This is a genomic window from Sporosarcina newyorkensis (assembly GCF_900167515.1).
In the GTDB taxonomy this organism is placed as follows: Bacteria; Bacillota; Bacilli; order Bacillales_A; family Planococcaceae; genus Sporosarcina; species Sporosarcina newyorkensis.
On the sequence record NZ_FUYJ01000001.1, the window covers coordinates 115343 to 230685 of the forward strand.

The following is a 115343-nucleotide window of genomic DNA, read 5'->3' on the forward strand; positions in this document are numbered from 1 at the left end:
ACAGAAACGACGATCGTCCGCCCGTTGATGGCGTTTTCCAATGCTTGCAAGTCTATGAAGCCGTCAGCGGTAAAAGGAATGGTCGTAATGTGGAACCCTTGATCTGCAAGATACGCTGCTGCGGAATGAAGAGAAGGATGCTCTGCGGCAGTCAAAATAATATGATTGCCTTTATGCATATTAGCCTGTGCGAGGGAAAGCAGAGCAAGTGAATTACTTTCGGTCCCTCCAGACGTGAAATACAAACCTTCCGAATGAACACCTAAAATAGCGGCCAGTTGTTTCCGGCATCGTTCCAGTACGTTTTGAGCCATGCCGCCCGCGTCATGGAGACTCGTCGTATTGCCGAACTGATGCTGTGCTGTAGATAAATAAACTGCGGCAGCTTCCTTGTGAAGGGGAGTCGTAGCTGCGTAATCGAAATACTTCAATGTACATACCTCCTAGTTTAATTGTTTTATTCATCTTGTCATAGTTCTGTAAATGTGTAAAGATAGATGTAAAGACACTGAAAATTAAAGGTTAGTAGGGAGAGTGCGTATGAATAGAATCAAACTGAGATCAATGCTTGAGCAATTTTTCATTGAGGATATAGGGGATGGCGATTTGTCTGTCGAGACGTTGTTTCCTGATACTGCTGTCGGAGAATTGCAGATCATTGCCAAAGAGTCAGGAGTCTTTTGCGGAACCGACATCATAAGAGAAGGATTTTTAGTCATGGATCCTTCCGTTGAAGTGATTTGCTTTATTGAGGATGGAGAGAAGATGGAAGAACAGCAGGTTTTGGCTGTTGCTATAGGCTCTGTGAAGAATTTACTGTCAGCAGAGCGTGTTATCTTGAACTGTATACAAAGGATGAGTGCAATATCCACCAAGACTTCCCAACTGACTGCATTTCTGAAGGGTACGAAAGCAAGGGTTTGTGATACGCGGAAAACAGCGCCTGGTTTGCGGATGCTGGATAAATATGCAGTCCGTACTGGTGGCGGATTTAATCACCGCAATGGACTCTACGACACGGTGATGTTGAAGGATAACCACCTTGCCTATGCCGGATCAATTACTGAAGCCGTTAAGCAGCTGCGAAGTCGGCTTGGGCATACTGTGAAAATAGAAGTCGAGATCGAAACGCTTGCGCAACTCAAAGAAGCAGTAAACGCAGCACCGGATATTATCATGTTCGATAATTGTTCGCCCGAGCAAATCAAAGAGTGGCTTCCCGTTGTGCCGAAACAAATCGTGACTGAGGCATCCGGCATGATTTCGGAGGAAACGATCGCTGCGTATGGATCGACAGGCATTCAGTACATATCGGTTGGTGCGCTGACACATTCAGTGAGAGCTGCAGACATCAGCGCAACTATACAAATTAAAAAAGCAGGGGGAATCAGACAATGTCCATACTTGATTTAACGAAAGAGCATGCAGATGTAATGTTGCCTGAAAAATATAAAACACTTTCTGTCAGTGAAATGGAAGACAGAATTCGGAAAATAAAAGAATCTCTCGGGGACAAGTTATTTATTCCAGGCCACCATTATCAAAAAAATGAAGTCATTCAGTTTGCAGATGCAACAGGAGATTCACTGCAATTGGCTCAGATCTGCGCTTCCAATGAACAAGCAGAGCATATTGTGTTTTGTGGAGTGCATTTCATGGCAGAAACCGCTGATATTCTGACCACACCTAACCAAACAGTATATTTGCCGGATATGCGTGCCGGATGTTCGATGGCAGATATGGCAGATATTTTTCAGACTGAAAGAGCGTGGGAACACTTACAGGAACGTTTTGGCGATACGATACTGCCTTTGACATACGTCAATTCGACTGCCGCGATTAAGGCATTCGTCGGCCGAAATGGCGGAGCTACCGTCACTTCATCGAATGCGAAGAAAATCGTGGAATGGGCATTCGCGCAGAAGAAACGGATCCTTTTCCTGCCGGATCAGCATTTAGGACGCAACACGGCATATGATATAGGGGTTTCGTTAGATCATATGGCAGTCTGGAATCCGATTGCGAACGTTTTGGAATACTCTGGACCCGATGACGACTGCGAAGTGATTCTTTGGAAAGGCCACTGTTCCGTACATGAAAACTTCACGGTCGAAAATATCCGCCATATCCGTGAAAATGAACCGGATCGACAAATTATCGTCCATCCTGAATGTCCTCATGAAGTCGTGATGCAATCGGATGATAATGGATCGACGAAATATATTATCGACCAAATCACCGCCGCAGCGCCCGGCACAAAATGGGCAATCGGAACGGAAATGAATTTAGTGAATCGATTGAAAGAAGAACATAAAGAGCAAGATATTATTTCTTTGAACCCGCTTATGTGCCCTTGCTTGACGATGAACCGCATCGACTTGCCGCACTTGCTTTGGTGTTTGGAAAGTATTGCAGTAGGAGCTGCGCGCAATATCATCGCCGTAGATAGTTCGACTTCTGCGGAAGCAAACATGGCACTCGATCGCATGCTTCATTCTCCTCGCAAACAAACATTGAACGCTTGACAATCACCGCCAATATTGTATGATGGGTGAAATGAATGTTGAACGTTGATGAAGGAATAGTAGACAAACAGCGTGTGCAAGAGAGCGGGGTTCATCGGCTGAAAAATCCCGTCACATGGCAGTTGTTGAACCTGCCTTTGGAGTCCTATGAAAACATAGGCGCGTACCTCGGCGTTATGGGGAGAGCGGGATTCATGAACTGGATCCAATGATGGTGGCACCGCGGAAGCAAAGTCCTTTCGTCCTGATAACTTCGGGACGACTGGGCTTTTTTGTATCTAAAGAGGAAAACGCCGTCTAGCCTCGATAGGCGTTGGAGGGCTTGCCGGCAAAGGTGCGGTCTTTGCACCTTTTCGGAAAGACCGAAACGACCCGAGAGGCTGGCGTTTGGAGCTGGATGGGTTCAAAAGTGAAAGATGCCGTCTAGTCTCGACAGGCGTTGGAAGGAAAGCAGTAAAGGCGCTTTTTGTCTTTACTGCTTTCCTGAAACGTCCCGATAGACTGGCATCTGGAACTGGATGTATCAAAAGCGGAAAGCGCCGATCAGCCTCGACAGGAACTAAATTCACAAAAGATTTAATTATGAATTACAGAAATGGCAGGCGAAATTAAAATGAAGAGACAGCGAATTGTTGTGAAAATAGGCAGTAGCTCTTTAACAAACGACAGCGGGGAAATCGATCAGCTAAAATTGAATGACCATGTCGATGCGTTGGCAATGTTGAAAAATGCCGGTCATGAGGTCATCGTCGTATCATCCGGGGCTGTTGCTGCAGGCTTTGCGCGGCTTGGATACCCATCGCGCCCTGTAACCATCAAAGGAAGACAGGCAGCAGCAGCTGTTGGTCAAAGTCTTTTGATTCAATCGTATATCGAACGATTCGGTGAGCATGGCGTCGTGCCGGCTCAAATCCTTTTAACCCGTCAAGATTTTTCGAACCGGGACCGTTACCGTAACGCGTTTGCGGCGATGTCGGAATTATTGGAGCGAGGCATCGTGCCGATCATCAATGAAAACGACACTGTCTCCATAGATGAATTGACATTTGGCGATAATGATATGTTATCTGCGTTAGTAAGCGGATTTTTGCATGCGGATCAATTGATCATTTTGACGGATGTCAATGGAATTTATACGAGTAATCCGAGAAAAGATCCTGACGCTGTTCGTTTGACGGAGCTCGATGAAATTACGGATGAGTTGCTTGGCGGTACAGACGATCTAGGTTCGAAAGTCGGTACAGGCGGCATGCGCTCGAAGTTACTGGCTGCAAAAACTGCACACACTTTGGCAGTCCCCGTCTTTATTGGAACAGGCAGCGGCTCTTTTAAACTTTTAGAGATTCTGCAAGGAAATGGAGACGGTACGTATATTTCAAGTCCGCTCGGCAGTGTCATCAATACGAAGCGCCAATGGATCGCGCTGCACTCTGAATCCACCGGCCGTTTGTATGTTGACAAAGGTGCAGAAGAGGCAATCTTACACAATGGCCGTAGTCTTTTACCGGCTGGTGTTTTTAAAGTAAAAGGAAGTTTTGAAGCAGGGGAAGTCGTGGAAGTGTATGGTGTGGATGGTTTGATCGGTAGAGGAGAAGTGACATATTCATCGGAGCAATTAGAAAAAGTCCTGACCGAGAGAGACGAAAATGAGGAAGTGTTAGCACCGATGATCGAAGTGATTCACAGAGATCGTTGGGTACAATTAACTTAAAGGGGAGATTGGGCAATGAGTGAGATCAGACGTAAAGGGAAAGCGGCTAAAGAAGCGAGTTATGTGTTGAACACGGCAACGACGGAAGAGAAGAACGAAGCACTTCGTTTGATTGCAGATCAATTGTTGGAGGAGCAAGAACATCTTCTTGAGGAAAATAAGAAAGATATCGAAGAAGGCCGTGCAAACGGTATCGAGGCAGCTGTGCTCGATCGGATCTTATTGACGCCGGACCGCATTGAAGCAATGGCTGAAGGCGTTCGTTTACTGATTGATTTGAAAGATCCAATCGGGGAGACCTTGGAAGAGATCGAAAAGGAAAATGGCTTGCACATCGTCAGAAAGCGTGTGCCGATCGGTGTCATTGCGATGATTTATGAAGCGCGTCCGAATGTTACAATTGACGCGGCATCTCTCGCTTTGAAGACGGGGAATGCAGTCGTATTACGTGGTAGTTCGTCAGCCAAATATTCAAATCTCGCGCTATGGCATGTCATTCAGCGAGGACTGGAAAAAGGTTCCTTGCCAGTCGATTCCGTGCAGTTGATTGAAGATACGAGCCGTAAAACTGCGAAGGAATTGTTTACGTTAAATGACTATTTGGATGTGTTGATCCCACGTGGCGGTGCGAAATTGATTCAAACAGTTATCCGTGAATCCACTGTTCCGGTTATTGAAACGGGAGCTGGAAACTGTCATTTATACATTGATGAATCAGCGGATTCGCAAATGGCGATCGACCTCGTTGTGAATGCAAAAACTCACCGACCTTCAGTTTGTAACGCAATTGAGACGGTGATCATTGATCAGAATTGGTTACAGCAACACGGTGAAAAGCTGATCGATAGTTTGCGTGAAAAAGATGTCCAGTTAGTGGGAGACGAGACAATCCATCAATTTGATCCTTCGATTGCTGAAGTGGAGCAAGATGACTGGTCGAGCGAATTTCTGGATTTGAAATTGCGGATGAAAAATGTACAGAACTTCCAACAAGCGCTTGATCATATTAAGCAATACAGTACAAAACACTCAGAAGGTATTGTTACGCAAAGTGATGAGCATGCGGAAAAGTTCTTGAATAGCGTGGATGCGGCGGCTGTCTATGTTAATGCATCGACTCGTTTCACAGATGGCTTCGAGTTCGGTTACGGTGCAGAAATTGGGATCAGTACGCAGAAGCTACATGCACGGGGGCCAATGGGATTAGAAGCGTTGACTTCATCCAAATTTGTCATCCGCGGCACTGGCCAAATCAGATAAATATTCAGGAGGGTATAGATATGACAGCGAAGAACAAGATAACAGTCAAAAGAAACGCACAACCGAAAGAAAAACCGGCAACCGATCAACTGGCTTTTGGCACAGTATTTACGGATCATATGTTTGTAATGGATTATACGGAAGGAACAGGCTGGCATGATGCACGCATTGTACCGTACGAGCCGTTCATGCTTGACCCGGCAGCGATTGTTTTGCATTACGGTCAAACTGTTTTTGAAGGATTAAAAGCCTATGTAACTGACGATAAAGAAGTCGTGCTATTCCGACCGGATGAAAACATGAAACGCCTGAACCGTTCCAATGAAAGATTATGCATGCCGAACTTTGATGAAGAATTGATGCTTGATGCATTAAAGGAATTGGTCTCTTTAGATAAAGAATGGATTCCTGATCGGGAAGGCACTTCACTGTATATCCGTCCATTCATTTTTGCGACACAGCCTTATTTAGGTGTTGCGCCTTCGAAGACGTATCGATTGATGATCATTTTATCTCCGGTAGGTGCCTATTACAAAGAAGGTATGAACCCTGTGAAAATTGCGGTAGAATCAGAGTTCGTCCGTGCTGCGGTAGGCGGGACAGGAAGTGCGAAGACCGCAGGGAACTATGCGGGTGCGATGAAAGCGCAAGAAGTAGCAGAAGCTGCGGGTTATTCGCAAGTGCTTTGGTTGGATGCAAAAGAGCATAAATACATTGAAGAAGTCGGCGCGATGAATGTGTTCTTCAAAATCAATGGAGAAGTTATTACGCCAAGTCTGAACGGCAGCATTTTAGAAGGGATCACACGTAAATCCGTCATCGAATTGCTGCAATCATGGGGATTTCCAGTAACGGAACGTAAAGTATCCATCCAAGAAATATTCGATGCCAATGCGGCTGGAACTCTGGAAGAAGCGTTCGGCACAGGAACTGCTGCAGTAATCTCGCCGATGGGTGAATTATCTTGGGGCGACGAAAAATGTGAAATCAATGGTAATCAAATCGGAGAATTGTCTCTGAAATTATATGAAACAATTACAGGAATTCAGACAGGTAGAGTGGAAGATCCGTTCAATTGGGTTGTCAAAGTAGATTGATCGATCTTCCTCTTATAGGAAGATCGAACGGATATCGAATCATTCGTGACAAGTGCGCTCCCGTGCAGTACACTGTAAATAGTTTTGATTGATTTGATTGAAAGGAAGTTTCTTGATGAACAAACGATATTTCGTTCTTTTCCTGGCAGTCGTGATATTTACGATGGCAGGATGCGGAAAAACATCTTCGGCACCATCTAGCCCTGAAGATGTGCTGAAGAAAGCAGATGCAGCGATGAAGGAGCTGAAATCTGTACATACGAGCATTGTCTTTGATGAGAGCAGCGTCACTTCTGATCCGGTTGAGCGCGACAGTAAAAAGCTGCATATCCAATCGAATGTCGAACTGGATCCTGTGAAAGTTTCAGAAGAAGTAGTTTTACAGATTCCGAAACAACAGCCAAAAAACCTTCATATTTTCCGACAGGATGATCAATTGGCAGTACAGGAAGAAAAGGGCGACTGGCAAGCGATGACAGAGGAAGAACGCAAAGAATTACTGGATGTATGGGTGCCATTCACTGCTCCTGCTATGGACCTCTCTCTACTGGAGCCTTTCATAGAGAGCGCAGAGTTGGAAAAAATCGATTATGGTTATGCTCTTCAGTTTTCATTAACGCCGGCCGAGTACCGACGATTCATGAAAGAAGTGGCGGTGAACAGTCCGATGCCTGAACAGTTCATACATACCCATACTGGTTTTCCAGTCGTTGAGAAAATGGATCTGGAATTGACTGTGAATGAAAAAACATTTTTCGTTACAGGTATGAAGCTGTCCGCAAATATTACAAGCTATTTCGGTCGCGACTATATTCGCTATAAACAAAAACTAGATGCCAACTACAGTTATTTCAACGACATCGATCCAATTCAAACGCCTGCGGGCTTTGCAGAATTGCTGAAATGAAATAAAAAAATCCACGAAGCCAATAGCTTTCGTGGATTTTCTCATATAGACGAATCCCGAACTAATACAGTTGGGAAGTCAAAGTGTTAAATATAGCAAAAGAAAATAGGTTTGTGGTTCGGGGATTTGCGCTACAGACGGGACACTTTCGAATAAGCCGCTTCCTTTACTTCGCTCAGTCCAGAGTCTTATCATTCTCGTTAAACCCTACAGAAAGCGTCCGCCTGGAACGTAGATCAACGGTGCCTTCTCCAATAGCAACTTTTTTCTGCAATTTAAATCCACGAAGCCCTTAAGCTATCGTGGATTTTTTTTGCCTTTAAACGAGAGCAGTCGTTTATAGATGGCGGCCATTCTCGTTTCATCACCTGCTTCAACTGGGGAATAAAACTCTGTGCCTGCTAAGCTGTCGGGCAAGTATTGCTGATCCGTCCAGCCGCCGAATGAGCCGACTGGCGTATCGTGCGGGTAGACATATCCTCCGTGGCCGAGCTGTGCTGCTCCGCCATAATGAGTATCGCGAAGGTGCATTGGGATTTCGCCGGTTGGTTGCTCGTGAAGAACTTTGGTCGCTTGATCGATTGCCCGATAAGCCGAGTTCGATTTCGAAGCCAAACACATCTCCACCGTAACGACCGACAAAGGAATGCGGGCTTCCGGCATACCTAAGCGCAAAGCGGCATCCGTAGCGGCGACGACATGCGCACCGACATCGGGAGCAGCTAAGCCGATATCTTCATAACTCATGACGAGCAATCGTCTCGTGACCGCCGTCAAATCCCCGATTTCGAGAAGTTGTGCCAAGTAGTAAAGCGCCGCATTGACATCGCTGCCTCGCACGCTTTTTTGCAGTGCGGATAACAAATTATAATGATGGGAGCCTTTTTTGTCGCCTAGCAAACTGATTCTTGTGAGCAATTGTTGCAGCAAATCATCTTCAACAATGATCTGTCCGTTTTCTTCATCGCTCGCAGCGAGCAACGACTCGAGGAACGTTAGCGCTTTACGCGCATCTCCATTGACCCCTTCAGCGATTTTCTGAAGCTGCTCAGTCGTTATGACGATGTCTTCCTGTCCAAGGCCTTTCTTTTTGTCTTCTAATGTGCGTTTCAATAAATTTAGCAAATCTTCCGGCTGCAGTCGTTTTAACTGCACGATTTCACCGCATCGAGAGCGTATCGCCGGATTGACGTCATGAAAAGGATTTTCTGTCGTCGCTCCGATCAAAATGATCGATCCGCTTTCTACGTGGGGCAGCAGCGTATCTTGCTGCAATTTATTGAAGCGGTGTATTTCATCTAAAAATAACAATACTTTTCCTGTCATTCTTGCTTCTTTGACGACATCTTCTACATCTTTTTTCCCTGCCACTGTCGCATTCAGCGCAATGAATGGCAATTTGGAAGTTCCTGCGATGGCATAGGCAAGGGAAGTCTTACCTATGCCAGGTTCACCATATAATAAAAGAGATGGGACATGCCCATTTTTGATCATTCGATAAAGGGGGGTCGTCTCCCCGATGACGTGGTCTTGTCCGATGACTTCATCTATCGTTTCAGGCCGCATGCGGAAGGCCAAAGGTTCGTTATGCATGTATATCAATCCTCCGTACATCTGTTCTTTCATTATATCGTAAAATCTGAATGAAGTCATTTCGAAGAACGAACGCTAGAATTATGCTATACTAACGACAGCAATTTTAGTAAAGGACGATGCCAAAATGAAAATTTCCACCAAAGGTCGATACGGCCTCACGGTTATTGTAGAATTAGGACGAAAATTTGGGGAAGGCCCTGTGCCGCTGCGGAAAATTGCAGAAGAGCAAAATCTATCCGAAGCGTATTTGGAGCAATTAATCCCCCCTTTACGCAACAGTGGACTCGTTAAAAGTGTTCGCGGAGCATACGGAGGTTACAAACTAGCTAAAGATCCCTCACAAATTACAGCGGGGGAGATCATTCGTCTGCTTGAAGGACCGATCCAGCTCGTGGAAGGACTTGAGGATGATGAAATTCCACAGCGCGAATTATGGAAACGAATTGGTGACGCAATCCGCGGAGTACTCGACCATACGACAATTAAAGATCTGATCGAGTATGAAGACACGCCAACACAAGATGAATACATGTTCTATATTTAAAGGAGTTTACCAGATGAAACAAGCCATTTATTTAGATTACGCTGCTACGACTCCTATGCATCCAACAGTCTTGGAACGTTTTACTTCCGCGTTGTCAGATACGTACGGCAATCCGTCGAGCACGCATCAATTCGGCAGGAACGCGAAAAAACTGCTAGAGGAAGCGCGTAAAACGTTAGCTCTCTCAGTCGGTGCTCTGCCGAATGAAATCATCTTCACTTCAGGAGGCACCGAAGCGGATAATTTAGCGATTTTCGGCTCTGTGCAAATAATGCAGCCACATGGACGTCATATCATCACGACAGAAATCGAACATCACGCGGTGTTAAATCCGTGTAAACGACTGGAGTCACAAGGCTATGAAGTGACGTATTTGCAACCTGACCGAAACGGCCTTATTTCTGTGGAACAAGTTCGGCATGCATTGACAGACGAAACCATTCTTGTCTCGATCATGTATGGAAACAATGAAGTAGGCACGATACAGCCAATTGCCGAAATTGGCAATCTTCTGGAGTCGCATCAAGCGATCTTCCATACAGATGCAGTTCAAGCGTATGGAACTTCCTTGCTCGATGTAAATGAACTGCAAGTGGATCTATTGTCGGTCTCTGCACATAAACTGAATGGTCCAAAAGGAATTGGTTTCCTCTATCAGAGAAGCGGAAAATTACTGGATGCTCAATTGCATGGCGGTGAACAAGAGAAAAAACGGCGTGCTGGTACGGAAAATGTTCCGGCGACAGCAGCGTTTGCACAAGCTGTGTCCATCGCGGAACAAACAAAGGATGAGACCGCCGAAACCTATCAGTCATACAAGCGGACGATGAGTGAAATTTTCAAACGAAATGAAATAGAATTTTTGCCGACAGTACATGAATCAATTCCGGTACTGCCGCATATTTACCATGTTTCGTTCCCGGGGACAGACGTGGAAACATTTTTGATGAGTTTGGATTTAGAAGGAATTGCGGTTTCTAGCGGTTCCGCTTGCACAGCGGGCTCGTTTGAACCGTCGCATGTCGTGACGGCTATGTTCGGAGACGACTCCGATAACGCTCGAAACTCGATACGCATCAGCTTTGGATACGGTCTGGAGCAATCCATGATTGAAGAAGCCGCAGAGAGAATCTCCGCTGTAGTGAAAAGACTAGTGAAATGAACCAGCAAAGGATGAAGTGGAAATGAGAACGACAAAAGCCCCAGCAGATACACGGGTAGTCATTGGAATGTCTGGCGGAGTGGACTCTTCGGTTGCGGCATTACTTTTGAAAGAACAAGGTTATGAAGTGATTGGAATCTTCATGAAAAACTGGGATGACACAGACGAATCTGGACATTGCACAGCGACAGAAGATTTTGAAGACGTAAGAAGTGTCTGCGATCAAATCGGCATTCCCTACTATTCCGTTAATTTTGAGAAGCAATATTGGGATAAAGTATTCACGTATTTCTTGGATGAATACAAAGCAGGACGCACCCCGAACCCAGACGTAATGTGCAATAAAGAAATAAAATTCAATGCATTTCTAGAGCATGCTAAAAGCTTGGGAGCAGATTTCTTGGCGACAGGTCATTATGCACAAGTCGTAGAACGTGAAGATGGCGTCGCGATGCTTCGTGGAGTTGACAACAATAAAGATCAAACGTATTTCTTGAATCAATTGACACAGGAGCAGCTGCAGCAAGTTATGTTCCCGCTGGGTCACTTGGAAAAATCAAGCGTTCGAGAAATCGCGGAAAAAGCAGGACTGGCGACAGCGAAGAAAAAAGATTCTACAGGCATTTGTTTCATTGGCGAACGGAACTTCAAAGAATTCCTGAGTGAATACTTGCCTGCGATTCCAGGGGAAATGCAAACTATGGACGGTAAAGTCATGGGGAAACATGATGGGTTGATGTATCATACGATCGGCCAGCGCCATGGACTTGGGATCGGCGGTTCAGGGGAGCCTTGGTTCGCGGTTGGTAAGGATCTGGAGCGCAATGTCTTACTAGTGGAGCAAGGGTTTCATCATGATGCCTTGTATTCGACCAGCTTAAAAGCGACAGATATGAATATTTGTACAACAAAGGAATTGCCGAAGACATTTTCTTGTACGGCAAAGTTCCGTTACCGTCAGCCGGACACACAAGTGACTGTGGAACTGTCAGGTGAAGGGGCCATCGTTACATTCGCGGAGCCAGTACGTGCGGTTACCCCGGGGCAAGCGGTCGTCCTGTATGACGGCGAGGAATGCTTGGGCGGCGGAACGATTGATGAAGTGTTTAAAGATGGCAAAAAGCTGACATACGTTGGGTAAGGAGGGTATATGATGTCGTTACAGAATGAAGCAATTCAAGAAATGCAAGAAGGCAATTACGAAAAAGCAGTCGAGTTGTTCATGCAATCCATTGAGGAAAATCCTGAGGATGCAACCGGCTATATTAATATTGGAAATATTTTCGCTTCGCTCGGAGACACAGAGCGTGCGGAACCATTTTTCCAAAAAGCATTGACTCTTGACGATAAGGCAGGCACAGCATTTTATGGCCTCGCCAATCTGTACTACAATCAAGAGCGTTTTGAAGAGGCGGCCAAACTTTATGAGAGAGCCATCCAGACGGGACTGGAAACGGCAGACGTCTATTTTATGTTGGGGAAAAGCATGGAACAGGCAGGCAATGACCGTCTGGCATTGCCTTACTTGCAGCGGGCTGTTGAATTGAACGAAGACGATCAGGAAGTTTTATTGTCTTACGGCATTTTACTGGCGAAACTGGAACTGTTTCCCGAGGCACAGCCGGTTTTTGAGACCATTTTAGAAAAGGAACCGGAACATGCAGACGCCCATTATAACCTAGGCGTGTTGTTTGCAGTCTCCACGGAGGATAAAAAGCGCGCATTGTCCCACTTGGAGCAAGCCTTTACGGTCGAGCCGGAGCACACACAGGCGCGATATATTTACGATATGATCCAGCTCGGCGACGAACAAAGCGAATAGCAGAGAGAAGGAGGTGAGGGCCTGATGAATGAATCTGAACAGTATATAATCGGCAGACCGATTGTAACGATCTTTCATAACGCAACGAACTTATTTTCCATAGTGAAAATGAAAGTCACATCGACCAATACAGATTATCGGGATAAAGAGATCGTCATCAAAGGCTCCTTTCCTCCATTGATTGCTGAAGAGGATTATAAGTTTACCGGTCGTATGGTGAACCATCCTGTCCATGGTCAGCAATTTGACGTCCAAACGTTTTCAAAAGAGCTTCCGGCAACCGAAGCCGGGCTCATTCATTATTTATCAGGTGATTTATTTCCTGGCATTGGGAAGAAGACGGCAGGAGAAATCGTAAAGATTTTAGGCAATAACGTCATACAGAAGATTTTGGAAGATCGGTCCGTCCTCGATCAGGTCCCGCGTTTGTCAGAGGAACGAAAAGATACGCTTGTAGCAGTTTTACAAGAAAACTTAGGTCTTGAACGAACTATGGTGCAACTTAATGAATGGGGCTTCGGACCTCAAATCGCCATGAGGATTTATCAGACTTATCAAGACGATGCAATCGACATCTTGACGGAAAATCCTTATCGGCTCATAAAGGAAATCGAGGGGATCGGTTTTCAGCGCGCAGATGATTTGGCGAAACAATTGGGATTAGTAGGCGATCATCCCGCGCGAATAAAAGCTGCTGTTTATTACAGTGTACATAGTGAAGTGCAGTCTTCAGGTCATGTTTATTTGGAATCTGAAGAGATCTTACCGCAAGCGAAGCAATTGCTCGAAGCAAGTCAGCCTCATGACATATCGTATGAATCCATCTCGGAAGCGGTTATCGAATTGGTTGAGGAAGGGACGTTGTCTGCCGAAAAGCAAAGGCTTTATTTACCTTCCCTTTATTATTCGGAAATCGGAATCGCTGCAAAAGTACAACGCATTCTGGAAAATGAAGTGGATGAACAGTTCCCTGCTTCTGAGATCAGAAAAGCGATTGGCGAAATTGAAGAACGTTTGGAAGTGGAGTATGCGGAAACGCAAGTGGAAGCAATTGAGCGGGCGCTGCATTCTTCTTTGCTCGTTTTGACGGGAGGACCGGGGACGGGGAAAACAACCGTTATCCGAGGTCTCGTTGAAGTATATGCAGAATTACATGGACTCTCATTGGATCTTGAAGAATACGCACGTAAGAAAGAACCGTTTCCAATTATATTGGCGGCACCTACCGGACGGGCAGCAAAACGTATGTCAGAAGCCACAGGATTGCCCGCTATGACGATTCACCGCCTTCTCGGCTTTACCGGTCAGGAATCGGAAGAAGAGACTGAGCGGGAAGTAGAGGGCAATTTAATCATCATCGATGAAACGTCGATGGTCGATACGTGGCTGATGCATCAATTATTGAAAGCGGTCCGAAATGATGCACAGCTTTTATTCGTCGGTGACCAAGATCAGCTGCCGTCTGTCGGACCAGGCCAAGTACTGCATGATTTTATGCAGTCAGGCAAGATTCCGGTTGTTGAATTGACCGATATTTTCCGTCAAAGTGAAGGCTCTACTATTATCGAAATGGCGCATATGATTAAGCAGAGGACATGGTCGATGGATGTGACGAAGAAGACGTCTGACCGATCATTCATACGGGCTTCCAGTGAGCAAATCCTCCCTGCGGTCAAACAAATCATTCAAAGTGCGACATCTAAAGGACATTCGATCAAAGATATCCAAGTGCTAGCACCGATGTATAAAGGTCCGGCTGGCATAGACGGTCTGAACAAAATGATCCAGGAAATCACCAATCCGCCCGCTGCGGGCAGAAAAGAAATGACTTTTGGTGAAACGACGTATCGGGTCGGGGATAAAGTGCTGCAGCTTGTCAATCAGCCGGAAAGCAATGTTTTTAATGGCGATATGGGAGAAGTTGTAGCCATCATGTTGGCCAAAGAGACGACTGATAAAAAAGCGATGTTGGTCGTTTCGTATGACGGCAATGAAGTGAACTATGAACGCGGCGATCTGAATCAAATCACGCTAGCCTATTGCTGTTCGATCCATAAGTCTCAGGGCAGTGAGTTTCCGATCGTTGTCATGCCGATTGTACGAAGTCAACGTAAAATGCTGAGACGCAATCTCCTGTATACAGGCATCACGAGAGCCAAAAACTTCTTGATACTATGTGGTGAGGCGGAAGAGTTCAAGGCAGGTATCGAGCGAACGGATGAAACCGAGCGTCAAACGACATTGAAAGAGCGGATTGCTGGTTTTATTGATATAGAAGAAGCGGAAGAAACAGTTCAGTTGACTGGCTCTGAAGAGGCGAAACAACCAATTGAGCAGGCTGTGGAAACCACACCCGCAAAGTTAACGATGGACAATTTCAGTATGATTGATCCGATGATTGGAATGTCAGATGTGTCGCCATTCGACTTTCTGGAAGCGGCCGATTGACAAAGCAGTAGAACTTTCCTATAATTCGTTTAGAAATATTGAAAAACGTCGAAGGAACGAGTACTCATGTATTCTGTGTTTAGAAAAGAGCTTCCAGGCTGAAAAAGCTCTCGCAGGACTTGAGGAACGCTATTCCGAAGTTGCAGCTAATCCCTGCCGTCTTTGCTGCGTTAAAGCAACTCGAGATACCGCAACTTGCGGTAATTAGGGTGGTACCGCGATTCTTTAACCTTCGCCCCTTTATACAGGGGTGGAGTTTTTTTAATTTTAGGAGGAGTAAACGATGAAAAAACTAACGGCATCTGAAATTCGCCAACTTTTTTTAGACTATTTTAAAGAGCATGGGCATAAAGTAGAACCATCGGCCGCTTTAGTGCCTGTCGATGACCCATCGCTTCTATGGATCAATAGTGGCGTTGCAACGTTGAAGAAGTATTTTGATGGACGAGTCATACCGGAGAATCCGAGGATTGCCAATGCACAAAAATCGATCCGTACGAATGATATCGAAAATGTTGGCTATACAGCGCGTCATCATACGTTCTTTGAAATGCTCGGAAACTTCTCGATCGGTGATTATTTTAAAGAAGAAGCAATTATTCGTGCGTGGGATTTTCTGACGAACGATAAATGGATCGGTTTTGATCCGGAATTGTTGTCGATCACCGTTCATCCGGAAGACGAAGAAGCATACTCCATTTGGAAAGACAAGATTGGAATCCCTACAGAGCGGATCATTCGTTTGGAAGGGAACTTCTGGGATATCGGAGAAGGCCCAAGCGGACCAAACTCAGAAATTTTCTATGACCGCGGTCCTGCTTATGGAGACGACTTCTCCGATCCTGAATTATATCCGGGAGGAGAAAATGATCGCTACTTGGAAATTTGGAACTTAGTATTCTCTGAGTTCAATCATAATCCGGATCATACGTACACTCCTCTTCCTAAGAAAAATATTGATACAGGGATGGGCCTCGAACGAATGGCTTCAGTCATCCAAGATGTCCCGACGAACTTCGATACAGATCTGTTTTTGCCCATCATCGAAGCAGTAGAAGACGTTTCAGGCAAGAAATATGGGGAAACAACGGTAGCAGATACTGCATTTAAAGTAATCGCGGACCATATTCGTACTGTTGCCTTCGCGATAGGGGACGGAGCGCTACCTTCCAATGAAGGCCGTGGCTATGTCTTGCGCCGACTACTAAGAAGAGCGGTCCGTTTCGCTAAGCAATTAGGAATTGATAAGCCGTTCATGTACATGCTCGTTCCGATTGTAGGAGATATTATGAAAGACTTTTATCCTGAAGTGCATGAGAAACAAGCGTTTATCATGAAGGTTGTAAAAAATGAAGAAGACCGTTTCCACGAAACATTGCATGACGGAATGGCGATTCTTTCAACAATCATCAAGAAAGCTAAAGCTTCTGAAGTGCCTGTGGTTTCAGGAAGCGACGCATTCAAGTTGTATGACACATACGGCTTCCCGTTCGAATTAACCGAAGAATTCGCACTGGAAGAGAATGTTGCAGTCGACCGTATCGGCTTTGATGAAGAGATGGCAGCACAAAGAAATCGCGCACGCGCTGCGAGAGCGGACGTAGATTCCATGCACATCCAATCCGGTGTGCTTGGTGAAATCCATGTTCCAAGTGAATTTATCGGCTATCAGCAGTTGCAAACGAATGCTTCGGTTATCGTACTTTTAAAAGATGGCCAGCGTATCTCACATGCTGCTGAAGGTGAAACTGTGCAAGTGATCTTAGATCAGACCCCTTTCTACGCAGAAAGTGGCGGACAGATTGCAGATAAAGGGAAATTGACCAATGAGGCATTCATTGCAGAAGTCCAGGATGTCCAAAAAGCACCGAATGGCCAAAACTTGCACACCGTTTTCATCAGTTCCGGAGAAATGAATGGGGGCGCTGCAGTTACTGCCGTGGTCGACGAGCATTTACGTCAGCTGACGGTCAAGAACCATACAGCTACTCACTTGCTGCACCGTGCATTGAAAGATGTCCTTGGAGAGCATGTCAATCAAGCAGGTTCTTATGTAGGCCCCGATCGACTGCGATTTGACTTCTCGCATTTCGGCCAAGTGACGAAAGAGGAGCTCGAACGTATTGAATATCAAGTGAATGAACAAATTTGGGCAGGAACTCCTGTCAATACATCACTTGCTCCAATTGCAGAAGCTAAAGAAATGGGTGCAATGGCCCTGTTTGGTGAAAAATATGGAGACATCGTCCGAGTGGTGCAAGTAGGCGACTACTCTATCGAACTATGCGGCGGCTGTCACGTAAACAACACATCTGACATCAATGTCTTCAAAATTGTTTCGGAGAGCGGAATCGGAGCAGGAACACGCCGAATCGAAGCATTGACAGGCGGACAAGCATTCCATTCTTTTAAAGAAGACCAAGCCGTCATCGATCAAGTAGCGACAGCGACGAAAGCAACACCGAAAACGGTCGTAACGAAAGTCGAATCTATCTTGGCGGACTATAAAGACTTGCAGCGTGAAAACGAATCATTAGCTGCAAAAATGGGCAACAGCCAATTGACGGACGTCATGGAAACAGCTCGACAAATCGAAGACATCACAGTTATCTCAGCCAATGTAGAGGTAAAAGACAACAATGGCCTTCGCCAGCTGATCGACGAACTGAAACAAAAAACATCCAAAGGCGTCATTGTATTAGGAACCGTCACAGACGGCAAAGTAATGCTCGCGGCTGGCATCACGAACGACTTAAAAGGCAGCGAGTATCACGCAGGGAAAATCGTCAACCACGTCGCATCCCTATGCGGCGGAAAAGGCGGCGGCCGTCCCGACATGGCAATGGCCGGAGCAAAAGACGCGTCTAAACTTGATGACGCGCTCCAATCCGTGTATGATTATGTAAAATCTGTTTAACCAATTTCAGCAATCGTTCTACTGATATACACTATTGAAATAGGCTTATTATTTCACATCTCTAGTTGATTGGAGCGTAGGGCGGCGACTCGTAGGGGGTCAGCGTGTGTCTTGAGACCCCGCAGGAGCGAAGCGACGAGGAGGCTCAAGCCACGCCCCCTGGAAAGCGTCCGCCCGAAGCGGAAATCAACGGTGTCTAGGAAGCGAAAGAACGATTGGTTGGTATACACATAATGGAATCGGAAAGCGGGGTGTCGAGTATGAATTCATCTGATGAAACGATGAAATTCAACTTTCCAGAGGAATCAATGGAGGAAGAAGTCAAAGCAGTCATGCTCCATGTCTACAAAGCATTGGAAGAAAAAGGTTATAACCCGATCAATCAAATCGTCGGCTATTTACTATCCGGAGATCCAGCCTATATTCCGCGCCACGAAGACGCTCGCAGTCTAATACGAAAGTTAGAACGAGATGAAATTCTCGAAGAATTAGTGAAGTTCTACATTCGAGAGAATAGAGGAAAAGCAGAATGAGAATAATGGGATTGGATGTCGGCACGAAAACAGTCGGCATCGCAATTAGTGATGGTCTCGGATGGACTGCTCAAGGCATCGAGACGATCAAAATCAACGAAGAAGAAGGTCTTTTCGGTCTTGAGCGGATCGAAGAACTAACTAAAGAATACGAAGTACATGAATTTGTCGTCGGCTATCCTAAAAATATGAACAATACAATCGGCCCGAGGGGACAAGCCTCTGAACAATACGCCGAAAGTTTACGCGAGAAATTTGGTTTTCCAGTTGTTCTTTGGGATGAGCGGCTGACGACGATGGCTGCCGAACGTGTCTTAATCGAAGCGGATGTAAGCCGTAAAAAGCGGAAATCGGTGATTGATAAAATGGCAGCTGTCATGATACTTCAAGGGTATTTGGATTCAAAAAAAATTTAGAGGTGATTAGAATGGAACACGGACAAGAAACAATGACAATAGTTGACGAGAACGGTGAAGAGCATGTTTGTGAAGTGATCTTAACATTTGATTCGAAAGAATATGAAAGATCGTATGTACTTTACCACATTTTAGACGGTGAAGAAGTGGACGATGACGAAGATGTCGAAATCCACGCATCTGCTTTCATTCCTACGGAGGAAGGCGAAGAAGGCGGAGAATTACTCGAAATCGAATCCGATGAAGAATGGGATATGATTGAAGAAGTATTGAATACTTTCCTTGAAGAAGAAGGCGACTGAGAGTTCTATTCATGTGACGGACGGAATGGTGCGGACCGTTCCGTCTTTTTTAACTTAATTCAGCAGTAGTGAAAAAGAGGTGAGGGTTATGGAAAAAGAGCCCCAAAGAAAAAAGGAAGTTATGTTTCAACGGATGCTTGAACAAAAGGAAGAAGTGAGGACAGTTCGAAAAATCGTGTTTTGGATCGTATCCGTCATTCTCGTGATTGGGATAATTGGCGGTTTCTCTATCTATACATACATAAAAGGTGCATTAAAGCCAGTTGATCCGGACTCTGAAAAAGTCGTAGAAGTGGTCGTACCGATTGGTTCGGGGTTGGATACTATTTCTGAGATTCTGGAAAAAAAGGGCGTTATCAAAAGTGCTCGAGTGTTTAAATACTATGCAAAAGTAAACAATGAAGCAGATTTCCAAGCTGGAACATATGGTCTTACTAAATCTATGACGCCTGATGAATTACTTCAGAGTTTGAAAACAGGTGTGGTGTATCGAACGCCTGCCTTCACGCTGACGATACCGGAAGGCTTGACGCTAGATCAGATCGCAGAAAGGACAAGCGCAAAGGCATCGTTCACAAAAGAGGAATTTATGGATTTTGTAACGAGTGAAGACGCCGTTTTGCGATATATGACGAAGTATCCCGATATTATTACCGAAGAAATACAAAAAGAAAACATTCGCTATGCTCTAGAAGGCTATTTATTCCCGGCCACGTATCCATTTTATGATGAGTCGCCGTCAGTGGAAGAAGTAGTGGATACGATGGTGGATGCAACGGTGCAAAATATCATTCCGTTCCAAGGCTTTTTAGAAGAGAAAGAAAAGTCCGCGCACTGGCTATTAACGTTTGCTTCCCTGCTTGAAAAAGAAGCAACGAGCAAAGCAGATCGTGAAACCATCGCCAGTGTGTTCATTAACCGAATGGATGAAGGTATGCCTCTGCAAACAGACCCTACTGTTTTGTATGCTTTAGGAGAGCATAAAGACCGTGTATTACTCGAGGATCTAAAAGTGGAAAATGCATACAACACCTATCAAAATAAAGGATTGCCACCGGGTCCTATCGCCAATGCGGGAGCCGCGTCCTTACAAGCAGCTGTCGAACCTTCCAAAACAAAGTATTTATTTTTCTTGGCAGATAAAGATGGTGTGAATCATTTCGCGAAGACTTATGAAGAGCATTTGAAAAACAAAGCTGAGTATATTGATAGTCAGCATAAATAAGAAATAAGAAGGTTCTATAAAGGAGAAATTATATGGCGGATTACAGTGCCTATATTAACGGTTTTGCCAAAGAGAAAGAGCCGCTCATTCTTGAAATGGAGCGCTATGCGGCAGAACACCGCGTACCGATCATGGATGATACAGGTTTGAATACGTTGATTGGACTGCTTCAAATACAGCAGCCAAAAAGAATTCTAGAAATCGGCAGCGCAATTGGCTACTCGGCAATCCGAATAGCTCTAGCGTTTCCTGAGGCGATAATTTATACAATTGAAAGAGACGCGGAACGTTATGCGAAAGCTGTCGAGCATATTGAGCGAAGCGGTTTACAAGAACGTATTCAAATCATCCAGGATGATGCTTTGGAATTTGACGAAAAGAACTTGCCAAAGCAACCATTTGATACCTTGTTCATTGATGCGGCAAAAGGACAATATCAAAAGTTCTTTGAAAAATATAGTCCATTGATCAGCGCAAAAGGTGTAATTTATTGTGATAATATGTTCATGCATGGTATGGTGCTGTTGAAAGATGCAGAAGTACCGAAACGAAATCGCACGATGATTCGCAATCTGCAAAAATTCACTGATTGGGCAATGAACCATGAACGTTATGAGACGTCTCTTCTGCCCATTGGAGATGGAATTTTGATTGCGGTCAAGAAAAACGAATTAGAAAGCAGCAAAGGGGAATCGCTGTGAAGAAAAAGCCTGTTGTGATCGGCATTGCCGGAGGTTCCGGCTCCGGTAAAACGAGTGTCACCAAAAAGATTCATGAAGTGTTTCAAGGTCATTCCGTTGTAGTCATCGAGCAAGATGACTATTACAAAGACCAATCACATTTAGCATTTGAAGAACGGCTGCAAACGAATTATGATCATCCGCTGGCATTCGACACTGATTTATTAATTGAACATATCAACCGGTTATTGGAAAGACAATCGATCCAAGTACCGACATATGATTATACATTGCACACTAGGTCTGCGGAGACGAATTGTGTGGAGTCACAGGACGTGATCATTTTAGAGGGGATTCTCGTGCTCGAGGATGAACGTCTGCGTGATTTAATGGACATTAAATTATTTGTCGATACGGATGCAGATATTCGGATCATCAGAAGATTATTACGCGATATCAATGACCGAGGTCGAAATGTGGATTCGGTCATCGAACAGTACTTATCCGTAGTTAGGCCAATGCATAATCAATTCATTGAACCAACAAAAAAGTATGCCAATATAATCATTCCAGAAGGCGGAGAGAATGCGGTTGCTATCGATTTGATGGTGACTAAAATAAAAACAATTCTTGCTTCTGCAGACGAAGTATAATATGATGATGACATAATTTTAAATTAATTCAACGTAGACCTTGTCGCTATAAGCTATTGGAAGGATGCACGGTCTATTGAAATTCAGTTAGCCTAAACTGAATTGGAGTAAGGTAAACGTAAACAATAATAGTTCCACTATGTCACATACCTGAAGTTGGTGTGGCATAGTATTTTTTATGAACAGAAATTTAAGGAGTGTTGTTTAAATGGTTTCAGAAAAAAAATTCCCTATGACGGTATCGGGTAAACAAAAGTTAGAAGAAGAGCTAGAATATCTTAAGACGGTAAAGCGTAAAGAAGTCGTTGAACGTATCAAAATAGCACGTAGTTATGGCGACCTATCGGAGAATTCCGAGTACGATTCAGCGAAAGAAGACCAAGCATTTGTTGAAGGAAAGATTTCTTCATTGGAATCTATGATTCGCAATGCAGTGATCATCACAGAAGATGAGTTGAACAACGATGAAGTGCAATTAGGCAAAACGGTGACGTTCAAAGAAATTCCAGATGGAGAAGAAGAGACGTACACGATTGTCGGTTCCGCGGAAGCGAATCCTTTGGAAGGACTCATTTCGAATGATTCTCCTATCGCTAAGGGATTGATTGGACGAAAGAAAGATGACAAAGTAAAGATTTTAACTCCCGGCGGCGAAATGTCAGTTGAAATACTCGAGATAAAATGACAAATGTACCGTCTTCTCACTGGCAGAAGACGGTATTGCTTTTTTTGAAACCAATTGGTCGGATAAAACGTCTGATTGGACAAGGGTATATGCTGTGTTTAAGGAGATGTGATAAATGGCAGATCGAGAACCTAATTTTTCCAGAATGTCACGTAAAAAAGGGAATAAGGCAAATAAGATATTAAACATTTTAATCGGCATCGTTGTATTGCTCATTTTAATTGTCGGCGTCACATTTATTATTGGCGATGACAAGGAAGAAGCAAGCAAAGATCAGAAACAGGAGCCGCAACAGACTGAAGAGGCACCGGATGACAATGTGCTCGTGGAAGAGCAGCCGGATGAAGACGACACAGAAGAAACAAATCCGGATGAAGATACCAATGTGGAGGACGAAGAGGAGGAAGGCGGCAAGATCGTTGACGAATCCGAATCCCTTACCGTCACTCCATCTAATGACAGTGCTGTTAAAGAGACGATAGTGAATTCAAATTGGAAACCAATCGGAACAAAACAAACAGGTGAGCACGTTTCTAAATATGACGGGGAATCTGATGATTGGCACGAGAAAAAAGCAGCGATTTCATACGCCACAGGCCTTCCTGAAGACCAACTGATCTACTGGCGCATCCAAAACGGTGGAAGCCCCCAAAAATCAGAAGGCATCGTCTCAAGTCTGGACAAATCAGAGAAATACAAAGTCTACATAGAATGGGTAGACGGCGAAGGCTGGACACCAGTAAAAATGGATGTTCTGAATACATTGGAGACGAAATAGACCTACACTATTTATTATGAGTGGCTATGGTTTGTTTTTATTTCAATACCAAAAAGCGTTACTAGTTGATTGGAGCGGAGGGCGACTCCAGGGGGATTAACGTGAGCCTTGAGACCCCGCAGGAGTGTAGCGACGAGAGGCTCAAGCCACGCCCCCCGGAAAGCGTCCTGCCCGCAGCGCAAATCAACGATGCCCTGAACATACACAATGTTTTAGGTTTTATTATTTTAATGGAAACAAACTTTCGAAGGAGAGAGAACAATGAAAATAGCTATCGTTGGAGCCATGGAAGAAGAAGTAGAAATACTGCGCCGTGAAATCGGCATTGGGAAAATTACTACTATCGCCAACTGCGAATTCATCGAAGGAAAAGTTGGCAAACATGAAGTCATCGTTACAAAAAGTGGTATTGGTAAAGTAAACGCTGCTATGGCTACGACCATTCTTTTGCAAAACTACAAGCCGGACATCGTACTAAATACAGGTTCAGCAGGCGGTACACATCCCGACCTCGAAGTAGGGACAATTGTAATTTCCGATTACGTCCTTCACCATGACGTAGACGTCACGGCATTTGGCTATGAACTCGGCCAAGTACCTCAACTTCCTGCTACGTTCCCTTCAGATAAGGAATTGATTAATCTGGCAAAGGAAACAGTTACAGAGTTGGATACATACAAGCACGCGGTAGGAACGATTGCGTCTGCTGACGTATTTATGTCTGATGCTGATCGAGTGTTGTCAGTAAAAGAGAAATTTCCGCGAGTCATCGCTGTCGAAATGGAAGCAGCAGCCGTTGCTCAAGTGTGTTATCAATTCAACACAAAATTCGTAGTCATTCGTGCGCTCTCCGATATCGCTGGGAAAGAGTCGTCTATCAGTTTTGATGAATTTTTACCACTTGCAGCAAAACATTCGTCACAGATTGTTTTACGCGTCATCTCGAAACTTTGATTCGGTTATGGTAAAATTAATTAGTAGACAAAGCATATGATAGTTTCGTCGAAAGGAGGGACAACCGATGGGATTCCTTATGGGTGGTGCATTTGTAGTAACAGCAATTTTGGCGGCAGTAATTTTACGTGAGGTCAAGGCGGACTGACAGCTGTCGAAGGCTATATCTTTGTTCAGTGCGTATTTGTACACATGCTGAACAGGATATAAAACCTTATTCCTCTCTCTATTTACAGGACGAGAGGTTCTGCTGAATAAAGATAAACAAAGCGTTTCCGATGTGCAGGGACCCCCGGAACCCCGGGACCCTGGCCAGTGGAAACGCTTTTTAAATTCAAAAGCTGCAAACACCGTGTAAGAGACGACAGGCATAAGGCTAAACAGCGAAGTGGCGACCTTTGGAACACCCAGCTGTTTTGACTTATGATCCTAATCTCTGGCGTTTGCAGCTAGCCGAATCAGAAACTCATTGATACTCATGCTTAAAAGATTGATATAATTTCACAATGGCTCTTTTCTCAATACGAGAAACATAACTACGGGAAATATTCAATTGTTTGGCAATCTCTTTTTGGGTCATTGGTTTGTCGTCGAGCAAGCCATAGCGTCGTTGGATAATCTCCAGCTCTCGGGCATCGAGCTTACCCAAATGCTTATACAAGCGCTCTTTTTGCTCGTTCTGTTCAACTGTGGTTTGTGGAGGAATATCATCTGTTTGGAGAAGATCCGCGATTTCTAAGGATTGGCCGTCTTTATCGAGGCCGATGGGTTCATAAAGGGAGACATCTTTCTGGACTTTCTTCTGTGTTCGCAAATACATAAGAATTTCATTTTCGATACAGCGAGCGGCATACGTTGCGAGTTTCGTCTTTCGGTCAGGTGTGAAACTGTTGATTGCTTTCATCAAGCCGATGACGCCGATGGAAATATAATCGTCCAACAACTCATGTTTCGGCTGAAACTTCTTCACGATATGAGCTACTAACCGCATATTGTGTTCAATCAACTCATCGCGCGCACTTTCATCGCCTTCAGCTAATCGTCTCAGGCACTCTGCTTCTTCCTTTTTTGAGAGTGGGCGAAGGAACGCTTGCCCTCTGATATAGCCGAGTAATGCGGGGATCTCTAACCACAATTGCACGACGGCCATGAAAAACCCGCTCATGTGACCACCTCCGATTCTTAATACTTCAACATATGCGAAGATGTAAGGGACTATCACCCGACAAGAAAACCGGGGAATTTAGACATAGGAGTGCGTGTGGAATACGCAACTATGTTATAATCAGACAAGAATTTGATGCAGGGCGGAGAGGATAACGTGTTAAAACATTTTTTACCGAGTGAATATGTCAAATCGGTGTTGCATATCAAGCCGGAAAAGCTTGTGAAACAAGGCATTAAGGGCATCATTACCGATCTGGATAATACACTTGTTGAATGGGACCGTGCAGATGCTACGCAGGATATTATGGCGTGGTTCAAGTCGATGCACGATGCAGGTTTACAAATTACGATTGTTTCCAATAATCATATAGAACGCGTGAGTCATTTTTGTGATCCATTAGGCATTCCGTTTATTTGTGAAGCACGGAAACCACTGAAACAAGCATTTCATCAAGCAATCGCGACATTAGGATTGCCAAAAGATGAAATTGTGATGATTGGTGACCAGCTGTTGACAGATGTCTTAGGTGCGAACCGGGTCGGTCTGCAGACGATATTGGTCGTTCCTGTAGCAAGCTCTGATGCGCCTATTACGAAATTCAACAGAGCGATTGAACGAAGGATTATGGCAAGGTTTAAAAGAAAAGGATTGATCACGTGGGAGGAGTAAATTTGGAATCGATCAAATGTATTGGATGCGGGATTGCGATCCAGACGACAGATAAAACAGCAGAAGGCTTTGCACCGCCTTCCTCTTTAGAGAAGGAAGATGTCATTTGTCAGCGCTGTTTCAAATTACGAAACTATAATGAATTGCAGCCGGTGTCCTTATCGGGAGATGACTTTTTAGCGATCTTGAACGGTATTGGTGAAAAAGACGGACTGATTGTCAAAGTGGTCGACATCTTCGATTTTAACGGCAGCTGGATCAATGGGCTGCATCGTTTCGTCGGCAAGAAAGACATTTTATTGATTGGCAATAAATCCGATATACTGCCGAAGTCGATCAATCCGAAACGTGTGACCAACTGGATGAAAGCCGAAGCGGCAAAATTAGGATTGAAACCGATCGATGTCCTGCTTGTATCTGCAGTGAAAGGTACAGGGATGTCGGAAGCGCTCGACGCCATCGAGACCTACCGTAAAGGCAAGGACGTCTACGTCGTGGGCTGTACGAATGTCGGGAAGTCCACATTCATCAACCGCATTATAAAAGATGCGACAGGCGTACAGGATGTCATAACAACGTCCTACTTCCCGGGTACAACACTTGATGTTGTGGAGATTCCGTTGGATGACGGCAAGTCCTTAATGGATACACCAGGCATTATTAACGATCATCAAATAGCACATGACCTGGACGCCAAAGACTTGAAACTCATCACACCTAAAAAAGAGTTGAAGCCGAAAGTTTATCAGTTAAATGCTGAGCAAACTTTATTCATTGGTGGTTTGGCTCGCTTTGATTTTATCGCAGGGGATCGTTCGTCATTCAATATCTACGTAGCGAACGGTCTGCCGCTGCATCGGACAAAATTGGAAAATGCGGATGAGCTCTATCTCAATCATTTGGGGGACATGCTGTCTCCGCCGAGTGCGGCTTCACTTGAGAAACTGCCGCCACTCGTTCGTCATGAATTTTCAATTAAAGAAGCGAAGACGGATGTCGTTATTTCAGGTCTTGGCTGGATTACGATTCAGCATGCGGATGTACAGGTAGCTGTGCATGCACCTAAAGGCGTGAATGTGATTATACGACCTTCATTGATTTGAGGTCCGCAAATAGCTTATGAGACGGAAGGGGATAGCAATGAAGAAATGGTATGCAGTTTTAGGCGACCCGATCGCACAATCGATGTCACCGACGATGCATGATCAGTGGTTTGGACAGAGCAATCTGAATGCAACCTATGTGCCGATCCATGTAGAGCCGCAAAATCTTGAGCAGGCGATTCAAAGCTTACGTACGCTCGGCTGCAGTGGATGGAATGTCACGGTGCCGCATAAGCAGGCGATCCTTCCGTTCCTAGATGAAGTGGACGATTCAGCAAAACTCATGGACGCAGTCAACACGGTCTATCAAACAAATGACGGGAAACTGATTGGTACCAACACGGACGGTGCAGGCTTTGTGAGATCGTTGGAAGAGTTTGCGGGAGACGACGGTGTAGATGCACCTGTGCTGATCATAGGAGCTGGAGGTGCGGCGAGAGGAATCGCATTTGCACTGCAATCTGCTGGCTACGGTCCTCTCTATTTTGCAAATCGGACAGCTTCCAAGGCGACAGAACTGGCTGCACAAATGCGGAATGCGTACGTTTTCTCGATAGAGGAAGCGGAACAACGGCTAGGCAAATTTGGTCTCGTCGTCCAGACGACTTCTGTCGGGATGAATTTTGCGCAGGAAGGTGTGCCGTTAAATCCTAAAAACATAGCAAGAGATGCAATAGTGGCGGATATTATTTATAATCCGCTGGAAACAGAATTTCTACAGGCGGCAGAACAAGCAGGCGCGCGTATTATGAATGGTGTCGGGATGTTTGTACACCAAGGTGCACTCGCTTTTGAAAAATGGACAGGCGTCTATCCCGATACGAAAAAAATGATTGAAACGATTACAATGAAAGTTGGCGGGTAAACATGTTAACAGGTAAACAAAAAAGATTTTTGCGCAGTGAAGCACATCATTTGCAACCATTATTCCAAATTGGGAAAAGTGGTTTGACAGAAGCGATACTGGCGCAAATTGATGAAGCGCTGGAAGCACGTGAACTCTTGAAAGTCAGCGTCCTTCAAAATTGTGAGGAGGACAAGAACGAAATAGCAGAACGAATTGGCGCGTTCAAAGGAATCGAAGTAGTGCAAGTCATTGGTAATATCATCGTCTTGTACAGAGAATCGAAAGAGAAGAAACGCATACTACTACCATAAGGAGAGTCGGATGAAACGAATCGGCATTTTAGGTGGAACATTCAACCCGCCTCATACAGGGCATTTGTTGATTGCAAACGAAGTACGGTATGCAGGTGATCTAGACGAAGTGTGGCTGATGCCGACTGCGGTTCCACCCCATAAAACTGCGGCTGGAGACGCTACAGCGGAGCAACGTTTGCACATGGTAAAATTGGCAGTGGATGAGATAGAAGGATTGCGTGCTTCGTCTTTTGAGATTGAGCGCGGCGGTGTATCTTACACATACGATACGATGTCGCAATTGATCCAAGATGAACCGCAACATGAATTTTATTTCATCATCGGTGGCGATATGATCGATCAGTTGCCGACGTGGTACAAAATTGACGAGCTGCTGCAAATCATCAAGTTTATCGGCGTGAAGCGTCCTGGCGCCGTGAGTGCATCTGATTTTCCGGTCCAAATGGTGGAGACGCCACAGCTTGATTTATCTTCCACTTTGATCCGCCAACGCTTTTTAGAGGGAGGAACAGTTCAATTGCTGCTCCCTCCTGCTGTCGAGGCATACATTCGAGAGGAGAGATTATATGGATCTTCAACAAGTTCGAAATGATCTGAAGCAGCGTTTACCGCAAGAACGCTATGAACATGTCCTGCGTGTAACTGCGACTGCTGTGGAGTTAGCCAAAGAGGTAGGCGTGTCGGTAGAAAAAGCAGAAATCGCCGGACTATTCCATGATTACGCTAAGTTCATGGATAAAGAGGAATTACATGATTTATTGAAACAAGATCAAGAGTATGATTTGTATTCACAATATCATGCCGAGTTATGGCATGCGCCAGTAGGAGCATTGCTTGCAAAAGAGCGATATGTAGTAGAAGATGAGGACGTTCTTCAAGCGATTCGTTTTCATACGACAGGTCGGGCAGGAATGTCACCTTTAGAGAAAGTCATCTATATTGCAGATTTAATCGAACCGGGCAGGAAGTTTCCTGGGATCGAAGACTTACGGAAACGCATCAACGGTCAATCATTAGAAGATCAAATGACGGAGTGTATTCAACATACACTTAAATTTTTAGTTCATCAGTACGCAGTCATTTTCCCTTATTCATTTGATTGCTATAATGAACATGTACGCAGAAGAAAGGAACAGTGAAATATGCCAACTTTATTGGAATTAGCTTATCAAGCAGTAGATAGTAAAAAAGCAGAGGATATTGTCGTGTTGAATATGGAGGGCATTTCATTAATAGCCGACCAATTCATCATTTGCCACGCAAACTCTGAGCGACAAGTACAAGCGATCGCGCGCGAAGTCGTAGATCAGGCAGCAAAAGAAGGTTTTACTGTCAAGCGGATGGAAGGATTTGATTCTGGACGCTGGATATTGGTCGACTTATTGGATGTAGTTGTACACGTATTCCACAAAGAAGAACGCGGCTTCTATAATCTTGAAAAACTTTGGGGAGACGCGCCGTTATTAAACGTGGCAAATGAACAATGAGTTCTTCCTATCAAGAGTTCGCTCATATTTATGACGAATTAATGAATGATATCCCATATGACGCCTACATCGATTTGCTCGATTTGGCGTCTACTGGCGTTGTGGGGAAAAAAGTTTTGGATATTGGCTGCGGTACGGGTTTGTTGTCCGCGATGCTATCAAAAAAGGGTGCGAGTGTCACTGGTGTCGATCTATCCGCAGATATGTTGGAAGTTGCTTCGAACCGTGCCAGGTCGCTTGGGCTCGATATTGAATTCATTCAGCAGCCAATGCAACAACTGGAAGTGGAAGGTACATACGATATTGCGGTCATTTCGATTGATTCGTTAAATTATGTCATCTCTCAAACTGATGTAAGAGAAACATTCCGCCGAATTTATAAAGCGCTTGGCAAGGATGGCGTCTTGCTGTTTGACGTTCATTCGATTTTCAAAATGGATGAAATCTTCTTGGAAGGGCCGTTTGTTTTTGATGATCAGCGCATCACATATATGTGGCAAACTGCTCCTGGTGACGAAGAGCATTCTATTTATTCGCAGCTTGCATTTTTTGTCAGACAGGAAAATGGATTGTTCAAACGATTTGACGAAGTACATATGCAGCGCACGTTCTCGGTTACCGAGTATGTTGGGATGCTCAATGATGCCGGCTTCCAGATCGAAAGGATTTTTGCAGATTGGGAAGATGAACCGCCGACGGATGAAAGTGAAAGAGTATTCTTTCAAGTGCGTAAATAACCCTTCCAAAGTTTGAGAAAATCGTTTATAGTTAAGGGGACTCCATACGGTGCTGAAAGAAAGGATGTTGAACTATCCGTTCATTCATTACCGAAAAATGGCGTAAATTGATCATTCCTATTGCAGCACTCGCTGTACTTTCCTTCGTTCTGTTCTTTCCCCGAGAACAAATGGATTCAGTATCCGTAGAACAAGGACAATCCCTTTTTGAAACGTTAGAAGTTGTTGAACCAATTGAAGAAGTCGTACCACCTGTTGAATTAGTGGCAGAAGCAGTGTCTGTTGCGATTTTGGTTGATGTTAAAGGTGCTGTGAAACATCCAGGTCTCTATTCTTTGCAAGAAGGAGATCGTTTGCTTGATGCTGTGCAAAAAGCAGGCGGTTATACGGAGGAAGCAGATACTCGTTTATTGAACCATGCACAGAAATTGTTGGACGAGTCAGTGGTCTATGTACCCGTTGCGGGAGAAGAACCGCCCGCCTATTCGCAGCCCGCGGCAACTGCGGTTTCCGCTACTGGCGGCACACAGACAGCACAGGTGAATATCAATACAGCCAATGAAACGGAATTTCAAACGCTGCCTGGCGTAGGTCCGTCAAAAGCGGCAGCAATCGTCCAATACAGAGAAGAGCATGGTGCTTTTAAGCAATTGGACGATTTGAAAAATGTCTCAGGAATTGGCGATAAAACATTTGAGAAATTAGAATCATCTATAACACTTAATTGATGGAGGCGACCGTATGGAGCGAATTACTTGGGACCAGTTCTTCATGGCGCAAAGTCATTTGCTGGCGATGCGCAGCACATGTACCAGGCTTTCAGTCGGGTCCATCTTGGTGCGCGATCAACGAATTATTGCAGGGGGTTACAACGGATCAATATCTGGCGGTGACCACTGTATTGAGCATGGATGCTATGTGGTAGATAATCATTGTGTACGGACGATCCACTCTGAGATGAATGCCTTGCTGCAATGTGCGAAATATGGCATACCAGTTGCGGGAGCATCGATCTATGTGACACATTTTCCTTGTTTGCAGTGCAGTAAGGCATTGATTCAAGCGGGGATTCAGCGTGTCAACTATGCAACGGATTATCGCAACAGCGAATATGCCCTGGAGCTATTTGAGCAAGCTGGAGTAGAAATTGAAAAAGTTCCGTTTGATGAACGTTCGATCGACTTCGCGAGTGAAGATAAGTTTGCTTTGTTCAGTGAAATGCTGACAAAAATGCAAGCGCTTGGCGCCGACGATGAAGAATTGGATGCCCTTTCGCAAAGGGTGAATCATTTATTTGGCAACTGATCCGATCGATACGATGGATGTATATAGCGATCCTTATAGCGATTTCTGCATTTGCAGCTGAGCTCTCAGGGTCGCTTTTATTACTGAATTTATTATTCCTCATTCCATTCCTCTTTTTGCGCAGAGATTTTCTGCATCTCTTTCTTTGCACTGCAACTGTATTTCTTTCATTTTATTATTTCTCCCATAAGACATCATCTCTTCCAGACCACTCTTCAACTGTTATTTTTCAATGGAAAGATCAAGCGAAAATAGATGGCGGCAAAGTAAAAGGTTTCGCACGTTTGGTAGATGGCACGGTTGTGTATCTGATGTATCCATTTGAGTCAGAACATGAGAAGGAACGTTTCCAGTCGATAAATTTGGCAGCTTACCAATTTACTGCCGTGGTGCAGCAAAAAGATTCGGAACCAGCGGCGCATCCGTATGCGTTTGATATGCAGCGCTATTTACGAATGAATGGGGCTGCAGGTATTCTAGAAGTGACAGAACTTCAATCAGGAGAACGTTTGTCCACTGTCCGCTCAAGATTATCCCATTATCGACATGATATAAAAAAGCATATTGAGATGAATTTTCCACAGTCACTCGTTACAGAAGCGGAAGCTTTGCTGATAGGCGATCGTTCAGGTATGACGGAAGCGTTGCAAAAAGAATATCGGACACTCGGGATCACACATTTATTTGCCATTTCAGGGCTGCATGTAGGATTGCTGACTTTTTTCATCCGGGAAATTTTGCTGCGTCTTGGTTTTCGCAAGGAATGGGTGACGTATTGTCTGTTGATCTTTCTTCCTATCTATGCGTGTATTGCGGGTGGTGCTCCTTCGGTATGGCGTGCAGTGACAGTGACGATGATTCTCTTGCTCGCTGCATCGGGAAGGCTGAAGCTGCGCCTCGATGATGCGCTTGCATTGAGTGCGATGGGTTTTGTTTGGTTGCATCCGTTTATCGTCTTTCAGCCAGGTTTCCAACTTTCTTATTTAGCCGCATTTTCGCTGCTCTATTCATCTAAGATTCTCACAAATGCAAAAAACAGCCTGCATGTCTCGTTTTTAGTGACGGTCATCACGCAAGTGGCATTGTATCCTGTGCTCTTATACCATTTTTTCGAACTGTCGATTTCTTCGTTTGTGGCCAATTTACTTTATGTACCGCTGTATTCTGTCGTCATTCTGCCTGCAAATCTCGTTCTGCTTGCTTGCAGCTACTTGTTACCTCCTTTGTCAAACACACTCTTCATTGTGTATGAACCATTTCGCCAATGGATTGGAAGTATGACGTCTTGGTTCGCTTCATTGCCTTGTCAGGTCTGGACTCCCGGGCAACCGGACGGAATCGGTGCAGCTTTGGCCGTGGTAGGTATTTTACTGTTTTTGGTCTGTCTTGAAAGGAAGAAATCGATTGTTTTTGGCGTGATTTGCTTGCTCATGCCAGCGGTTTATTTAGAATTCAAGCCGATATTGCATACAGATGTTATTGTTTCGTACGTAGATGTCGGGCAAGGGGACAGCACGATCATTGAAATGCCTTTTCGGAAAGCAGTTTATGTAATCGACACAGGGGGAGTGATTCATTTTGGCGAGAAGAATTGGAAGACGCCTGAACAGTCATTCGAAGTCGGCAGGAACATTGTCGTTGCGTATCTGAAGGCGAAAGGCATCACGACGATCGATAAGTTGATCATTACACATGCAGACCTCGATCATATGGAAGGAGCGGATGAAGTATTAGAGGAACTGCGGGTACGGAAAATTCATATTCCACCCGGGAGCGAGCGAGAGAAAACGATGGATGAAGTGCTGCGATTGGCGAAGCAGAAAAATGTCCCGGTTCAGTTGGTTGGTGAAGGGGCGCATTGGAAACTCGGGACTTATCATTTTCAATACCTTGCACCTGAAGAAAGAGAATATGATGGGAATGATAGCTCGTTAGTGATGATGATGGCAACAGAAGACTTGTCATTTATCTTTCCTGGAGATTTAGAGTCGGATGGAGAGCAGCGATTTTTGCGCAGATATCCAACAACGGATTTTGGGCGAGTAGTTTTAAAAGCCGGGCATCACGGCAGCAAAACATCGAGTACTGAGCCGTTCATTCGTTTCTTAGAACCGGAATTCGTCGTAATTTCTGCAGGTAGAAATAGCCGTTACGGACATCCGCATGCCGAAGTAGTTGAGCGGTTTGATGAACATGGAATTCCATATTGGTCAACAGCGGAGAGAGGTACAATCGAAATTCGAGTGAAAGGTCAGTCATACAGTGTTTCTTCCAGTCGATAGAATCCTTAAAATGCAAATAGACACAGCCGCCAAGAGACGGTTGTGTCTATTTTATCCAATATTGATTAGCGGGCGACGATATCGATGATCGTAGCAACAACAAAAATTGCAGAAAAACCGATAAACGATACTATAAAGCCGATGCCTGAATCAATCGCGTCATTCCGTTTTGATTGGACATCATGTTCAAATTCATTCATTGCTACACCTCCTAATTCCATACTAAGTATAGAGGAAAGTGAATGAAAAATCCATAAAAATTGCAGTTTAATGGCGGTTCATTGACGGATGACACAATTTGTTCAAAGACTGTATGGCTTTTATCCGTAGTATTTATCCTTTTCAGCAGTTTCTCGATGGTTCGGTGTCATCGGTTCATGTTTTGGCTGTAAGTGACCCAGTTCAGTCAGCTCGTTTGAAATTTCTTCTCTTTCATTCGTTTTAGCTGGTGCACGATGGTCTGTTTTCTTTCGTTTGTTTTCTGTCATCAATAAAACCTCCTTTTGAAGTTAGTATGGAGAACGTATTGATTTTAATGTATAGTGGACAAAGGTTTTTGCGTAAAGCTTTTTACGTTATACTAAAAGATAGTTGTCAATCGAGGTGAAGAACATGGTCACAAAAATATGGAATGAGATTGAAAAAGGTAAGATCCAGTCCGTTTATCTGCTAACCGGGACGGAACAGCATTTGATTGATGAAACAGTGAAAAGGTTAATCCGTGCGGTGCCGGGAATGACTTCTTCTGAAGTGAATCGTTTTGACCTGGAAGAGCTTCCGATTCAGGCGGTGCTCGAAGTAGCGGATGAACTGCCTTTTTTAGTCGAACATAAATTAATTGTTGCGAAGAACTGTTCATTTTTGAAAGCTACCGATAACTCGAAAGAGAAACAACCGCATCAACTGGAATTATTGGAAAAGTGGTTGGAGAATCCATCTCCTACTGCGACGGTCGTCTTTGTGGCGCCTTATGAAAAGCTCGATGCGCGCAAAAAAATCACTAAGAAGATTAAGAAGCATGCCGTTGTAGTGGAAGCGGAGACGCTGCAAGGTCAGGATCTGACCACTTGGATTATGCAGCAAGGAACAGACAAAGGAATTAAAATTGATAAAAAAGAAGCTGCTTTTCTACTTGAAATGGCGGGTACAGATTTGCTGACGTTATCGACGGAAGTGGAGAAATTGGCCGCATACTTGTCTTTTGATGGGATCGTGACGATTGAAATGATCGAACAATTGGTGGCGCGGACTCCTGAAATGGATGTATTTCGTCTGACTGACTCGTTTGTAAATGGCAGAAAATCGGAATCACTATCGGTTTATCACGACTTGCTTCGTAACGGAGAAGAGCCTATTATGCTGGCGTCATTGATTGCAAGCCAAGTCCGTCTAATGATTCATATAGTGAATTTGCGTAAAAAAGGCTATCAGCAACAGCAAATTGCTACTACGCTTCACGTTCATCCGTATCGGGTCAAACTGATGATGCAGAGAAATCTGCCTACTTTGCAGATCCTTTTAAAGGCATTGGATGATTTAGCGACAATCGATCTTCAATTGAAGACGACAAGCGGCAATCGGCAGAGAAGATTGGAATTGTTTTTACTGAACGGATTATAATAAAGAAAAAAAGACTGCCCACATAGGCAGTCTTTTAACAGTTCATTATTGAGCTTTTTTAGTTAAGCGTGATTTTTGACGAGCAGCAGTGTTTTTATGGATAAGACCTTTACGGGCAGCAGTATCCACTTTTTTCACAGCGTCTTTCAAAAGCGCTTGTGCGTTCTCTTCGTTATTAATTAGAGCAGCGTCCGCTTTACGGATTGCTGTACGCATAGCAGCTTTGACATGAGAGTTTTGCTCATTAGCAGCGCTACTTTGTTTCACGCGTTTAATTGCACCTTTAATGTTTGGCATTTCATTCACCTCCAGCTTTCAGGTAAGGCAAGAGTGTTTCCACAATCATCCGGACATCTCTTTACAACAAGCATAATTTTAACAAAGCTTCTGTTAGATTGCAAGAAAAAAAGGTAAAGCTTATTGGCTTTACAGCAATTACTTTTAGAATAAACGTCCGGATTTTGCACAAGCTTCAAGTAAAGAGGTGAAGACAATGGACAAGATCAATTACTATCGGACCGATTTGATCGATGAGAGTGATGAATTTGTCAAGCATCAATCGGATCGTGAAGAAAATAAACTAAAGAAAATGTCAGGCATTAAAGTAGAAGAACAAGTGATCGGAAGGATAAAATCCACCACCGTAAAAGTTACTGCTGAAGGGCAAGAAGAGATTGGGAAAGCAAAAGGAACATACGTTACGCTGACCATTCCAACACTCGCTGTCCATGAAACGGATGAATTACAAAAGCTCTGCAAACTGGTTGTAGAAAAAATGGACGCTTTGATCAAGGAAAAAGTGCAAGGAAAAGTCGGGAAGCTGTTATTTGTCGGACTAGGCAATCCGGATATCACCCCTGACGCAGTAGGACCAATCACGATGGATTCTGTGAAGGAAATCATTCCGGACTATTATGAAGCGGATGATAGTGGTGTAATGGTTTATGCACCGGGTGTTACGATTCAGACGGGACTCGAAACAGCTTCTTTTGTCAAAGCGATTGTGGACGAAGGGAAACCTGATGTCTTAATTGTCGTGGATGCGCTGGCTGCTAGGAGCAGTTCACGTCTATGCCGTACGATTCAGTTGACAGATACCGGCATCCATCCGGGCTCTGGAGTAGGAAATAGCAGGAAAGAGCTTTCGGAACAAAGTCTTGGGATCCCTGTCATTGCGATCGGTGTCCCGACTGTTGTGGATGGTCCGGTGCTCGTAGCGGACGCAATTGATACAATGTTCGGTTATATTGCTGCGAAAATCGAGGAGGAAGGCATGCCGTCGTCTAAGCTTGCGACTGGTCGTTTTCCACAGCGGTCGACGAAAGATGCAGACCGTACTTCATTGGCACCTATATTTGGAGATTGGTCTTCTTGGACGCATGATGAGCGTATTCAATTATTTGAAGAAGTGCTTACAAGTCAAGAACTGTCTACATTTATTTCGCCAAAAGAAATTGACTCGTGGGTAGCGCAATATGCCTCTGCCCTGTCGTCTTCTTTGATGGACTGGGTCCATAAAGTAAAAGCCTAGTCCAGTCATGGTCCTTTTTTCTTCTGCATAGAGTGGAAGATGGAGGGATCATAATGAAAAAAACTTTAAAAATCTGGATGAGCATCATTTTTCTATTGTTCATCTTCCCTGTAGTTCTGCAGTTCCTACCCAAACAGTCCAATATTCCATCCACCCTCTCTTTGAAGGAGCCCAGCATGATTGTCTACGCATCCAATGTGCTAGAGGAAGACATTCAGCCGAAAGCAGAAGGCAATGTCCTCATTTATTCTACCCATTCTCATGAAGCGTACGAACCTATTACTAAAGCGGTCGATGGAAAAGTGGCAGCCTCTCATCATTCAGAAAATATTGTAAAAGTAGGCGGCAAACTGAAAGATAACCTACTTGTCAATGGAGTGACGGCCGAACAGCTGGATATCGATATTGTGAAAATTATGCAACAAAAGAAAATTCCCTATCACCGCTCTTATGCGGCCATCCGTCCCTATGTTGAGGAAAAAGTGAAGAGTAAATCATACGACTTGGTTATTGATCTGCATCGAGATTCTTTAGGACCTTCAAGGACGACAATTACACATAACAACCAACGATATGCAAAGGTCGCGTTTGTTGTCGGAAGGGATCATCCTTTTTTCGAAAAAAACTTAACTAAGGCAAAACAATTAAAAAGTGAAATGGATAAGCGAGTACCCGGAATTACAAGGGAGATTATTGTTAAAGGCGGCCGTGGAGTAGATGGCAAATACAATCAGGATTTGGACACGAGCATGATCTTGGTCGAGCTTGGCGGTGTGGGAAATAACGAAGCAGAGCTAAATCAGACAGTTTCGATTATTGGAGAATCCGTATCTGCTTTACTGACTGTGCAATAATCTTTCAAATATTGAAGTCTGCACGGTTCACTGCTATAATTCAATTAGTCTAAATAGGTTCGTAAACGTAGGAGTGAACAGGGATGAATCAAGAACAAAGATTGGCACGTCAAAAGAATATACGAAATTTTTCTATTATCGCCCATATCGACCACGGGAAATCGACGCTGGCTGATCGGATTTTGGAGAAAACAGAAACAGTAAGCTCACGAAAAATGAAATCACAAACATTGGATTCCATGGACTTGGAACGTGAGCGCGGCATCACGATTAAATTGAATGCCGTCCAATTGACATACAACGCTAAAGATGGAGAAGAATATACCTTTCATCTAATTGACACACCAGGACACGTCGACTTTACCTATGAGGTATCGAGAAGTTTGGCTGCCTGTGAAGGTGCAATCCTAGTAGTGGACTCCGCTCAAGGAATCGAAGCTCAGACATTGGCAAACGTCTATCTGGCACTCGACAATGACTTGGAAATTTTACCCGTTATTAATAAAATCGATCTTCCGGCTGCTGATCCAGAGCGTGTCAAACAAGAGATTGAAGATGTTATCGGACTTGATGCGTCTGAAGCAGTTCTTGCATCAGCAAAAGCTGGTATCGGTATCGAAGAGATCCTTGAGCAAATCGTCGAAAAAGTACCTGCACCACAAGGAGATCCTGATGCTCCATTGAAAGCGCTAATCTTTGACTCTCACTATGATCAATATAAAGGCGTCATCGTCAATATCCGGATTGTTGAAGGAAGAGTAAAGCCTGGCGATAAAATTCGGATGATGGCGACAGGGAAAGAATTTGAAGTCATTGAGACGGGTGTCTTTACGCCCACCATTTCCCCACGAGAAGAATTAACAGTTGGAGACGTCGGGTTTTTATCGGCGTCCATTAAAAATGTAGGGGATACACGCGTAGGGGACACGGTCACAATTGTTGACAATCCTGCAAGTGAGCCGTTGCCAGGTTATCGTCGGATGAATCCGATGGTTTTCTGCGGTCTTTATCCAATTGACACATCAAAATACAATGATTTACGTGAGGCTCTTGAAAAACTGGAGCTTAATGACTCTGCCCTCGAATATGAAGCGGAGACTTCACAAGCACTTGGATTCGGTTACCGCTGCGGTTTCCTAGGTTTACTGCATATGGAAATCATCCAGGAACGGATCGAGCGCGAATTTAAAATCGACTTGATCACGACGGCACCAAGTGTTATCTATAAAGTCAATTTGACAGATGGTTCTTCCATTAATGTAGATAACCCATCCATGATGCCGAGCGCACAAAAAGTCGACTTTGTAGAAGAGCCATACGTCAAAGCTTCCATTATGGTACCGAATGATTATGTAGGAGCTGTAATGGAATTATGCCAGCACAAGCGCGGCGACTTCATTACGATGGATTATATGGACAGCACTCGCGTCAATGTGATTTATGAGCTTCCATTGGCTGAGATTGTTTATGACTTTTTTGATCAATTAAAATCGAGCACGAAAGGTTATGCATCTCTTGACTACGAGCTAATCGGCTATAAACGTTCGAAACTCGTGAAAATGGATATCCTGTTGAACGGCGAACAAGTCGATGCTTTGAGTTTTATCGTCCATAATGATTTCAGTTATGAACGCGGCAAAGCAATCGTAGAAAAGTTGAAGTCCTTAATTCCAAGACAGCAATTTGAAGTGCCGGTACAGGCAGCGATTGGTCAAAAGATCGTTGCACGTTCGACAATCAAATCAATGGGTAAGAACGTCTTAGCTAAGTGTTACGGTGGAGATATTTCACGTAAACGTAAACTTCTTGAGAAACAAAAAGAAGGTAAGAAGAAGATGAAGCAAGTGGGCTCTGTAGAAGTTCCGCAAGAAGCATTCATGGCGGTACTGAAGATGGATGAGGATTAACTAGCGTAGGTATGCGATTTGTATATTGTGTGGGTTGTTAATATAAATGATTTGCCACCGTGTTGCCATCATATAAAAAATACGGTGGCAGTGCAAAATAGTGAAAACTGTGTTTCATTTTAAAGCTTGCATGAATTGTTCAAAGATATCAAGCGTTTCAGTTTGCATCTTTTGCGTTAAGTGTGAATAGGTGCCGATGGTAATGGCTGATCTACTATGACCGAGTCTTGCTTGGACAACTTTCACCTTTGCACTATTTTCCATGAGTATTGTTACATGGGTATGACGCAGTGTATGGAAGTTGAAATCAATACTTGGAGTATCTTGCATCTCCCGGGTATTATATTTAATGACACTAGCGTGATAATGTTACCACATTTTTTCACTCAGACATCTTTGATTTTGTATAATGGGCACCGTACTTGAGCTGATTTTTCTGAATCCAAGTGCGGTGTTTTTTTAATGTCTGGACGATTGTAGTGCTCAATGAAATCTGACGTTCAGATGATATCGTCTTAGTTGTGTCGAATACCCACTGACTGTTTTCGTTGATCATAGCTTGCTCTACATGTAATGACCTCTCGCTAACTCGATATGTCCCCGCAAGCCCACACTTCACTCACCTGCAAACCTGTATGCAGTCCAATATGGAAAGGAAAGTATAGCGGATGATCTTCTTTCAACTGCTCGCTAATCTTCTTTAAGTCCTCTATCGGTAAAATCTTTAATTCCTTCTCAGAACGCTTTCTTTCGTCATAAGATGGATTAGCATAGGATTTTTCTTTGTTTAAGCCCCATGGATGCACAGCGCGTCGTAGTGCGTGGTTAACGACATTTCCATAGATACTCAATGACTTTTTGGCATAACTTTCTCTATATAAATCATTCGCAAATTGTTGCAAGATAGCGTGAGTCAAAGACCGCAACCGAAACCGGAACTTTCCAATTGCCGACTTAATTTGAAAACGAATAGCCTTTTCAAAGTTCAGCTGCGTATTATCCTTAAGACTCACTTCTGTGTATCCTTTGAACCGGTAATCCATAAAGTCTGCAACGGTCATTGTAGTTGGCTCGAAATACATACCCGTGTTTTCATATTCTGTTATTGCTTGTCTCGACGCTTACTCTGCTTCTTTCTTGTCAGGCACTACCACGTGTTCAATCCTATGCCGTTTGCCATCCGCCATGCCCAAGTCAAAATAATAGAAACAGTTTTTACCTCTCTTACATAGTCATCCATGTATGATTTCCGCTTCCTTAAAATTATTCAAATAAACAAATGATTAAAATTTCATCCCCGCTTTCAATATTTGTAGGAACAGCAATACAAAGTGTTGGACGGGCGTGTCGGTTCACTGGAAGACACCATGCGGATTGATGGTTCACCAGGACAAAAGATTAACCGTAAAGGGAAACAAAAGGTCATGGAATGTTTACGCTGAAATCTCATGACAAACAGACCGCAAAGCGCGGTCTACACTCACCATTTGGTGTAATTACAGTCTCAGCAAGTAGGGCTATTAATAAACATAGTAAATTTTGGACAACAGGAGAAGAGCATGAGCAAAAATTCGATTTATGAAATCAACAACATGCGGGAGCAGTTGCCGTTAGAGGTGTTTCAAGACATACACCTACACATAGATGATTGGCGTGCTAGCGGCGGCAATCATGATGATCAGTATGTTTGGCAGCAGTTGAGATATCGGAAAATATAGTGGGGAGGAATCAGGATGAACAGTGAAGAGTTTTATATGAGGATGATACACATGAATGTACACCCAAGTCTTTTTAAAAAAATCATAGTTGTGCATGAGGAAACTACATCGAAACGTCAAGAGTTAGAGTTTCCTTCAAATATTGAAACGACAATAACCGATAGAGACATGTTGTTGATACAGATTGACCATGCGTTGGATTTGTGGGGACGCAGATCGTTTTATGCAGCTGACCAATGCGTTAAAAGGAACGGAGGTTTTGGTATGACAACTGAAACGAATGCGGCACGGTTGCAGGAGGTAGTGCGTTAGGTCGAATCGATACGGAAACTATCGTTAAATGACATGAGATGGCTCATCCAGCAAGCAGAACGATCGCAGGATGCGGAAATGCTAAATGAATCCCTGTCGGAAGAATCAAGAGGAAACTGTCAAGCGGCTTTAAATTATAAACGGGAAAACGCCTGTCTGCGGGAATTGGTAAAGATATTGAAACTACTTGCTACACATTGCGACGCTGATGGAAGAACGATACAACATAAGTGGTCAGCGTTAGGTATGAGCCATTCTACGTATTGTTAGAGGATGCGACAGTCAAGTGGAAGTGGAAAGTGAGCGAGCTGTTCCGTTTCCGGCAGATGTGGAATGCTGGCGCTGATAACAGTGAGCCGGCGAAGGAATTTAAGACGAATAAGCGCAGCATTGCGCTCGTTGTGATGGATCAGGCAGAGCGGGGCAAATTGAGCAGCGGCGGTTTGGGTTGTTTGGAAACTAAAAATCGGGGAGTGATTGGAATGGAAAATGTAAATGTGTATCAATTAGAAGTGCAAGCCGTTTATTGCATTATCGATGGAGTATTAAGACATAAAAAAGACAGGATTTCTCCCATCATGGCTGACATTATTATAACACACAAGGAGGGGTCCTTTGGGTGTTATTCAAGAAGATGTATACGTTAAGAGAGCAGGCAAGTTTGTAAAAGTGAAAAACGCGGTTTATCGAGTGATGGATAAGTTCATAGATGAGTCGGACAAGCCGGGAGAGGGATTCGGGAAGCAAATCTTCAACTGGCAGGATGATAAGCCGTTGTTTTATGAAGTTAGTTATACAAAAAGATTAAAATCAGTCCCTCGAATAGGGACTGACCTCACTTAATTATTCATGTCTTGTATACCAGGGCTGTGCTCATTAGGCATGTCAGGCATAAGTGGGACCGGGAAGCCAGCTGGTGGAAGGGTTACGTTAAGTTCTTCCTTATTTCTACTAGGAGACTGGCCTTGGAAAACTTCACCGATTCTAGTCGGGTCTAATCTGAAATTGAATTGTGCATTATGATAACCTAATTCAACATATTTTCTACATTCAGGATATTTATTAATATCGTAATTCGGGACTGGGAAAAGCTTGCCCCATTCAACGCCTAGAGTTTCCAACGCTTTAGCGAATGCATTTTGATGTGCATTATCTCTGACAATAAGAAACGCTAAAGTTTCACGGAAAGTTTTATTGGAGCTCATTTCATAAATTCGAGTTTTTTGTAAGACGCCAGTTGATTCCAATACTAGGTTATCAAGCAAATCACCAATCAAATTGCCGTGGCTATAAACCCAAGAACCGTTCCAAGGATTTCCTGCGGCGTCAACGGGAAGAGAAGCTTGAGCGCCCATGATGAAATGATGAGGATTTGCGTGTCTTACCGCATCTTCTAGTGGTGCATGATCTCTTCCGCTATTACCTGGTAAATCGGTATCACCAGAGCCATTTAGTAATTGATTGATTGTATTTTGCACAAGCTCAACATGAGCGATTTCTTCCAAAAATACACCGCGGAGTAAATCTCGATATTGTGTGTCTTTTCCGCGGAAATTAGAACTTTGAAAGAAGTACTGCATCATGGTTCTCATTTCTCCATAATGACCTCCTAGAATTTCCTGCAGCACCTTCGCAGCTGCAGGGTCTGGTTGATCGGGAGGAGTGATAGGGTTAATCAATTCTTCTTTGTAGTAATACAAATTTAGCACCTCATTTATTGTTTGTAATACTCAGTATCAGACAAAATGAAAAAAATATTCTTATTTTATAAAAGTCTACTGGAAAAACCGGGGACAACATTTGATTGCAGCATAGAGCTGCGTCATTTGTTGTCCTCTTTTTTTATTTCGCAAAAAGGGAGTGAGGTCATATGAAGTGCTGTTTCATTTAAAGAAATACCTGTCCTTTTCATAAAGCTATGTACATCAAGCTTGAATTGATAAGAGTAAACTTCCTTACTTTTCTTTCTTTCTAAATACTCCTTTAACACCATACTTCTCGTAAGACTTCCCCCAATTTCTAATTTGTGTATCAGCCTTCACGCCATATTTTCTGGCTAATGTCTTATATCTAGAATTACCATCAAGATATTCATGAATAATTATCATCTTAAATTCATTACTATACTTAGCCATAATAAAACACCCCAAAAGTTAGGTTTTGAAACTCTAACTTTTGGGGTGTACATCATATCCTTAATTGGACGGACCGCTTTTTTCCAATAATAGAGGCATCTTTATTGTTTAAAGCCGTCTTTATAAAAAGGAATAAAAGTAGTTAATTACTTTTTAATTATGTTGAGATGTTAATGTGCATCAGGGAATACTCGTTTCATTGCTTCTGAAAACTCATCAAAGAATCCTTCTACTGGCTCTCCCGCTCTAACTTTTTCCCTATAATCGGTCATTCTTTCGACGAAATCTGGATTAAGGGAAACGTAGACATTCTCGATAGCAGAATTAGAAGATCGGACTTTTTCTGCAACTTTATCCTCCAGCTCTTTTGTTGCTTCTTCCACTGCCTTATCCTTTAAGACAACAGCAACATAAGCGTTATGATCAGTAACCAGTACAGTGGCATTATCCACCTCTGTCAGTTCAGTGATTTTGTCTGCAGCTTCATCAGCAGTCTCTACCTTGGTCTCGTTAGTACTAGGGGAAGTAGCATCTTCGTCAACTGTATCATTTGATGTTTCATTCGTAGTAGTATTTTTTTCAACGGGAGTTGTGTTATCCTTTTTTGTTCCGCAACCCATCACGACCAGTGCAACCAAAAGAACAATCATTAAAAAACTTGTTTTTTTCATATACTTTCCTCCTTATAGCGTATTCACATCTAGTGTGTCCATATAGAAGATTTTTAATGTGTCTAATACCAATAAAAATCGTGACCCTTTAATAAGAGTCATGAAATCACTGCATGGATGCTTGAATAGATTTTTCCTCCTATTGCCATCCAGCCAAGCGAACAGCGAAAATTTTACTAAGCGACCCTAAGTAACTTTGTGTTAAAACAAACCTTGACAAACACGCATGGCTAAAACGTTTGTATAGTATCTCGCGATGCTGTATGATACAGTTTGTTAAGTCTAATCAGCAAGTAGCATTCATGGCGGTTCTGAAGATGGATGAAGATTAACTACGACTTTAAAGAGAGGGCAGAAGCGCCCTCTTTTTGACGTTTACATATTGAATTAAGATAGAAGGAAGTGACCGCATGCGGGGTGTGTATATCCATATACCGTTTTGCCAGCAAATTTGCCATTACTGTGATTTTAATAAAGTTTTCTTAAAGAATCAGCCTGTCGATCAATATATTGAATCGATCGGAAAAGAGTTTCAATTGATGAAGGAGGCAGGTCATTCATTTGAACAAGTGGAAACGGTCTTTTTAGGCGGGGGAACACCGACCGCCCTTTCTGTTCTGCAACTCGATCGATTGTTGACAATAGTCGGGCAGTACATTGATGTCCCGTCGTTGCGCGAATTTACGACAGAAGCAAATCCGGATGATCTATCCGAAGCACAACTCTTCATTTTAAAGGAGAAAGGGGTCAATCGTTTATCGATTGGCGTCCAGTCGTTTAATGAACGCTTATTAAAGCAAATCGGTCGAACGCATTCTGTCGAGGATGTGGAACGCGTGATTACTACTGCCCGATCCATTGGTTTCGAAAACATCAGCTTAGATTTAATGTATGGCTTGCCGAACCAAACAGTTTCGGAGTGGCAAGAAACGCTTGACCGGGCCCTAGCTCTCGACTTACCGCATTACTCTGCTTATTCCTTAATCGTCGAACCGAAAACTGTATTCTACAACCGAATGATCAAAGGAAAGTTGCCGTTGCCTGGAGTAGATACCGAAACAGAAATGTTTGAAATGGTCATTGACCGGATGAATGCAGCAAATAGACAACAGTACGAGATCAGTAATTTTGCCATTCCGGGCTATCCTTCGTTTCATAACTTGATTTATTGGGAAAACTCTCACTATGCAGGTATTGGTGCAGGCGCACATGGCTATTTAGGGACGAAACGTTATGCCAACGTAGGTCCGCTAAAACATTATATCGACCATTTGGAAGAGGGGATATTACCTCTTAAAGAAGTACATGAAGTTACAGCAGGCGAATCGATGGAAGAAGAAATGTTTTTAGGTCTGCGAAAAATCGAAGGTGTTTCCATGGAGCATTTCGCACGGAAATTCGGGCGGCCGATTCAAGAAGTATTTGGACAATCCATTGAAAAGTTGCAGCAGCAAGGCTTACTGCAAATGAAAGAGGATCGTCTCTGTCTGACGAAAAAAGGTGTCTTTCAAGGAAATACGGTATTTGAACAATTTTTACTTGAAGAGTGAGCTTGATTCATTGACAGGTAAAATGTAATTTGATAAATTATGAGTAGTATTAGCACTCGAAGTTAATGAGTGCTAACAGGAGTGATGATCATGTTGACAAACAGACAATTGCTCATACTACAATTGACGGTGAAAGATTTCATCGAGTCTGCTCAACCCGTAGGCTCTAGGCAACTGTCAAAGAAACCGGAGGCGCCGTTTAGTTCGGCCACTATCCGGAACGACATGGCGGACCTCGAGGATTTGGGGTTTCTTGAAAAGACTCACACTTCATCCGGAAGAGTGCCTTCTGAAAAAGGGTATCGATTCTTTGTGGATCATTTATTGCAGCCGCAAACTCTAGGCTTGGAAGACAGTCTGCAGCTGCGAACACTGTTTCAGGAAAAAGTAGGGGAATCTGAAGAGCTAATACGTAAGTCTGCAACGATTTTATCGGAGCTGACGAATTACACTTCGATTCTGCTGGGACCTGATACTTCGACGCACGCCGTCAAAAAGTTTTCAATTGTTCCTTTGGATCAAAAGAAGGCAGTCGCCATTATCGTTACAGATAATGGTCATGTGGAAAATCGGATCTTTGATGTTCCAGAAGGATTGACTGCTTCAGAAATTGAAAAGACGGTCAATATTTTAAATGAACGCCTAATAGGCACCTCGCTTGTACAGCTGCAGCAAAAGCTGTTACAGGAAGCAAAGCATGTTTTTGAACAACATATTCATCATGCCGAGAAACTCTTCAGCTCGCTGCAGCAAGCGGTTGCGGTAGAACCCGAAGAACGTCTTTATTTCGGTGGGAAAATGAATATGTGGAAGCAACCGGAATTCCATGACTTTCAAAAAATGAAGTCCTTCTTTGAGCTGATTGAAAAAGGCAATCCTGCCATGGCTATTTTTCAGAAGAACGAACAAGGGATTCAAGTTCGAATCGGTTCTGAGAACAAAGTGATCGACATGGAAGATTACAGTGTTATCACATCCACATACTCTGCAGGTGAGAATATGGAAGGTTCCATTGCAATTATCGGTCCGAAACGAATGGATTATGGAAGAGTGATCACGCTGCTCGATATTTTAAGCAGTGATTTATCTTCTGCACTTCATAGATTGACGATCGGACAAGACGCAGATAGGAGGCAAGACACGTGACTGAAAAAGAAGAACTCAATGAAAATGAACAACTTGAGAATGGTTCTGAAGAAGAACAAGATGCAGAACATACGACAGATCAGCCAGAAGAACAAGCTGAAGAAGTCACTGAAGAAGACGAACTAAAGAAAAAAATAGATGAATTGACAAAAGCCCTTGAGGAAGAAGAGGGTAAGAAATTGCGTGTATTGGCAGATATGGAAAACGTAAAAAGACGAGCTTCCCTCGACTATCAAGCGTTGCAGACCTATCGTGCACAAAATGTGATGGTCAATATTTTGCCTGTATTGGATAATTTCGAACGCGCTCTATCTGTTGAGGCAACAGAAACAGAAAGTCAGTCGATTTTGACGGGCATGGATATGGTCTACCGCTCATTGGTCGAAGCATTGAAATCCGAAGGTCTGGAAGAAATCGAAGCAATTGATCAGGAGTTTGATCCGAATTTCCATCAAGCAGTTATGACAGGAAATGATGAAGAGAAAGCTTCCGGCATTGTTTTGGAAGAACTTCAAAAAGGGTATAAGCTGAAAGAACGTGTGCTGCGTCCATCCATGGTCAAAGTAAACGAATAAAAACAGACAAAACTAACTTGCGAATAATTAGGAGGCAAATTGAACATGAGTAAAATTATTGGTATTGACTTAGGTACAACAAACTCAGTAGTAGCGGTATATGAAGGCGGAGAAGCGAAAGTTATCCCAAATCCTGAAGGTAACCGTACAACTCCTTCAGTCGTAGCATTCAAAAATGGAGAGCGCCAAGTAGGGGAAGTTGCAAAGCGCCAATCCATCACGAATCCGAATACGATCATGTCCGTGAAAAGACATATGGGAACGGACTTCAAAGTAAAAGTAGAAGATAATGAATATACACCTCAAGAAGTTTCAGCTATGATCCTTCAATATATGAAAGGTTATGCGGAAGACTATCTAGGTGAAAAAGTAACGAAAGCGGTAATTACCGTACCGGCTTACTTTAACGATGCACAGCGTCAAGCTACGAAAGATGCAGGCACAATCGCTGGTCTTGAAGTAGAACGTATCATCAACGAGCCGACAGCAGCGGCACTTGCATACGGTATGGATCAGACGGATGAAGACCAAACGATCCTTGTGTACGACTTAGGTGGCGGTACATTTGACGTTTCTATCCTAGAACTTGGTGACGGTGTATTCCAAGTACGTTCTACAGCGGGTGACAATAAGCTCGGCGGTGACGACTTCGACGACATCATCATCGATTATCTTGTACAAGAATTCCGTAAAGAAAATGCAATCGATCTATCAAAAGATAAAATGGCAATGCAGCGCTTGAAAGATGCAGCTGAGAAAGCGAAGAAAGATTTGTCGGGTGTAACTTCCACTCAGATTTCCTTGCCGTTCATCACTGCTGGAGAGGCTGGTCCACTTCACTTAGAAATCACGTTAACACGTGCTAAGTTCGATGAGTTGACAGCAGATTTAGTAGAGCGTTCAATGGTGCCGACTCGTCAGGCGCTTAAAGATGCTGAACTGTCTCCGTCTGAAATCGATCGTGTTATCCTAGTTGGTGGTTCTACTCGAATTCCAGCTGTACAAGAAGCGATCAAAAAAGCGACTGGGAAAGAGCCGTTTAAAGGCGTTAACCCGGATGAAGTCGTTGCAATGGGTGCAGCAGTTCAAGGTTCGATCTTGACAGGAGACGTAAAAGATGTTGTATTGCTTGACGTTACACCTCTTTCTCTAGGTATCGAAACAATGGGCTCGGTCTTCACGAAATTGATTGAGCGTAACACTACGATCCCGACTAGTAAGTCACAAGTGTTCTCCACTGCAGCGGATAATCAGCCAGCAGTAGACATTCATGTATTGCAAGGTGAGCGTCCAATGGCAACTGACAATAAAACGTTAGGTCGTTTCCAATTGACGGATATTCCACCGGCACCACGCGGTGTACCGCAAATCGAAGTAACATTCGACATCGATAAAAACGGTATCGTTAACGTAAAAGCGAAAGATCTAGGAACACAGAAAGAACAAAACATTACGATCCAATCCTCTTCAGGTCTCTCTGATGAAGAAATCGATCAAATGGTAAAAGACGCAGAAGCACACGCTGAAGATGATAAGAAGCGTAAAGAAGAAGCAGATTTGCGCAACGAAGCAGATCAGCTAGTCTTCATGGCTGAAAAGACACTAAAAGATCTTGAAGGCAAAGTAGATGAAGCTGAAGTGAAAAGCGCAGAAGAAGCATTAGAAGAGTTGAAAACTGCAAATGAATCTGGAGATCTTGATCAGATCCGCGAGAAGAAAGAAAAACTCGACGAATTGGTACAAGCGCTTTCCGTCAAGCTTTATGAACAAGCTGCAGCAGAAGCTCAAGCTGCTCAAGGTGATGGGCAACCAGGTGAAGCAGACGATAATGTAGTCGATGCAGATTTTGAAGAAGTAGACGACAAAGACACGAAATAATTGAATTGAAATAGATGTTGACGGAAAAGTCAAAGTCCGAAATTCCGGCTTTGACTTTTTCGTCTGTTATCATAACAAAAATCATTTCAACATGTTACAATGGACCACAGGTAAAATGCGATGAGGGGTGCAGTGAATGAGTAAACGAGATTATTACGACGTGTTGGGGGTCTCTAAGTCCGCCACAAAGGAAGAGATCCGCAAAGCGTATCGGAAGCTTTCCAAACAATACCATCCAGACTTGAACAAAGAAGCGGATGCTGAAGTGAAATTTAAGGAAGTAACGGAAGCATTTGAAGTGCTAAGCGATGAAAACAAACGTGCCAGCTATGACCAATATGGTCATGAAGGTCCGAGCCAAGGATTTGGCGGTTTTGGCGGCGGCGGTGCTGAAGGCTTCGGTTTCGAAGATATTTTCAGTACATTTTTTGGCGGCAGTGCGAGAAGAAGAGATCCAAACGCTCCTCAAAAAGGAAATGACCTTCAATATACGATGACAGTGGATTTCATGGATGCCATCTTCGGCAAAAAGACTGAAATCGAAATTCCACGTGAAGAAGTGTGTGACACATGCGACGGAACAGGTGCCAAAAAAGGTACAAGTGTCAAAACATGTACAGAATGTAATGGTTCCGGCGAAATTTCAGTGGCGCAAAATACTCCGTTTGGCCAAGTAGTGAACCGCAGAACATGCTCCACTTGTCAAGGAACAGGAAAGATCATTCCTGAAAAATGTGAAACATGTCACGGTAAAGGCCGAGTCACTAAAAAGAAGATTATTGAAGTTTCAATTCCGGCAGGAGTGGACCAAGGCCAGCGTTTACGCGTAGGAGGTCAAGGTGAGGCAGGAATTAACGGAGGACCTCCAGGAGATTTATATATCGTCTTTAACGTCCGTCCACACAAACGTTTTATCCGTGAGGAAGACGATATTATCCTAGAATTGTCCTTAACATTCCCGCAAGCTTCACTCGGCGATGAACTCGAAGTTCCAACCGTACATGGGAAAGTAAAGTTGAAAATCCCAGCTGGTACTCAAAACGGCACGACTTTCCGTTTGCGCGGTAAAGGGGTACCGAACGTACACGGACATGGAGTAGGGGATCAGCACGTCATCGTCAAAGTAATTACTCCGAAAAAGATGACAGAAAAACAAAAAGAGTTGCTGAGAGAATTTGCCTCAATTGAAGGCGAAACACCTGATGAATACTCCAGCTCATTCTTCGACAAAATCAAACGTACTTTCAAAGGCGAATGAAAGGATTGAAAAACTGTGAAATGGTCAGAAGTCTCCGTCCATACCACGCATGAAGCAACCGAAGCCGTGGCCAATATACTGCATGAAGCGGGAGCTAGTGGTGTCATCATAGAAGATTCCACAGAGCCGGATAAAGAACGGATAAACCAATACGGTGAACTCTATGCGCTGGATAAACAAGATTTTCCGGGTGAAGGTGTCATCATCAAAGCCTATTTGCCGGTTAATAGTTTCATCAATGAAACGGTTCAGGAATTAGAATTAGAAATCGAGGGGCTCCGTCAATTTTCTCTCGATCCAGGGCGCTTCACAATTGGAATTACAGAGGTCGACGAAGAAGATTGGGCAAACTCTTGGAAACAGTATTATCATCCGGTAAAAATCTCCAAGCGTTTTACAATTGTGCCTACTTGGGAAGACTATACACCGGTGGAAACGGATGAATTAATCATTGAACTTGATCCGGGGATGGCGTTTGGTACAGGAACTCATCCGACAACAGTTCTTTGCCTGCAGGCACTCGAGAAGTATTTGCTGCCTGATCAAAGTATTGTAGATGTCGGAACAGGCTCGGGCGTTCTGGCGATTGGTGCCGCTCTTCTCGGTGCGAAACATATTACTGCGCTGGATTTAGACGAAGTTGCTGTCCGGGCGGCGCAGGAAAATGTTTCATACAACCATGTGGATGATCGGATTACAGTTTTGGAAGCGAATTTGCTGGATGCGATAGAAGAGCCGCCTGACTTGATTATCGCGAATATACTTGCGGATGTCATCATGTCCTTTTCGAAAGATGCATTTAAGCTGATTAAGCCGGGCGGGCTATTCATCACATCTGGGATCATACTTCAGAAACGTGATGAAGTACGTGAAGATTTGATCGCGCAAGGTTTTGAAATTGTCGAGACGGTGCTCATGGAAGATTGGGTAGCAATTATTGCGCGCAAAGGGCGTGGATAATTTTGCAACGTTATTTTCTTGAAAAGCCTTTCGATGGAGAACAGCGGGTAGCGATCAGCGGAGACGATTATAAGCATATCGTTAAGGTTATGCGAATGACATCCGGCGAACAGTTACTGACAGTATATAACGGAGTCGTCTCATTGGCGTCTATTGAAGAGATTCTTGATGATGAAGTCATCGTATCTCAGCTAGAGGAACTCGATCAACACAATGAGATGCCTATACATGTCACGATCGCCTGCGGTCTTCCAAAAGGCGATAAACTGGACTTGATCACGCAAAAAGGGACGGAGCTCGGCATGAAGCGTCTAATTCCTTTGGCGGCTAGTCGATCAGTCGTCAAATGGGACCTTAGAAAAAGCGATAAGCGAGTGGAACGTCTCCAAAAGATTGCAAAAGAAGCGGCAGAGCAATGCCACCGTAATCACATACCCGAGATTCTCCCTGTCCAATCTATTAAGCAACTTGCAGAATATGCGGCTTCCTTTGACGTCAAGCTTTTCGCTGATGAAGAGGATGCAAAAAGCGAAGTGCCGCATAAGATTGCAGATCGTCTGAAAAACGTGTATCATAAACAATCGGTATTGGTTGTTTTTGGACCCGAAGGCGGCTTAGCCAGGGAAGAAGCGCATTTTTTGAAAGATGCGGGATTCCTTCCGATGGCACTCGGGCCTCGAATCTTACGGACGGAAACGGCCCCTTTATATTTATTGTCCGCTATGTCTTATGAATTTGAATGAAAGAGGTGAGCGACTGATGTCTTCGGTTGCTTTTCATACGTTAGGCTGCAAAGTGAATCATTACGAAACAGAAGCGATTTGGCAGCTGTTTCAGGAGGCAGGCTATGGTCGGGTTGAATTTGAAAAAAACTCAGACGTCTATGTGATCAACACATGTACGGTAACGAATACAGGAGATAAAAAAAGCCGCCAAGTCATACGTCGTGCGATCCGTCAAAATCCGGACGCAGTAATTTGTGTGACAGGCTGTTATGCACAAACTTCTCCTGCTGAAATTATGGCGATACCTGGCGTGGACATCGTGGTAGGCACGCAAGACCGCACGAAGCTTTTGGGGCTGATTGAACAATTCCGTGAAGAACGGCAGCCGATAAATGCTGTGCGGAATATTATGAAGAACCGTGTCTACGAAGAACTGGATGTACCTTCATTCACGGACCGTACACGCGCTTCATTGAAAATCCAAGAAGGCTGCAACAACTTCTGTACGTTCTGTATCATCCCTTGGGCAAGAGGCTTGATGCGCTCACGTGACCCGCAAGAAGTCATACACCAAGCGCAGCAGCTTGTTGATGCAGGCTACTTGGAGATCGTCTTGACGGGGATTCATACAGGCGGCTATGGGGAAGATTTGAAAGACTATAATCTTGCACGTCTATTGCGGGATCTCGAGAAGAACGTCAAAGGACTCAAACGTCTTCGAATCAGTTCAATCGAAGCGAGCCAATTGACTGACGAAGTAATTGATGTATTGAGAGAATCCAAAATTATCGTCCGTCACTTGCATATTCCAATCCAGTCAGGTTCCAATACAGTCCTGAAACGAATGCGCCGTAAGTATACGATGGAGTTCTTTTCTGAACGTCTCGTCCGCTTGAACGAAGCATTACCGCAGCTTGCGATTACATCAGATGTCATCGTCGGTTTCCCAGGCGAAACGGAAGAGGAATTTATGGAGACATATAATTTCATCCGCGATCATAAATTCTCTGAACTACATGTGTTCCCTTATTCTAAGCGAACAGGTACACCGGCAGCTCGTATGGAAGATCAAATTGATGAAGGCGTTAAAAACGAACGTGTACATCGTTTGATTACATTGAATGATCAACTGGCGAAAGACTATGCGGCTCGATTTGAAGGCGAAGTGCTGGAAGTCATTCCGGAAGAGCGCTATAAACTAGACCCTGATAAAAACTTGTTTGAAGGCTATACAGACAACTATTTGAAAGTGGTCTTGCCGGCAGATGAAACGATGGTCGGCCAAATTGTCCGTGTGAAATTAACGAAAGCCGGGTATCCTTACAATGAAGGACAGCCGGTACGAATTATTGAAGATCAAGAAATCTTGATCTGATGAAGGCCACCTGTATGGGTGGTCTTTTTCGTGCAAGCAAAATGAAGCTTTGCTATACTAAAAGAAAAGATGTTAAAAAAGGAGCGCTTTCAGTGACGAAAAATTATGCCGCGTATATTGATCATACGCTATTGAAGGCAGATGCTACAAAGCAACAAGTAATTGAGTTATGTGAAGAAGCGAAAAAGTACGAATTCGCTTCTGTTTGTATCAACCCGACATGGGTTAAGACAGTTGCGGAAGCATTAGAGAATACAAATGTCAAAGTTTGTACCGTGATCGGCTTTCCTTTAGGTGCCAGCACGACGGAAACAAAAATCTTCGAAACGAAAGATGCCATCGCAAACGGAGCAGGAGAAATTGATATGGTATTGAACGTCGGTGCTCTTCACAGCGGATTAATTGAATATGTTCAAAAGGATATAGAAGGTGTTGTTGAAGCGGCAAAAGGAAAAGCGATTGTAAAAGTAATCTTGGAAACGTCATTGCTGGACGCTATGCAAAAACGTACTGCCTGCGAACTGTCAGTACTTGCAGGTGCAGACTTCGTAAAAACTTCCACAGGTTTCTCAACAGGAGGCGCTACTTCTGAAGATGTCAAGCTGATGCGCTCCGTAGTAGGACCGAAAATCGGTGTTAAAGCATCTGGCGGTGTCCGTAGCATCGAAGACGTCAACAAAATGATCGAAGCGGGAGCCACTCGCATCGGAGCAAGTTCAGGCGTCGCAATAATGGAAGGTCTCGAATCTACATCGGACTATTGATCTCAAGAGTGCAAAGCGCAGTCTAGTCTCGACAGGCACTTGTTTGAAATTGGCAGCCAGCGGTAGAAATTCTTATTAATATTCTAATAGTTTTTTATTGACCGATCGGAAATTTTACGTTATAATTTTCTAGTACATGGCAAACAGCTATGTTTCGAAGTGTGCTCGGAGGGAGGGACAAGAGATATGACTAAGACAGTCGTTCGCAAAAATGAATCACTTGAAGACGCTCTTCGCCGCTTCAAACGTACTGTATCCAAAAGTGGTACAATACAAGAGGTAAGAAAGCGCGAGTTCTATGAAAAGCCAAGTGTGAAACGTAAAAAGAAATCAGAAGCTGCTCGTAAGCGTAAATTCTAATTTCTGCCTACATTGAATTTTGAGATTAACTATTAATGTAATTTCGTATAAACCGAAAATCCATCAAAGGATTTTTGGTTTATTTTATTTTTACTCAGCGGGTGCCTTCCGCTCTTTAAGTGGCGAGATGAGTGTGGCTTTATCTTTGTTCAACGGGTGTTTGAAAACTCGCTGAACAATAGAAGTACGCAGGCTAAGATCGCCACATCCTGTGGCAACGCCTGCATGACCTACTTCTTGTAGGCCTAAGCCTCCGGCGGATGTCACAGATTTTGAGATGGGCTTTAAAAGATGAAGTTAGCCAAAAGTCGCGGCTTCCTGCGACAAAGGCTAACTGACCTGCGTCATGCCGGCCTAAAGCTCGATACAAAATCTGGACACAATTACGCCTAGGCGTAATTGATATTTTTTTTTTCGATAAAATGAAACCAAAAACGTTTTCAAACGTAAATAGTTAGTATAATAGGCAGTAGAGAGAGGTGAGAAAACAATGACTAAAATGATTAGGTCTATTTTTCTGCTCATTTTATTCATCGGAACAATCGCTTTGCCTTTTATACACACGGCGGATGCAGCTGAAAAGAAAGTATATCGGGTGCCGCTCCATCAAGAGGTAGAGAAGGGACTGCATGCATTCCTGCAACGTTCATTTAAAGAAGCGGCTGACGAAGGTGCAGAGACGATTGTATTGGATATAGATACTCCCGGCGGATTTGTGGATGCTGCGGATCAAATCGCGAAGCTAATGACATCGACTGACGCCAAAATCGTCGCATTCATTAATGATCGGGCATTATCAGCAGGTGCGTTCTTGGCACTCTATGCGGATGAAATCTACATGACGCCAAATGGTTCCATAGGTGCTGCTCAAGTCATCGATGGATCCGGAAATGCAGCAGAAACGAAAGCCAACAGTTACTGGCTTGCACAAATGAAAAATGCTGCGTTGCACAACGACCGAAAACCTAAGTATGCTCTCGCGATGGCCAATCCGGAAATTGACATGCCGGAGCTTCGTGCCCCTAAAGGTGAACTGTTGACACTCACTGCAGATGAAGCTGAGAAAGTAGATTATAGTGAGGGGACGGTTGCAACATTTGATGAATTGTTGCAGAAGCTGGACTTGGAAGAGGCAACAGTCATTTCTACAACAGAAACATTTTCGGAAAAAGCGGCTCGGTTCATTACGAATCCGATAGTTGTCCCGATTTTACTTTCTGTTGCGAGTCTTGGACTGATTGTGGAATTGTACTCACCAGGCTTTGGTGTACCGGGAAGTATGGGGCTGACTGCCTTATTCTTATTTTTCTACGGTCATACAGTGGCTGGTCTGGCGGGTTATGAGACCTTGATCTTGTTCCTTTTGGGTGTAGGACTCATCATCGCCGAATTTTTTATTGCAGGTGGGATAGCGGGAATCTTCGGAGTCTTGGCTATCATAGGAAGTATTTTGCTGGCAGGCACAAACTTGGCATTCATGGCGGTTTCAGTGCTGATTGCGATGGCCGTGGCGAGTATAGGAGCGGTGGTTATTATGAAATTCTTCGGAAAAAAACTTCATCTGTTGAATAAAATCATTCTAATGGATACGATGGATACGGAAAACGGTTATGTATCCAACGAAAACCGTACGGATCTATTGCAAAAAGTTGCGACAACGCTTACACCTCTTCGTCCATCCGGTGTCGCTGATTTAGACGGCGAGCGGATTGATGTTGTATCGGAAGGGCGCTATATTGATCGTAATAAAGAAGTAGTGATCGTGGCGGTGGAAGGCTTCAGAATCGTTGTTAGAGAAAAGAAGAATGAGGAGGAACAAGGCTTATGATGGGACTAGGAACAATAGGACTGGTAGCAGCAGTCTTTATCATCATTATCGTATTAGCGATATTCTTTACGTTTGTTCCTGTAACGCTATGGATTTCCGCCATGGCGGCAGGAGTACGAGTAAGTATTTTCACATTAATTGGGATGCGTTTGCGTCGAGTAATACCGAGCAGAGTCGTTAATCCGCTGATCAAAGCACATAAAGCGGGGTTGACTGTTACGATTAATCAACTGGAAAGCCATTACTTGGCGGGTGGTAACGTAGACCGTGTCGTGAATGCATTAATCGCAGCACAACGAGCGAATATCGCGCTGACATTTGAAAGAGCACAAGCGATTGACTTGGCAGGACGAGATGTGTTGGAAGCAGTCCAAATGTCCGTTAACCCAAAAGTTATTGAAACACCATTCATTGCAGGTGTTGCGATGAACGGTATTGAAGTGAAGGCGAAAGCACGGATTACGGTTCGTGCCAATATTGATCGACTCGTCGGGGGTGCCGGTGAAGAAACGGTTGTTGCCCGTGTCGGCGAAGGGATTGTCAGTACGATTGGTTCTTCCGTCAACCATGCCAAAGTGCTGGAAAATCCAGACATGATTTCTCAGACGGTCCTTACGAAAGGGTTGGATTCCGGAACCGCTTTCGAAATCTTATCCATTGATATTGCGGACGTAGATATCGGTAAAAATATCGGTGCCGAACTTCAAACGGAACAAGCAATGGCAGATAAAAATATCGCCCAAGCGAAAGCTGAAGAACGTCGTGCGATGGCTGTTGCCAATGAGCAAGAGATGAAGGCGAAAACCCAGGAGATGCGCGCGAAAGTGGTGGGTGCGGAATCCGAAGTGCCTTTGGCAATGGCGGAAGCACTACGTTCAGGAAACATTGGTATTATGGATTATATGAACTACAAGAACATCCAAGCGGATACAGGTATGCGTGACTCCATCAGCAAAGTTGGCGGAGACCAGCAGCCACCGCAACAGAAGAAAGACTAAAGTAAAACAATGAATTCCCGGGAAGGGGATGCATAATGGAACAGCTCATTATTTTGGTAATCATGGCGGCGTTAGGCTCCCTGTTCAGTAAAAAGAAAGAAAAGCCTGAACCGAAGAAAAGGCCTAGCGAACAAAAACCTGTTCATACGCAGACGGTATATGAGCCGGCGAGAAAGGAACCGCAGCGCACGAATGCGGAACCGACGAATAAGCCGCGCACATTGAAAGATCTATCAAAAGATCTTTTCGAAGATATCCAGAAAGAGTTCAAAGAGTTGCAGCAAGAAACTCAGCAACCAGAAGCTCCACAGAAGACTCAGGCGCCGCAAACGGAAATCTTCTACCCGGAGCCTAAGGTTGAAAACAAACGTCCTGAACGAGCTGCAAAGCCGGTTTCTGTACCGAGATCTGAACGTCAATCCGGAAGAGGAAGACTCCAGACGGAACGACAATCGGTCATTCAGGAAGACCATCGTATCTTACAAGAAGATTTAATCCCGACAACTCCGCAACAGGTCCTGCAGGGAATTGTGTATTCGGAAATTTTAGGACCACCGAAAGCAAAACGGTAATCATGCGACCCCCATCTCCGTCATATGTTGAGATAGGGGGTTTTTTCGTGAAAAAATTATTCGCACTTCATCCATCTATTATTTTAGATGAATTCAATTCATTACGGATTACGGGCTTCTACCAATTGAAGGCGTTAAGCGAACAATCCGTGTCCTTTCAAACAGACGACTTTTTTTTAACGATCCAAGGTGAAGAAGTGACTGTACTTGCATTAACTGAACAAAATGCCCATATTTCCATCATAGAGCTTAAAGATTTATCAATTCGATATAAACCCAATGAGGGGCCGATGTATGAGTCCTAAACGTTTTGAGGTTCAATTGACTGCAGTTGGTGGAACATCTTCATTCCTTGGAAAATTGCAAGTAGAGCAAGTCAAAATAAAAAATTTGTATGTGGCAGGACGTTCCGTGTATTTTGAAACAGACAGTAAAGGGATTCAAACGATTCGTCGTTTCAGAAAAAAGTATCATGTGAAAGTGAAAGTTTCACATATAGGAAACGACACCGTCAATTATCGGCTTTTCTCATCTTTTCTATTTATCATCGGGTGTATGCTACCCCTCTGTGCTTCCTTGTTTTTGTGGAACATTGAAGTAGAGAGTGAGGTTCCTGAATTAGCTGAACGCATGGAGCTGAAAATGGAAAAAGCGAATATTAGGGTTCCATCTCTTCTCTCCAAGTTACCTGAAGAGGATGAGATTCGCCGACTGCTCATGCAAGACGAGTCTTCCTTGTCGTGGATACGCTTTAAGAAAATGGGGACTTCTTTAATTGTTTCACCTATGTTGGCTCCGTTGTCTGCTGAAGTGAAAGAAGATAAAAAAGAAAAACCATCTCATTTAGTAGCTAAAACAGGAGGGGTGATCACTCATTTTGCGTTGACGAGAGGTGAGCGTGCGAGTATTGTTCACCAAACTGTAAAAAAGGGAGATATGCTCGCTACAGGTATTCTGGAACAAGGAGAGAAGACGACAGTTGTAGGAGCGGATGGAGAAGTTTTTGCGGATTATTGGTTAGAATATCATTTTGAATTACCGCGAACCGTCAAGTATTCAACGCAAGGCGAAGAACAAGTCAATATTAATTGGAGAACTCCATGGCATGAAAGTAAAGAAGGTGTTTTTCGTCTCAGAAACCCAATACTTTTTAAAGAGTCACGAGAGGATCCAATTCATACCGTCCGTTTAGAAAAAGGAATGGAAGAGACCGTTATTCTTCCGCTTTTGAAGCACGATCTATTATCAAAGAAGACGGATGAACTTGTAATTAAAGAGGAAAACATTTTACATGTATCGTTCACTAATGATAAAGTTAGTGGGACTCTTTTGTTTTTGATTAATGAAAACATTGCTGAAAAACGACCGATAACTCAAGGAGACTGAATATATTGAGCGAACAAATCATTCAACTGCATATTGAAGAACCGAATGAAGCGATTATGCTTCTTGGAATTTCCGATCAAAATATGAATTTAATTGAAGAAGAATTGAATATCTCCATTAGAACAAGAGGAGAAACAATATCGATCAGCGGGGAAATCGAGCAAAGTGAAGCAGCGAAAGCACTGCTGGAACAGTTATTGAAAGTAATTCGTAAAGGCATCAACATCAATTTGCGTGATGTTGCCACCGCGATTGAAATGGCGAAAAACGGTACAATTGAATATTTCTCATCTTTATATGATGAGGAAATCGCACGCAATACTAAAGGTAAAGTGATTCGTGCGAAAACAATTGGCCAACGGGAGTATGTGCAATCGATCCGCTCAAGAGACCTGGTTTTCTGTATTGGCCCGGCTGGAACGGGGAAGACCTATCTTGCAGTCGTCATGGCAGTTCAGGCAATGAAAACAGGCTCAGTGAAACGTATTATTCTGACTCGTCCTGCCGTAGAAGCAGGAGAAAGCCTAGGTTTCCTACCAGGAGATTTAAAAGAAAAAGTGGACCCATACTTGCGGCCACTGTACGATGCGCTTCACGATATACTGGGGGCAGAGCATACAGAGCGTCTAATTGAGCGAGGCGTGATTGAGATCGCTCCGCTGGCTTATATGCGAGGCAGGACACTCGATGACGCATTCGTTATTTTGGATGAAGCTCAAAATACCACAAAAGCGCAAATGAAAATGTTTTTGACTCGTCTCGGTTTTGGTTCGAAGATGGTGATCACCGGAGATAAAACACAGATTGACCTGCCGCGCGGCGTGGACTCCGGCTTAAATGTAGCGGAACACATATTGAAGAAAGTACAAGACATCGAATTCATTTACTTGGAACAAGGGGATGTTGTACGGCATCCGATTGTAGCAAAAATCATTGATGCATATGACAAAGAACAGAAATCGAACTGATGACTGCTGAATAACCCTCAAGCCTTTATACTAAAGGCTTGAGGGTTTTCGGTTTATAGTACGGACATTTTAAGTGTCTGCTAAAAAGTGAAGAGAAGTTCATTTGAATTTCTATTTACATGCTCTCGTAAAGGTCGGGATCGCTTGAAATACTTCTAAATTTAGAATTGAGTAATGAATTAGGCTAAGCAACCAATAGTTAATCTCATCCTCAGATTTTCAGTGTCAGGAAAATAAATGCAGTTTGACCCTCTAATAAGGTATAATGGCTAACATAGCTGTATTTACTAGTAAAACGTATGATTTTCATTATCGGTCTCCATTCATTAAGCGGTCTAAGTCATCCAGTAAATGACTGCTTTTTTATGAATTAAATATATATATACATAAGGCAAGGCGGCAAAAATTGTCGAGGGGGGCAAGAAATTTGGCGGACTTAAAGGGGTTATTTTCACAAATGAGGAAGGTGAAGTTTACATTCCTATTGCTCGTTGTCATTAGTCTTTCCAGTATCCTTTTATTCGTATTAATGTATGGCAACAGTACAAATGAAACCTATGAAATCTCAGCATATGAGATCTCTCCAAAAACGATACGATCACCGAAGACGATTGAAGATACTGAGAAAACCGAACTTGAACGTGTTCGAGCTGAGCAAGCGGTCCCGGCTTCCTATCGTTTTTCAGAAGATATCATGAAAAATAGACAAGCCATTATCAGTTCGATTTTCACTGCTGTCAGCGAAGTGAAAATGGAAGAAAACAAAGAGACTGGTATGACGGCCGGTAAGAAACTGAAACTTCTCAGGGGAAAGCTGGAAGGATTGGAGAAAGAACAATCTTTTTTACGCTTATCAGATGACCAATTGAAACAATTATTGACATCCGATCAGACTGAAATAGACAATCTGCATGAGCAACTGCTTACGATTATTGGTGAAGAGCTGTCCAAACCTTTCAAGGCTGACCAATTATCCACCCATCGATATGAAGTGGAAAGACAGATTCGTCAATCTAGTATATTACCAAGTGGATTACTGGACGTGGCGTTGTCCTTAGGTCGAACGGCTGTTGTAGAAACAGAAGTGATAGATGAAGAACTGACTGAAAAAAATAAAGCCGATGCGCGTGAGTCGATTGAGCCGATTCGTATTCTTCAAGGACAAGTCATTGTACGCGAAGGGCAGTTGATTGATCGTGATATTTATCAACAATTGAAATTATCGGGTGTCCTGACAAATCAGTCATCTATTAAACCAATCTTAGGGATTGGGTTATTCGTACTCTTTATCTCAAGCCTGATTGGGATTCATTTTTCTACATGGTCAGAAAATAATCAGTTCAAAAAGAAAGCTGTATTGATGTTTTATGTCATAATTTTCGCAGTTGTTGTCCTCATGAAGATCATCAGTTATATCGATAATGAATTTGACGTGCAAATTGCGTTTTTATTTCCGACTGCGCTGGCGCCTATGTTGATCAAGCTGCTGATTAATGAGCGAACGGCCATACTATCTGTAATTATAACCGCAGCAACCGCGGGCATTATGCTGCAGGAAGGCATTGCCGCCATCTTGCAGATGGAAGTCGCTTTGTATATTTTATTTGGTGGGATCGTCAGCATATATGTTCTCAGCGCACACGGCAGGCGCTCAACGATTTTACAATCGAGTCTTGCAGTCGCGGCTTCTAACACGATCTTCATCATATTTTATCTGTTAATGACACAAACTAGTTATACATTACCGGAGCTGACTTTTTATGCAGTTGCAGCGATTTCATCAGGAGTACTGTCAGGTGCGTTGACAATCGGACTATTGCCGTTTTTCGAATCTGGCTTTCAATTGCTTTCCAACATGCGGTTGGTCGAGTTGTCGAATCCAAACCATCCGTTACTGAAGAAAATTTTAGTGGAGACGCCAGGAACGTATCACCATAGTGTGATGGTCGCGAATTTGGCAGACGCTGCGTGTGAGTCGATAGGAGCGAATGGCTTGCTTGCACGCGTAGGGAGTTATTATCATGATATCGGGAAAACGGTTCACCCTGGTTTCTTTATTGAAAATCAGCATGCCGGACAGAATTTACATGATTCCCTGCCACCTGAGAAAAGTCGTGATATGATTATAGCTCACGCTGAAGATGGTGCGAAAATATTGGAGAAGCATCATATGCCTGCAGAGTTAATAGCGATTGCCAGGCAGCATCACGGAACAAGCTTACTGAAGTTTTTCTATGTAAAAGCGAAAGAACAAGGTTCAGATGTGGCGGAGGATCAATTCAGATATCCGGGTCCAAAGCCGCAAACGAAGGAAATTGCTGTTATTATGATTGCGGATAGTGTAGAAGCAGCGGTACGTTCCATGAAAGAGCCGACACCCGATAAGATTGCGGCACTCGTCGAAGCGATCGTTCGGTCAAAAGTTGAAGATGATCAATTTGAAGAATGCGAATTATCGATGAAAGAAATCAAACAGGTGAAAAAAGTGATATGTGAGACTTTGAATGGAATTTTCCATAATCGAATCGAATATCCGGATTAAAAAAGGAGTATGGGCAATGATAGACTTTTATTTTCAAGATGATACAGATGCAGTTGACGAAACGTCGGAAGTGTTAATTACCGATCTATTGAATCACGCAGCGAAAATGGAAGATTTGGAAGGTTTATACGAGCTTTCAATCACTTTTATGGATGATGATGCGATCCAAGCAGTAAATGCAGAATTTCGAGGCAAGGATAAACCGACCGATGTCATTTCATTTGCCTTAGAAGAACTGTCTGAAGGGGAAGTGGCGATCGTACATGAAGGAGATATGCCAGTTGTGCTTGGTGATATCATCATCTCTATTGAAACGGCGCAACGCCAAGCGGTTGAATACAATCATACCTTTCAACGAGAATTAGGGTTTTTGGCGTTACATGGATTTCTTCATTTACTCGGATATGATCACATTGAAGAGGATGATGAAAAAGAGATGTTCGGAAGACAAACAGAAATCTTAACTTCTTTTGGCTTGGAGCGACAGTGATCAGATGAAAAGATTTTTCAAATCTTTTGTCTATGCGTGGGAAGGGATGAGAGACGGTTTCGTCAATGGACGCAACATGAAATCTCATGCCCTGTCAGCCATCATCGTCATCCTTGCTGGCTGGTTCACTGGTCTTTCTATGACCGAATGGCTGATTGTTCTTTTATTGATCAGCGGAATGCTGGCATTGGAATTGATGAATACTGCTGTTGAGTACGTCGTAGATCTCGTAACAAAGGAATACCATCCACTAGCAAAAAAGGCCAAAGATATCGCGGCTGGGTCGGTACTGATTTTCGCTATCGCCAGTGCAGTCATTGGCTGTTTGATCTTTTTTCCGAAATGGTTTGGCTGAATTATATGAATTGGAGTGAACTAGATGAAATTTGAACAACTGAAAAACGAAGCAGAATCAGCAATGAAAACTGCATATGTCCCGTATTCTAAGTTTCCGGTGGGTGCTGCCTTAGAAACAGAGGACGGTACGATTTTCCGAGGGTGTAATATCGAAAACTCTGCTTACGGACTTACGAATTGTGCAGAGCGGACAGCGATTTTTAAAGCAATCTCTGAAGGCGTTAAATCTTTCAAGTCGCTTACTGTTATCGGGGATACAGAAGGACCGATTGCACCGTGTGGCTCATGCCGTCAAGTGATCGCGGAGTTTTGCGCACCGGGCATGCCGGTCTATCTAACGAATCTTAAAGGAGACGTTCAAGAGACGACCGTTGCAGAACTATTGCCAGGCGCTTTTTCTAAGGAGGATTTAGACTATGCAGAAGAACGATAAACCATTCAAATCAGGCTTTGTTTCAATAATTGGTCGTCCGAATGTCGGGAAATCGACATTCATCAATCGGATGGTCGGTCAAAAAATCGCCATCATGAGTGATAAGCCGCAAACAACGCGAAATAAAGTACAGGGCATTGTGACAAGTGACACATCCCAAATGATTTTCATCGATACGCCAGGCGTCCACAAACCAAAGCACCGTCTAGGCGATTTCATGCTGAAAGTGACGCGCAGTACATTGAGTGAAGTAGATGTCATCATGTTCATGGTGAATGCAGATGAAAAGATCGGTACAGGGGATCGCTTTATTATGGAATGGCTTGAAAAGTCCGAGACTCCTGTATTCCTGGTCATTAATAAAATCGACCTTGTGCATCCCGATCAATTACTCGAGATCATCACGACGTACACAGATGAACTGAAGTTTGCTGAAGTCGTTCCGATTTCAGCTTTAAACGGCAATAATATTGAACGTTTAGTGGAAACGCTGGAAAGTTATTTGCCGGAAGGTCCTCAATATTATGCTGCCGACCAAGTAACCGACCATCCTGAGCGCTTTATCATTTCAGAAATGATTCGGGAAAAGGTGCTGCATACGACACGTGAAGAAATTCCTCACTCCATTGCGGTGGCCATTGAAAGCATTGAACAGGATACATCCACTGGAAAGACGCATATACGAGCTACGATTATAGTGGAAAGAGATTCACAAAAAGGGATTGTCATTGGCAAAGGCGGTAAATTGCTAAAAGAAATTGGAACGAAAGCACGAAAAGATATTGAGATGCTGCTTGGAGAAAAAGTATTTCTTGAATTATGGGTAAAAGTTCAGAAAGACTGGCGCAATCGACCAAGCCGCCTAAAAGAATTTGGATTCAATGAGGAAGATTATTAATTCTTCATCTATCCAGTATGTTTGATTGGGGGAGAGCACTTTGTTAAACAAAGTGGAAGGATTTATTATAAAGAGCATCCCTTACGGTGAAACAAATAAAATCGTAACGATTTATTCAAAAGAGGCAGGTAAAATAACCGCGATGGCAAGAGGTGCGAAAAAGCCGGCGAGTCGACTAGCTGCCATTACGCAAACGTTCACACATGGTTTTTTTATGATACGGGCAAGCAGGGGAATGGGATCTCTTGAACAAGGTGAGTTGATCAGCAGTGTACGCCATATTCGCGCCGACCTGGAGACAACTGCATATGCGGGACTGGTCGTTGAGTTGATCGATCGCTTAACCGAATCGGAGCAACCGAATGCAGGGATTTTTCGACTGTTGGAAGAGGCGTTCCATGCCATGGAAGAGGGTTATGATGCAGAGGCAATTTCGTTATTTGTTCAATGGAAGATGCTGCCCGTCGCTGGTATTCACCCCATCCTTCATGAATGCGCCAATTGCGGGGCGACGGAAGGGGAGTTTGCTTTTTCATTTCAGCAAATCGGCTTTCTTTGTCATCGTTGTTTTGGAGTGGATCCATACATTATTCGCTTGTCTCCGACTCAGATCAAGTTGATTCGGATGTTTTATAATGTGCCATTGGATCAGATCGGTAAGCTGGAATTAAAGAAACCGACGAAAACCTTTATGCAGAAACTGGTCTCGACGATTTATCATGAACAAGTGGGGATTTACTTGAAATCCAGAAAATTTATCGAGCAGTTGGAACGGACACCAGAATTACAAAAACCAAAAGAAGACCCGGAGAATGAAGGCTAATGCCGATTCTCCGGGTTTTTAAAATTAAAATTGTAGATGTTTTTCAATATATGCTTTAACGTCTGCAATTGGCATACGCTCTTGTTCCATAGAATCGCGGTGACGGACAGTCACTTGCTGATCTTCTAATGAATCAAAATCGTATGTGATACAGAAAGGAGTTCCAATTTCATCTTGGCGACGGTAGCGACGGCCGATTGATTGGGAATCGTCATACTGTACTGGGAAATGCTTCGCCAGTTCCGTATACACTTTATCTGCATCTTCTGCAAGCTTTTTAGATAATGGCAAGATCGCAGCTTTAATAGGAGCAAGTGCCGGGTGGAAACGCAACACTGTACGTGTATCGCCGTCTTCCAACTCTTCTTGGTCAAATGCGTCACATAAGAAAGCTAGTGTAACACGGTCTGCACCAACAGAAGGCTCGATGCAGTAAGGAACGTATTTTTCATTCGTTACAGGATCTTGGTAGTGGAAGTCTTCGCCTGAATATTCCATATGGCGCTTCAAATCGAAGTCCGTACGGTTGGCAATACCCCAAAGCTCTCCCCAGCCAAACGGGAATTTATATTCGATATCTACAGTTCCTTTAGAGTAGTGGGAAAGTTCGTCTTCATTATGCTCGCGAAGACGGATATTCTCTTCTTTCAATCCAAGGTTCAACAATAGGTTCTTGGATTGGTCGCGCCAGTATCCATACCAATGCTCATCTTCACCAGGCTTACAGAAGAATTCCAGTTCCATTTGTTCAAATTCACGCGTACGGAACGTGAAGTTACCCGGCGTGATTTCATTACGGAAACTTTTACCGACTTGCGCAATTCCAAATGGTACTTTCTTTCTCATCGAACGTTGAACGTTTTTAAAGTTGACGAAGATTCCTTGTGCTGTTTCAGGACGAAGGAAAATTTGGTTTGCGGATGAATCCGTCACTCCTTGACTCGTCTTGAACATTAAGTTAAATTGACGGATTTCTGTATAGTCCATCGCACCGCAAGTCGGGCACACGATGCCGTGTTCTTGGATTAGTTCGAACATCTTTTCAAATGGCAAGCCGTCAACTACGAGTTCAATCCCTTTGGCATCTAATGCTTCTTCGATTAATTTATCCGCACGGTGACGCGTCTTACATTTTTTACAGTCGATCATTGGATCATTGAAGTTCCCGATATGACCAGATGCTTCCCAAACTTTCGGGTTCATCAAGATGGCTGAATCCAGCCCTACGTTATAAGGCGATTCCTGAATAAATTTTTGCCACCAAGCACGTTTGATGTTGTTCTTCAACTCAACGCCGAGCGGACCGTAATCCCATGTGTTCGCCAAACCGCCATAGATTTCAGAGCCTGGGAACACAAAACCCCGTTGCTTTGAAAGATTCACTACTTGTTCCATAGATAACATTATAAATCCCTCCAATTAAAATAAGCACTCGTCTCCGGACATAGACATGTCCGGGGACGAGTGCATGATGACCCGCGGTTCCACCCCGATTGGTTTTTCAACCCACTTTCATAATGAATGGTTCAACTCCCGGCTGCCGTCTTCGTGTAGTACAGGCTCTCACTGTCCCTGTTCGCTCATCTTTACACTACTTATTGACCGTTCTTCGCTTACTTCATTCAAAATTAGTTTAGCATGGTTCTCCTTTCTTCGCAATAGTGAGCGTCTTGTTATATAATTGGTTAGTAAATACTACTTTGAAGTGTGAAGGCGGTGACATGTTTGGAATTAAATACACGTCAAAATGAAATCCTTGACATCGTCAAAGAAAACGGACCGATTACAGGAGAGCAAATAGCTGAGCGTCTACACTTAGCGCGTGCAACTATCCGACCTGACTTAGCAATTTTGACGATGGCGGGTTATTTGGATGCACGACCGCGTGTGGGTTACTTCTATTCTGGCAAAAAACCTATTCAATCGGTAGCGGACGGTATGGTAGATATGACAGCGGCGGATTTTCAATCAAGACCGGTCGTGATCACGGAGAATCTATCAGTTTATGATGCGATCTGCCAATTGTTTCTGGAGGATGTCGGAACCCTTTTCGTAGTGGATCAGCAATCCTTATTGACAGGTGTACTATCCAGAAAAGATTTGTTGCGGACAAGTATCGGAAGAACGGAATTAGATAAAATTCCTGTGCATGTCATCATGACAAGAATGCCGAATATTATGTATTGCAGGAAGCAGGATACCCTCATTTCAGTAGCAAAAAAAATGATGGACAGTCAAATTGATTCATTGCCAATCATCAATGAGAAAGAGGGCGGATTGGAAGTAATCGGGCGGATTACAAAGACCAATATAACAGCCGCATTTCTTTCATTAGCGGAAGATCATGACTTATGAGGAGTGACGGTATGCCGAATTTTACATTATTCATCGTCTCTGATTCTGTCGGAGAAACAGCTGGCCTTGTTACGAAGGCGGCTGCTAGTCAATTCCGGCATGATTTGGAGAGCGTTTCCATAAAGAGATTCTCCTATATTGAGGAGAATTCACAGTTAGAGGAAATTGTGTTTTTAGCTAAACAACAGCAAGCTTTGATTGTCTTTACTTTAGTCAAAGAGTCAATGCGCGATCATTTGCGTATTCTTTGTGAAGAATTGGACGTAAAGTCCGTAGATCTGTTAGGACCGCTTATCGACGAAATTGGAAATCAGTTAGGCCTAGAACCCTTTGAGGAACCAGGCTTGGTCAGGCAGTTGGATGCTCATTATTTCAAAAAAATCGAGGCTATTGAGTTTGCGGTAAAATACGACGACGGAAGAGATATGCGCGGTGTATTGGAAGCAGATATTGTACTGCTCGGTGTATCGAGGACATCCAAAACACCGCTGTCACAATTTCTGGCGAATAAAGGATATAAAGTGGCTAATGTGCCGCTTGTCCCTGAAGTCGATCCGCCAGCAGAGATATTCTCAATCGATCCAACTAAATGTTTCGGACTTTATATATCAGTAAATCAATTAAACTCTATTCGAAAAGCGCGTTTGGAAACGTTGGGCTTGAAAGATGACGCAAACTATGCGAAAATAGCACGTATTCAACAAGAAATAGACTATTTTAATGAGATTACGACAAAAGTCGGCTGCGAAGTCATTGATGTGACCAATCGCGCAGTTGAAGAAACAGCCAATACGATTCTCAAAACATTTACAGCAAGGAAGGCCAACTAACGGATGGTTAGGTCTTCTTTTTTCTGTGTCTAGTTGGATAGTAGGCCGAAATGTAGCAACAGAGTATATGAATTGATCATTATTAGCAAACTATAGGGGGAATTGGAAGCAGCTGTTTGGAACAGCGGTCAACTGTGTTGGGAAGTACATGTTTCCTACTTGAATACTCAATTCATGCGAAGTTAAAAGTTTTCGAGGCGAATGATGTCGATAAAAAAGGGTTTTTGAGAAAGTCCTCGAATTTATGTATATAGAGTGGAAATGGTGATAGAATGACAAGAATATCTGACGACACGATTGAGGAAATCCGCTCAGGAACAGACATTGTCGATTTGATCAGTGAATATGTCCAATTGTCGAAAAGGGGAAAGAATTGGTTTGGACTGTGTCCGTTCCATGAAGAAAACAGCCCATCCTTCTCTGTTTCCGAAGACAAGCAACTATTTCACTGCTTCGGATGCGGAGCAAGCGGGAATGCCATCACCTTTATGATGGATATGGAAAACCGTTCGTTCATCGATTCCATTCTGAAACTCGGAAGTCGTATTGGAATGGAGCTAGAAGCTTCAACAAACGATGCGCAAACGACGAAAACCTCTTCTAACCAACAAATGCTTAAAGCGTATACGCTTGCCGCCAATTTTTATAGCCATCTGCTCTTAAACACCATAGAAGGCGAAAAAGCATTAGAATATCTAGAAAATAGAGGGTTTACGCGTGATCAAATCGAACAGTATGAAATAGGATGGTCTCCTGTTCAATCAGATGCTTTGTCTTCATTATTAACTAGGCAGGGCTTTGATCTGAAAGAAATGGAAACCGCAGGACTTTGTTTTCAAAAAGAGGATGGATCGGGATATTTCGACCGCTTCAGGGGAAGAATCATGTTTCCAATTCAGGATGATAATGGCATGACCATTGCCTTCTCTGGAAGAAGATTGGAGGATTCGTCTTCAGACGCTAAATATATCAATAGTCCAGAGACTCCGATATTCGAAAAGAGCAAGGTTTTGTTTAATTTTCATCGGGCACGTCTTAATGTTCGGAAATCGGGTAAAGTAATACTATTCGAAGGTTTTATGGATACGATTGCTGCAGACCGTGGTGGAATCGGGAATACGGTCGCAGTCATGGGTACTGCTTTATCATCACATCATATCGTGAAACTGAAGCGAATGGCAAAGAAAGTGGTCATTTGCTGTGACGGAGATTCTGCTGGCTGGGGGGCCGCCAAACGATTTGCCGACAGTTTGATTGATAGTGGAATGGATGTGCTCGTGGCCACTCTGCCAGATAGAATGGATCCCGATGATTTCATCGCCCAACAGGGAGTCGACGCATTTACAGAGAAAATCTTAGATCAGCCACTTTCGTATATTTCTTTTGTCGCTGCCTATTATAGAAGAGACAAAAACTTATCGATTGATCATGATATTAAGCAGTATGTTCATGAAGTTTTCAATGAACTTGCTCACCGTTGTTCTCCTATTGAAAAGGATTTATTGATTCAACAACTCCATAGTGAAACAAATGCTTCCAAAGAGTCACTCGGACAGGAGTTTACAAAGTCTATAGCACGAAAGGCGAAACAGACACGTGATGTAGATCCAGTGGAAGAAAGCCGATCGGTAAGCTTAACCAGTGCTACAGCGAACAGAACGGAGACAGATCGCGCGGAACAGCTGCTCCTTGCTCACCTATTGATGGACGCCGACTTGTTTGAAGAAAAGCGTGCAGAACTTCAAGATTTATTTGTCAGAGACGACGTCATCAAAATATTTTTCAAGTTGGCCGCGTTTTATGAACAATATGACTTGCCCAACTATCAACGATTTGCTGAAATGTTGGAAGACCGGCAATTGAAGAAAATCGTCATGGAAGCTATTTTGACAGAACGTTCACAAGAGCATACAGGGCAAGAAGTAGAAGATTGTATCCGTCACTTAAAACGCAATCAACTAAAACGTTTGATTGAACAAAAACAACATGAATCAAAAGAAGCAGAAAAAAAGAACGACCTACTAAAAGCAATGGAGTTGGCCACAGAGGTAATCCAACTTGTGAGATCGTTAAAGGTTCTGTAAGGAGGTATAGTCGCTATGACAAAAGAAGAACAAACGGGAGAAGTAGAATTGACTATTGAAGAAGCAAAGGCAGCTATTATAGAGGCTGGTAAAAAAACAGGCGAACTAACACTAGAGGATGTAACAGAAAAACTGGCATCTTTTGAAATGGAACCTGAACAATTTGAAGAGTTTCTCGATCAGATAGAAGCACAAGGTATCGAAATGGATAGAAAAGAAGAAGCAGATGCCAAGAGTGATGCGGAAGAACAATTCGACTTAAATGATTTGAGTGTGCCGCCAGGAGTCCGGATCAACGACCCCGTTCGTATGTATTTGAAAGAAATCGGGCGTGTCGACTTATTGACAGGTAAAGAAGAAGTTGATTTGGCGATTCGGATTCAAGAAGGTATTGAAGCGGAAGCAGAGTTGGCAGAAACAAACGAAATGACACCTAAAATAGATGCAGCTATTATTCGTGGAGAAAATGCCAAAAAGAAATTGGCGGAGGCGAATTTGCGATTGGTTGTCAGTATCGCTAAACGCTATGTCGGCCGTGGTATGTTATTCCTTGACTTGATTCAGGAAGGGAATATGGGTCTGATTAAAGCTGTCGAGAAGTTCGACCATACAAAAGGCTTTAAATTCAGTACGTATGCTACGTGGTGGATCCGCCAAGCAATTACACGTGCGATTGCAGACCAAGCCCGTACAATTCGTATTCCTGTGCATATGGTAGAAACGATCAATAAATTGATTCGCGTACAACGTCAACTCCTGCAAGACTTAGGACGAGAGCCTTCTCCAGAAGAAATCGGAGAGGAAATGGACTTAACTCCTGAAAAAGTACGTGAGATCCTGAAAATCGCACAAGAACCTGTCTCTTTGGAAACACCGATTGGAGAAGAAGATGATTCTCATTTAGGTGACTTCATCGAAGATTCAGAAGCACAATCTCCTTCAGATCATGCGGCGTATGAATTATTAAAAGAGCAGCTCGAAGATGTCTTGGACACATTGACAGACCGGGAAGAAAATGTCTTGCGTCTGCGTTTCGGTCTGGATGATGGCCGTACACGTACGCTGGAAGAAGTAGGTAAAGTCTTCGGCGTCACACGTGAGCGGATTCGCCAGATTGAAGCCAAGGCACTTAGAAAATTGCGTCATCCATCACGCAGCAAACGCTTAAAAGACTTTTTAGAGTAATAGATGCATCGGCTTCAAATTAGCCGATGCTTTTTCTTCTGGATCCATAAAAAGAACAATTTTATTGATTGGTATTAATGGGGGAGAAAGGATGACAAAAGAAAAGAAGCAAATAATCATTTCAGAAATCCGCTATTGGAAACAGAATAAACTTCTTCCTGAACACTACTGTGATTTTTTGATTACACTGTACGCGCAAGGAGAAGATCCTGACGAGATGGTCATAAAGGAATCTTCCGCTCTGCACAAAGAGAAAAAACAGTTGCGAACAAAGCAATTGATGATTCTGCTCATCAGTTTGTTGCTGGCAGGCTTGGTATCTGTCGCCATGTTTTTACTGAAAGAATATCCGATAGCCACGTTACTTGCAGCCACGGTCCTTTCGCTGCTTTTTCTCGTGATTGCCTCAGGAAAATCGTTCATCAAGAGAGGTTTTGCTCCTTTCCTATACATATCGATGGCCTTTCTGTTGCTGATGATGTCCTTGAAAATCTGGACAGCATTTTTTAATGGTGAGACTACATTATTAATTGGATTACTTGTTTTGAATTGCAGTCTGTGGCTATTTACAGGCAGACTAATGAACTTACTATACTTTACGATTTCCGGTTCTTTAGGCTTGTTGACGATCGTCGGCTTTTTAATTTTATCATTTTGATTTAAATCAATTACACCGCGGTGTAATTGCTTCCAGATTTTGAACTGTGCTTAGGCGTACGTGCCGCAGGTTGTGGGGCGATCTTAGCCTGTGTACTTCTATTGTTCAGCGGGCGTTTAAACATCCGCTGAACAGATTAATAAACCGCATTCATCTCACGACCTATAGAGATGGGAGTTGTCTGTTGAATAAAGATAAATAGGATGAAGGATAATATATTCATTGTTATATTTCATCCAATCTCTATATAATGTTATGTAAGGGCTTTCATAGAGAGGATGATCAAAATGAACTTTGATTTAACTCAAGAACAGCAGATGGTTAAGAAGTTAATGAAGGATTTTGCGAATGAAGAAGTCGCTCCTGGCGCGGTTGAACGAGACAGATCAGGTACATTCCCTATTGAAATTTTTAAGAAGTTGTCTCAAATGGGCATGATGGGCTTACCGTTCCCTGAGAAATACGGCGGGGCTGGAGCAGATACGATCAGTTTCGCCATTGTGACAGAAGAATTGAGCCGTGCGTGTGCATCAACAGGGATAACGTATTCAGCTCACATCTCGCTTGGAGGTGCCCCGTTGCATCTGTTCGGTACAGAACAGCAAAAACAAGCGTATCTGACACCTATTTGCACAGGGGAATCATTTGGAGCATTCGGACTGACGGAGCCGAATGCCGGGTCAGATGCAGGGGGGACAGAAACGACAGCACGATTAGAAGGCGGAAAGTTCACGATCAATGGTTCCAAGGTTTATATTACAAATGCAAGCTATGCAAAGCACTTAGCTATAACAGCCGTCACAGGTCGCACGGACGGTCAAAAAGAAATAAGTGCAATTATGGTGCCGACAAATTCAGAAGGCTTTACGGTCATGGATAACTATGAAAAAATGGGTCTTCATGCGTCCAATACGACTGAGTTGTTACTTGATCAGGTTGTCGTGCCGGAAGAGAACTTGCTTGGTGTAAGAGGGAAAGGGTTTCAACAATTTTTAGTGACATTGGATGGTGGACGTATCGGAATCGGTGCAATGGCAGTTGGGATTGCGCAGGCAGCCTATGACCGAGCGTTGCGTTATTCAAAAGAACGTAAGCAATTCGGTAAGAGCCTATCTTCATTTCAGATCACCCAATTTAAGCTTGCAGATATGGCTATGAAAATCGAATTGGCGCGGAATATGGTTTATAAGGCAGCTTGGTTGAAAGACCAAGGCAGGAAATTCACGACAGAAGCATCGATGTGTAAATTATATGCATCTGAAATCGCCATGGAAATTGCCAACGAAGCAATTCAGATACACGGCGGTTATGGTTATATGCGTGAATATGAAGTCGAACGATATTTGCGGGATGCGAAGCTGCTCGAGATAGGGGAAGGTACTTCAGAAGTACAGCGTATGGTGATTGCACGACAAATTGGTTGCTGAATGTTGAATTATGTCCAATCTGTCACAAAAGGTGAAAAGTCGTTCAATAACACTTTCAGTTTTCTCATAGATACAGTACAATGTTAATTGTGTACTGTATCTTTTACAGAATAGATTCTGATGAAGGAGGGTAATCCAATGAATAAAAATCCTGTTGTACCTTATCTTTTGATTTTTGCGCTAGGAATTGGACTGATTTTCTTCATGTCACTTTATGGTTTAGATCAAAAGAAAGAAATTGCTGGACCAGATGAAGAAGAAGCCACTACTGAAGAAAATGCAAATACCGGCGAATTTGACGCAGAAGCTGTCGCACAACAAAAGTGCGTAAGTTGTCACGGAGATAACTTATCAGGCGGAATGGGACCTGCTCTAAACGGACAAGCATTCCCTGCGGAAGAAATGCATGACGCAATCAAAGATGGCGTTCCAGGAACTGCTATGCCAGCTGGACTTGTTCCGGACGAGAACATAGATGAAATGGTTGAATACATTTTATCGTTAGACTGAGTATCTACTTACTAATAGAGCCATTAAACCAGGAAGGGAACCACTCTTCCTTGGTTTGATGGCTCTTTTGCATTGCATGTACGGTTTGTCAAATATACAATAGAATGGAATGAAAGGCGGGGACTTATGAACACCAACCAATTATCCAAACGCCTTGCAATGGTCGCAAGGTTCGTTCCAAAAAACACTGTGCTCGCTGATATCGGCAGCGATCACGCCTATTTGCCATGCTATTTGATGAATAAAGGCGTTATTCAACGAGCGATTGCAGGGGAAGTCGTGAAAGGTCCATTCGAATCAGCAAAACGCAATGTACAAGCGAATGGTTTTGCCGATCGTATTGAAGTGCGTCTAGCGAATGGTTTACTGGCCATTGAAGATGCAGATGAAGTAGAAACCGTAACCATCGCGGGAATGGGCGGAACGTTGATCACATCGATTTTAGAGGCAGGGAAAGAACGTCTGCGTCATGTAAAACGAATTATTGCTCAACCGAATTTGCATGCGATTGCCATTCGACAATGGGCGATAGAAAACGGATTTCAACTTGTGGATGAAGAGATTTTAGAAGAAGACGGTAAAATTTATGAAATTCTGGTATTGGAAAGGGGATCAGCAGAGTATTCGCCAACAGACCTTCTGCTGGGACCCATCTTGCGACAAAAATCTTCACCCGTTTTCCGTGCGAAATGGGAGAGGGAAACACGGGAATGGGTACGTGTATTAGAAGCTTTGGATAAAGCAGAACAAACAAACGAAATTCAACTGAAAAAGCAATCAATCCAAACCAATTACGATTTAGTCAGGAAGGTGTTAGCTGAATGAAAAAAGTAAATGGATGTCAGATTATTGAGGTTTTTGAAAAGTGGTCACCTAAGAAGCTCGCATTTGAAGGAGATCCGATTGGTCTGCATATTGGTCAACTAAATCGACAAGTGAATAAAGTGCTTGTGACGCTTGACGTTAACGAACAAGTAATTGACGAAGCGATTGAACAAGAAGCTAATCTCATCATCGCGCATCATCCGCCCATTTTCCGGCCATTGAAAACGATATGGACAGATACACCGCAAGGAAAGATGATTGAAAAGTGCATCAAGCATGATATAGCCGTTTATGCGGCACACACCAATTTGGATATCGCAAAAGGCGGTGTCAATGATATGCTGGCAGACCGTCTCGGCATCACGGATACAGAACCAATCGAGGAAACGAGTTCTGAGCACTTAGTAAAACTGGCTGTATTTTGTCCGCAGACAGATGCAGATCAGCTCCGTAAAGAGTTAGCGGCAGCAGGTGCCGGGGCTATTGGAGACTATGTCGGATGCAGTTTCAGCTCGCATGGAATCGGACGTTTCACCCCGGTTGACGGAGCGAATCCAACAATTGGAGAAGTGGGAGAGCCTACTTCAGTGGATGAAGAACGAATCGAAGTCGTTTTTCCGGAAAGTCTTCAGCCGAAAGTCATTAAAGCCTTGTTTGCAGCGCATCCATATGAAGAGCCGGCATTTGATTTGTTCAAAATGCAACAAAAAATAAATGTGCATGGCATCGGAAGAGTCGGTCGCATGTCCGAAGAGATGACACTAAAACAATTTGCAGAGCATGTCAAAGACGCTTTTAAGGTGCCAGCTTTACGCTTTGTCGGGGACCCGGAAACATCTATTCGCAAAGTAGCGGTGTTAGGCGGCGACGGCAACAAATACATCACAGCAGCTAAGCGTAAGGGCGCGGACGTGCTGGTTACCGGCGATTTATATTACCATGTCGCACAAGATGCACAAAGCTTAGGACTGGCTGTAGTCGACCCTGGACATAACATAGAGAAGATTATGATTGAGGGAGTCGCCCGAAACCTATCCAAACTCTGCAACGAAATGAAATACGATATAGAATTCATCGAATCAAAAGTGAATACGGAGCCTTTTCAATTTTTATTCTAAAAAACCGGCGAGAGATTTATTCTCTCGCCGGTTTATTCGTACGTTGCGTTTAAGGTTCAATCCGAATGACGGGACTCGGGTTTTTGATTTTCGGTAAGATTTTCTCCAACTTAAATTGCCGTTCTGGTTGATGTGTCGAAGGATCTGCTGCATCAAACTTGTTCAAGTAGGCAATAACTTCTCTAACGATTACAGTAGGCGTCGAAGCACCTGCCGTCACCGCAACTGTCTCGATATCCATCAGCCACGCCGGATCGATTTCTGAAACATCGGAGATACGGTAAGATGGCGTATTGGCAATTTCCACAGATACTTGCGTCAGGCGGTTCGAGTTATTACTCTTCGGATCTCCTACAACGATTAATAAATCCGCTTCTCCAGCCTGTTCCGCGACTGCTTCCTGTCTCACTTGAGTCGCCAAACAGATTTCCTGATGCACTTCAATATGAGGAAACTTACGCTGCAGTTCTTCCATTAAATGTGCGACATCCCATTGACTCATCGTCGTCTGATTCGTCACCAACAGACGATCATTCTCGACCTCCAAGTTTTCGATGTCTTCCAGCTTTTCGATTAAATGAACCGACTCTGGTGCCACACCGATTGCCCCTTCAGGCTCGGGATGGTGTTTTTTTCCGATGTAAAGTATGTCATAGCCTTCTGCCACTTTTTCCTCAATCAAATGATGAGTGACGGAGACATCCGGACACGTAGCGTCAATCGCGACGAGACCTTTTTCTTTTGCCAGTTTACGTACTTCAGGAGAAACACCGTGTGCTGTATAAATAACGGTACCTTTGTCGACTTTACGCAAAATATCTAAGCGGTTTTCCCCATCCAAGGTGATGATCCCATCTTCTTCAAATGCATCTGTAACGTGTTTATTATGGACGATCATGCCTAATATATAAATGGGTCTCGGCAGGGATGTATCGAGAGCTGCGTTTCTCGCAATGACCATCGCATCAACCACACCATAACAATAACCTCTTGGTGAAATCTTGAGTACTTTCATTTATTCCACTCCACTCCTCTATTAACTTCTCTTTCATTATAGCGGAGATTGGCGGGTGATTCAAAGAGTTCAGAAGGGAGGCTGGAAAATACGCGGTGCGGAAGGCTGGCTGACAGGTGCAGCGCTTGCTCGGGCACTAGGCGCGGGTGAACTACCTGGTTGTGCAGTAGGTGTTGCTGCAGGTGCATTTGGCATAGACTGGAATCCTTTATATAATCTCCACATGGCGGGTAAATTTTGGAGCATAGGTGCAAACTGTTGTACAAGCGGCGCAAATTGCTGAGCGGTATTCAAAAATCGATTGGCAGTCTGCATGTATTGATCTGCTCGTGAAGGCCCGCCAGCCCCACCAGCGCCGGCTTGCTGTCCGCTTGCGCCTGCTTGCGGGAACCCTGAAGTCGGCGGCATGCCGGAAGAAAATGGCTGCCGCATCCCGCCGCCAGTAAATTGCGGGGGAGGAGGACTGGGCCTCATGGCTGACTGTTGATTACTGAACGGATAAAATGATTGATATCTCATCACGAACTCCTTTCTAAACATTTTGAGTACTTCTCATAGTATCCTATGCGAAAAAAACTACTGATGGCACCGAATCATGGTACAATAAGAAATACGCTAGAGGAGGAACGATATGTCGAAATATACAGATTATCAATTCAAACCATTTTTGAGGGAAGCGATTCAAAAATTGGGTTTTGAAGAACCGACACCCATTCAAAAAGAAATGATCCCGCTTATAATGAAGAACACAAGTGCTATAGGACAAGCACATACAGGTACAGGGAAATCACATAGTTTCCTGATCCCGCTCGTCGAAAAGATCGATACAGCACAAGATGAATTGCAAGTAGTCATCACGGCACCGACCCGTGAATTGGCGACGCAGCTCCATACAGAATTAAAGAAACTAATCGAAGAGACAGATATTAAAAGTGCCATCTTGATTGGTGGGACGGATAAGAAAAGATCAGCAGAGCGCTTGAGAAGTACTCCTCATATTATCGTGGGCACGCCAGGCCGTATTCGAGATATGGCGGAAGTAGGAGCGCTGCCGATTCATACAGCTACTCAGCTTGTAATCGATGAAGCGGATCTCGCTTTTGATATGGGGTTCATTGAGGATATCGATCAATTTGCCTCAAGAATGCCTGATAAGCTTAGCATGTATGTATTTTCAGCGACCATTCCGGAGAAATTGAAACCGTTTTTAGCTAAATATATGAATTCTCCTGTTCATGTGCAGATGGATGATAAAAAACCACTGACAGAGAATATGCATTATTCATTAGTACCAGTCAGAAGTATGGACAAAAAGAAAAAGTTGCTTCACGTTATGGATGCCATTCAACCGTATTTGGCGATCATCTTTACGAATACCAAACAAAATGCAGATGAACTTGCAGATTATTTAGCCGAGCACGGTTATAAGCCGGGCCGGATTCATGGGGATTTGACGCCGCGTGAACGGACAAGAATGATGAAACAAGTGCGTGACCTTGAGTATCAATATATTGTTGCAACAGATCTTGCTGCGAGAGGGATCGATATTCCGGGCGTAAGCCATGTAATCAACTTCGAATTACCGGAGGACCTAGAGTTCTTCATCCACCGTGTAGGGCGGACGGCACGTGCGGGTCTCGGCGGTATGGCCATCACGCTATATGCTCCATCAGACGAAGATCAAATCAACCGTATTGAAAAACTAGGCATTCCATTTGTCCATGAAGACGTGAAAAATGGTGAGTGGATCGAAGTGAAAGAACGACAAGCCCGGAAGAAACGTATAAGAGAAGTCGACGAAATTGATAAGAAGGCTGCATCTATAATCCGTAAGCCGGATAAAGTCAAGCCAGGCTATAAGAAAAAATTAGCTGAAGAACAAGAAAAATTCAAAAAGAGACAAAGGAGAATGAAAAAGAAATAATGACAGCAAATGACATCCTTTTGGGCTCCCACGTATCGATGAGCGGCAAGAAAATGCTTCTCGGCTCAAGTGAAGAAGCATTTGGATATGGAGCGAACACCTTCATGATCTATACTGGAGCACCTCAAAATACGAGACGTAAACCAATCGAAGAATTGAATATAGAAAAAGGAACGGCGCATATGGAAGCTAATGGCCAATCCAAAATCGTCGTCCATGCACCGTACATCATTAATATTGCGAATACGACGAAGCCTGAAACGTTTCGTCTAGGCGTGGATTTTCTGCAGCAGGAGATAGAGCGGACAGAAGCACTCGGAGCTAATCAAATCGTACTGCATCCAGGAGCACACGTCGGCGCTGGAACGGACATAGGTATAACAAAAATCATAGAAGGTCTGAATGAAGTGCTCTCTAAAGACGCCAATGTCCGGATTGCCCTGGAAACGATGGCTGGAAAAGGTACAGAATGCGGCAGAAGCTTTGATGAAATTGCGAAAATTATCGACGGTGTGATACACAATGAACGTCTGTCGGTCTGCTTCGACACGTGCCACGTCCACGATGCAGGCTACGACATTGTCAATGACTTCGCAGGCGTACTCGACGAATTCGATAAAATCATCGGCTTGGATCGAATTTCCGTTATTCATGTCAACGACAGCAAAAATGTCTGCGGCGCCGGAAAAGACCGTCACGAAAACATTGGTTTCGGCCACATCGGTTTCGACCCGCTTGCATACATCGTCCACCACCCAACATTCAAAGACATTCCAAAAATTTTGGAAACACCTTTCATCGGGACGGACAAAGCAAACAAAAAAGCACCTTATGCAGTTGAAATCGAAATGCTGAAAAATAAAAAATTCACACCTGAGTTACTGCAAGAGTTGAATAACTAACATACCTAATTAGCGCTGCTAGTTTGCAGCGCTTTTTCTATTGCAACTTGTATTGATCTAAATAAAGCATCGTTTGTTCGTATCCGATGACAGAAGATACTTTCTCTAGAAATACAGATGGAATACCAGTGAACAGCCATGACAACGACACCTCATCCAATAAAGGGCGCAACTGCTGAATTTGCTTCACTGACAACTGTACACCATGACTTGCCGCATACTGTTGCGCCTCATTATCGGACAACTGTTTGATCTCCTGAATCAACTGTAGTAAATCCATTCTCCTCAAATCCTTTCAATTGGTTGTATCCTTTAACATATTCCGCTATAATTTATTAAGTAATCGTAATGATTACGAATTACAGGAAGGGATATGTATATGACAAATTCCATTATCAAATTAGATCATATTACACATAAGTATCACCACTCCGTTGCACTTTCTGATGTCAGTCTAGAAGTGAAACAGGGGGAGTTTTGGGCGTTAATTGGCCCGAATGGTTCCGGTAAATCCACGTTGCTCAGAATCATTTTAGGCTTGCTGAAACCGACGGAAGGTACAATTCAATTATTTGGAGGACCGATCGATTCGTTCAAGCAACAACAGAGAATCGGTTATGTTTCGCAAAAGTCCAATGCCTTTACGACAAGGTTCCCTGCTACGGTCTTGGAAGTCGTGAGAAGCGGCTTGACGAGTAAAAAAGGTCTCTTCAAACGATTTACTAAAGAAGACGAACAACGGGCATTAGATGCGTTACAGGTCGTCAAAATGGCGGACTATCATGGAAAAAGTATTGGTGATCTGTCGGGCGGCCAACAACAGCGTGTGTTTATCGCGAGAGCATTGGTGAGCAAGCCGGATCTTCTTATCATGGATGAGCCGACAGTCGGAATTGACCGTCAAAACGTCGAATCCTTTTATTCTATGCTTAGTGAATTAAATCGTGATTATGGTATTGCGATTTTATTGGTAACACATGAAATTGATCTGGTGACACAGCTTGCGACGCATATAGCTTGTTTAAATCGCACCATTCATTTCCATGGCGTGCATGCAGATTACGAGAAGATGAGTGAGTCGGAGTTGTCCGGCTGGTATGGACATCCAGTTCGCCGGCTTCATCAAAAAGAAACGGAGCGTGCCAGATGATTGAAGCGATTTTCACTTATGAATTTTTACAAAACGCAGTCCTGTCCGGGCTGATCATCGGATTGATCGCGCCTATGCTTGGATTGTTTATCGTCGTTCGGCGCATGGCGATGATATCAGATGCGTTAAGCCATGTTGCTTTGGCGGGGATAGCAGGTAGTTTGTATTTAAGTCAGCAAGTATTGTTCTTTGCAGCATTGAATCCTGTATATTTAGGGATGGGAGCGGCTGTCGTTGGTTCATTGTTGATTGAACGATTGCGCAGAGTATACCGCAGCTTTGAAGAATTGGCGATTCCGATTATCCTGTCTGCCGGTATCGGTTTTGGAGCGATTTTTATTTCGTTGGCAAAAGGCTTCGGTACGGATTTAGTTGGCTATTTGTTTGGCTCAGTCTCAGCTGTTAGTCGTCAGGATTTATATATTGTGCTATTGATTGCAATCATCGTTATAGCGTTCTTATATTTTCTTTACAAAGAGTTGTTTTCATTGGCGTTTGATCCTGAGTATGCGAGAGTATCAGGCATTAATGAGCGGATCATTCAAGCGGCATTCATGGTTATTACAGCGCTTGTCATCGGAGCCTCGATGCGGATCGTCGGGATCTTGCTCGTGTCTTCGCTGATGACACTTCCCGTTGCTGCAGCCATCCAACTTGCAAAAAGTTATAAGGGAGCGCTTGTTTATTCAGTAATCTTCGGTGAAATTGCCGTGATTATCGGACTTATTTCTGCTTATTATTTAGATATCGCACCGGGCGGAACAATAGTAGTGACTTCAGTTTTCATCTTACTGATCGTACTATTTTGGAAAAAGATTCGCGCGTAAAGAGTGAGAAAGGAGGCGGTTCAGGATGACAATGGACGAAGCGTGGAAAATTCTTTTGAAGCATGATTATAAACGTACGAAAAACCGTGACATCCTGTTGCGTTTTTTTGATCAAGTTGATCGTTATGTTACAGCAATGGAGGTTCGAAATGCAGTTGAACAGGACAATCCAGGTATAAGCTTCGATACGATTTATCGTAATCTGGCGGTCTTCTCTAGATTGGGAATATTGGATGAGACAGAACTGAATGGGGAACGTCTTTTCCGCATGCAGTGTGCTTCAGATAGTCACCATCATCATTTTATTTGCACAACCTGCGGAAATACGAAATCCATTCCTAGTTGTCCGATGGATCAGGTGACAGTAAATTTATCGGATTATGAAATAGAGGGCCATAAGTTTGAAATTTATGGGAGATGTCCGAGGTGTATTGAATAAAAACAGGCAGTCCCAAAAGTCGGGAAAATCGACTTTTGGGACTGCCTTTTTGTGTCGAGGAGTTAAGCAAACAATCGTTGAACTTGCTGATTTGCCTCCTGCCAATCCTTGACTCGGATTACGCCTTTAGGGATCGGATTCCGGTTATAAGGGGTATCAAACAAGAATACCGGTATGTCCAGCTCTTCGTGGATTCCTACCGCATTGTCATGCTTGTCTTCAAAAAAAGCATCAACAGAAAATTTTTTCGCTGTTTCGATTTTATGATGTGTTCCGATCAATTCTACGTGATCAAAAGGAATTTGATGCTCACGGAACCAAGCGGTCGTACATTCCAACACATTTTGCCCGCGGGCAGAAATATAGAACAGCTCATAATTCTTTTGCCAATTCGTTAATATTTCTTTCGCGTACTGCTGTGCAGGAGACGTTTGGTATATCAGTTCCTCTGCTTCCTTATACCAATTTCCGAACTGCACAGGATCTACGTCAAATGCTTTTGTCAGATCGTATTCTTTAATATCGTCAAGCGTCAGGTTTGAGCCAAAGCGCTTATTGATATGGGGCAATAGAGAAGTAGGGCATGTTACAGTTCCATCAATATCGATGCCGAAACGAAGTTGCTTCATTCGGCTGCGCCACCTTGGGCAAGTGCTTCCTCTTGTCGTTTTTTTTCAAAATATTCTTCTGCTAAAATATCGATTTCTTTCTTCAGCTCGTCGACCATTGTTTCTTCCGGAACCTTCCGAACCGTTTTACCGTGCATGAAGAGCAACCCTTCGCCACGAGCTCCTGCAATCCCGATATCTGCTTCTCTAGCTTCTCCGGGACCGTTTACCGCGCATCCCAGTACTGCGACTTTAAGAGGAGCCTTAATAGTGGAGATATATTCTTCCACTTCATTGGCAATTGAAATTAAATCAATTTCGATCCGACCGCATGTCGGGCAAGAAATAAGTGTTGCAGCATTCGAAGAAAGACCGAATACTTTCAGAAGTTCTCTCGCCACTTTAATTTCCTGAACAGGGTCCGCGCTTAATGATACGCGCATCGTGTTGCCGATACCTGCTGATAGCAGCGTACCGAGTCCAGCTGCACTCTTGATGGAGCCTGCAAATAGCGTACCGGATTCCGTGATACCTAAATGCAACGGATAATCAAATGCAGCTGCAGCCAGCTTATACGCTTCGATCGCCAAGTTGACGTCAGATGCTTTCAGCGACACGATAATATCATGGAAATCCAAGTCTTCTAGGATCTTAATATGATGCAAGGCACTTTCTACCATGCCTTCAGCTGTTGGATAACCATACTTTTCAAGGATCTTCTTCTCAAGTGAGCCAGCGTTAACGCCGATTCGGATTGGAATGCCTTTCGCTTTGGCGGCATTGACGACCGCTTCTACTTTGGATTGGCGTCCAATATTTCCAGGATTGATACGGATTTTATCTGCACCTTGTTCGATTGCGATCAAGGCTAGTTTATAGTCAAAATGAATATCTACGACGAGTGGAATATTGATGCGTTTTTTTATTTCGCCAATCGAATACGCTGCACGCTCATCTGGGCATGCTACACGTACAATTTGACATCCTGCTTCTTCCAAACGATTGATTTCAGCGACAGTTGCCTCCACATCGTGAGTTTTCGTAGTCGTCATGCTTTGAATAAATAGTTCATTGCTTCCCCCGATCGTTAAATTACCGACTTTAACGGGACGGGTGTTCGCACGATGAATCATTTCGGTCATTGCTTTTCTCTCCTTCAAATAGATAAATACCATCATAGATGGAATGGTAAATTAACGTTCGTTGCTTTCCTCGCATTCCGTATCCGGCTGTTCGCCAAGCGGCAGTTTGATTTCTTCGCCGGCCAGGAACTGCTGTCGTTCCAGATGAGGATTCAAGGAATAAAATTTCTCCAGCCTCTCTAGAAAATTAAGCGTGGGATCTGGATATAATGCAAATAACGATTCTATTGTATCACCTTCAACGGCCCGAATGACAATTGAATGATTAACGGTTTCCTCTATACAGGACGATTCTTCATCGAAAAAGGCTGCAAGAGGGATTGTCCCATCTGTTAAATCCACACGCACAAAATGAACAATGCAAAATACAGCGAGTGCCAACAAAAATATTCTCATAGATCATCCCTCCTGCATCACACTATGCAGGCAAGGACAAGACTATTCATTTTGTCGGCTTTTTTGGATAATAGGTTGCAGCGCGCCAAACATAGAGTAAATGGACAAGTGACGCAACCAAGAGGCCGTAAGATTGCATGTCTGGTATGAATTCAAAAATCATTGTCAATAAAATAGGCAGCGTGGCAGCAATTGCCGCAGTGCGCCACATAAATCGAAACTCGCCGCGACGGTGCAATAGTTTCAGCAACAATACTCCTATAATACCAAAAATACTGACCCGAATAAATAAATACGACGTGATAATCACAAGTTGCAAAACGAATGCAAAAGGATATATTAAGATACCGATTGTTTTTCCGATTTCTGCTACTTCAGGTGTCGATTGAAAAAGGGAATGATCACCAAATAAAAAACGGGTAAACGATACAGCAGTGTAAAGAAAGACAAAAATAAATATGTATTGAATGACTTTTCCGATCGGTAGCAAGCGAAATGCAGCCAATTTTTTCGGTTCATGCAAAGAAGCTTTGAATATTTGATGGAATTTCACGAAATAGGCCTCCCTTTCTACTGTATAGTCTATCATTTATGTGAAACCTGCAGGATACGTGAAATTTCGACATTCTTATGACAAATTATTGCGGCTTTGTAAAGGTGATGTAAAGATTTGTGTTCAGTACTTTACAATTGGTGTATGGTCCGAACATAATAGGGTGAAACTTCACATGAATCCATGCGGAGGGGCAACTGTAAGACTATACATAATCGTTTGATGGAGGTTGACAATTAAATGGAAGTGAACTGGCAGGAAGTGCTGTTCCAATTTCTTGGAGGCTTAGGTATTTTCCTATTCGCAATTAAGTATATGGGGGATGGATTGCAAAAAACTGCAGGGGACAGACTCCGTGCAATCTTAGACCGTTTTACAACTAACCCATTTATGGGCGTTCTTGTCGGTATTATTGTAACTGTTTTAATCCAATCCAGTTCGGGTACTACAGTTATTACTGTAGGACTGGTAAGCGCAGGATTCATGACGCTCCGTCAGGCAATCGGTGTCATTATGGGTGCCAATATCGGTACGACGGTGACTGCGTTTATTATCGGTTTAGACGTTGGGGCTTATGCATTGCCTATCATGGCGATCGGTGCGTTTCTTATTTTCTTCATTAATAAAGCTAAAGTCAAAAACTTGGGAGAAGTTATTTTTGGTTTTGGTGGCTTGTTTTTAGGTTTGGAGTTAATGAGTAACGGAATGAAACCTCTGCGTTCGTTGGAAGCTTTCTCAGACTTCACGCTGGCGATGAGTGAACATTCGTTGTTAGGTGTAGTAGCCGGAACAATTTTTACATTAATCGTCCAAAGTTCCAGTGCGACTGTCGGGATTTTACAAGGTCTATACGCGGAAGATTTAGTTACAATGAAAGCGGCATTGCCGATACTTTTCGGTGATAATATCGGAACGACGATCACGGCCGTTCTTGCTTCTATTGGTGCATCCGTAGCGGCTAGACGGGCTGCTGCTACACATGTTTTATTCAATATTGTCGGTACAATCATCTTCATGTTGCTGCTCATTCCGTTTACGGCATATGTGGAATGGGTGTCTGGCGCCCTGAATTTAGAAAGTAAGATGCAAATTGCATTTGCTCACGGCTCATTTAACATTGCGAACACAGTACTGCAATTTCCTTTCATTGGTGCCTGGGCGTATCTCGTCACCCGTTTGATTCCTGGGGAAGACGTGACGATCGAATACAAACCGAAGCATCTTGACCGGCATTTCATTACACAGTCGCCGGCAGTTGCGATTGGACAGGCAAAAGAAGAAATTATCCGAATGGGAGATTTCAGTGTGCAAGGACTGCAGCAATCATTCGAGTATTTGAAAACAGGACAGAAAAAACACGCTGAAATGGCTTATCAGATAGAAGATGCCATTAATAATCTCGATCGGAAAATCACAGATTACTTAGTCGAGATTTCAGCTGTAACCGTATCCCCAGCGGAATCCGGCCGTCATGTTATGTTGATGGACAGCGTACGGGATATCGAACGGATCGGTGATCACTTCGAAAACATTATTGAATTAATTGATTTGCGTGAGACGAATAAATTAAAACTAACAGATGGTGCGATCGATGATTTGACAGAGATGTTTACTCTGACGATCGAAACGGTCCAAAAAGCTATTGAATCTTTGGATAAAAATGATACTGGATTAGCGCGGATGGTTTCCGAGAAGGAAGATTTGATTGATAATATGGAACGTCGTTTCCGTAAAAATCATATCGTTCGTTTGAACGGAGGCCAATGTAGCGCACAAGCAGGTATGGTATTCGTAGATATCGTTTCTAATTTGGAACGGATCGGGGACCATGCGGTGAATATTGCGGAAGCGATCTTAGGAAAGCACGCATAATGAAGAAGGAGTGACAGTTTATGATATGGATCGGTTGGATCGTAGCTATTTTGATGTTTTGTATAGCATTCGCCGGACTTATCTATCCGGTCATTCCTTCTGTTGTTTTTATACTGGCCGGTTTCTTGTTGTATGGCGTCATTGTTTCATTCGAAGAGCTTACGTGGCTGTTCTGGGTAATAGAGGGGTTGTTTGTGATCTTGCTGTTCGGAGCAGATACGGTTGCGAATCTCGTAGGTGTCAAACGCTTTGGGGGCAGTAAGGCAGGGATGTGGGGCAGTACGATTGGCTTGCTGATCGGTCCATTTGTTATTCCGGTCGCTGGTATTTTAGCTGGCCCATTTCTTGGGGCGATCGTGGCGGAATTACTCGTTACGCGCTCGGGTCTCAAACAAGCGTTCAAGACGGGAGTAGGCTCTGTTGTCGGTTTTCTGACATCTGTGGTAGTAAAAGGGACCGTGATGGGAATCATGATTGCTATTTTTCTGTTTTTTCTCCGTTAATAGTCCATTTTCTTTGAATGCTGACTCATATTTTGATAATGTGAATAGGTAGGGCAAAACAGATATAACTAGAGGAGGAATGGAAAATGGCTTACAAATTACCAGAACTACCATACGCTTATGACGCGTTGGAGCCACACATCGACAAAGAAACGATGAACATCCATCACACAAAACATCACAACACGTATGTAACTAACGTGAACAATGCACTAGAAGGTCATGACGAACTTCTTAGCATGCCGGTTGATGAATTGGTTGCAAACTTGGACAAAGTTCCAGAGGACAAGCGTACAGCAGTCCGCAATAATGGCGGTGGACATTCTAACCACTCATTCTTCTGGCAAATCCTTTCTCCAAATGGTGGCGGAAATCCTAAAGGGCAGGTTGCTGAAGCAATCGACAAGAAGTTTGGTAGCTTTGACGCGTTTAAAGAAGAATTCGCAAAAGCTGCAACAACACGCTTCGGTTCAGGTTGGGCTTGGCTCGTTCTGAACAACGGTGAGCTTGAAGTAACTTCTACGCCAAATCAGGATTCTCCTTATATGGAAGGCAAAACGCCTTTACTAGGTTTGGATGTTTGGGAGCATGCGTACTACTTGAACTACCAAAACCGTCGTCCTGATTATATTTCAGCATTCTGGAACGTAATCAATTGGGATGAAGTTGAAAAGCGTTACCAAGACAATAAATAATTGAAACCTGACACACATCTGATTCGTCAAGATGTGTGTTCTTTTATGGGTTCATGATATACTGAGGCATACATAAAAAAATATAGAAAGGAGATTCCCGTTGAAAAAGACAACAAGAAAAGCAGATCAGGCGAAAGCCCGGCAACGTAAACATATTGCTTTTCGAATGAACTTTCTTTTCGTGGCAATTTTCGTCCTTTTCTCCTTGCTCATATTCCGGCTAGGTTATCTGCAAATTGTAAAAGGGGAAGATTATACACGGATGCTTGAGCGAACGGAAGAAATTGCCGTCAATACGAGTACGCCGCGAGGAAGAGTTTACGATCGAAATGGTCAAGTACTTGTAGACAATGAACCGAAAAATGCAATTACCTATACGAAAACTTCATCTACTTCTACTGCAGATATGTTGGAGCTCGCAAGGAAGTTATCGAAGTTAATCGATCAAGATACAAAGCGAGTGACAATGGGAGATAAGCGTGATTTCTGGATCTTGCTCAACCCTGAGAAAGCTGCTGAGAAAGTATCAAAAAAAGAACAAAGCAGTATTGGTAAGGACGATAAAAAATCTAAAAAAGATATCCAGAGGGAAATCAACCAATTGACGAGAGATCGGATCACAGACGAAGAAATCAATTCGTTATCGGATGAAGACATCAAGGTCCTGGCAATTTATCGAGAAATGATGGCAGGATATGCCTATTCGCCTCAAATTATTAAGAGTGATGGAGTGACCGATAAAGAATTTGCGGTCGTTTCGGAACGGCTGAATGAATTGCCCGGCGTCAATACGACGACGGATTGGGACCGTGTCAAGAAATCGGATAGCGCAATTCTCGGTTCTACAACGAGTCCAGTAGAAGGGATTCCACGTTCCCATTTAGATTATTTCCTAGCCAGAGGTTACTCTCGTAACGACCGGGTCGGCAGAAGTTATTTGGAAGCTTACTATGAAGATCTATTAAAAGGGCAAAAGACCATCGTAAAAAACATTAAGGACCGCACGGGTAAAGTGATTGAAACCAAAACGGTGAAAGAAGGAGAGCCTGGTAAAGATCTCATCTTGACAACGGATAGTGAACTGCAAAAGGCACTGGAAGAAGTCGTGTCCAATAAATTATTGAAATTGAAGCGGAATGCAAGTGCAGGTGCACTGGAGTCTGCCTTTCTTGTCATGATGGATCCGAATAATGGTGAAATCTTATCGTTGGTGGGCAAAAAAGTCGTAAGAGACGAATCGACTGGCCAATGGGCAATTCAAGATTATACTTTTGGCACGTTCACTTCTGCTTATGAAGCGGGCTCAACTGTAAAATTGGCTACCATGCTAACAGGCTACAGTGAAGGGGCTATCCGAATCGGAGATGTCAAAATTGACGAACCGATCCGAATCGGCCGCACGGTAAAACGATCCCTATTTAATCAGAACGGCCGGGTCGCACTAAATGATATTCAAGCTATTGGGCGTTCGTCTAACGTCTATATGTTCCGGATTTCTTTTGCATTAGGTGGTGCAAGTTATCGACCAGGTCAGGCGCTGCCGATTGACAAAAAAGCGTTTGACACATTCCGTCAAAATTTCGCTTCATTCGGCTTAGGCGTTAAGACGGGTATCGATTTGCCGGGAGAATACACAGGTGTGACGGGTACTGAAACAATCACAGGTAAACTGATGGACTTTGCGATCGGTCAGTTTGACACCTATACGCCGCTGCAACTGGCGCAATATGTTGCCACAATTGCAGCAGACGGTAATCGAATCGCCCCGAAAATTTTAAAAGAAATTCGCGAGCCTTCACCAGACGGAGAGTTTTTTGGAAATTTGGTAGAAGAAACTCCTGTAAAGGTTCTCAATCATATTAACAATACACAAGCTGAAATCGATCAAGTGAAAAAAGGAATGCATTATGTATATTATGGTTCGAATGGAACAGCTTCAGGATTATTAAAAGGGGCTTCCTATGATGGGGCGGGGAAGACGGGAACGGCACAGTCGTTTTATTATACTGGTAATAAATCAAATCCAGTCATTCCGACAATCAATTTATCCCATGTTGGCTATGCACCTGCCGAGAATCCACAAGTTGCTTACTCTGTAATGATTCCATATATTTCAACGAATACAAGACGCTATCCTTCTGCGACTGCCAGTGAAATCGTCCGAGAAGCACTCGATATATATTTTGACCTGGAAAAAGAGAGAAACTCAAAAATCCCCAATTCTTCTCCGGATATCAAAATCAAGAAAGCTCCAGAAGACGAATAAAAAACAACCTCCTGTACTCACAGGAGGTTGTTTCATTTTGTCAATACATCGGCCATCTCTTTAAAACTCATGTCAGAGTTCAATTCAAATGTGCCGATCTGGATTTTTCCGGCATAACCGTTTTCTTTCATATACGTATCGAATTTCGATGCATCTTCTATTAAATGGGCACGTTCGAGCGTCCCGGATAAATCTGCTGAACTGGATCCAGCTTGCACAGCAATTTTCTTTTTGATGACGGTTGTTTCAACTTCTTTCTTGGGCTCTTGCTGATCAACTGGTTTAGTTTCCGAAGCAGTTTCTTTGTTTGGTTCACCTTCAGACGTCAAGGTTTGGGATATGGCCAATTCTTTCTTAATAACTTCCAATTCTTTTTGAGTTGCCGTCAATTCTTGTTGTAAGGATGCTTCCGTTGTTTTCGGTAAATTGTCAACGGTATATAAAATACCGCCTGCCAGCAAACAACCGATGCCTACCGAGCGAAATGCTTCTTTGATCATGTGCGCACTCCTTTTGAACGGAGTACAGCAGCCACTTCATCTTCCTGCATGGAAGCTCTTTGTGCAATCTCAGACATTGTATAGCCTTGACTGTGTAAAGAAGTGATCTGATTGACGATAATTGCGTGAACAGGTTTTTTCGGGGAAGCCGTGTAACTTTCTGTCATAGGCGGGGCAACCATCAACTCATCTTCGAGCACCCGCACCCTTTTCTTTAGATTACTTGTTTCCTGATGAAGACTGACGGAAACCTTTTCCAATTCATCTTCATATGTACGAGTGGGGTTCCCTACAAAGAAAGAAGCCAAGACAGCCAGCAGCCCGATAATGAGTAAAATTAAGGCGATATCCATTTCGTTTCCCTCCAAAATAACTAGAGTTTCCTTCATAATACCATAGCGACCCGGCGAATGAAATTTCAATCTTTCTGCTGTACAATGAAAGAAAATATGCTATAATTTATAAGTCGTATAAATCATGCTCATATTTAATCTTATATCTATCGCTAATGAGTGGGAGGGACAGTAATGCGCGTAAATATTACACTCGCTTGCACGGAATGTGGAGAGCGCAATTATATTTCAAAGAAAAACAAGCGTAACAATCCAGAGCGTCTTGAAATGAAAAAATATTGCTCACGTGATCAAAAACAAACTTTGCACCGTGAAACGAAATAATTAGTGAAACCAAAACCTGCTTCGGTTTTGGTTTTTTCTTACGGGAGGTAAAGCAGTGGAAAAGCAAAAACTTCGCGAACAGGTTTTAAAGCAATTACATCAATTAAGTCCATCTGATCACGAACAGAAATCTGCTCTGATACAGAAACGCGTTCTTGCTTCGGATGAATTTAAGTATGCCAAGACGATCGGGATCACGCTTTCTAGATTTCCGGAAGTGGCGACGCATCATTTGATTGAATTCGCTTGGCAGTGCGGGAAACGAATTGCTATCCCGAAGTGCATCTCTTCGACGAGGGAAATGGACTTTCGCTTAATCGACTCCTTTGACCAGACTGAAGTCGTCTATATGGATTTAAAAGAACCGTGCGTCGATCTGACGGAATCTGTCCCTCCTGAAGAGATTGACTTGCAAATCGTACCGGGTGTTGTCTATTCACCGGAAGGTTACCGTATTGGTTTCGGTGGCGGCTATTACGATCGGTATTTGGCAGGATATCCATTTCAAACGATATCACTAGCATTTGAACGACAAATACTGGATAATGTAATTAGGGAGCCGCATGATTTTCCTGTATCATATCTTTATACAGAAGATCGTATCATAGACTGTCAGAAAGCTCGTGAGATGAATGAATAGTTTCTACGATGTCCTCCAATTGTTAAAAAGATTCGGAGTCATTATCTATACAGGCAATAAGAAGCAAGACAGCATACTAATGGAGTCTGAAATAAAAGAGTTATTTGATCATCAATTTATTGATCAGCAAACATATATGCAAGCTGTTTTAGTATTGCGAAAAGAACAAAAAAATGATAGTTTCCCTAACAAATTATAGGAGGATCGACTCATTCCCGGTGGTATTTGAAACTTTTCTTTCAGTCAACCGTCTATCTGTTAGGCAACTATCAATTATGCTTTTGCATAAATGGGACCGGATTATATTCGAGCTTGCCTGAAAAGCTCCTGTAAAAAATCCGTAATGTGCGCCAAAGGCTTTATCTGAGTTCAGCAAGCGTTTGAGCATCCACTGAACAGTAACAAAATCGCATTCACTTCATTACCTATAGAGGTGGGAGTTTTCTGCTGAATTTAGATAAATAACACTACAACTCTTTATTAGATATGAAAGGAAGAGAAGGAATGAGAAAATTCGAATGGCCAAAGCATTCCGTACTCATTATCGCCGTGATTGCAACTTGGTTGACTACTTATATCGGGTATCTCACCAGTTTTAATATGAAGATCGATAATGCGATGCAACAGTTTATATTATTTATTAATCCACTAACATTCCTGTTGTTTGTGTACGGAATCGCCTTGTTTATCAAAAAAACTAAGACAAGAAATCGATATATAGTAACAGTTAGTTTGCTGACATCGATTATTATGTTCAGTAACGCTGTGTTCTATCGCTTTTTCACAGACTTTATTACACTGCCATTGCTATTCCAAACGAATAACTTTGCAGATTTGACTTCATCAATTACAGAGAACATGAGATTTCTAGATGTGTTCTTCTTCACAGATGTCATCATTGTCTTGCTGGCAATTCGCTTCATACCACAAGAGCCGGTTCAAGTAACAGGGCGAAAAGTGGGGCGTAAAGTCTATTTCGCGGCGGCAGCTACATTGCTGATGTTCAACTTGGCGATGGCAGAAGCACAGCGTCCACAACTTCTGACTCGAAGCTTTGACCGTGAGTTGCTTGTGAAAAACATCGGGACGTATAATTATCATCTCTATGATCTATTTGTCCAATCGAAATCACACGCACAGCGAGCTTTCGCAGATGGAACTGAGTTGACGGAAATAGAGAACTATGTAAAAGCCAATCACGCGCAGCCGGATCCTGAAATGTTCGGCGTGGCAAAGGACCGGAATGTTATCATCGTTTCACTGGAGTCCTTGCAGAACTTTGTGATCAACAATGAAATGGACGGCCACGTGATTACGCCGTTCTTAAACGAATTAACAAAAGACAAAGACACATTTTACTTTAATAACTTCTACCACCAAACAGGGCTTGGTAAAACATCCGACTCTGAGTTTATCGTAGAGAATTCACTATATGGTCGTAACGGAAGTGCAGTATTCTTCACACACAGCGGCAATACGTACGATTCCCTATCCAATCGCTTGGGTGAAAATGGTTATTCCACAAGTGTTATGCACGCGAACAGCAAAAGCTTCTGGAACCGCGATATCATGTACAAAGCAATGGATATTCAAAAGTTCTATGACGTGGAGAGCTACTCAATCGAAGAAGGTCAAGCTGTTAACTGGGGTATGAAAGATATTCCGTTCTTTGATCAATCTGTAGACTTGATGAAAGATATGAAGAAGCCATTTGCTACACGAATGATTACGTTGACGAACCACCACCCGTTTGACTTGGATGAAGAAGATAAGTTGATTCCTGAATACACTTCGAATTCCAATACATTGAATAAGTACTTCCAAACTGTTCGTTATATGGACGAAGCAGTGAAAGGGTTTTTTGAGGACTTAAAAGAAAATGGCTTGTATGATAATTCCATTATTATCATGTACGGAGACCACTACGGAATCTCCGAAAACCATAATAAAGCGATGGGTATGTACATGGATAAAGAAATTACACCTTTCGATAATGCGGAGCTGCAGAAAGTTCCTATGTTCGTTCACATTCCGGGTTACGGAAAAGGGAAAGTAATGGATGAACTTTCAGGGCAGCTCGACTTGCGTCCTACAATTCTTCACTTATTAGGTATCGACACGAAAGCAGATATGCAATTTGGATCTGACGTGTTTTCACCAGATCACGAACCGTTTGTCATATTCCGTGATGGCCGATTTGTGACAGATAAAAACATCTACACTCAGGAAGTCTGCTATGATATCGAAACAGGAGAGCCGACAGATGAAGCGCAATGTGAGCCGTATGTAGAGCGTGCCACAACTGAGTTAAATTACTCAGATACGGTCATCAATGGCGACTTGCTTCGTTTCAAAGATCAGAAAGATGGCAGTCCGGAGATGAAAGAGAGAGAATAAGTTGATGGAGCTGCGCGGTCGCCTATGCCGCGCAGCTTTTTTCATTTTCATTTAATACATCTTGAAAAGGGGAAACGTTTTGAAGCAGACAATCATAATGATCTTACTAGCTCTTTTTCTGGTGGGCTGTGAGCAAAATGAAATAGAGAATACGGAAGAAAAGAACCCGCTTGTGGTTGATGAAGAAGTATTGTCTGTTAAAACATTGAAAACATCCGAGGAGAACTTGCGGTTTGTGGCGGGCTGGCTTGACGATATGAATATAGCTTATGTAGATCATCATGATGCAGAAGACCGTCTTCAGGTATTCAACTTAAAGACGGGAGGAATACATACGATCTATACGGATGCTTCGATAATTTCTGAAGTACTGATACATCGATCAAAAAAACAACTGCTTGTCAAAACATCAGATACTTCTACAGAGGCGAATATGACTGTGATAGATACAGAAGGCCGAGTGCTGGATGAATTAACTGTCGATTCGTCGGAACTTGAGATTCAGTGGAACGATGCAGAAGCGTCCAAACTGTTGATTTCTGCTTTTCGAGAAGACTGGAGTTATCAGGTTTTCCTATATGACATGAGTGAAAAATCTTTAGAACCTATCGAATTGACTGATCCATTTCCACAATGGATGGGAGAAGATCAGCTCGTTTACCTAGAAGACACTACTATAGTAAAGGAATCGCTTCAAACGAGTGAGAGAAGTGAGCTAGTCACCGAGGTTAATCGCTTTCATGCTTCATCAGAACAACTAGTTGTGGAGATACCTGACGAAGAACAAACACGCTTTACTGTTCTCGATGCAAATGGGGAAGAGAAGCATTCATGGCAGGCTGAACATCCATCGGAAACAATGGAGGATGTTGAATTCACAGATGACGATAATATTATTATGTCAACTAATCTTTCGTCCGATGATCAAGATGGTATGTCTACAATGGTTCAAGTCATAGATGGGGAAGCGATAAAGCGATATGATCCTGAGGTGGAAGGCGGTCTGCTGAATTGTTCACCAGACGGCGGAACGTGTCTTGTAGGCTACCGTATGGATACACTGATTGATCTAGAGACGGGAGGAACCACACAGTGGTTGCAACTCAATGAAGTGGAACCGGTGATTGAAACAGCAGAAGCAATAACGGAAGAATAAAAAATAAGGACATCCTCCAGTATAGAGGTGTCCTTATTTTTTGGAACTGATTATTTGTGTAGCTGTGGCGGGTATCCTGAATATATAACGGTAGCAATTGTAAAGCCTCCGATAACGACAACAGTTACCACATTGAAAATTATACTTAATACATTCCGCTCTTTAAAAGCTTGGACCGTTCCAAAGACTGCTAAGATTGCAATCAATCCAAAAATGACGACCAATAAGTTCATTGAGTAGACACTCCTTTCAACATTGAAAAAATGAATGCCGTATAGCGATATTCCTCCTCTATTGTACTGTTAAACAAACGTTTTGTCGAGATTAAATAATGACGATTGTTTGAAATATGAGCAAGGTTTCATTAATATTAGAAAAAGAGGTGAGTTAATTGAAGATACATATACATCCATTAGGTCCAATTCAGACAAATTGTTATGTAATTGAAGATGAAGAGAAAAATTGTTTGGTGTTTGATCCGGGTGAAGAAGGCGAGGCATTGCTTTCTGAACTGCAAAAGTTATCACTAAAGCCTGTCGCGATCATGCTGACCCATGCACATTTTGACCATATTGGTGCAATCGAGACGATTCGAAGTGCATACGATATCCCGGTCTACGTGCATGAAGCTGAAAAAGATTGGCTAGGCAACCCGCAGCTGAACGGATCAGGGAAATATCCGATGTTCCCGGACGTGATTTGCAAACCGGCCGATATTTTATTGAAGGATGAAAAAAACCTGCAAGTGGGGCCTTTCACGATGGAGGTCCGCCATACGCCGGGCCATTCGCCTGGAAGCGTGTCCTATGTCTTTGCAGACGAGGGATTCGCCATTGTGGGGGATACGCTATTTAGAGGTAGTATAGGGCGTACCGATCTTCCGGGAGGTCATACAGAAACGCTTTTGTCTTCTATCCACAACGAATTATTATCATTAGATGAAGAATTGATGATTTATCCGGGACACGGCCCGGCGACGACACCTGGTATCGAACAAGATCAGAATCCGTTCCTGCATGGATTTTAAAGCAAAACAAAAAACAGCTCTCGTGATGAGGCTGTTTTTTGTATGTACGGATTAGTGTCCTCCACCTGGTACATGAATAAATATGGAATAGTAACTGAAACCAACCATGAAGATCATTAAGTATGCTCCGAATAAGTACATGTACATACGCTCTGAAAGTTTCAAGTATCCAAGTAGTACGAAGAAGATAGTGCTTGCGACTAGCAGTAAAGAAGCAGGAATCATGTGTCCAACATAGAACATGACCGCAAAAATACCTGTCCAGAATCCGCAAAGTTTGAACATATTATCCATCTACGCGTCCCTCCTTCACAACAATACAATAAGCTCTTATCCATTATAATAGAACGTCAGCCTAAAAGTAAACTCCAATCAATTTCACATTGTGACAAAAAAGTGTACTTGTTTCGGTGACTTAGACATTAGCTATCCTCAGTATAGCAGAACCATCCAATAAAAATAATATGAAAATTCATTTTCTCTGTGATTTTGAGTTCTGAAAATACATTTTGTCCTCTTATTCACGATGATAATTAAATTATCTTAAATGAATACAATTTTCCAACAATTCATTTCCAATGTATACTCCTGCGTAAGATGAAAAGTGGTCTTTCATCATACGGAGAAAGGGGAGAATTATGGAAATTATAGCGAATCCAATAGAAAAAACGTGTTTTCAGTTACTGGAGAAAGCAATTCATTTAGAGGCTACAGATATCCATTTTGTGCCGACCGCTGAAGGTTATGATGTGACCATTCGCAAGCATGCATTATTCTCGAAAATTGGCCAATTCCCTCATACATTAGGCGGCCGTTTGATTTCGTTTTATAAGTTTTTATCTTCGCTGGATATTAGTGAACAACGCCGGCCTCAAAGTGGCTCCTTTCATCGGTCGTTCTCTGACTACAACTTTTCTTTTCGTATATCAACCATTCCGTCTATTCAATTGCGGGAAAGTGTCGCCATCCGTATCCAGAAACATGACAAGGTTGTACCCCTTCAAGATTTGTGTATAAATCCCCAGTGGAGCAGACAATTATCAGAAGCTGCTGCTCATAAGCAGGGATTATTTCTTGTCACCGGCCCGACTGGTTCAGGCAAAACGACGACATTGTATTCACTGACGGCTCATTGTGTGAACGAGTTAAAGCGCCATGTGATTTCATTAGAGGATCCAGTGGAGAATAAGCACAGCCATTTACTGCAAATCCAAGTGAATGAAAGATCCGGCATTACATATTCTGCCGGATTGAAAGCTATTTTACGGCATTCGCCTGATGTCATCATGATTGGTGAAATACGGGATGCAGAAACAGCCAAAATTGCGGTAGAAGCTGCTTTGACAGGGCATCTCGTACTCAGTACGATCCATGCGAAAGATCCGGTAGGCTGTCTTTATCGATTGCTTGATCTAGGAGTTCACTTAGAAGAACTTAGACAAACGCTCATCGCGATTTCCGCCCAGCGCTTGATTACAAAGCAAACAGGCGAAACAGCCGCCATTTTTGAAATTTTGCAAGACCCATACATCGAACAAGCGGCAGAAGCAATCTCGAAAGGACATCGTTTTTCAATGCCATCTGAACGAAAAATCGATATACAGTCAGCTTTCTATGAAAGAGTGCTAAACAATGGTGTCTAAACTTCTTGGCAGACGTTCGCCTAAGAAAAAGCTGGTGAAGCCTGCAGAGTTTTTGCATAGACTATCTGTTTTGCTGCGGGAAGGTTACACGTTTCATGAAGGACTGATTCTTATCTTGCCTTATCATTCAAAAGAATACGAAAAGAAATTGGCGAAAGTTGAATCCGAATTAAAAATGGGTTTCGGTGTCTCCTATATATTAAAAAGCTTGGGATTCAGCAAAAGTATTATGTTGCCGATTGTCATTGCAGAAGTCGATGGAAATTTAGTTCGCGCTTTGGACGAAGTGGCAATGCGTGTCAACCGTACCGCTGAAAAGCAAAAACAACTACGTAAACTGCTAGCCTATCCCGCTGCTTTATTTTCACTTTTATTCGCGTTGTTGGTTGCTTTTCGCCAGTTTTTCCTGCCGAACTTTGAAGCATTAACTTTGATGCGTGCTAGTCAAGAATCTGGTGTGGTCCGGTATTTACCTCGACTGGTTTCCTCTATACCGGATTTAATTTTGCTCCTGATAACGACAGCAGGTATTGCAATGTTGGGCTTGAGAATCTGGTTGAAGAAACTGACAGCTGAGCAAATGCTGAAGCAGCTTTTACGTGTTCCCGGGCTTGGCCCTTTTTATAGTGCGATGAAGACGAGAGATTTCGCTAACGAGCTAGGCAGTTTACTACAATCCGGTTTGTCGCTGCAAAGCGCACTGAATGTCTTGGTAGAGCAAAAAGAAGATCCTATTTTATCTGCAATATCAGGACAGCTGAGTGCCCACGTCATCTACGGGGAACCATTGCATGAAGCCATTCGGTTAACAGATGGTCTCTCCAGTAGCTTAGCGGATTTTGCGAAACATGGTGCAGACAGTGGATATTTACCGAAGGAGTTACTGATTTACAGCCAGCATACAAGCGAACAGTTAGAAGAGAAGATGAACAAAGGAATTGCTGTTTTGCAACCAGCCTTATTTGGCATACTGGCCGTTTGTATCTTACTATCCTATTTGTCGATCCTACTTCCTGTTTACCGCATGATCGATAGTATTTAAAGAGGAGGAAATAGAATTGGTAAAAAGATTTTTAAAGAACGAACAAGCTTTCACTCTAATCGAAATGATGATCGTTTTACTTATTATTACTATTTTAGTTCTTATTGCTATACCAAATGTCACAAAACATTCGAAATCAATAGATGAAAAAGGCTGCGGTGCTTATGTAAAAATGGTGGAAGGACAAATACAAGCGTATAAGATGGACGAAAAGAAAACTCCTAGTTTAGCAGATCTCACGTCAAAGGACTATTTACCCGAAACTCCGGTTTGCCCGGATGGTAGCTCATTAGAAATCGATGCGGAAGGTAAAGTGAAGGTTGCAAAGGCAGGAGGATAAACGCATATTGCAAGGAGAACAGGGTTTCACATTCCTGGAGCTTTTACTCGTTCTTTCCATCATCGTTATATTAACTGCGGTCATTCTGCCGTTCAGTGAAAAACGTCTCCTCCAGGTGACTGAAGAAGACGCATTGAAATCGTTTATGGTGGCAGTCCATGAGACGCAGTTGTATGCCATTACGCATCAAGAAGCTACTCGAGTTGAGTTTAGGGATGAAGGAAATGGTTATAGGGCGTATAGAAGTGATAGGACGATATTATTAGAAGGCAAATTTCCAGAAGGAATGATGAAAATCCCGAACGATGGTTTAAGAGATTTGAGTTTTAGTCCTTCCGGGAATATGTCTCCGACAGGCAAAATCAAGATTCGAACAAAAAAATCCGGGCAGAAAACAATCAGTTTTCAGTTTGAAAGGGGAAGGATGATGATCAGTGGATGAAAAAGGACAATCTTGGCCGGAAGCGATGCTGTCCTTAGTAATTATCCTGGTGATTTTTAGCTCGCTCTTGCCTATGGCTACGAAGTTAACATCCTCTGTCCTTATCAAGAAAAACGCCATGATTGCCGCCGAAACAAGCTTTCAGGCTGCCATTCATTTTCGGGCAAACGGCCAGCTTTCAGGCAGCAGAACGCATGAAGGCCGTGACTATCATTGGACGGTGTCTGGCGGAGAAATCTGCGTAACGTACGAAGAAGTACGAGGCCTTGGCAGTAAATGTGTGAACCTATGAAGAATCTGGATGAAAAAGGGTTTTCATTATTCGAGAGTATAATTCATTTGATGATTTTTTCTATCCTTATCCAGTTAACGGTTCTTTTCTTTTATTGGAAAGCACCTATTGAAACGAGTTACCAGAATGATTTTCTAGGTGAGTGGGAGTTATTCTCTTTAGAACTCCAGCAATTATTAGAAGAAGTGGAGTTTGTCGCAGTACCTACAAGTACTAGTGTCTCGTTTGCAACGGAGAGGGGGTTGGTTACCATTCAAGTATACCAGCAGCTGATTCGAAAGCTCGTAAATGGACAAGGCCATGTACCTTTATTGATTGGTGTGAAATCATGTGAATTTATAGTGGATGGCAATCGCTTGCACGTATCTGTAGAAAAGGTTGACGGGACCAAGAAAGAAAGGACGTTTGCCATTGGATTATATACAGAATGAAAAAGGAGGGATGTTTGTTTTTGCCATTGTCCTATTATTTTTCGTTAGCCTCTTTCTTTTCTCCCTCGTTTCATGGCATGATAGTCTTTATGGAATATACGATTCTCTCGAACGCTATTATGAGCGAGAAGCAGTCGAATTAATGAAACGGGATGGATGAAAATGAAAAGGATTTACTTAGTAGGATTTATGGGGTGCGGGAAAAGTGCGATTGGTAAAAGACTTCATACGCTCACAGACATTCCATTCTATGATATGGATCATGTAATTGCAGATCAGATGCAATTGACGATACCTGAAATCTTTAATCAATATGGAGAACCATACTTTCGTCAATTAGAAACTGAGTTTTTGCGCTCGTTTCCTGAAGAGTTTTGTATCGTCGCAACAGGTGGGGGCGTGGCAGTAAAAGAAGAAAATATACAGCTTATGAGAGAAAGCGGCATGGTGTTTTTCTTAAATGCCTCGTTCCGGGATATTTGGCGAAGAATATCGACTGATGTCAATCGGCCAATTGTTCAACAATCTTCGCGAATGGAGCTAGAGACATTGTACAAGAAGCGAAAGCCTAAATATTTGCAGGCCAGTCATTTCACAGTAGAGACGACTGGGAAGTCATTGACAGAAATTGCAGAGTATATTATCTTTCAAATAGAAAGATATCAATAATTATCAAGTTAGAAGGCGAATGATGATTGGGATATTTTGATTATCATTCGCCTTCTGAGCACTTTCAGAAATAGATTGCGCTTTCTTATAATTAATGTTAAGATATCAGTGACAAGTAAGTTAATGAAATAATGCGAATGATTGCATGGGGAGAGCGCGCATTGGGCGCCGCCGAAGGAGCAAGTAACGAATGTTATGAATCTCTCAGGTAAAAAAACGCATGCAGGACGCATCTCTGGACAAGACCGAAGAAGTTTTCAGGCAAAAGGACAGGGGTTCTCTTATCACAGGGGACCTCTGTCCTTTTTGATTGAACTACTACATACTGATCGATCATCTTGACATCAGCGTCGATCAGACAATGAAGGAGGAAACAGATTGACGAATCAATTATTGCGCACCCCGTTATTTGAAAGTTACAAAAAATATGGAGGTAAGACCATCGATTTTGGAGGTTGGGAATTACCTGTTCAGTTTTCGAGCATTAAAGCTGAACACGAAGCAGTTCGTACAAAAGCGGGTTTATTTGATGTTTCTCATATGGGTGAAGTGCTGGTCAGCGGAAGCGGAGCTCTGGAGTATTTGCAAATGCTCGTCACAAATGATGTATCGAAACTAGCGATTGGTCAAGCTCAATATACAGTGATGTGTAATGAACAAGGCGGCACCATCGACGATTTTTTAATTTATAAGTTAGCGGAAGATCGCTATTTGTTAATTGTCAATGCTTCCAATATCGATAAAGATGTTGCTTGGATGGAACAGCAGAAAACAGAGGATGTTGTCATTGACAATCAATCCACGGATTATGCATTATTGGCATTGCAGGGTCCGGAGGCTCAGACAGTGCTGCAAAAACTGACAGATCAAGCTTTAGAAGAGATTAAATTTTTCCGATTTAAAGAGCATGTACAAGTGAGCGGAGAAGACGTACTCATTTCACGCACAGGCTATACCGGGGAGAATGGGTTTGAAATCTATGGGGCACCACAAGCCATTCAAGCATTATGGCCGAAGATTTTACAGGCGGGTGAAGCGGAAGGTGTCGTGCCTGCAGGACTTGGCGCCCGGGATACTTTGCGTTTTGAAGCTGGACTTCCATTGTATGGTCAAGAACTGTCGGCTGATATTTCACCTCTGGAAGCCGGACTTGGTTTCGTAGTGAAATTAAACAAAGAGGTTGATTTCATTGGAAAAGATGCATTAAAGATGCAGAAAGAGCACGGCTTGCTTAGGAAGCTTGTGGGACTTGAAATGATTGATAAAGGAATTCCGCGCACAGGTTATAAAGTTTTTTCGGACGGTCTGGAAATCGGTCAGGTGACGACGGGTACTCAATCTCCTACATTAAAGAAAAATATCGGATTTGCATTGCTGGCTATCGATTATACAGAACTTGGAACTGAGGTAGAAGTCGAAGTCCGTGCAAAGCGGTTGAAAGCTAAAGTGGTTGAAACACCTTTCTATAAAAGATCATAAGGGAAAAGGGGCAGAAATATTATGAAGCATCGTTATCTTCCAATGACGGAGCAAGACCAGAAAGATATGCTGAACGTGATCGGAGTCTCTTCAATCGAAGAATTGTTTTCAGCTATTCCTGAAAAAGTCCGATTTACTGGGGAGTATAATATAAAACAAGCCAAATCTGAAACTTCATTGTTAAAAGAACTTAGCCGCTTGGCTGCTAAAAACGTGAATGCACAGGACTATGCTTCTTTCCTGGGGGCGGGTGTCTACGATCACTATAAGCCGATCATTGTCGATCATGTCATTTCGCGTTCAGAGTTTTATACGGCTTATACACCTTACCAGCCGGAGATTTCGCAAGGGGAATTGCAGGCGATCTTTGAATTTCAAACAATGATTTGCGAATTGACGGGTATGGACATTGCGAACTCTTCCATGTATGACGGCGGAACTTCATTGGCTGAAGGGGGAACTCTGGCGGCTGGGTATACACGCAGGAAAAAACTACTCGTTTCTTCCACTGTTCATCCGGAATCTCAAGCTGTCGTCCAATCGTATGCTAACGGGCAATCTATTGAAACTGTGACCATCCCAAATACAGACGGCGTGACAGACATTGAGAAACTTACGGAATTGATTGACGATCAAACGGCTGCTGTGCTCGTTCAATACCCGAATTTTTATGGGCAAGTGGAAGATCTTCAGAAAATGAGTGAAATCGCGCATGCGAACGGTGCTTTGTTCGTTGTATCTGCGAATCCGCTTGCACTCGGAGTTTTAACGCCTCCAGGAGCTCTTGGTGCGGATATTACTGTAGGTGATGCTCAGCCGTTTGGGATTGCAGAATCATTTGGCGGCCCGCATTGCGGCTATTTTGCAGTATCGAAGAAGTTGATGCGTAAAGTGCCGGGCAGATTAGTCGGAGAAACGACGGACGATCAAGGACGCAGAGGCTACGTATTGACTTTACAAGCACGTGAGCAGCATATCCGTCGCGATAAAGCGACTTCTAATATTTGTTCGAATCAGGCGCTAACAGCACTTGCAGCATCCGTTGCAATGACGGCACTTGGCAAAAAAGGAATTAAAGAAATTGCTTATCAAAATATCGCTAAAACAGCTTATGCCCGTCAGGCGTTTGAACAGGCCGGCTTTAAAGTGAAATTTGGTCCAGCACACTTCAATGAAATCGTCATTGATTGCAAAGCACCTATTAAGGAAGTTAATAAGCATTTGCTCGGATCGGGCATCATTGGCGGGTATGATCTCGGTTTGGTCGATGAAAAATTGGCCAATCATGCGTTAATTGCCGTAACAGAACAACGTACAAAAGAAGAAATCGATGCACTCGTGCAAGAACTGGAGGCTATCCATGCATAACGAAAATCAACCACTCATTTTTGAAATGTCAAAAGCTGGACGTGTCGGTTACAGTTTACCCGAATTGGATGTACCTGAAGTAGATGTAGCGTCTATTTTGCCACAGCCACTCATTCGTCAAGTAGACGTTGAACTTCCGGAGGTAGCGGAACTGGACATCATGCGCCATTACACAGCGCTATCCAGACGGAACCACGGAGTAGATTCAGGATTTTATCCGCTCGGTTCTTGTACAATGAAGTACAACCCGAAGATCAATGAAGCCGTCGCACGTTTCCCTGGTTTTGCACGTGTTCATCCACTGCAAGATGAATCAACGGTACAAGGTGCTTTGGAAGTAGCGTATGATCTGCAGGAACATCTGGCTGAAATTACCGGTATGCCGGCGGTCACATTACAGCCTGCAGCCGGGGCGCACGGTGAATGGACGGCATTGATGATGATCCGTGCTTTCCATGAAGCAAACGGCGATACGGAGCGGACAAAAGTGCTTGTGCCTGACTCAGCTCACGGTACGAATCCTGCTTCTGCCACAGTGGCTGGTTTTGATACGGTGACAGTGAAGTCGAATGACAACGGACTGGTGGACCTGGAAGATTTAAGGTCTAAAGTAGGCAGCGATACGGCCGCGTTGATGTTGACGAATCCGAATACGCTTGGTCTGTTTGAGGAAGATATTCTAGAAATGGCGGAAATCGTTCACGGAGTGGGCGGCAAACTGTATTACGACGGAGCGAACTTGAACGCCGTTATGTCAAAAGCACGGCCTGGCGATATGGGCTTTGATGCGGTTCATTTGAACTTGCATAAAACATTTACGGGTCCACACGGCGGCGGTGGCCCAGGTTCTGGTCCAGTTGGCGTAACGGAGGAATTGGCCGCGTTCATGCCGAAACCGATTATTGCGAAGAAAGAAGATCGTTATGTTCTTGATTATGATGTACCACAGTCAATCGGCCGCGTGAAACCATACTACGGTAACTTCGGTATTTATTTACGCGCTTACACATATATCCGTACGATGGGTCCGGATGGCTTGAAAGCCGTGACGGAATACGCTGTGTTGAATGCCAACTATATGATGCGTCGTCTGGAGCCTTATTTCGATTTGCCGTATACACAACATTGTAAACACGAATTTGTGTTGTCTGGTCGTCGTCAAAAGAAATTAGGCGTGCGCACGCTCGATATGGCGAAACGCCTCCTGGATTTCGGTTACCATCCGCCAACGATTTATTTCCCGTTGAACGTTGAAGAGGGTATGATGATCGAGCCGACGGAAACAGAGTCTAAGGAGACACTGGATGCGTTTATTGAGGCAATGATTCAAATTGCGAAAGAGGTAGAAGAGAACCCTAAAATCGTCCAGGAAGCACCGCATACGACAGTAATTGGCCGCTTGGATGAAACAAAGGCAGCTCGCAAGCCGGTATTGCGTTACACGAAGGAAGCTTAACCAATAAGAAAAGGAGAGACGGAATGACTCGTCTCTCCTTTTTTACGCGAACATTAGAATCCGATAGAAGAATCGGTATCCCAATCATTTCGAGTGGCTTGCCTATGTTGTTTTTGTAGTTGCCGGATGCGTTCATCGTAAATAATAATGCCTTCGTAATGGTAGGTTAGGGCAATCGACATATACAATTCATTTAATTGAGAAATCGATAAGCCTTTTGTTTTTTTAGCGATTTCATTCGTTGCGTTGTCATTTAATAGTTTCTTACGATCAAGTTTTTCGATATATTGTTTGCGTACATCTTCAATAGGAGAGACGATTTCATACGTACTATCGAAGCGTCCTGCCCGATTGATTAAAGCAGGGTCAATCCGTTCGGGATAGTTCGTCGTGCCAATGATGAATAAGCCGTCTCTGACGTGCACACCGTCTAATATATTCAAAAAAGTACTTCGCATATGTTCAGGCATGGAGTCAATATCCTCAATAACGAGAATTGCAGGCGCCAGCCGTTCCACTGTAGAAAACACTTCCTGTACGGAATGACTGCCTGTGAATTCCGTGATTTGCCAATAAACAACAGGTGCGTCGGTCGTTCCGGTAATCGAGCGAACAAGTGTCGTTTTGCCGTTACCCGGAGAGCCATAGAGCAAAATCCCCCGTTTATACGGCAATCCGTATTCTTTGAAAAATGCACCGTCGTCATGGAAAAATTCATCGATTGAGCGGTAAAGCTCGTTTTTTAAATGCTCATCCAATAATACGTCGCTTCGTTCAATTTGTTCTCCTAAGCCGTAAGTTTTCTTTTCGATTCCTTCTTCCGTGTCGACTAAATACGTGATATTCGTCTTCATCGACTCGCGTTGCAGATTATTCAATTCTTCAATAAAGTTCTTCACATGCTCTGCCGACGGAGCAAAGACCGTATGTTCCGACCATGTAGAACCAGTGGCGACATAGTAGCTAATATTAGCTATTGCTATTTGATGGTCAGGAAAAAAGATCAACTGATTGTCAATTGTTTCAGCGCTTTGCAAGGCAAAACCACTTGTAGATCCATCTTGCTGAATCTTTTCTGTGGGCAGTGTCTCATAAATGTGGCAAAGTGATTGATAGGGCAATTTTTTACGATGAATCAGTTCAGGGAGCATCGTCTCTGTATACGAAGCGAATTCATCTACTTGAACAATCCGCCAACCCGCAGCGGAGTGCTTGTTAAGTTTGTTTATAATGGCCTGGATGATGACGCTGTAATTTTGGTAATGAGGCAATTTTTCATAGTGGTCCGAGCTGAGAGAGATTAAAAATTCCTGTTTCATGGATTGTGTAATTCTCCTTTAGAAATAGTAAATCCTCCCGATTAAGGAGGATCTAGTATTATTATTTTGTTTTGATCTTGCCTGTCCATTGCTTGAACCCGCCACGTAGTTGATAGATTTCCGTACAACCTTTTTTCTTAAGGAATAAAGCTGCGCGGCCTGTACGGCTTGTGTTTTGGTCGTAAAGATAAATCGGCTTATCAGGACGTATTTCTCTATAGCGCTGGGTGAACTGAGTGAATGGAATATTTCGTGCACCTAAAATATGTCCAGCGTCGAAATCTTTTGGTTCACGGATGTCAATCAATTGTGCTTTTCGGTATCCTTGAATGAATTCTTCCTGTGTTAAAGTGGTAAGAGCTTTTCCCACCCGAACGTATGTAATAACGAAATAAAGAATGATCGCGAGCACAACGGCTCCTAAAATATAATACGTCAAAAAACTTCCCCCTTTTATCAATATCTCTAGTATAAAGATTTTCTAGCATCAGTTCAATCGGAATGATAAAATGTAATGCGTTATTGTTTTTTTCGTTCACGATTTCATATAGCATAAATGCAGTACGATAGACGAAGGAGAATGAATATGACAAAAGCAGTTTGGCATTATGTGGATTCGGGTAAGTGTACACCTTCTTTCAATATGGCGCTGGATGAAGCGCTTCTTGACTTACATAGCCGTGGGGAAATCGGACCGGTTCTGCGTTTTTATGAATGGTCTCCCGCAACATTATCCATCGGTTATTTTCAGCGTATAGAAAAAGATATCGATATGGAAAAGGTAAAAGAACTGGAGTTGGGCTTTGTCCGCAGACCGACGGGTGGCAGAGGCGTTCTGCATGAGCATGAATTGACTTACAGTGTGATTGTCAGTGAGCACTATAAAGGAATGCCGGAATCCGTCACAGAAGCATATCGTGTGATCTCAGGCGGTCTGCTCCAAGGCTTCCGCAACTTAGGTTTGCAGGCGGAGTTCTCCATTCCGGATAAAGACGTGACGGACCAATTAAGGAACCCTAAGAGTGGGGTTTGCTTCGATGCGCCAAGTTGGTATGAATTAGTGGTGGAAGGAAAAAAAGTCGCGGGCAGTGCGCAGACACGTCAAAAAGGAGTGATTCTCCAACACGGTGCCATACTGATGAGTCTAGATGTAGACAAGCTGACGTCTATTTTTAAATATTCATCTCCGGAGTTGAAGGAACGTGTGCGCAGAACATTGCCAGACCGGGCAATTGCAATTGATCGGCTGACAGATCGAGACATCACAGTCGATGAATGCAAAGTGGCCTTTTCGCTAGGCTTTGAAAAGGCATTGGATATTTCATTGGAGCCACTCGAATTAACGGAAGAACAAATGGCATTGGTGCGTCAAATCGAGAATGAAAAATATGCCAATGATGACTGGAATTACAAAAAGTAAAGTTAGTTCTTTTGCTTTATTTTTTTAAAGGAAGGTTGTTGTATCAATCTTTTTAAACTCGAATACAAAATTTGTGGATTGACAAAGTTTCAAGATATAGTAGATTAGGGAATAGAGAGAACACAACATGTTGTGTTCTATGAAGTCGAAGGAGGATGTTATATGGTTACGGTTTCGAAACAAGGCGAGCCATTTCTGGACAAAAAGCAGTTAAATGAGGACATTTCACAATTTCATCAAGTGCACCCGATCACTGAGGATATGAAACTGACGCATAGCGGGGTGTCGCGTCTCGTGATGATCGATCGCTATTCATTTAAAGACACTGAAAAAAAGACGTTGAAGGTAGGAGACTTTGTTGTCTTGACAGTTAGGGAAGATCCGAAATTCCCTGCACGCGGATTGGGATATATTACAAAGTTGGACAAGGCAGAAGGGAAGGCGGAAATTTGGATCGAAGAAGAATACCGCTCTTCCATTGACGATCCTGAGGAACAACACAAAGGAATCATCTCGCGGCCGTTAGATGTGCTAGAGAAACCTCTTGAAGTGTATTACGAACAAATCGCAAAACGGAATGCGACAGGCTTAGCTACTGTAGAGAAAACAGCGGACAGAAGAACGCAATCGTATGAGATGTTCTACGAGCAGTTGAAATCATTAAATTTTGTTCCAGCTGGACGAGTTCTGTACGGAGCAGGTTCGGAAACGGATGTTACATTCTTCAATTGTTACGTCATGCCTTTCGTTCCGGATTCTCGTGAAGGAATTTCAGATCACCGCAAGCAAGTGATGGAAATCATGAGTCGTGGCGGCGGTGTAGGGACGAATGGTTCGACATTGCGACCGCGAAACACACTGGCACGCGGAGTGAACGGAAGATCTTCTGGTTCTGTTTCGTGGCTGGACGATATTGCGAAATTGACACATCTAGTTGAGCAGGGTGGATCAAGACGTGGAGCACAAATGATTATGTTAGCTAACTGGCACCCTGACATTTGTGAATTTATCATCTCCAAGATGCAGAATCCGCGAATTTTGCGTTATTTGATCGAAAACACGGAAGACGAGTTAATTCAGAAACTCGCGAATGAAAAATTGAATTTCAAACCATTGACACCGCAAGAAGAAGCGATGTATCAAGGTATCACGAATTATAAGCAAATTCCTGGCCAAGGCGGCTTCAACGATGCAATCATTCGCGATGCAGAGCTGAAATTGCAGGATGGCGGAACATATACAGTTCATAATCCGGAATTTTTAACAGGTGCGAATATTTCCGTTACATTAACGGATGATTTCATGAAAGCCGTGGAGGAAGACGGCGATTACGATCTTCGTTTCCCGGCAGTTGAAAATTATTCACCTGAAGAAATGGTGCATTACAACGAACAGTGGCATGAAGTCGGTGATGTGCGCGAATGGGAAAGACTTGGTCACGAAGTCCGCGTGTACCGTACGATCAAAGCCCGCGCATTATGGGATCTTATCAATATTTGCGCAACATATTCTGCGGAACCGGGAATTTTCTTTATTGATAATGCGAATGACGAAACGAATGCGAAAGCGTATGGACAGCAAGTTGTAGCGACGAACCCGTGTGGTGAACAACCACTTGCACCATATTCTGTCTGTAATTTGGCAGCTGTCAATCTTGCTGAGATGGCAGATAAAGAAACGAAGACAGTGAACTTCGAGAAATTAAAAGAAACCGTTCGAATCGGTGTGCGCATGCAAGATAACGTCATCGATGCAACCCCATATTTCTTAGAAGAAAATAAAGTACAAGCCCTTGGCGAACGCCGAGTAGGACTGGGCGTCATGGGACTCGCAGATCTTCACATCTATTGCGAAAAAGAATACGGATCGCCTGAAGGCAATCAATTGGTGGATGAAGTATTTGAAGCGATTGCGACTACTGCTTACCGCGAATCAATTGAACTTGCGAAAGAAAAAGGAAGTTTCCCATTCTTGATTGGCAAGACAGATGAAGAAACAAAAGCATTGCGTCAGGCATTTATTGAGACAGGTTATATGAAACGTATGCCTGAAGATATTCGAGAAGCGATTCTAGAGCATGGTATCCGAAACTCCCATTTACTGACAGTTGCTCCGACTGGGTCCACTGGAACAATGGTTGGAGTTTCTACCGGCCTTGAACCATATTTCTCCTTTACGTATTACCGAAGCGGACGTCTCGGTAAATTCATCGAAGTGAAAGCGGAAATCGTAGAAGAGTATTTGCAAAACAATCAAGATGCTGATCCGGAAAATTTACCGAATTGGTTTATTTCATCAATGGAGCTTGCACCTGAAGCGCATGCGGACGTACAATGCATCATCCAGCGCTGGATCGACAGCTCGATATCGAAAACGGTCAACGCGCCGCGTGGCTATACTGTTGAGCAAGTCGAGAGCGTCTATGAAAGATTGTATAAAGGTGGAGCGAAAGGCGGTACAGTATATGTCGACGGCAGCCGTGATTCGCAAGTCTTGACTCTAAAAGCGGAAGAAAATATTCCGGATACAGAAGAGTTAGTAGAAGTCACGGAACAGCCGAAAGTCGTACTCGTCAATACGATTCAAGCATTGCGTTCTACTAACGTCACAATCGGCTCTGAAGTAGGCGATACATGCCCGGTCTGCCGACAAGGTACAGTTGAGGAAATTGGCGGATGCAATACATGTACGAATTGCCAAGCGCAATTGAAGTGCGGGCTGTAAGGAAGATACATCTGGTTAATTTGAGTACAATAAAACACAAAGACCGCTAATTCATAATGGATTAGCGGTCTTTACAATGTTTGTATATACCTAACGTTCAGAAGTGTTGATGTAAGAAGAGATACGACTTATTCAATTGAGTTGGCAATCTCAACCAATGTATCAGCTGTTATTTCAGAAACGCTTTTATCAATTGCAAGCACGTATTGCCAATGATCATGTTCAAAAATCAAAAAATTAAATAACGGATGCTCAATATAAAGGGCTTTTTGTCCATTTTTAAGCGTGTAATCTTTCTGATTGGCATTACTTTTAAAAGTTAATGTATTCTCCAAAGGTCGGATAACAATTTTATAATGGTTTTCTACAATTTCACTATTAATAAACTTGATTTCCAAAGAGTCATTGAGGTTGTATTCGGTGTCTTCGGAAAATCTTCCCAATTGATGAGTGAAAGAAATAGAAGGCTTGATCTTTGGTAATTTTAAAACATGGTTAAAATGACTTTCAAACTTTTTCACTGCTTCATCCGGGGATGTATATCCTATTCGAGTGTATACTTCCTCAAGGGAGGGCGGTATATTGGATGAATTCGCTTTAGCTGTTCCAAAAATCAATACGGAAACTACTGCACCAAATAAAACCAGTAGAACCGAAAAAAACTTTTTCAATTTCATCACCCTAAATTAAATTTGAGTATAGTATGTTCCGCATAATTTCAATCATACTTTCACGGTAAAGCTCCGGTTTGCCTAGAATCAAAAACACCCCAAAAGTCAGGATACTACCCGACCTTTGAGGTGCCATTTAACTTATGACAGAATCGTTACAGGTTTCTGTTCTTCCACTGCTTCTTTTTCAACCGCCACTTCCGAGTTCAACGCACTGACCCCGTATTGTTCCACTTCCAATAACTTCTCGAAAGAAGCAATCGCTACTTCCACTTGCTTATCGTCCGGCTCTTTTGTTGTCAGTAATTGCAACCAAAGTCCAGGATAGCCTAGATAACGAAGAACAGGTACATTTCGTACAGCATTGGTTAGCTGAAGTACTTCAAAAGAAACACCCAACACGACAGGAATCAATAAAATCCGGTTGACGACACGTAGCCAAAGCGGGTCGGTTGGAACTAGGAAATAGATGAACATTCCAACGATGACTGTAAACAATATGAAACTGCTGCCGCATCGATAATGCAGTCTGGATTGCGATTGGACATTTTCAACCGTCATCTCCATATGGTTCTCATAGTTGTTGATCACTTTATGTTCCGCACCATGGTATTGGAAAACACGTTTGATGAGCGGGGTCATAGAGATAAGCCCGATGTATGTCAGCAGAAGGACTAACTTGAAAAAACTTTCCAGCATAATCTGTGCGGTTTTACCAGGCGCTACCGACTGGAATAATTCCGCCAAGAAGACTGGCACGAGCGTAAAGACGAACTTGCTGAATAAAAATGTCAGCACTCCGACTGCGGCTACACCTAAAACCATCACGAGCTTCGATGTTTCTTCTTCTCCTTGCTGTTCATCTTCTTCTCCTGGCATTACATCATAGCGGTCACTCGCAAATGTTAGATGTTTTGAACCATTCCCAGCAGATTCGATCAACGCAACAATTCCCCGAATTAAAGGGATTTTCTTGAGTTTTTGACGGACGGGATGTTCTTCCCTCGGTACATGAAAATATTCAATCGTATCATCTTTCCTGCGAATGGCGGTTACCGTATCCTTTTTACCGCCAAACATTACACCTTCTATAAGTGCTTGTCCTCCGTATGCAGGAGGAGTTTTAGGTTTACCCATTACATACCCACACTTTCTGTCGTTAGAAACGATATCTATAGTGTACTAAAAAAACTGAAAATGCACCATTGAGATGTTTAAAAACAGCAAAAAAATCCGACAATGAAGCAGGAGGGATTATTATGCGAATAACTGCAACACACTTCTGGACAGCTCTGATGGCTGCTGTCTTATCTATCTTTTCATTAAAATTTCTGCAAGTCTTCAAATTTATCAAATGGTCTCCAGTCGGTTGGTCAGAAAGATTACACATATTCACTACGACTCCGGGCTGGTTCAAGTGGACTTTATTAGGAATTGTCTGCTTCGTACTTTTTTTTCTTTTATATATGATCGCGCTCTTTACATCCAAAATTCCACCTTCAGTATCGTCTCTGATCATCACCATCATTGCGCTGGTTTTCATTGAATGGGCAATCCATGTAAACGCAGAATTAACAATGAAGCAATTTTTGAAAAAACTATCCA

General features: G+C 43.2%; 127 protein-coding genes and 1 riboswitch (2 of these 128 running past the window's edge). Of the genes, 100 read left to right on the top strand and 27 right to left on the bottom strand.

Annotation, left to right across the window (positions count from 1 at the left end; genetic code table 11):
• Window positions 1–431 carry the 5' end (the start) of an IscS subfamily cysteine desulfurase gene (locus tag B5D59_RS00605; RefSeq protein ID WP_078816504.1) on the bottom strand. The gene continues 709 nt to the left of window position 1, outside the view, so the window shows 431 of its 1140 coding nt (coding positions 1–431); it begins with the start codon at window positions 429–431; its stop codon lies off the left edge, out of view.
• Window positions 432–540: 109 nt separating this feature from the next.
• Between B5D59_RS00605 and nadC the strand changes: the two genes are divergently transcribed.
• The 7 genes from nadC to B5D59_RS00640 all read left to right on the top strand — a co-directional run bounded on the left by nadC (window position 541) and on the right by B5D59_RS00640 (window position 7500).
• The gene (gene nadC / locus B5D59_RS00610) at window positions 541–1413 is read left to right on the top strand and encodes a carboxylating nicotinate-nucleotide diphosphorylase (protein ID WP_078816505.1); all 873 of its coding nucleotides are present in this window, start codon (window positions 541–543) and stop codon (window positions 1411–1413) included.
• Window positions 1395–2525, top strand: a complete 1131-nt coding sequence (gene nadA / locus B5D59_RS00615; protein ID WP_078816506.1) for a quinolinate synthase NadA — start codon at window positions 1395–1397, stop codon at window positions 2523–2525. The genes nadC and nadA overlap by 19 nt, the downstream gene beginning before the upstream one ends.
• Before the next feature lie 35 nt (window positions 2526–2560).
• On the top strand, window positions 2561–2737 hold the full coding sequence (locus B5D59_RS18075; protein ID WP_176132460.1) for a hypothetical protein: 177 nt from the start codon (window positions 2561–2563) through the stop codon (window positions 2735–2737).
• A gap of 401 nt (window positions 2738–3138) precedes the next feature.
• On the top strand, window positions 3139–4236 hold the full coding sequence (gene proB / locus B5D59_RS00625) for a glutamate 5-kinase (RefSeq protein ID WP_078816508.1): 1098 nt from the start codon (window positions 3139–3141) through the stop codon (window positions 4234–4236).
• Window positions 4237–4251: 15 nt separating this feature from the next.
• Window positions 4252–5496, top strand: a complete 1245-nt coding sequence (locus tag B5D59_RS00630; RefSeq protein ID WP_078816509.1) for a glutamate-5-semialdehyde dehydrogenase — start codon at window positions 4252–4254, stop codon at window positions 5494–5496.
• A gap of 20 nt (window positions 5497–5516) precedes the next feature.
• Window positions 5517–6593, top strand: coding sequence for a branched-chain amino acid aminotransferase (locus B5D59_RS00635; protein WP_078816510.1), 1077 nt, complete (start codon window positions 5517–5519; stop codon window positions 6591–6593).
• 115 nt (window positions 6594–6708) lie between these two features.
• Window positions 6709–7500 (top strand): DUF6612 family protein, encoded by a 792-nt coding sequence (locus tag B5D59_RS00640; RefSeq protein WP_078816511.1) that lies wholly within the window; start codon window positions 6709–6711, stop codon window positions 7498–7500.
• A 297-nt stretch (window positions 7501–7797) separates the two neighbouring features.
• Here the strand turns inward: B5D59_RS00640 and B5D59_RS00645 are convergent, their stop codons facing one another.
• A complete protein-coding gene (locus B5D59_RS00645) occupies window positions 7798–9093 on the bottom strand; it encodes a replication-associated recombination protein A (RefSeq protein ID WP_040758148.1) in 1296 nt (431 codons plus the stop codon).
• A 127-nt stretch (window positions 9094–9220) separates the two neighbouring features.
• Here B5D59_RS00645 and cymR point away from each other — a divergent pair, with 127 nt between their 5' ends.
• From cymR to mtnN, 15 genes are all read left to right on the top strand, one after another.
• Entirely contained in the window at window positions 9221–9640 is a 420-nt protein-coding gene (gene cymR, locus B5D59_RS00650; protein WP_009496971.1) for a cysteine metabolism transcriptional regulator CymR, read from the top strand.
• Between the two features lie 13 nt (window positions 9641–9653).
• Window positions 9654–10802 (top strand): cysteine desulfurase family protein, encoded by a 1149-nt coding sequence (locus tag B5D59_RS00655; protein WP_040758147.1) that lies wholly within the window; start codon window positions 9654–9656, stop codon window positions 10800–10802.
• 22 nt (window positions 10803–10824) lie between these two features.
• Window positions 10825–11943: a tRNA 2-thiouridine(34) synthase MnmA gene (gene mnmA, locus B5D59_RS00660; protein WP_078816512.1), complete on the top strand. Its 1119-nt coding sequence runs from the start codon at window positions 10825–10827 to the stop codon at window positions 11941–11943.
• Between the two features lie 12 nt (window positions 11944–11955).
• Window positions 11956–12624 carry a tetratricopeptide repeat protein gene (locus B5D59_RS00665; protein WP_078816513.1) on the top strand — a complete coding sequence of 223 codons (669 nt, stop codon included), beginning with the start codon at window positions 11956–11958 and terminating at the stop codon, window positions 12622–12624.
• A gap of 24 nt (window positions 12625–12648) precedes the next feature.
• Window positions 12649–15072 (top strand): SF1B family DNA helicase RecD2, encoded by a 2424-nt coding sequence (gene recD2, locus B5D59_RS00670; RefSeq protein ID WP_176132461.1) that lies wholly within the window; start codon window positions 12649–12651, stop codon window positions 15070–15072.
• A gap of 283 nt (window positions 15073–15355) precedes the next feature.
• A complete protein-coding gene (gene alaS, locus B5D59_RS00675; protein ID WP_078816515.1) occupies window positions 15356–17989 on the top strand; it encodes an alanine--tRNA ligase in 2634 nt (877 codons plus the stop codon).
• 260 nt (window positions 17990–18249) lie between these two features.
• Window positions 18250–18522, top strand: coding sequence for an IreB family regulatory phosphoprotein (locus tag B5D59_RS00680; RefSeq protein ID WP_040758807.1), 273 nt, complete (start codon window positions 18250–18252; stop codon window positions 18520–18522).
• Window positions 18519–18938: a Holliday junction resolvase RuvX gene (gene ruvX, locus B5D59_RS00685; protein ID WP_009496964.1), complete on the top strand. Its 420-nt coding sequence runs from the start codon at window positions 18519–18521 to the stop codon at window positions 18936–18938. The genes B5D59_RS00680 and ruvX overlap by 4 nt, the downstream gene beginning before the upstream one ends.
• An 11-nt stretch (window positions 18939–18949) precedes the next feature.
• Window positions 18950–19240: a DUF1292 domain-containing protein gene (locus B5D59_RS00690; protein ID WP_009496963.1), complete on the top strand. Its 291-nt coding sequence runs from the start codon at window positions 18950–18952 to the stop codon at window positions 19238–19240.
• Between the two features lie 88 nt (window positions 19241–19328).
• Window positions 19329–20465 (top strand): endolytic transglycosylase MltG, encoded by a 1137-nt coding sequence (gene mltG, locus B5D59_RS00695; protein WP_009496962.1) that lies wholly within the window; start codon window positions 19329–19331, stop codon window positions 20463–20465.
• 32 nt (window positions 20466–20497) lie between these two features.
• Complete coding sequence (locus B5D59_RS00700; RefSeq protein ID WP_078816516.1) at window positions 20498–21166, top strand: O-methyltransferase; 669 nt, start codon at window positions 20498–20500, stop codon at window positions 21164–21166.
• Entirely contained in the window at window positions 21163–21798 is a 636-nt protein-coding gene (gene udk, locus B5D59_RS00705) for a uridine kinase (RefSeq protein WP_009496960.1), read from the top strand. Before B5D59_RS00700 ends, udk begins: the two co-directional genes overlap by 4 nt.
• A 208-nt stretch (window positions 21799–22006) precedes the next feature.
• Window positions 22007–22483, top strand: coding sequence for a transcription elongation factor GreA (gene greA / locus B5D59_RS00710; RefSeq protein WP_078816518.1), 477 nt, complete (start codon window positions 22007–22009; stop codon window positions 22481–22483).
• 115 nt (window positions 22484–22598) lie between these two features.
• Window positions 22599–23261, top strand: a complete 663-nt coding sequence (locus tag B5D59_RS00715; protein WP_078816519.1) for a DUF1510 family protein — start codon at window positions 22599–22601, stop codon at window positions 23259–23261.
• 261 nt (window positions 23262–23522) lie between these two features.
• Window positions 23523–24215, top strand: coding sequence for a 5'-methylthioadenosine/S-adenosylhomocysteine nucleosidase (mtnN, locus tag B5D59_RS00720; RefSeq protein WP_009496957.1), 693 nt, complete (start codon window positions 23523–23525; stop codon window positions 24213–24215).
• Between the two features lie 466 nt (window positions 24216–24681).
• Here the strand turns inward: mtnN and sigK are convergent, their stop codons facing one another.
• On the bottom strand, window positions 24682–25380 hold the full coding sequence (gene sigK / locus B5D59_RS00725) for an RNA polymerase sporulation sigma factor SigK (protein WP_040758142.1): 699 nt from the start codon (window positions 25378–25380) through the stop codon (window positions 24682–24684).
• A 135-nt stretch (window positions 25381–25515) separates the two neighbouring features.
• Between sigK and B5D59_RS00730 the strand changes: the two genes are divergently transcribed.
• The 11 genes from B5D59_RS00730 (at window position 25516) to B5D59_RS00780 (ending at window position 34127) form a co-directional block, all read left to right on the top strand.
• On the top strand, window positions 25516–26052 hold the full coding sequence (locus B5D59_RS00730) for a YqeG family HAD IIIA-type phosphatase (RefSeq protein ID WP_078816520.1): 537 nt from the start codon (window positions 25516–25518) through the stop codon (window positions 26050–26052).
• A gap of 2 nt (window positions 26053–26054) precedes the next feature.
• Window positions 26055–27155, top strand: a complete 1101-nt coding sequence (yqeH, locus tag B5D59_RS00735; protein WP_040758141.1) for a ribosome biogenesis GTPase YqeH — start codon at window positions 26055–26057, stop codon at window positions 27153–27155.
• A gap of 37 nt (window positions 27156–27192) precedes the next feature.
• Window positions 27193–28020 carry a shikimate dehydrogenase gene (gene aroE, locus B5D59_RS00740; protein ID WP_078816521.1) on the top strand — a complete coding sequence of 276 codons (828 nt, stop codon included), beginning with the start codon at window positions 27193–27195 and terminating at the stop codon, window positions 28018–28020.
• Between the two features lie 2 nt (window positions 28021–28022).
• Window positions 28023–28313, top strand: coding sequence for a ribosome assembly RNA-binding protein YhbY (yhbY, locus tag B5D59_RS00745; protein ID WP_009496952.1), 291 nt, complete (start codon window positions 28023–28025; stop codon window positions 28311–28313).
• A gap of 10 nt (window positions 28314–28323) precedes the next feature.
• Window positions 28324–28908, top strand: coding sequence for a nicotinate-nucleotide adenylyltransferase (locus B5D59_RS00750; RefSeq protein WP_009496951.1), 585 nt, complete (start codon window positions 28324–28326; stop codon window positions 28906–28908).
• A complete protein-coding gene (yqeK, locus tag B5D59_RS00755; RefSeq protein ID WP_078816522.1) occupies window positions 28883–29455 on the top strand; it encodes a bis(5'-nucleosyl)-tetraphosphatase (symmetrical) YqeK in 573 nt (190 codons plus the stop codon). Before B5D59_RS00750 ends, yqeK begins: the two co-directional genes overlap by 26 nt.
• A 3-nt stretch (window positions 29456–29458) precedes the next feature.
• The gene (rsfS, locus tag B5D59_RS00760; RefSeq protein WP_009496949.1) at window positions 29459–29803 is read left to right on the top strand and encodes a ribosome silencing factor; all 345 of its coding nucleotides are present in this window, start codon (window positions 29459–29461) and stop codon (window positions 29801–29803) included.
• Window positions 29800–30540, top strand: coding sequence for a class I SAM-dependent DNA methyltransferase (locus tag B5D59_RS00765; protein WP_078816523.1), 741 nt, complete (start codon window positions 29800–29802; stop codon window positions 30538–30540). Before rsfS ends, B5D59_RS00765 begins: the two co-directional genes overlap by 4 nt.
• 107 nt (window positions 30541–30647) lie before the next feature.
• A complete protein-coding gene (locus tag B5D59_RS00770; protein WP_009496947.1) occupies window positions 30648–31268 on the top strand; it encodes a helix-hairpin-helix domain-containing protein in 621 nt (206 codons plus the stop codon).
• Window positions 31269–31281: 13 nt separating this feature from the next.
• Window positions 31282–31845 (top strand): ComE operon protein 2, encoded by a 564-nt coding sequence (locus B5D59_RS00775; RefSeq protein ID WP_009496946.1) that lies wholly within the window; start codon window positions 31282–31284, stop codon window positions 31843–31845.
• Between the two features lie 17 nt (window positions 31846–31862).
• Window positions 31863–34127 (top strand): DNA internalization-related competence protein ComEC/Rec2, encoded by a 2265-nt coding sequence (locus B5D59_RS00780; protein WP_078816524.1) that lies wholly within the window; start codon window positions 31863–31865, stop codon window positions 34125–34127.
• Window positions 34128–34192: 65 nt separating this feature from the next.
• Here the strand turns inward: B5D59_RS00780 and B5D59_RS00785 are convergent, their stop codons facing one another.
• Both B5D59_RS00785 and B5D59_RS18080 read right to left on the bottom strand, forming a co-directional pair.
• On the bottom strand, window positions 34193–34327 hold the full coding sequence (locus B5D59_RS00785; RefSeq protein ID WP_040758137.1) for a YqzM family protein: 135 nt from the start codon (window positions 34325–34327) through the stop codon (window positions 34193–34195).
• A 120-nt stretch (window positions 34328–34447) separates the two neighbouring features.
• On the bottom strand, window positions 34448–34615 hold the full coding sequence (locus B5D59_RS18080; protein ID WP_009496943.1) for a hypothetical protein: 168 nt from the start codon (window positions 34613–34615) through the stop codon (window positions 34448–34450).
• Between the two features lie 124 nt (window positions 34616–34739).
• On the opposite strand from B5D59_RS18080, the gene holA reads away from it, so the two are divergent.
• Entirely contained in the window at window positions 34740–35747 is a 1008-nt protein-coding gene (gene holA / locus B5D59_RS00790; RefSeq protein WP_009496942.1) for a DNA polymerase III subunit delta, read from the top strand.
• A 45-nt stretch (window positions 35748–35792) separates the two neighbouring features.
• On the opposite strand, the gene rpsT is transcribed toward holA, so the two are convergent.
• Entirely contained in the window at window positions 35793–36044 is a 252-nt protein-coding gene (gene rpsT, locus B5D59_RS00795) for a 30S ribosomal protein S20 (RefSeq protein WP_009496941.1), read from the bottom strand.
• Between the two features lie 196 nt (window positions 36045–36240).
• On the opposite strand from rpsT, the gene gpr reads away from it, so the two are divergent.
• From gpr to lepA, 3 genes are all read left to right on the top strand, one after another.
• Window positions 36241–37278: a GPR endopeptidase gene (gene gpr, locus B5D59_RS00800; protein WP_009496940.1), complete on the top strand. Its 1038-nt coding sequence runs from the start codon at window positions 36241–36243 to the stop codon at window positions 37276–37278.
• Between the two features lie 53 nt (window positions 37279–37331).
• Window positions 37332–38132, top strand: coding sequence for a stage II sporulation protein P (gene spoIIP / locus B5D59_RS00805; RefSeq protein WP_050804626.1), 801 nt, complete (start codon window positions 37332–37334; stop codon window positions 38130–38132).
• 83 nt (window positions 38133–38215) lie between these two features.
• Window positions 38216–40039 carry a translation elongation factor 4 gene (lepA, locus tag B5D59_RS00810; RefSeq protein WP_009496938.1) on the top strand — a complete coding sequence of 608 codons (1824 nt, stop codon included), beginning with the start codon at window positions 38216–38218 and terminating at the stop codon, window positions 40037–40039.
• Window positions 40040–40153: 114 nt separating this feature from the next.
• On the opposite strand, the gene B5D59_RS18670 is transcribed toward lepA, so the two are convergent.
• On the bottom strand, window positions 40154–40369 hold the full coding sequence (locus tag B5D59_RS18670) for a tyrosine-type recombinase/integrase (RefSeq protein ID WP_009496937.1): 216 nt from the start codon (window positions 40367–40369) through the stop codon (window positions 40154–40156).
• A gap of 254 nt (window positions 40370–40623) precedes the next feature.
• Complete coding sequence (locus B5D59_RS00820; protein WP_139365919.1) at window positions 40624–41052, bottom strand: hypothetical protein; 429 nt, start codon at window positions 41050–41052, stop codon at window positions 40624–40626.
• A 546-nt stretch (window positions 41053–41598) separates the two neighbouring features.
• Here B5D59_RS00820 and B5D59_RS18085 point away from each other — a divergent pair.
• From B5D59_RS18085 to B5D59_RS00835, 4 genes are all read left to right on the top strand, one after another.
• Entirely contained in the window at window positions 41599–41757 is a 159-nt protein-coding gene (locus B5D59_RS18085) for a DUF6877 family protein (RefSeq protein ID WP_176132462.1), read from the top strand.
• A 15-nt stretch (window positions 41758–41772) separates the two neighbouring features.
• Window positions 41773–42069, top strand: a complete 297-nt coding sequence (locus tag B5D59_RS00825) for a hypothetical protein (RefSeq protein WP_078816526.1) — start codon at window positions 41773–41775, stop codon at window positions 42067–42069.
• 299 nt (window positions 42070–42368) lie between these two features.
• Window positions 42369–42716 (top strand): hypothetical protein, encoded by a 348-nt coding sequence (locus B5D59_RS00830; protein WP_139365921.1) that lies wholly within the window; start codon window positions 42369–42371, stop codon window positions 42714–42716.
• The gene (locus B5D59_RS00835; protein WP_009496931.1) at window positions 42685–42912 is read left to right on the top strand and encodes a hypothetical protein; all 228 of its coding nucleotides are present in this window, start codon (window positions 42685–42687) and stop codon (window positions 42910–42912) included. Before B5D59_RS00830 ends, B5D59_RS00835 begins: the two co-directional genes overlap by 32 nt.
• On the opposite strand, the gene B5D59_RS00840 is transcribed toward B5D59_RS00835, so the two are convergent.
• From B5D59_RS00840 to B5D59_RS00850, 3 genes are all read right to left on the bottom strand, one after another.
• Window positions 42909–43769 (bottom strand): manganese catalase family protein, encoded by an 861-nt coding sequence (locus B5D59_RS00840; protein WP_040758135.1) that lies wholly within the window; start codon window positions 43767–43769, stop codon window positions 42909–42911. The genes B5D59_RS00835 and B5D59_RS00840 overlap by 4 nt on opposite strands.
• A gap of 255 nt (window positions 43770–44024) precedes the next feature.
• Window positions 44025–44204, bottom strand: a complete 180-nt coding sequence (locus tag B5D59_RS00845) for a transposase (RefSeq protein WP_009496927.1) — start codon at window positions 44202–44204, stop codon at window positions 44025–44027.
• Window positions 44205–44374: 170 nt separating this feature from the next.
• On the bottom strand, window positions 44375–44875 hold the full coding sequence (locus tag B5D59_RS00850; protein ID WP_009496925.1) for a YhcN/YlaJ family sporulation lipoprotein: 501 nt from the start codon (window positions 44873–44875) through the stop codon (window positions 44375–44377).
• 410 nt (window positions 44876–45285) lie between these two features.
• Here B5D59_RS00850 and hemW point away from each other — a divergent pair, with 410 nt between their 5' ends.
• From hemW to recO, 22 genes are all read left to right on the top strand, one after another.
• Window positions 45286–46425, top strand: coding sequence for a radical SAM family heme chaperone HemW (gene hemW, locus B5D59_RS00855; RefSeq protein WP_009496923.1), 1140 nt, complete (start codon window positions 45286–45288; stop codon window positions 46423–46425).
• A gap of 90 nt (window positions 46426–46515) precedes the next feature.
• Window positions 46516–47571 carry a heat-inducible transcriptional repressor HrcA gene (gene hrcA / locus B5D59_RS00860; RefSeq protein ID WP_050804625.1) on the top strand — a complete coding sequence of 352 codons (1056 nt, stop codon included), beginning with the start codon at window positions 46516–46518 and terminating at the stop codon, window positions 47569–47571.
• Entirely contained in the window at window positions 47568–48146 is a 579-nt protein-coding gene (grpE, locus tag B5D59_RS00865; protein WP_009496919.1) for a nucleotide exchange factor GrpE, read from the top strand. The genes hrcA and grpE overlap by 4 nt, the downstream gene beginning before the upstream one ends.
• Window positions 48147–48191: 45 nt before the next feature.
• Entirely contained in the window at window positions 48192–50024 is a 1833-nt protein-coding gene (dnaK, locus tag B5D59_RS00870; protein WP_009496917.1) for a molecular chaperone DnaK, read from the top strand.
• A gap of 136 nt (window positions 50025–50160) precedes the next feature.
• Entirely contained in the window at window positions 50161–51282 is a 1122-nt protein-coding gene (gene dnaJ, locus B5D59_RS00875) for a molecular chaperone DnaJ (RefSeq protein WP_009496915.1), read from the top strand.
• Between the two features lie 15 nt (window positions 51283–51297).
• Window positions 51298–52242, top strand: a complete 945-nt coding sequence (prmA, locus tag B5D59_RS00880; RefSeq protein WP_009496913.1) for a 50S ribosomal protein L11 methyltransferase — start codon at window positions 51298–51300, stop codon at window positions 52240–52242.
• A 2-nt stretch (window positions 52243–52244) separates the two neighbouring features.
• Window positions 52245–52985 carry a 16S rRNA (uracil(1498)-N(3))-methyltransferase gene (locus B5D59_RS00885; protein ID WP_009496911.1) on the top strand — a complete coding sequence of 247 codons (741 nt, stop codon included), beginning with the start codon at window positions 52245–52247 and terminating at the stop codon, window positions 52983–52985.
• Between the two features lie 16 nt (window positions 52986–53001).
• Entirely contained in the window at window positions 53002–54342 is a 1341-nt protein-coding gene (gene mtaB, locus B5D59_RS00890) for a tRNA (N(6)-L-threonylcarbamoyladenosine(37)-C(2))-methylthiotransferase MtaB (RefSeq protein WP_040758132.1), read from the top strand.
• A gap of 92 nt (window positions 54343–54434) precedes the next feature.
• A complete protein-coding gene (gene deoC / locus B5D59_RS00895) occupies window positions 54435–55106 on the top strand; it encodes a deoxyribose-phosphate aldolase (protein WP_176132463.1) in 672 nt (223 codons plus the stop codon).
• A gap of 186 nt (window positions 55107–55292) precedes the next feature.
• Entirely contained in the window at window positions 55293–55466 is a 174-nt protein-coding gene (gene rpsU / locus B5D59_RS00900; protein ID WP_009496905.1) for a 30S ribosomal protein S21, read from the top strand.
• Window positions 55467–55956: 490 nt separating this feature from the next.
• A complete protein-coding gene (locus B5D59_RS00905; protein ID WP_009496903.1) occupies window positions 55957–57294 on the top strand; it encodes an NfeD family protein in 1338 nt (445 codons plus the stop codon).
• Window positions 57294–58292, top strand: a complete 999-nt coding sequence (gene floA / locus B5D59_RS00910; protein ID WP_040758796.1) for a flotillin-like protein FloA — start codon at window positions 57294–57296, stop codon at window positions 58290–58292. Before B5D59_RS00905 ends, floA begins: the two co-directional genes overlap by 1 nt.
• Window positions 58293–58327: 35 nt before the next feature.
• Window positions 58328–58864: a hypothetical protein gene (locus B5D59_RS00915; protein WP_078816528.1), complete on the top strand. Its 537-nt coding sequence runs from the start codon at window positions 58328–58330 to the stop codon at window positions 58862–58864.
• Between the two features lie 47 nt (window positions 58865–58911).
• Entirely contained in the window at window positions 58912–59169 is a 258-nt protein-coding gene (locus tag B5D59_RS00920) for a YabP/YqfC family sporulation protein (RefSeq protein ID WP_040758131.1), read from the top strand.
• Entirely contained in the window at window positions 59159–60250 is a 1092-nt protein-coding gene (locus B5D59_RS00925) for a sporulation protein YqfD (protein ID WP_176132464.1), read from the top strand. Before B5D59_RS00920 ends, B5D59_RS00925 begins: the two co-directional genes overlap by 11 nt.
• 5 nt (window positions 60251–60255) lie before the next feature.
• The gene (locus B5D59_RS00930; RefSeq protein WP_009496893.1) at window positions 60256–61218 is read left to right on the top strand and encodes a PhoH family protein; all 963 of its coding nucleotides are present in this window, start codon (window positions 60256–60258) and stop codon (window positions 61216–61218) included.
• Between the two features lie 457 nt (window positions 61219–61675).
• Window positions 61676–63760 carry an HD family phosphohydrolase gene (locus B5D59_RS00935; RefSeq protein WP_040758793.1) on the top strand — a complete coding sequence of 695 codons (2085 nt, stop codon included), beginning with the start codon at window positions 61676–61678 and terminating at the stop codon, window positions 63758–63760.
• Window positions 63761–63776: 16 nt separating this feature from the next.
• Entirely contained in the window at window positions 63777–64250 is a 474-nt protein-coding gene (ybeY, locus tag B5D59_RS00940) for an rRNA maturation RNase YbeY (protein WP_425441319.1), read from the top strand.
• Between the two features lie 4 nt (window positions 64251–64254).
• Window positions 64255–64605: a diacylglycerol kinase family protein gene (locus B5D59_RS00945; protein ID WP_009496887.1), complete on the top strand. Its 351-nt coding sequence runs from the start codon at window positions 64255–64257 to the stop codon at window positions 64603–64605.
• A gap of 24 nt (window positions 64606–64629) precedes the next feature.
• Window positions 64630–65040 carry a cytidine deaminase gene (locus tag B5D59_RS00950; protein ID WP_009496885.1) on the top strand — a complete coding sequence of 137 codons (411 nt, stop codon included), beginning with the start codon at window positions 64630–64632 and terminating at the stop codon, window positions 65038–65040.
• Window positions 65024–65938, top strand: coding sequence for a GTPase Era (gene era / locus B5D59_RS00955; RefSeq protein ID WP_009496883.1), 915 nt, complete (start codon window positions 65024–65026; stop codon window positions 65936–65938). Before B5D59_RS00950 ends, era begins: the two co-directional genes overlap by 17 nt.
• 40 nt (window positions 65939–65978) lie before the next feature.
• A complete protein-coding gene (gene recO, locus B5D59_RS00960; protein WP_078816531.1) occupies window positions 65979–66761 on the top strand; it encodes a DNA repair protein RecO in 783 nt (260 codons plus the stop codon).
• Window positions 66762–66785: 24 nt separating this feature from the next.
• Here recO and B5D59_RS00965 read toward each other — a convergent pair whose 3' ends face one another.
• Complete coding sequence (locus B5D59_RS00965) at window positions 66786–68165, bottom strand: glycine--tRNA ligase (RefSeq protein WP_078816532.1); 1380 nt, start codon at window positions 68163–68165, stop codon at window positions 66786–66788.
• 312 nt (window positions 68166–68477) lie between these two features.
• On the opposite strand from B5D59_RS00965, the gene ccpN reads away from it, so the two are divergent.
• From ccpN to B5D59_RS01010, 9 genes are all read left to right on the top strand, one after another.
• Window positions 68478–69116 (top strand): transcriptional regulator CcpN, encoded by a 639-nt coding sequence (gene ccpN, locus B5D59_RS00970; protein WP_040758128.1) that lies wholly within the window; start codon window positions 68478–68480, stop codon window positions 69114–69116.
• Between the two features lie 11 nt (window positions 69117–69127).
• On the top strand, window positions 69128–69946 hold the full coding sequence (locus B5D59_RS00975; RefSeq protein WP_040758127.1) for a pyruvate, water dikinase regulatory protein: 819 nt from the start codon (window positions 69128–69130) through the stop codon (window positions 69944–69946).
• 272 nt (window positions 69947–70218) lie between these two features.
• Window positions 70219–72030 (top strand): DNA primase, encoded by a 1812-nt coding sequence (gene dnaG / locus B5D59_RS00980; protein WP_078816533.1) that lies wholly within the window; start codon window positions 70219–70221, stop codon window positions 72028–72030.
• A 15-nt stretch (window positions 72031–72045) separates the two neighbouring features.
• Window positions 72046–73215 (top strand): RNA polymerase sigma factor RpoD, encoded by a 1170-nt coding sequence (rpoD, locus tag B5D59_RS00985; protein WP_078816534.1) that lies wholly within the window; start codon window positions 72046–72048, stop codon window positions 73213–73215.
• A 91-nt stretch (window positions 73216–73306) separates the two neighbouring features.
• Window positions 73307–73873, top strand: a complete 567-nt coding sequence (locus B5D59_RS00990) for a hypothetical protein (protein WP_009496870.1) — start codon at window positions 73307–73309, stop codon at window positions 73871–73873.
• 287 nt (window positions 73874–74160) lie between these two features.
• On the top strand, window positions 74161–75300 hold the full coding sequence (locus B5D59_RS00995) for an acyl-CoA dehydrogenase family protein (protein WP_040758126.1): 1140 nt from the start codon (window positions 74161–74163) through the stop codon (window positions 75298–75300).
• A gap of 138 nt (window positions 75301–75438) precedes the next feature.
• On the top strand, window positions 75439–75810 hold the full coding sequence (cccA, locus tag B5D59_RS01000; RefSeq protein ID WP_040758125.1) for a cytochrome c550: 372 nt from the start codon (window positions 75439–75441) through the stop codon (window positions 75808–75810).
• Window positions 75811–75936: 126 nt separating this feature from the next.
• Window positions 75937–76635, top strand: coding sequence for a tRNA (adenine(22)-N(1))-methyltransferase (locus B5D59_RS01005; protein ID WP_078816535.1), 699 nt, complete (start codon window positions 75937–75939; stop codon window positions 76633–76635).
• Complete coding sequence (locus B5D59_RS01010) at window positions 76632–77753, top strand: Nif3-like dinuclear metal center hexameric protein (RefSeq protein ID WP_078816536.1); 1122 nt, start codon at window positions 76632–76634, stop codon at window positions 77751–77753. The genes B5D59_RS01005 and B5D59_RS01010 overlap by 4 nt, the downstream gene beginning before the upstream one ends.
• A 49-nt stretch (window positions 77754–77802) precedes the next feature.
• Here the strand turns inward: B5D59_RS01010 and B5D59_RS01015 are convergent, their stop codons facing one another.
• Together B5D59_RS01015 and vrrA are read right to left on the bottom strand one after the other, a co-directional pair.
• Window positions 77803–78768 carry a 4-hydroxy-3-methylbut-2-enyl diphosphate reductase gene (locus B5D59_RS01015; RefSeq protein WP_009496862.1) on the bottom strand — a complete coding sequence of 322 codons (966 nt, stop codon included), beginning with the start codon at window positions 78766–78768 and terminating at the stop codon, window positions 77803–77805.
• A gap of 69 nt (window positions 78769–78837) precedes the next feature.
• Complete coding sequence (gene vrrA, locus B5D59_RS01020) at window positions 78838–79287, bottom strand: VrrA/YqfQ family protein (protein WP_050804624.1); 450 nt, start codon at window positions 79285–79287, stop codon at window positions 78838–78840.
• A 112-nt stretch (window positions 79288–79399) separates the two neighbouring features.
• On the opposite strand from vrrA, the gene B5D59_RS01025 reads away from it, so the two are divergent.
• A complete protein-coding gene (locus B5D59_RS01025) occupies window positions 79400–80692 on the top strand; it encodes a DEAD/DEAH box helicase (protein ID WP_009496858.1) in 1293 nt (430 codons plus the stop codon).
• A complete protein-coding gene (locus B5D59_RS01030) occupies window positions 80692–81594 on the top strand; it encodes a deoxyribonuclease IV (protein WP_176132465.1) in 903 nt (300 codons plus the stop codon). Before B5D59_RS01025 ends, B5D59_RS01030 begins: the two co-directional genes overlap by 1 nt.
• 37 nt (window positions 81595–81631) lie before the next feature.
• Here B5D59_RS01030 and B5D59_RS01035 read toward each other — a convergent pair whose 3' ends face one another.
• Window positions 81632–81874 (bottom strand): hypothetical protein, encoded by a 243-nt coding sequence (locus B5D59_RS01035; RefSeq protein ID WP_009496854.1) that lies wholly within the window; start codon window positions 81872–81874, stop codon window positions 81632–81634.
• A gap of 99 nt (window positions 81875–81973) precedes the next feature.
• Between B5D59_RS01035 and B5D59_RS01040 the strand changes: the two genes are divergently transcribed.
• The 3 genes from B5D59_RS01040 to B5D59_RS01050 are packed head-to-tail and all read left to right on the top strand — an operon-like array spanning window position 81974 to window position 84010.
• Window positions 81974–82744: a metal ABC transporter ATP-binding protein gene (locus B5D59_RS01040; protein ID WP_040758124.1), complete on the top strand. Its 771-nt coding sequence runs from the start codon at window positions 81974–81976 to the stop codon at window positions 82742–82744.
• Window positions 82741–83571 (top strand): metal ABC transporter permease, encoded by an 831-nt coding sequence (locus B5D59_RS01045; RefSeq protein WP_078816538.1) that lies wholly within the window; start codon window positions 82741–82743, stop codon window positions 83569–83571. Before B5D59_RS01040 ends, B5D59_RS01045 begins: the two co-directional genes overlap by 4 nt.
• A gap of 25 nt (window positions 83572–83596) precedes the next feature.
• Window positions 83597–84010 (top strand): Fur family transcriptional regulator, encoded by a 414-nt coding sequence (locus B5D59_RS01050; protein ID WP_009496848.1) that lies wholly within the window; start codon window positions 83597–83599, stop codon window positions 84008–84010.
• Window positions 84011–84072: 62 nt separating this feature from the next.
• Here B5D59_RS01050 and B5D59_RS01055 read toward each other — a convergent pair whose 3' ends face one another.
• The 4 genes from B5D59_RS01055 to B5D59_RS01070 are packed head-to-tail and all read right to left on the bottom strand — an operon-like array spanning window position 84073 to window position 86709.
• Window positions 84073–84639, bottom strand: coding sequence for a 5' nucleotidase, NT5C type (locus tag B5D59_RS01055; RefSeq protein ID WP_078816539.1), 567 nt, complete (start codon window positions 84637–84639; stop codon window positions 84073–84075).
• Window positions 84636–85760, bottom strand: a complete 1125-nt coding sequence (gene ispG / locus B5D59_RS01060; protein ID WP_040758122.1) for a flavodoxin-dependent (E)-4-hydroxy-3-methylbut-2-enyl-diphosphate synthase — start codon at window positions 85758–85760, stop codon at window positions 84636–84638. Before ispG ends, B5D59_RS01055 begins: the two co-directional genes overlap by 4 nt.
• Before the next feature lie 51 nt (window positions 85761–85811).
• The gene (locus B5D59_RS01065; RefSeq protein ID WP_078816540.1) at window positions 85812–86156 is read right to left on the bottom strand and encodes a hypothetical protein; all 345 of its coding nucleotides are present in this window, start codon (window positions 86154–86156) and stop codon (window positions 85812–85814) included.
• Window positions 86157–86202: 46 nt separating this feature from the next.
• Complete coding sequence (locus B5D59_RS01070) at window positions 86203–86709, bottom strand: DUF1189 family protein (RefSeq protein WP_176132466.1); 507 nt, start codon at window positions 86707–86709, stop codon at window positions 86203–86205.
• Between the two features lie 240 nt (window positions 86710–86949).
• Here B5D59_RS01070 and B5D59_RS01075 point away from each other — a divergent pair, with 240 nt between their 5' ends.
• The 4 genes from B5D59_RS01075 (at window position 86950) to B5D59_RS01090 (ending at window position 92045) form a co-directional block, all read left to right on the top strand.
• Complete coding sequence (locus B5D59_RS01075; RefSeq protein ID WP_078816542.1) at window positions 86950–88581, top strand: Na/Pi cotransporter family protein; 1632 nt, start codon at window positions 86950–86952, stop codon at window positions 88579–88581.
• Between the two features lie 20 nt (window positions 88582–88601).
• Window positions 88602–89084, top strand: coding sequence for a DUF456 domain-containing protein (locus B5D59_RS01080; protein WP_078816543.1), 483 nt, complete (start codon window positions 88602–88604; stop codon window positions 89082–89084).
• Window positions 89085–89170: 86 nt separating this feature from the next.
• The gene (locus B5D59_RS01085; RefSeq protein ID WP_009496832.1) at window positions 89171–89779 is read left to right on the top strand and encodes a superoxide dismutase; all 609 of its coding nucleotides are present in this window, start codon (window positions 89171–89173) and stop codon (window positions 89777–89779) included.
• Window positions 89780–89879: 100 nt separating this feature from the next.
• A complete protein-coding gene (locus tag B5D59_RS01090; RefSeq protein ID WP_009496830.1) occupies window positions 89880–92045 on the top strand; it encodes a peptidoglycan D,D-transpeptidase FtsI family protein in 2166 nt (721 codons plus the stop codon).
• 32 nt (window positions 92046–92077) lie between these two features.
• Here the strand turns inward: B5D59_RS01090 and B5D59_RS01095 are convergent, their stop codons facing one another.
• Together B5D59_RS01095 and B5D59_RS01100 are read right to left on the bottom strand one after the other, a co-directional pair.
• Window positions 92078–92545, bottom strand: coding sequence for an endolytic transglycosylase MltG (locus B5D59_RS01095; protein WP_009496829.1), 468 nt, complete (start codon window positions 92543–92545; stop codon window positions 92078–92080).
• A complete protein-coding gene (locus tag B5D59_RS01100; protein ID WP_040758120.1) occupies window positions 92542–92898 on the bottom strand; it encodes a hypothetical protein in 357 nt (118 codons plus the stop codon). Before B5D59_RS01100 ends, B5D59_RS01095 begins: the two co-directional genes overlap by 4 nt.
• A gap of 174 nt (window positions 92899–93072) precedes the next feature.
• Here B5D59_RS01100 and rpmG point away from each other — a divergent pair, with 174 nt between their 5' ends.
• The 5 genes from rpmG to B5D59_RS01125 all read left to right on the top strand — a co-directional run bounded on the left by rpmG (window position 93073) and on the right by B5D59_RS01125 (window position 97415).
• Window positions 93073–93222, top strand: a complete 150-nt coding sequence (gene rpmG, locus B5D59_RS01105; protein WP_009496827.1) for a 50S ribosomal protein L33 — start codon at window positions 93073–93075, stop codon at window positions 93220–93222.
• Between the two features lie 55 nt (window positions 93223–93277).
• Window positions 93278–93862, top strand: coding sequence for a 5-formyltetrahydrofolate cyclo-ligase (locus tag B5D59_RS01110; protein WP_009496826.1), 585 nt, complete (start codon window positions 93278–93280; stop codon window positions 93860–93862).
• On the top strand, window positions 93855–94061 hold the full coding sequence (locus tag B5D59_RS01115; protein WP_009496825.1) for a YqgQ family protein: 207 nt from the start codon (window positions 93855–93857) through the stop codon (window positions 94059–94061). Before B5D59_RS01110 ends, B5D59_RS01115 begins: the two co-directional genes overlap by 8 nt.
• 305 nt (window positions 94062–94366) lie before the next feature.
• The gene (locus B5D59_RS01120) at window positions 94367–96259 is read left to right on the top strand and encodes an LTA synthase family protein (RefSeq protein WP_078816544.1); all 1893 of its coding nucleotides are present in this window, start codon (window positions 94367–94369) and stop codon (window positions 96257–96259) included.
• Between the two features lie 79 nt (window positions 96260–96338).
• Window positions 96339–97415 (top strand): YqgU-like beta propeller domain-containing protein, encoded by a 1077-nt coding sequence (locus B5D59_RS01125; protein WP_078816545.1) that lies wholly within the window; start codon window positions 96339–96341, stop codon window positions 97413–97415.
• Between the two features lie 50 nt (window positions 97416–97465).
• Here B5D59_RS01125 and B5D59_RS01130 read toward each other — a convergent pair whose 3' ends face one another.
• A complete protein-coding gene (locus tag B5D59_RS01130) occupies window positions 97466–97648 on the bottom strand; it encodes a DUF2759 domain-containing protein (RefSeq protein ID WP_009496822.1) in 183 nt (60 codons plus the stop codon).
• A 158-nt stretch (window positions 97649–97806) separates the two neighbouring features.
• Here B5D59_RS01130 and B5D59_RS01135 point away from each other — a divergent pair, with 158 nt between their 5' ends.
• On the top strand, window positions 97807–98442 hold the full coding sequence (locus B5D59_RS01135) for an MBL fold metallo-hydrolase (RefSeq protein WP_078816546.1): 636 nt from the start codon (window positions 97807–97809) through the stop codon (window positions 98440–98442).
• A gap of 51 nt (window positions 98443–98493) precedes the next feature.
• Here the strand turns inward: B5D59_RS01135 and B5D59_RS01140 are convergent, their stop codons facing one another.
• Window positions 98494–98736: a DUF2626 domain-containing protein gene (locus tag B5D59_RS01140; RefSeq protein WP_009496820.1), complete on the bottom strand. Its 243-nt coding sequence runs from the start codon at window positions 98734–98736 to the stop codon at window positions 98494–98496.
• 344 nt (window positions 98737–99080) lie between these two features.
• On the opposite strand from B5D59_RS01140, the gene comGA reads away from it, so the two are divergent.
• The 10 genes from comGA to gcvPB all read left to right on the top strand — a co-directional run bounded on the left by comGA (window position 99081) and on the right by gcvPB (window position 107604).
• The gene (gene comGA, locus B5D59_RS01145) at window positions 99081–100085 is read left to right on the top strand and encodes a competence type IV pilus ATPase ComGA (protein WP_078816547.1); all 1005 of its coding nucleotides are present in this window, start codon (window positions 99081–99083) and stop codon (window positions 100083–100085) included.
• Window positions 100075–101127: a competence type IV pilus assembly protein ComGB gene (comGB, locus tag B5D59_RS01150; protein WP_078816548.1), complete on the top strand. Its 1053-nt coding sequence runs from the start codon at window positions 100075–100077 to the stop codon at window positions 101125–101127. Before comGA ends, comGB begins: the two co-directional genes overlap by 11 nt.
• A 16-nt stretch (window positions 101128–101143) precedes the next feature.
• A complete protein-coding gene (comGC, locus tag B5D59_RS01155) occupies window positions 101144–101467 on the top strand; it encodes a competence type IV pilus major pilin ComGC (RefSeq protein ID WP_009496817.1) in 324 nt (107 codons plus the stop codon).
• A 7-nt stretch (window positions 101468–101474) separates the two neighbouring features.
• A complete protein-coding gene (gene comGD / locus B5D59_RS01160) occupies window positions 101475–101909 on the top strand; it encodes a competence type IV pilus minor pilin ComGD (protein WP_040758117.1) in 435 nt (144 codons plus the stop codon).
• The gene (locus B5D59_RS01165) at window positions 101902–102201 is read left to right on the top strand and encodes a hypothetical protein (protein WP_009496815.1); all 300 of its coding nucleotides are present in this window, start codon (window positions 101902–101904) and stop codon (window positions 102199–102201) included. Before comGD ends, B5D59_RS01165 begins: the two co-directional genes overlap by 8 nt.
• The gene (gene comGF / locus B5D59_RS01170) at window positions 102198–102632 is read left to right on the top strand and encodes a competence type IV pilus minor pilin ComGF (protein WP_009496814.1); all 435 of its coding nucleotides are present in this window, start codon (window positions 102198–102200) and stop codon (window positions 102630–102632) included. Before B5D59_RS01165 ends, comGF begins: the two co-directional genes overlap by 4 nt.
• 162 nt (window positions 102633–102794) lie before the next feature.
• Complete coding sequence (locus B5D59_RS01180; RefSeq protein WP_040758116.1) at window positions 102795–103301, top strand: shikimate kinase; 507 nt, start codon at window positions 102795–102797, stop codon at window positions 103299–103301.
• A 137-nt stretch (window positions 103302–103438) separates the two neighbouring features.
• Window positions 103439–103531, top strand: a riboswitch (glycine riboswitch).
• A gap of 148 nt (window positions 103532–103679) precedes the next feature.
• On the top strand, window positions 103680–104780 hold the full coding sequence (gene gcvT / locus B5D59_RS01185) for a glycine cleavage system aminomethyltransferase GcvT (RefSeq protein ID WP_078816551.1): 1101 nt from the start codon (window positions 103680–103682) through the stop codon (window positions 104778–104780).
• 21 nt (window positions 104781–104801) lie between these two features.
• Complete coding sequence (gene gcvPA / locus B5D59_RS01190; protein ID WP_009496810.1) at window positions 104802–106148, top strand: aminomethyl-transferring glycine dehydrogenase subunit GcvPA; 1347 nt, start codon at window positions 104802–104804, stop codon at window positions 106146–106148.
• Window positions 106141–107604 (top strand): aminomethyl-transferring glycine dehydrogenase subunit GcvPB, encoded by a 1464-nt coding sequence (gene gcvPB, locus B5D59_RS01195; RefSeq protein WP_078816552.1) that lies wholly within the window; start codon window positions 106141–106143, stop codon window positions 107602–107604. Before gcvPA ends, gcvPB begins: the two co-directional genes overlap by 8 nt.
• 53 nt (window positions 107605–107657) lie before the next feature.
• Here gcvPB and B5D59_RS01200 read toward each other — a convergent pair whose 3' ends face one another.
• The gene (locus B5D59_RS01200; RefSeq protein WP_078816553.1) at window positions 107658–108923 is read right to left on the bottom strand and encodes an ATP-binding protein; all 1266 of its coding nucleotides are present in this window, start codon (window positions 108921–108923) and stop codon (window positions 107658–107660) included.
• Window positions 108924–108984: 61 nt separating this feature from the next.
• A complete protein-coding gene (locus tag B5D59_RS01205; RefSeq protein ID WP_425441326.1) occupies window positions 108985–109335 on the bottom strand; it encodes a rhodanese-like domain-containing protein in 351 nt (116 codons plus the stop codon).
• Between the two features lie 174 nt (window positions 109336–109509).
• On the opposite strand from B5D59_RS01205, the gene B5D59_RS01210 reads away from it, so the two are divergent.
• The gene (locus tag B5D59_RS01210) at window positions 109510–110343 is read left to right on the top strand and encodes a lipoate--protein ligase family protein (protein WP_078816554.1); all 834 of its coding nucleotides are present in this window, start codon (window positions 109510–109512) and stop codon (window positions 110341–110343) included.
• Window positions 110344–110505: 162 nt separating this feature from the next.
• Window positions 110506–113067 (top strand): vitamin B12-dependent ribonucleotide reductase, encoded by a 2562-nt coding sequence (locus tag B5D59_RS01215; RefSeq protein WP_009496805.1) that lies wholly within the window; start codon window positions 110506–110508, stop codon window positions 113065–113067.
• Between the two features lie 128 nt (window positions 113068–113195).
• Here B5D59_RS01215 and B5D59_RS01220 read toward each other — a convergent pair whose 3' ends face one another.
• Together B5D59_RS01220 and B5D59_RS01225 are read right to left on the bottom strand one after the other, a co-directional pair.
• The gene (locus tag B5D59_RS01220; RefSeq protein WP_078816555.1) at window positions 113196–113744 is read right to left on the bottom strand and encodes a hypothetical protein; all 549 of its coding nucleotides are present in this window, start codon (window positions 113742–113744) and stop codon (window positions 113196–113198) included.
• A gap of 135 nt (window positions 113745–113879) precedes the next feature.
• Window positions 113880–114875, bottom strand: coding sequence for a DUF1385 domain-containing protein (locus tag B5D59_RS01225; RefSeq protein ID WP_078816556.1), 996 nt, complete (start codon window positions 114873–114875; stop codon window positions 113880–113882).
• Between the two features lie 122 nt (window positions 114876–114997).
• On the opposite strand from B5D59_RS01225, the gene B5D59_RS01230 reads away from it, so the two are divergent.
• Window positions 114998–115343 carry the 5' portion of a hypothetical protein gene (locus B5D59_RS01230; RefSeq protein WP_078816557.1) on the top strand. It continues 77 nt past the right edge of the window, so 346 of the gene's 423 nt are visible here — the first part of the coding sequence; it begins with the start codon at window positions 114998–115000; the stop codon falls past the right edge of the window.

Excerpts from the sequence above, each read along its gene's own strand:
- nadC (WP_078816505.1), top strand. The coding sequence starts at position 541 with ATGAATAGAATCAAACTGAGATCAATGCTTGAGCAATTTTTCATTGAG.
- nadA (WP_078816506.1), top strand. The coding sequence starts at position 1,395 with ATGTCCATACTTGATTTAACGAAAGAGCATGCAGATGTAATGTTGCCT.
- B5D59_RS18075 (WP_176132460.1), top strand. The coding sequence starts at position 2,561 with ATGTTGAACGTTGATGAAGGAATAGTAGACAAACAGCGTGTGCAAGAG.
- proB (WP_078816508.1), top strand. The coding sequence starts at position 3,139 with ATGAAGAGACAGCGAATTGTTGTGAAAATAGGCAGTAGCTCTTTAACA.
- B5D59_RS00630 (WP_078816509.1), top strand. The coding sequence starts at position 4,252 with ATGAGTGAGATCAGACGTAAAGGGAAAGCGGCTAAAGAAGCGAGTTAT.
- B5D59_RS00635 (WP_078816510.1), top strand. The coding sequence starts at position 5,517 with ATGACAGCGAAGAACAAGATAACAGTCAAAAGAAACGCACAACCGAAA.
- B5D59_RS00640 (WP_078816511.1), top strand. The coding sequence starts at position 6,709 with ATGAACAAACGATATTTCGTTCTTTTCCTGGCAGTCGTGATATTTACG.
- B5D59_RS00645 (WP_040758148.1), bottom strand. The coding sequence starts at position 9,093 with ATGCATAACGAACCTTTGGCCTTCCGCATGCGGCCTGAAACGATAGAT.
- cymR (WP_009496971.1), top strand. The coding sequence starts at position 9,221 with ATGAAAATTTCCACCAAAGGTCGATACGGCCTCACGGTTATTGTAGAA.
- B5D59_RS00655 (WP_040758147.1), top strand. The coding sequence starts at position 9,654 with ATGAAACAAGCCATTTATTTAGATTACGCTGCTACGACTCCTATGCAT.
- mnmA (WP_078816512.1), top strand. The coding sequence starts at position 10,825 with ATGAGAACGACAAAAGCCCCAGCAGATACACGGGTAGTCATTGGAATG.
- B5D59_RS00665 (WP_078816513.1), top strand. The coding sequence starts at position 11,956 with ATGTCGTTACAGAATGAAGCAATTCAAGAAATGCAAGAAGGCAATTAC.
- recD2 (WP_176132461.1), top strand. The coding sequence starts at position 12,649 with ATGAATGAATCTGAACAGTATATAATCGGCAGACCGATTGTAACGATC.
- alaS (WP_078816515.1), top strand. The coding sequence starts at position 15,356 with ATGAAAAAACTAACGGCATCTGAAATTCGCCAACTTTTTTTAGACTAT.
- B5D59_RS00680 (WP_040758807.1), top strand. The coding sequence starts at position 18,250 with ATGAATTCATCTGATGAAACGATGAAATTCAACTTTCCAGAGGAATCA.
- ruvX (WP_009496964.1), top strand. The coding sequence starts at position 18,519 with ATGAGAATAATGGGATTGGATGTCGGCACGAAAACAGTCGGCATCGCA.
- B5D59_RS00690 (WP_009496963.1), top strand. The coding sequence starts at position 18,950 with ATGGAACACGGACAAGAAACAATGACAATAGTTGACGAGAACGGTGAA.
- mltG (WP_009496962.1), top strand. The coding sequence starts at position 19,329 with ATGGAAAAAGAGCCCCAAAGAAAAAAGGAAGTTATGTTTCAACGGATG.
- B5D59_RS00700 (WP_078816516.1), top strand. The coding sequence starts at position 20,498 with ATGGCGGATTACAGTGCCTATATTAACGGTTTTGCCAAAGAGAAAGAG.
- greA (WP_078816518.1), top strand. The coding sequence starts at position 22,007 with ATGGTTTCAGAAAAAAAATTCCCTATGACGGTATCGGGTAAACAAAAG.
- B5D59_RS00715 (WP_078816519.1), top strand. The coding sequence starts at position 22,599 with ATGGCAGATCGAGAACCTAATTTTTCCAGAATGTCACGTAAAAAAGGG.
- mtnN (WP_009496957.1), top strand. The coding sequence starts at position 23,523 with ATGAAAATAGCTATCGTTGGAGCCATGGAAGAAGAAGTAGAAATACTG.
- sigK (WP_040758142.1), bottom strand. The coding sequence starts at position 25,380 with ATGAGCGGGTTTTTCATGGCCGTCGTGCAATTGTGGTTAGAGATCCCC.
- B5D59_RS00730 (WP_078816520.1), top strand. The coding sequence starts at position 25,516 with ATGCAGGGCGGAGAGGATAACGTGTTAAAACATTTTTTACCGAGTGAA.
- aroE (WP_078816521.1), top strand. The coding sequence starts at position 27,193 with ATGAAGAAATGGTATGCAGTTTTAGGCGACCCGATCGCACAATCGATG.
- yhbY (WP_009496952.1), top strand. The coding sequence starts at position 28,023 with ATGTTAACAGGTAAACAAAAAAGATTTTTGCGCAGTGAAGCACATCAT.
- B5D59_RS00750 (WP_009496951.1), top strand. The coding sequence starts at position 28,324 with ATGAAACGAATCGGCATTTTAGGTGGAACATTCAACCCGCCTCATACA.
- yqeK (WP_078816522.1), top strand. The coding sequence starts at position 28,883 with ATGGATCTTCAACAAGTTCGAAATGATCTGAAGCAGCGTTTACCGCAA.
- rsfS (WP_009496949.1), top strand. The coding sequence starts at position 29,459 with ATGCCAACTTTATTGGAATTAGCTTATCAAGCAGTAGATAGTAAAAAA.
- B5D59_RS00765 (WP_078816523.1), top strand. The coding sequence starts at position 29,800 with ATGAGTTCTTCCTATCAAGAGTTCGCTCATATTTATGACGAATTAATG.
- B5D59_RS00775 (WP_009496946.1), top strand. The coding sequence starts at position 31,282 with ATGGAGCGAATTACTTGGGACCAGTTCTTCATGGCGCAAAGTCATTTG.
- B5D59_RS00780 (WP_078816524.1), top strand. The coding sequence starts at position 31,863 with ATGTATATAGCGATCCTTATAGCGATTTCTGCATTTGCAGCTGAGCTC.
- B5D59_RS00785 (WP_040758137.1), bottom strand. The coding sequence starts at position 34,327 with ATGAATGAATTTGAACATGATGTCCAATCAAAACGGAATGACGCGATT.
- B5D59_RS18080 (WP_009496943.1), bottom strand. The coding sequence starts at position 34,615 with ATGACAGAAAACAAACGAAAGAAAACAGACCATCGTGCACCAGCTAAA.
- holA (WP_009496942.1), top strand. The coding sequence starts at position 34,740 with ATGGTCACAAAAATATGGAATGAGATTGAAAAAGGTAAGATCCAGTCC.
- rpsT (WP_009496941.1), bottom strand. The coding sequence starts at position 36,044 with ATGCCAAACATTAAAGGTGCAATTAAACGCGTGAAACAAAGTAGCGCT.
- gpr (WP_009496940.1), top strand. The coding sequence starts at position 36,241 with ATGGACAAGATCAATTACTATCGGACCGATTTGATCGATGAGAGTGAT.
- spoIIP (WP_050804626.1), top strand. The coding sequence starts at position 37,332 with ATGAAAAAAACTTTAAAAATCTGGATGAGCATCATTTTTCTATTGTTC.
- lepA (WP_009496938.1), top strand. The coding sequence starts at position 38,216 with ATGAATCAAGAACAAAGATTGGCACGTCAAAAGAATATACGAAATTTT.
- B5D59_RS18670 (WP_009496937.1), bottom strand. The coding sequence starts at position 40,369 with ATGCAAGATACTCCAAGTATTGATTTCAACTTCCATACACTGCGTCAT.
- B5D59_RS18085 (WP_176132462.1), top strand. The coding sequence starts at position 41,599 with ATGAGCAAAAATTCGATTTATGAAATCAACAACATGCGGGAGCAGTTG.
- B5D59_RS00825 (WP_078816526.1), top strand. The coding sequence starts at position 41,773 with ATGAACAGTGAAGAGTTTTATATGAGGATGATACACATGAATGTACAC.
- B5D59_RS00845 (WP_009496927.1), bottom strand. The coding sequence starts at position 44,204 with ATGGCTAAGTATAGTAATGAATTTAAGATGATAATTATTCATGAATAT.
- B5D59_RS00850 (WP_009496925.1), bottom strand. The coding sequence starts at position 44,875 with ATGAAAAAAACAAGTTTTTTAATGATTGTTCTTTTGGTTGCACTGGTC.
- hemW (WP_009496923.1), top strand. The coding sequence starts at position 45,286 with ATGCGGGGTGTGTATATCCATATACCGTTTTGCCAGCAAATTTGCCAT.
- hrcA (WP_050804625.1), top strand. The coding sequence starts at position 46,516 with ATGTTGACAAACAGACAATTGCTCATACTACAATTGACGGTGAAAGAT.
- dnaK (WP_009496917.1), top strand. The coding sequence starts at position 48,192 with ATGAGTAAAATTATTGGTATTGACTTAGGTACAACAAACTCAGTAGTA.
- dnaJ (WP_009496915.1), top strand. The coding sequence starts at position 50,161 with ATGAGTAAACGAGATTATTACGACGTGTTGGGGGTCTCTAAGTCCGCC.
- mtaB (WP_040758132.1), top strand. The coding sequence starts at position 53,002 with ATGTCTTCGGTTGCTTTTCATACGTTAGGCTGCAAAGTGAATCATTAC.
- rpsU (WP_009496905.1), top strand. The coding sequence starts at position 55,293 with ATGACTAAGACAGTCGTTCGCAAAAATGAATCACTTGAAGACGCTCTT.
- B5D59_RS00905 (WP_009496903.1), top strand. The coding sequence starts at position 55,957 with ATGACTAAAATGATTAGGTCTATTTTTCTGCTCATTTTATTCATCGGA.
- floA (WP_040758796.1), top strand. The coding sequence starts at position 57,294 with ATGGGACTAGGAACAATAGGACTGGTAGCAGCAGTCTTTATCATCATT.
- B5D59_RS00915 (WP_078816528.1), top strand. The coding sequence starts at position 58,328 with ATGGAACAGCTCATTATTTTGGTAATCATGGCGGCGTTAGGCTCCCTG.
- B5D59_RS00925 (WP_176132464.1), top strand. The coding sequence starts at position 59,159 with ATGAGTCCTAAACGTTTTGAGGTTCAATTGACTGCAGTTGGTGGAACA.
- B5D59_RS00935 (WP_040758793.1), top strand. The coding sequence starts at position 61,676 with ATGAGGAAGGTGAAGTTTACATTCCTATTGCTCGTTGTCATTAGTCTT.
- ybeY (WP_425441319.1), top strand. The coding sequence starts at position 63,777 with ATGATAGACTTTTATTTTCAAGATGATACAGATGCAGTTGACGAAACG.
- B5D59_RS00945 (WP_009496887.1), top strand. The coding sequence starts at position 64,255 with ATGAAAAGATTTTTCAAATCTTTTGTCTATGCGTGGGAAGGGATGAGA.
- B5D59_RS00950 (WP_009496885.1), top strand. The coding sequence starts at position 64,630 with ATGAAATTTGAACAACTGAAAAACGAAGCAGAATCAGCAATGAAAACT.
- era (WP_009496883.1), top strand. The coding sequence starts at position 65,024 with ATGCAGAAGAACGATAAACCATTCAAATCAGGCTTTGTTTCAATAATT.
- B5D59_RS00965 (WP_078816532.1), bottom strand. The coding sequence starts at position 68,165 with ATGTTATCTATGGAACAAGTAGTGAATCTTTCAAAGCAACGGGGTTTT.
- B5D59_RS00975 (WP_040758127.1), top strand. The coding sequence starts at position 69,128 with ATGCCGAATTTTACATTATTCATCGTCTCTGATTCTGTCGGAGAAACA.
- dnaG (WP_078816533.1), top strand. The coding sequence starts at position 70,219 with ATGACAAGAATATCTGACGACACGATTGAGGAAATCCGCTCAGGAACA.
- rpoD (WP_078816534.1), top strand. The coding sequence starts at position 72,046 with ATGACAAAAGAAGAACAAACGGGAGAAGTAGAATTGACTATTGAAGAA.
- B5D59_RS00990 (WP_009496870.1), top strand. The coding sequence starts at position 73,307 with ATGACAAAAGAAAAGAAGCAAATAATCATTTCAGAAATCCGCTATTGG.
- B5D59_RS00995 (WP_040758126.1), top strand. The coding sequence starts at position 74,161 with ATGAACTTTGATTTAACTCAAGAACAGCAGATGGTTAAGAAGTTAATG.
- cccA (WP_040758125.1), top strand. The coding sequence starts at position 75,439 with ATGAATAAAAATCCTGTTGTACCTTATCTTTTGATTTTTGCGCTAGGA.
- B5D59_RS01005 (WP_078816535.1), top strand. The coding sequence starts at position 75,937 with ATGAACACCAACCAATTATCCAAACGCCTTGCAATGGTCGCAAGGTTC.
- B5D59_RS01010 (WP_078816536.1), top strand. The coding sequence starts at position 76,632 with ATGAAAAAAGTAAATGGATGTCAGATTATTGAGGTTTTTGAAAAGTGG.
- B5D59_RS01015 (WP_009496862.1), bottom strand. The coding sequence starts at position 78,768 with ATGAAAGTACTCAAGATTTCACCAAGAGGTTATTGTTATGGTGTGGTT.
- vrrA (WP_050804624.1), bottom strand. The coding sequence starts at position 79,287 with ATGAGATATCAATCATTTTATCCGTTCAGTAATCAACAGTCAGCCATG.
- B5D59_RS01025 (WP_009496858.1), top strand. The coding sequence starts at position 79,400 with ATGTCGAAATATACAGATTATCAATTCAAACCATTTTTGAGGGAAGCG.
- B5D59_RS01030 (WP_176132465.1), top strand. The coding sequence starts at position 80,692 with ATGACAGCAAATGACATCCTTTTGGGCTCCCACGTATCGATGAGCGGC.
- B5D59_RS01035 (WP_009496854.1), bottom strand. The coding sequence starts at position 81,874 with ATGGATTTACTACAGTTGATTCAGGAGATCAAACAGTTGTCCGATAAT.
- B5D59_RS01040 (WP_040758124.1), top strand. The coding sequence starts at position 81,974 with ATGACAAATTCCATTATCAAATTAGATCATATTACACATAAGTATCAC.
- B5D59_RS01045 (WP_078816538.1), top strand. The coding sequence starts at position 82,741 with ATGATTGAAGCGATTTTCACTTATGAATTTTTACAAAACGCAGTCCTG.
- B5D59_RS01050 (WP_009496848.1), top strand. The coding sequence starts at position 83,597 with ATGACAATGGACGAAGCGTGGAAAATTCTTTTGAAGCATGATTATAAA.
- B5D59_RS01055 (WP_078816539.1), bottom strand. The coding sequence starts at position 84,639 with ATGAAGCAACTTCGTTTCGGCATCGATATTGATGGAACTGTAACATGC.
- ispG (WP_040758122.1), bottom strand. The coding sequence starts at position 85,760 with ATGACCGAAATGATTCATCGTGCGAACACCCGTCCCGTTAAAGTCGGT.
- B5D59_RS01065 (WP_078816540.1), bottom strand. The coding sequence starts at position 86,156 with ATGAGAATATTTTTGTTGGCACTCGCTGTATTTTGCATTGTTCATTTT.
- B5D59_RS01075 (WP_078816542.1), top strand. The coding sequence starts at position 86,950 with ATGGAAGTGAACTGGCAGGAAGTGCTGTTCCAATTTCTTGGAGGCTTA.
- B5D59_RS01080 (WP_078816543.1), top strand. The coding sequence starts at position 88,602 with ATGATATGGATCGGTTGGATCGTAGCTATTTTGATGTTTTGTATAGCA.
- B5D59_RS01085 (WP_009496832.1), top strand. The coding sequence starts at position 89,171 with ATGGCTTACAAATTACCAGAACTACCATACGCTTATGACGCGTTGGAG.
- B5D59_RS01095 (WP_009496829.1), bottom strand. The coding sequence starts at position 92,545 with ATGATCAAAGAAGCATTTCGCTCGGTAGGCATCGGTTGTTTGCTGGCA.
- B5D59_RS01100 (WP_040758120.1), bottom strand. The coding sequence starts at position 92,898 with ATGGATATCGCCTTAATTTTACTCATTATCGGGCTGCTGGCTGTCTTG.
- rpmG (WP_009496827.1), top strand. The coding sequence starts at position 93,073 with ATGCGCGTAAATATTACACTCGCTTGCACGGAATGTGGAGAGCGCAAT.
- B5D59_RS01115 (WP_009496825.1), top strand. The coding sequence starts at position 93,855 with ATGAATAGTTTCTACGATGTCCTCCAATTGTTAAAAAGATTCGGAGTC.
- B5D59_RS01120 (WP_078816544.1), top strand. The coding sequence starts at position 94,367 with ATGAGAAAATTCGAATGGCCAAAGCATTCCGTACTCATTATCGCCGTG.
- B5D59_RS01130 (WP_009496822.1), bottom strand. The coding sequence starts at position 97,648 with ATGAACTTATTGGTCGTCATTTTTGGATTGATTGCAATCTTAGCAGTC.
- B5D59_RS01140 (WP_009496820.1), bottom strand. The coding sequence starts at position 98,736 with ATGGATAATATGTTCAAACTTTGCGGATTCTGGACAGGTATTTTTGCG.
- comGA (WP_078816547.1), top strand. The coding sequence starts at position 99,081 with ATGGAAATTATAGCGAATCCAATAGAAAAAACGTGTTTTCAGTTACTG.
- comGB (WP_078816548.1), top strand. The coding sequence starts at position 100,075 with ATGGTGTCTAAACTTCTTGGCAGACGTTCGCCTAAGAAAAAGCTGGTG.
- comGF (WP_009496814.1), top strand. The coding sequence starts at position 102,198 with ATGAAGAATCTGGATGAAAAAGGGTTTTCATTATTCGAGAGTATAATT.
- B5D59_RS01180 (WP_040758116.1), top strand. The coding sequence starts at position 102,795 with ATGAAAAGGATTTACTTAGTAGGATTTATGGGGTGCGGGAAAAGTGCG.
- gcvPA (WP_009496810.1), top strand. The coding sequence starts at position 104,802 with ATGAAGCATCGTTATCTTCCAATGACGGAGCAAGACCAGAAAGATATG.
- gcvPB (WP_078816552.1), top strand. The coding sequence starts at position 106,141 with ATGCATAACGAAAATCAACCACTCATTTTTGAAATGTCAAAAGCTGGA.
- B5D59_RS01200 (WP_078816553.1), bottom strand. The coding sequence starts at position 108,923 with ATGAAACAGGAATTTTTAATCTCTCTCAGCTCGGACCACTATGAAAAA.
- B5D59_RS01210 (WP_078816554.1), top strand. The coding sequence starts at position 109,510 with ATGACAAAAGCAGTTTGGCATTATGTGGATTCGGGTAAGTGTACACCT.
- B5D59_RS01215 (WP_009496805.1), top strand. The coding sequence starts at position 110,506 with ATGGTTACGGTTTCGAAACAAGGCGAGCCATTTCTGGACAAAAAGCAG.
- B5D59_RS01220 (WP_078816555.1), bottom strand. The coding sequence starts at position 113,744 with ATGAAATTGAAAAAGTTTTTTTCGGTTCTACTGGTTTTATTTGGTGCA.
- B5D59_RS01225 (WP_078816556.1), bottom strand. The coding sequence starts at position 114,875 with ATGGGTAAACCTAAAACTCCTCCTGCATACGGAGGACAAGCACTTATA.